We start from the raw sequence: 97,158 nt of genomic DNA, 5'->3' as shown, positions 1-97,158 counted from the left end.
GGCGGGTCAGTGCTTGACGCATTGCAGCATAATCATCGCCTTCGGTAATGTCATTGATGGAAAATTGGCGATAGTCGCGCTTTCTTGCACCGCCAGCATCAAAGACCACACAAGACGCGATAGTTGCCTCACCCATAGTGTGAGAAATATCAAAACACTCAATACTGTCAATCGGCCGCCCAACGACTTGCTCTAACTGATGAAAGCGCTCATTCAATTCAAAATGATCAGCCAATTTACCTTTAATGGCGTGTTGCACATTCATTTGTGCAAGCTCTTGCCACTCTGCACGGGTTTCACGCACTTTATGTTTGATTTGAATTTTTTTATCAAAGTGCTGATGTAGTGCATCTTCCATGTCTTTGCGATCTGGAATATCGACATTGATGATGAGTTCAGTTGGAATCTCATCTGCAACTTGAAAGTAGAAATTGGCAATGAAGTCCGAGAGCATTTGACCTAGATCATCACCCTGCATATCAGGGAAATAACTCTTTCCGCCGAGCATTTTGCCATTGCGCACATGCATGATTTGCACACAGGTCACACCGGCTTGATAAGCAATGGCAATGATATCAGCCTCACCTTTGACTTTATAAATCGCTTGCTGAGTTTGCACATCACGCAGCAGCGCCATACGATCACGATAAAACACTGCCTTTTCAAACTCCAAAGCTTCTGCCGCAGCTTCCATTTTCCCAATCAGCTCTTGATTAAGCTCTTTAGTGTCGCCTTGTAAAAACCGAATCGAGTTATTGACATCTTCTTTGTAATCTTCGGGTGAGATCAAACCCACACAAGGCGCGGAACAGCGTTTAATTTGGTATTGCAAGCATGGTCGTTTGCGCTGCGAAAAATAGCTATTTTCACACTGACGCACATTAAACAATTTTTGCAGCACCACCAAAGTATCACGCGCGTTATAAGCACTCGGATAAGGCCCAAAAAACTTACCAGCTTGATGCTTACCTTTCCCACGTCCTGCGGCAATTCGTGGATAGGGTTTATCGGCAGAGATAAAAATATAAACATAAGACTTATCATCACGCAGCATGATGTTATACGGCGGACGATGCAACTTAATCAGGTTTTGTTCGAGCAATAGGGCTTCCGTTTCAGAACGCACCACCAAGGTTTCAATATCATAAATACGGGCGACCAAGGCTTGCGTCTTGGGATGCTCAATGGTTTTCACAAAATAACTCGACACACGATTTTTTAAATTCTTTGCTTTACCCACATACAGCAACTCACCGTCTTTACCCAGCATGCGGTAAACACCGGGTAGAGTCGTCATATTGGCAAGAATTTTTTCAATATGTTCGCGTGCGTTTTCGTTCACTTTTGCCTTGTTCCATCTTCGATATTGCTCTTTGACATGATGTGATGCTTTTACCTGCATTTTCAAGCAATCCCGCAAATTTATTGTTGCTCATAGCAATGATCTGATTGCTAAAAGCTATTAATGCAAAATTCTAAATTTGCTATGCTCAAAACATCACGCTTTAGGAACATGATGCATGACGAACGCCAATCCCGCCATCCATGTCGTACACCCGACAACTTCGACGCAGAGCACTGCTGAAAAAAACCGTTTGATGGGTAAGCCGCGTTTTCATTTTGAACCGCATGACGTTATGCAACGCTTAAAGCAACGGATCATTGGACAAGAAGCAGCATTAGACGAAATCGAAAAAATGCTGCATGTGGTCAAGGCTGATTTTTCCAGTCCTGAACGACCGCTCTCCGTAACCTTAATGCTTGGACCGACAGGTGTTGGTAAAACCGAAACTGTGCGTTTAATCAGTGAAGTGATTTATGGCCGACCTGATGCCTTTTGCCGTATTGATATGAACACGCTCGCACAGGAACATTATGCGGCTGCCATTACTGGTGCGCCTCCGGGCTATGTCGGTTCTAAAGAAGGCCATAGTTTATTTGATGAAGTTGCCATTGCAGGTAGTCATACCCGACCGGGCATCGTGCTTTTTGATGAACTGGAAAAAGCGTCAACCGAAGTGCTTCGCGGCTTAATGAATGTGCTGGATAGCGGAAAATTAACCCTAACCTCAGGTACAAAAACCATCGACTTTCGTAATTGTATGATCTTTATGACCAGCAATGTCGGTGCACAAGCGGCACAGCAATATCTAGATAAGTTAAATTTTTTGCCCGAAAAAATACAAAAGGTTTGTCTCAAGCGCGTGCCGGTCAGCAGCATTATTGAAAAAGTCATGCAACGTAAATTCGACCCTGAATTTATTAACCGTATTGACCGTGTACTGCAATATCAACCCGTTCAAGATGATGCTTTACCTCGTTTGGTGGAGATTGAACTGGAAAAACTTAATCAACGCCTACAACATCAAAAACGCAGTATCAAACTCACAGATGCAGCCAAAGCACATTTTTATCAGAACCATGATATTCGTTATGGCGCACGACATTTAGCACGAAAAATACGGGTTGAACTTGAACCTATTTTGGCGGTGTATTTTTTGAATCATCCCGAACAAACTAAAATACACCTAGATGCACAACTTGGACAATTGGTTATTATTAAATAATTTACTGGTCTTTAAAAGGCATGCTCACATACCTTTATTCAGCATTCTTATATTTATTGGATTGGAACACCAATCGCTTTAGCAAAAGCTTGCGGATCTTTCGGTGAAACCATGACAAATTTGGTTTTGCCATCTCGAAGATATTCAATTTTTAAACGTTTAATGGAAAGCGCAGGTGCCGCAGACAAATCCTGACTTGCACTGATGCGTTGGATATCCTGCAAAGGAATCTGCCAATGTAGAAACATGCTACGGATGTTTAATTCTGTAGCGGAAATTTGATAACGTGTATTGAATATTGGCCACCACAGCAATAACACCGTTAAAATATACACCGCGGTATGAAGAGGATATTGCTGCATCGTGCCTTTGGCTTGCATGGTGAGTAATAATTGAATGAGTAAACCGCTCATACAAACAATAAACGCCACCACCCACCAATCTTTTTTTGAACGAAAAACTTGCATCTTATCCCCCATCAACTGCTTTTATTCTATACAAGATTTTGCAGGATGCATCTGCTATTTCAGCTTTATTTTTTCAGGAAATAAGCATACTTATCACATTATTTTCAAGAATATGGAGATCCATTTAGCTCAAGTTTCGCTAGTCATCTATTGTTATTTTTGGCGTTCTTTACGCTCGAATCACGCTTCTTTCGACATAGGTTGTTCCTGCAAACGTTTATAATTCTTTTTCTCTTGATACATTTTAGCATCGGCTTGTTGTACCAAGCTCATGGCATCTATATAGCCTTGCTGATGGTCTGTTTGACAGAGCCCAATACTTAAACTTAAGCCTGCTTCCATTTCAGCCACCGCTTCTAATAAACGCGGGATAAAACTCGCTTCCACATGCTTTTCACTACATCCCGGCAAGACCAAACAAAATTCGTCTCCGCCATAACGGAAGCAATGATCATCTAAACGTGCAACCGACTTTATGGCCGCAGCAACCGTTTGTAGTACCTGATCTCCACGTGGATGACCTTGTTCATCATTGATCTTTTTAAAATCATTGATATCAATAAACACTACTGTTACGGGTTCATGATTACGCTGTGCGGTATATAAAATACTGGTCAATAAGGTCGATAAATGCCGGACATTTAACAGTCCTGTTAATGGATCGCGCTGTGAAAGTTCTTCCATTTCTTGTGCACGAAACTCTAGCGCATGCGCATACTGTTCCATTTTTTCACGGGAGATCTTCACCTCATTAATCAAACTCCACACATAAGTTTCCACCACCAATGTGGTGTCGAACATAAAGAGCTTTTCCAAGGTGTTAATAATCCGCTGATATTGTTCCGTATCATTAAAGGTACGCTGAATTAAGCGAAACAACATGGTCTTTAGGGTATGCACCGCAGAGAGATACAACTTCGGCTCTACACCTATGCGCTTATGAACCAAACCAATCCGTAAACGGTTATTCACATACGCGCTGTCATAGCGCCCGGAAAATAAATCCAATAAATATTGATGCTGCGCGCGTTGCAAACGCTTCAAGGTATCAAGATCACCAATCAAAGTGGCAATTTCTGGAATTGAGGTCTGATTTTCATAAAATTCATCGACCATACTGTCGAGGATCGGCGCCACAATTCCACCAATCGAAGCCAGTTCCGCCAGCTCTAAATCAGTCAAGCCAAGCAACTGTTTACGTCGTTCTATATCTTGCATCGAAATATGCATTTGATGCATCAATGTTTGGTTGGTTGCTTTCATGAATTGGATACCCTTCCCGCCAAATCAATCCCTTCAAGCGTTTACACTGAGTTTCTATGCAGTAGGTCTTCATGCCTGCATGCAAAGCTTCCACCGTTTTCACCCTTGGGTTTTGGCTATCATTGATGATGACGCTTTTCTTTCAGCTCAACGGTTTTGCATGGGCTTAAGTTCGGACGTCAACATCATATTCCTCGTCTATTGGCTCACTTTTTCTGGCTTATTCTGGCTAACACTATTTCTGCTTTTGCTGATTTGCTCTGCATGATTATTTTTATTCTGCTTGCACGATAACTGATATTTCGCTGACTGTCAGCATAAAAAAACGCCCCTAAGGGCGCATTTTTTCAATATTTATTCTACTTTTAAAATAAATATGGACGTATAAAAATCAGGAAGAACAACCCCAACATTAGGAACCACTTTAAAAAGTAATACAGTGAACGATTGGTTTTTTTCAAGGCTTTGGCTTTTATGCGAATTTGATAGACATAGCCAAATACTTTATTTAAACCACCTGTTTTATCACCGCTTTCATTCGGTGAACTTGCAGCAGTCATGACATTTTTACCAAACCAATGGTTAAAAGCTTCCATCCACTTCGACTTTAATGGCCGTTCAACGTCTGCAAAGAAAATGATCCGGTTCTGATCCGTTTTATTTTCAGCATAGTGAATATAGGTTTCATCAAACACCACACTCTCGCCGTCACGCCATGAGTACCGCTGACCATCGACATCAATAAAACAGCGGTCGTCATTGGGCGTCAATAAGCCCAAGTGATAACGCAATGAACCGGCATAGGGATCTCGATGACGGACTAAACGACTGTCGGGCGCCAACTCAGTAAACATCGCGGCTTTAATAGTGGGTAAATTTTTTAACAAGGCCGTAGTTTTTGGGCAAAGTTCAGCAGCCGAAGGATGAGCTGAGTCATACCATTTTAAATAAAAGCGTTTCCAACCGGTTTTAAAGAATGAGTTAAATCCAAGGTCATCATAAGTACTCGATGCTTTGATACCCCCTTTTTCATACAAGGCCTTGGCTTCATCACGAATCATTTCCCAGTTTTCATCTAAGACTTTTAAATCTTTAAAATGCTGCGTGTCGATATAAGGTTGACTCGGCACTTTTGAAAACATGTACATGAGAAAATTGATCGGTGCGAGCAATGTCGAATGATCAAAAAACTGACGATAAAATGAATGACGGACTTTACCGCGTTGCTGAATATAAAACGCAGAAATGACAAAGACCGCCAGGATAATCCACTTAATCATATGAGGACCTGGTGCTAATAAGCATTGTGCTTAATGAAAAATTAACTTTTGAGAACGCGGCGAGTATAGCATAGTGCTCAGTGATGCCTAAATAAGCAGCATAGAACACTGTGTCTCAGCAAAGATGGATGACAATGTTAAAAGTGAATTGACCATTCTGCCGAAAAATACACTTGCTTTTTTCTTGAATTTTTCATTCGCATCTCAATCTATAGCTTACATTTATAAAAAAATGTGAACTGAAACATAAGCTTCAACATATTTAATTAGAGCGATAGCGTTTAAAGGCAGACCCGAAGGCTATTTCCAAAAGAAATTTTGATGACCCTAGCGTCACGGCTTGATACAACTTGTTATGTTCTTTTTAGATATAGTTATCGTAAGATTAGCGAGGCATAAAGTGTACGCAGGAACCGCGTACTCGCTTCACAACATCAACTTAGAAGTCCTCCAAAATAAAGGAGATCAGGCATGATCCACGCTGGCAATGCCATTACCGTCCAAATGCTTTCGGACGGAATTGCAGAATTCCGCTTTGACTTACAAGGTGAGTCGGTCAACAAGTTTAACCGCGCAACAATTGAAGATTTTAAAGCTGCAATTGACGCTGTTAAAGCAAACGGTGACATCAAAGGTTTAATCGTTACTTCAGGTAAATCTACATTTATCGTGGGTGCAGATATCACTGAATTCGGTGACAACTTCGCTCAAGGCGAACAAGCGATTGTGGATTGGGCATTGCCTGTTCACGACATCTTCAATGCGTTTGAAGATCTAAACGTTCCTAAAGTTGCTGCAATCAATGGTATGGCATTGGGCGGCGGTTTTGAAATGTGCTTAGTGTGTGACTATCGTGTGATGTCAGAAGCTGCACAAGTTGGCCTTCCAGAAATCAAACTGGGTATCTACCCTGGTTTTGGTGGTACGGTTCGTTTAAGCCGCGTGATTGGTATCGACAATGCGGTTGAATGGATGGCAATGGCTGCACCGAAAAAGCCGGCTGCTGCGCTCAAAGACGGTGCTGTTGATGCAGTTGTTGCTGCAGACAAACTACAAGACGCTGCAATTGACCTTGTGAAACAAGCGATTGCTGGCCGTGTAGACTGGAAAGCAAAACGTCAAGAAAAATTAGATCCTGTTAAATTGAACATGCTTGAACAAATGATGGCATTCAATACAGCGAAAGGTGCAGTTCTTGCAAAAGCAAATCCTGCTCAATACCCAGCGCCAAAACTTCTTCTAGACTCATTACAAGCAGGTGCAAGCCTTCCACGTGATGAAGCATTGAAAATCGAAGCGCAAGGTTTTGCTAAAGCGGCTGTGACTCCACAAGCAGGTGCGTTAATTGGTTTATTCCTTAACGACCAAATTGTGAAGAAAACTTCGAAGAAATATGAAAAAGGTGCTCACCCTGTCAACCAAGCTGCTGTACTAGGCGCAGGTATCATGGGTGGTGGTATTGCTTACCAAGCGGCAAGCAAAGGCACACCAATCATCATGAAAGACATTGGTAACCCACAATTGGCGTTAGGTATGTCTGAAGCGAACAAATTGTTGACTAAACAAGTTGATCGCAAAAAAATGACTGCGGCGAAAATGGGTGAAACTCTTGCGCGCATCCGTCCGACTTTAAGCTATGACGAGTTTAAAGAAGTGGACATCGTGATTGAAGCAGTTACAGAGAACCCTAAAGTTAAGGGTATCGTACTTGCTGAAACTGAGAAGAATGTTCGTGAAAACACGATCATTGCTTCGAACACGTCAACAATTTCAATCACACGTTTGGCTGAAAACCTACAACGTCCTGAAAACTTCGTAGGTATGCACTTCTTTAACCCAGTTCACATGATGCCATTGGTAGAAGTGATCCGTGGTGAAAAGACGTCTGCTGAAGCGATTGCAACGACTGTAGTTCTTGCTCAGAAAATGGGTAAAACACCAATCGTGGTTAACGACTGCCCAGGCTTCTTGGTGAACCGCGTATTGTTCCCTTACTTTGGTGCATTTGACCTTCTATTGAAAGACGGTGCTGACTTCCAACAAGTCGACAAAGTCATGGAAAAATTCGGCTGGCCAATGGGTCCTGCTTACCTCATCGACGTTGTGGGTATCGACACAGGCGTACACGGTGCGGAAGTAATGGCAGAAGGTTTCCCTGACCGCATGAAGCCTGACTTCAAAGGTTCAATTCAAACAATGTACGAAGCAAAACGTTTGGGTCAAAAGAATGACGTTGGTTTCTACAAATACGAACTTGACCGTAAAGGTAAGAAAGCCAAAGTGGTTGATCCAGTGGCTTACGAACTTGTGGCTTCTGTTGCAACTGCGGAAAAACGTGAATTTGATGCGCAAGAAATCATTGACCGTATGATGCTGACGTTCTGTAACGAAACTGTTCGTTGCCTAGAAGACAATATCGTAGCGACTGCTGCTGAAGCAGATATGGCGATGATCATGGGTGTAGGTTTCCCTCCATTCCGTGGTGGTCCATGCCGTTACATCGACCAAACAGGTGTCGCTGAATACGTAGCGCTTTGCGACAAATATGCGTATTTAGGTAAGGCTTATGAAGCGCCACAAATGTTGCGTGACATGGCTGCAAACAACAAAAAATTCTACGGTTAAGGAGCAACGTGAATGGCTACTTTAAATCCACGTGACGTTGTCATCGTTGATGGCGTACGTTCAGCAATGGGTAAAACCAAAAATGGTATGTTCCGTAACGTCCGTGCTGACAGCTTATCTGCTGAATTAGTACGTGCGCTTGTTGCTCGTAACCAGTTTGATACCAATGAAGTTGAAGACGTAATCTGGGGCTGTGTAAACCAAACCCTAGAGCAAGGTATGAACATTGGTCGTAACATTGCGTTATTGGCTGATCTTCCAAAGACTGTTGCAGGTCAAACAGTGAACCGTCTTTGTGGTTCTTCTATGCAAGCAATCCACACAGCGGCTGCGCAAATTGCAACCAACCAAGGTGATATCTTCATCATTGGTGGTGTAGAGCACATGGGTCACGTTGGCATGATGCACGGCATCGACATCAACCCAGAAGCGTCTAAGCACTATGCAAAAGCATCTAACATGATGGGCTTAACGGCTGAAATGTTAGGTCGTATGAACGGTATTTCGCGTGAAGAACAAGATGCGTTTGGTGTGGAATCTCATCGCCGTGCTTGGGCTGCAACACAAGAAGGTCGTTTCAAAAATGAAATCGTGGGCGTTGAAGGTCACGATGCAAATGGCTTCAAAATTCTGTGCGATATCGATGAAGTGATTCGTCCTGATGCAAACCTTGAAGCATTCCAAGCTTTACGTCCAGTATTCGATCCGAAAGGCGGTACAGTAACTGCTGCGACTTCATCAGCATTGTCTGATGGTGCGTCTGCAATGTTATTGATGTCTGCTGAACGTGCTCAAGCTTTAGGTCTTAAGCCACGTGCTGTGATTCGTTCTATGGCGGTTGCAGGCTGTGATGCTGCGATCATGGGTTATGGTCCTGTACCAGCAACTCAAAAAGCGCTTAAACGTGCTGGCTTGTCAATTGCTGATATTCAAACGTTTGAATTGAACGAAGCGTTCGCAGCACAAGGTTTGTCTGTTCTTAAAGGCTTAGGCATTTATGACCAACAAGACCGTGTGAACTTGAACGGTGGTGCAATCGCTTTGGGTCACCCATTGGGTTGTTCTGGCGCACGTATCACAACGACTTTGCTGAACGTTATGGAACAGCAAGATACACAAATCGGTCTTGCGACCATGTGTATTGGTCTAGGTCAAGGTATCGCAACAGTGATTGAACGTGTTTAATTCTTAAATACGTGACTAAAAAGAACCCCGCTTTTGCGGGGTTTTTTAATAAAGATTTAATTAGATTATTAACACAATTTATGCATAATACGCATAGAAATCAAACAAAACCAAACAAGAGTTTCTATGAAAAATATTGTGTTACCACTGATCGCCAGTCTTGCATTTACAGGTTGTGCAACAACAAAAATCTCCGAAGAGTCGCGCCAAAAATTAAATCAGACCCAAGCTGCAATCCAAGTAAAACCTGTAGCGATTTTTGTGAACTCATGCCTTTTAACCAATGAATTAGGGAAAGATTTAGTACTCATCGAGCCTACTAAACTTACAAGTGAGAAGTTTATTCAAACTTTTACACAACAGTTAAACCAACATAATGTCACTGTTAGTACCTCTGCTACGCCGTTTATTTGTGGTTCAATGCCTGAAGAACAGCTTAAAAAATACGAATTTCAGGTTGATAGCAATTCTAAAAGAGCGCCTATCAGCACATATCCTCTTCTAAATCAAAATAGCAATATGACTGATGATCAACGTGCAGCAGCATTTGCACTTACTCAGTTTATAGCCAAAACAGATGCTGTAAATTTATCAAATGTTCGAAATAGAAATGCAAAACTAGATATGCCTCAGCTTGATGAAAAAACTGTCAAGACTTTAAAAGAATGGGCAAACTCAAACTATATTTTTTTAGTTTCGCTTGATGGATTGAATGCATCTGTAGGAAGTAAATTTGCCATGGGTGCCTTAAGTGTAGGTGTAACACTAGCAACTATGGGTGCAGGTGCTGGAATAGTTACAGCATACATGCCTAAGGAGGGTCAGCAATACTCAGTTCGTTTATTAGACTTAGATAAGCAAACATTCGAATGGCATAAAGCTGACTTACTTAAAGGTAGAATCTACTCTACTAATAACCATAATTTACAAGCAGACCAAATCCTTAATCCATTGTTTGAAACTAAAGTAAATTAAGTTCAGGCTCAGATATAAAGTTGCATGCTGAGTACAACGCTTTTCAGCATGCAACAACAGAGATTAAGTGTTCAAATTTACCACATTTAGGCTTAACAAGGGTCAGCTCTAAATAAGTTTAAAAATTCATTTCGTTAAAATATTCTATGACCACTAAAAAATAATCAACATCATTTATTAACCTAAATTACTCATTTGGGTACATTTTATTAAATTACTCGACCTAAATATAAATACTGCCAAACTAACTCAAAAATGTTTCCATTATTTCAGTTTAAGTAAAGTAAGTGTTGAGTTGATCCCCAACTCTTCAACTCAACATCCTAAAATACTAGGCTTAAATTTTCTGCGCCAACAACGTCGCAAAATGCTGTTGAATTCGATTTCCCTCTGCATCCACCCGATGCAACTCTCCGACATTTTCATTGTATTTCACAATGTTCCAGCCTTCGTAAAGCGCACTTAACTCTCCTTCTTTAAAAGTAAAAGGAAAGTCAGGCTGTGCCGGAATATCTGGTGTGTCCATTGCACAGACAATCAGGTTATAGCCTCCCGGAACAGTCGCCTGCTGCATCTGTGCAATGAGTGGTGGAATGGTATCAGCCTGCAAGAACATCATCACCACGGTGCAGCAGATAAAGTCATAACTGCCCTCAATGGCAGGATTGGCATTTAAATCTCGTTGCTGCACACTGATATTTTCGATCTGCTCGGTCTGGATGATCTGCCTTAAGGCCTGCAGGCTGTTTTCATTCACATCCCAGGCCTCAACATTAAAGCCGTGTTGGCTTAAATACAGGGCGTTACGACCCGAACCACAGCCTACATCCAGAGCACGACCGCCTTTTAAATAAGGCATGGCAGCCAGCACTTCGGAATGGGTGGAGGTCAGCTGATATTTCTTGCTGAAGTAATCCTGTAGCAGACAGTAAAACCGTAGCTGACACTGTACATCATCACTCGCAGAGATAATCTTGTGCCACGCCTGCGGTTCGATAAACGGCGGTGGTAGGTCTGGACTAAATACATGCGTCGAGAGGACATTTCCAGACGCATCTAACATGGCAAAATTTACTTCACCTTGCAGCACGGTGAGTTTTGCCCATGTGCCTGCTTTGGTATTGTGCTGTTGTTTAAAACCGTGTGGAATCGACTGCTGCGTCCACACAGGGAACTGTTTATAACAAATAAGCTGCTGCATCTGTAGTTATCCCTCATGCGACGTTATTTTTATGCCATACCAATGGCGGAAATGTATATTCACCATAACGGCTTTAACAGTGATTTTAAATCAGCTTTGAATTGAAAATTTCGAATGCTATGCAATGCATGCTGTTTTTGTTTGTTTTTCTGCGTTACACCATGTTATCCGTTTGTAACATTGGTGGAATATTCACACAATCAAATCCCTTACTCTGTGCCGTGTAACCTAAGCGCTGTTGATAAGGCATAAAATTTACAATGCCTTATTTTAACTAAGTTTTATAGAGTGATGACTATGAACGCGATCAAAACTACTTTAGCTGTTGCTTTAGTTGCTGCTACAACTTCTGCTATGGCAACTACTGCTGTAGAACAAAAACCTGCGACTGCTGTTGAAGCTGTAAAAGCTCAAGCTGCACAAGCGAAAACTGCAACTGTAGCTGCTGCTCAAGCAACTCAAGATGCTGCTAAAACTCAAGTGGCTGTTGCAGAAAAAGCGACTCAAACTAAAACTTTAACAGTAAAAGAAACCACTAAAGCCAAAACTGCTGACATGAAAAAAGCAGTTGTAGAAAAAGCAGCAGCAACTAAAGAAGCTGCAGTTGCAGCAAAAGATGCAACTGTAGCAAAAACTGTAGCGGCTAAAGACGCTGTTGTTGCGAACACTGTTGCAGCAAAAGACGCGACTGTAGCAAAAACTGTAGCAACTAAAGATGCTGTCGTTACAAAAACTGTTGAAGCAAAAGATGCAGCTGTAGAAAAAGCAACTGATGCAAAAGAAGCTGTTGAAACTAAAACTGAAGAAGTAAAAGCTGAAGCGAAAAAAGACTGCGCTAAAAAATGTGCAGAGAAAAAAGCTGAAGCAGCAAAAGCTGAGAAAAAAGGTTTCTTTTCTTGGTTCAAAAAAGCAGCTTAATCATTGATTAAATGCTAAAAAAGATGCCTTCACGGCATCTTTTTTTTGCCCATTTAGACTGCAATACTGCTTTCTGCCAACGGAATAATCTTTTGATAAACAAACTGATTTTTCCCCTGTGATTTCGCCTGATATAGGCAGGCATCGACATGCTGTAGAGTCGTGGAGTAATTAGACAAACTCAACTGTTGAAACTCGGCCAAGCCCATACTAAAGCTGACATCTAGCCTTAATTGATCTTTTCGAAACGGTACATGTTCGCAGCGTTCCAAAATTGTTTCACACAACATTTTACCCTGCTCCAAATCGGCACCTTCGAGCAAAATTAAAAATTCTTCACCGCCCCAGCGACTGATAAAACTCGCGCGAGGACTACAATTTTTTAAGATTTTTGCCAAATGCACCAAAACACTGTCCCCCATTTGGTGTCCATATTGGTCATTAATTTTTTTAAAATTATCGACATCGAGCAAAATGACACAGCCTTTATCAACCGCACCCTCTATAAATATTTGTTCTTTAAAAGCATGGCGATTTTTCAGCCCCGTCAACTCATCGCAAAAACTTACACGTTGCAAAGCCAAATACAGGCGTTTATTTCGTGCATATAGCTCACAAATAAACAGAAAAATGATCAGATAAATACCCAATGCCAAACGATAAGAACTGATCCGCGAGAGCATATGTACTTGTGCATCCGACCAATATTCCCCAGCCAATGGCATGGCACCATACCAGCCACAGATCAGCGTCATTAAACCAATCAGCCAGCAAAAGGTTTTGAGTTCGTATTTGATCGCGTAATAACACATCAATAAAGGCAAGACCATGCAAGCATAGAAGATCTGATCATTTGAGATCACATATTGGACGGCCAGTGCCACGATCAGATAGCCATAATCCACCCACGGCACATTCACCCAACGCTGAACACCAAATAATAAACATACCACAGCCAAACTTGTTGCAAATTGCTCTAGAAAATAATCAACAAAGGCAAAGTATTGGTTGTCCATCTGAAAGCACGCTACAAACAAGAGACTGCCTGCAAAAGCACTCACGATACTCGGAACAGCTAACATTAGGGTTCGCTTAAAGCGGCGTTTTTTTAAATGGCTCAGTGCCAAATAGGCTTTAATAAATACCCAAATTTGAAATGCCGAAATCGCACACAGGAGAAATTTATCCTCTAATGTCTTGGCGGGATCAACCATCAGCGAAGCCACAAAAATCGCACTAAAAGCATAGAGTACGATCAGTAAATCGTGGCTTAAATGCTTCCGCATTAAAATCATGCCATAGGCAGCGAATGCATTTACCACCCAAACAGGGCTAATGAATAATTCATAGGTATAGCCTATCGACACCAATGAAACCGCACATATGGCAAGCCATAGCAGTATTAATTTTTTCATACGCTAAAAAAATCGTCTCTAAAAATGGCGATAAACCTTTCATTCAAAGCCAATCGGTCTAAGGTTAGAATGATTGCAAGTTCAATACAGCTCAGCTTCTTATGCGTTATGGGCTGCTGGCTAAAAATTTATGTTTAAATTTTCGGCGTATTTTAAGTGATTTAAGTCACACTATTGATTAATAGTTGTATTAAATTTGCAATTTAAACAATCGAAGACTGTTTTTAAAGCCAATGTTTTTTGCGTTATTCATGCTAGTTCGGAACTCAGTTCCCAAATTGATGCTTGATAGCAACAAAAAAGCCATCCGCTAAAGGATGGCTTTCACTTGTATAACATGTCTTGAAGCTGTGCTGAATAATTTGAATGAAAAGGACTTATTTTAATATTTGTAATTGTTCCATCAACCAAGCCATGTATTTATCTTGATCCATAAAGTCAGGGGCCGTCCCTGTATCCAAACTATAAAATTGTTGATTAAATTCAATCACAATCTGTTCAGTCAGATGCCAATCTTCAATCATGCGAAAATACTGACTGAAGAAAAAACGGTTCTTGCCCCAATTGTTTAAACTTTCCAAACGTGGATATTGGCGGTTCGCGATAAAGTCGATATAGACCTGCTGAATATCATCAAAAATCTGAATAGCTCGCATGAGCATGGACCTCTATATGATGTAAAACCCTGCTATAAGCCACTTTATCGCGCAAATTTGAAAGAGAGATGACAGTCAGTTAAAGCTTTTGTTTCAACTCTGAACGGTTCTTTTGGCGGATCTCATCCATTTGCGCATTAAGCGCTAACATCTCTGTATAAAGCTGATTAAACTGCTTTAAAGGCGCATCTTCATAGAACATAAATAATTTATTTTTCTTTTCCCATTTATTGGCTTTCAGCACAGCAAAGAGCTCATCAGCCTTCGCCAAGCTTTGCTTTTCTAACTCAAATAAAGCATGCGACTCATCACTATCACGACTGTCTCTTAAACTCTGGGCAATTTGCTGACGAAACACCTGTTTGACCGCCAACTGTTTGGCCTGAGCTAAACCATTTTCCTCTTGCTGTGTGGTTTTTTGCTCATAAGCATCGACCACTGCATGCACCTGCTGCAGCATTTGCTCAGTCTCTTGATATTGGTTTTTTTTATCTTTTAATAAGCGATCGATATCAAGAAATTTATCCCAATTCAGTGCTTTAAGATCACGAATATACTGATTTCGCGCTTCTGCACGCTGCAGCATTTGGCTCAAAATAAAATCCGACATGATTTTATAATCACCCGTTAGCCGTGCATCTGTCACATTAAGTTGTATCGGTTCTTCCCAGTGCTGAGCTTGCTGAAAAATTTGCTCGGTTTTTTCGCGCAAAACCGTTTCATAGGTCGAGAGTTGCACAGCTTCTTTTTGCTGTACTGAATATTGATAAAACATCCATCCAAAGACCAATACCGTAGCACTGGCTAAGACAACAAAGATACGCGGCATAATGAGCTCCGAATGCCCTTTTATTCAGTTTAACCAAAAGTTTGAAGATTGACGATAAAATAGCCATGCTTTTTAAGGAGGCTATTTGAAATCATCAATATAGAAAGTCTTAAATTGCGCATGTCATCAAAACGAAAATTCATGGATAAAACATGAATTTTCGCCTTCAATTTGCTGTAGAGATGTATTCGATTATGGGGTCTTGATCGGATTGGTATTTAACTGACGGTCAATATTGCCGAGATTGATTTGATCACGACTGATTTGCACATTGGTCGCATTTCGGTCTATCCCAAAGGGTTGCAACATAATATATAAACCATTGCGTGGGTCAGAAGACTGCAAACCTGCGGCAATATCTAAAACATGCTGCTGCATCAAAGGCGATAAATTCGACATATCAGGCACTGCTGTCGCAGGCAAGACATCTACATTTGATACGATTGTTGCATCGACACCTTTGTTTTGCGTATCGCGCTCAAGTTGCATCACCCGTTGCTGTAAGGCTTTACGGCGATCCACCTGCTCTTGATACTCAACAATGCCCGTCTCTGCACGCATTTCACGCTCTGCCATAATGGTTAAAGCAGGCATCTGGATAGCTTTTTGTTCGGTATCCTCAGCTTTTGTAGTGGCTTTTTCCGCAGCCAAAGTACTCATAGCCGTCATTGCTGCGCTAACAAAAACCAAAACGGAAACAGATTTAGGGAGATTCATCATGTTCATTCCGAGAGATTTAAAAATAGAAAATTGAAAAAATTTACACTGCTATTATTGTACAACAATTAATCAATTTACTAGATTGAACCCCGACAAACGGCACGAAAGTACAGCCGATTCAAACCTCACGTTGCTCATTCTAGACTTAAGATTTCATCCTTTATCTATCTATATTGCGGCTACTTTTTCTTTTTTATACGGTCCCGATTCTTAACAGCACAGGAAATGACAAAGCAAACTCTTGCTGCGGATGACGGCTAAAGAAATCGTGCAAAGCTGCACATGGCTGAAGTGTCGGATGTTGCTGTTGGTAGTGTTTAAGCCCAGACCATGTTTGCAGATAGTCTAAAATTTGCTGTGAACGCCACCTATAATTTAAAAACAGCTGAGGTGTCGCTAACTCCTGAAATGGAAACGGAATACTGCGATATTCTTCGTCGATGTAACGACGTTCAACGTCCCAATAGCCCTTTTAACTTGACAAAATACAGATCCTGTAAAAGCTGGTTTAATTCCGCATGTTCAAATTGAATCAGACCATAGCCCACAATGGCGATGTGACCATGGGGTTTCAATACTCGTCGTACTTCTGCATAAAAGGCAGCAAAATCGAACCAATGAATCGCTTGCGCGACTGTGATTAAATCCACTGAATGGTCAGCAAGCTGACAATGTTCTGCGCTAGCTTGCTCATAACGTACATTGTCTAAATTGGGTGCGTGTGCCAATTGTTCGGCACTCAGATCTGTCGCTAAAACCTGTTGAAAATAGGACGCCAAACCTTTGGTAAATTGACCTGAACCTGCACCACAGTCTCATGCCAGTTCACGCACGGCAACATGCTGCAAGATGCTATCGACGACTTCAGCAGAATAACTTGGACGTGCTTGTTGATACAGCGCACTCCCTGTAGAGAAAAGGTCTTTCATTGCGGAGATTCATTGTTTATTTTTTTATCAGTTTAATCGAATTTTCAAGGTCGGAAACTAGCACTTAAGTCATAGCTTCAGCGATAAAATTTGAGCTTCAAATATTTACTCAATTACGTGCTGTATATAAAAACTGGTCTGTGCAATCGGGCTTAATTGATCATTCATTTGATAATATTTCACATCATAATGACCAGTTTTCCATCCAGTCATAGGATAGAAACTCACCCAGTTTTGTTGCTGTTGCTCACTAACTTTGCGTGGCGTAAAGAGCAGCACTTCACCGCTATCACGATGCGTCCAACGCACCATAACTTGCGTATTGTTTGGAACTTTACCCATGGTATCAAAATGTGCATACAACGGCTGTGTGACATAGATTTCACGAGGTAAGACACTATCTACATCTGTCTGTGATTGATCAGTCACATACGCTTGCCCTGCCAATCGCTGCTGCGGATCATTTTTGGCTTGTAGAAATTCGTCTAACATCTGCTGCGCAAACTGTTGCTTATTTTGAATCCCTGCAAAACTGTAATTGGGAAATGCCTGCTGTAAATATTGCCCCAATTGTTGATCTGAAGTCTGCTGAATAATCCTCTTTAGCTGAAGATGTTGGCCTTTGAGTTGTTGCTGTATATCTTTAGAATGAGGCTGATCCGAGGCATCTCGATCTAAAGCCAAGAGTGCCACAGGATTATTCGTCGCCAAAGAGACAAGCGAGTGCTCAGGTGGCGGTGATGTCAAGCTTGGTTGGTCATTCCACGATGCCGCAATATAGCCCAGTGCAAAACAGAGCAGTCCAAGCGCCGCATATTGAAGTCGCTTCAACTGTCACTCCACGAACCTATGTTCATTTGATTAAAAGCCACAGCGGAGCACTTCTGTGCCGACAATATACTCATCAGAGCTCATCGTAGTACCCGTATTAATCACCTGATTTAAGCTAAAGTTAGATCCAACTTTTAATTTAAGCAGACCATTATCACATGCTGCAGTGATTCTGCTGCCCGATTTCATATTGGATACACAGCCCGTTTTGGTCACGGCATAAATTGTTTGCCCTGCGGAAATACTGGTGCTGCACGATGCTGTAATTATTTTATCGAGCGATGATTCACAGGAAGAGCAATTGCCATTATCACAAAGCGCTGCTGCATTTTCACTTTTACATTCATAGGTCACACCATTTTGGATAATGGTTTTAGAATAGGAAGAATCGACATTACTGCCGCCCCCGCCACCACATGCGCTCAGCAAGACACTCATGCCGACCAAAACAGGAAATAATATTTTTTTCATAACCTTAACCCTTATTTTTTAATAATTTTCTAATAGCCATTGGGCTCATCATCTGGCATCGATTGTAGCAGTTAAACTGTGCGAAATATCAACACCTGAAAAACAGCAGACGAAAAAAAACCTCAAACAATGGTTTGAGGTTTTTTCGAATATGGTGGCGAGACCCAGGATCGAACTGGGGACACACGGATTTTCAATCCGTTGCTCTACCTACTGAGCTATCACGCCGATGCGGTGTATTAAGCCGTATCTCAGTTAATTAGTCAATCATATTTATAAAAATATTTTTCGTATGCATATTTTTTAGGCAAAAAAAATCCCTGATGGGATCAGGGATTGATAAACTGAAAAATCAGTTTTGAATATGGTGGCGAGACCCAGGATCGAACTGGGGACACACGGATTTTCAATCCGTTGCTCTACCTACTGAGCTATCACGCCGATGGGGCGTATTAAACAATTTAAGCTGTATGCCGTCAAGTATAAGCATGGGCTTTTTTCTCAAATGTTTATTTTTAAATCAATATTTCACACTAATCGCTTACTTTTTGTCTTATTTACATTTAAATCTGAGTCAATTTAATTATTCAGACGAAAAAAAGACAGCACGGAGACTGTCTTTTAAAAATTGAACTTTACTCAACTACGTCAATTTTACCAATGTGTGCCAAACAGCGGTGGATCGCGCCACAACCTGGTTCAAAAGTTTTCACCCCTTTTTCTTCTTCCATACGAGTAGCCTCACTGACCAAGCGCTCTGCAACACCACGCCCACGATTTGCAGGGTGTACCACAATATATTCAAGGGTTTTGCTTTCGCCTTGGCCTGTACACCAAATCGCGCCAATCAATTTTGTATTAAATTCTGCAGTATAAACTAAGGTATACTGAGCTAAGTTCTGCTCAAGTTGTTCAATGGCATCTGAACCGTCGCTAAACTCAGGGCTGGTGTCATACAGTCGCTCAAGCTGGCTGCGCACTTCATCATTTTCCAAAGAAGTATAGGCATGTACGGTAATAGGCATTGATAAACCCTCCTGAGCAATCTAATATGCGGTGACTTTTCGTCACAGCGAAAATATTTTTTACATCAATCATTTTGACGTATTTGAGGAACGTGTCTATGACAGATCGTATCAGTGAAGTGGTAAGAAACACCAACGAAACCAAAATTCGAGTTCGTGTGAATCTTGATGGTACTGGTCAAGGCACTTTAAACACTGGTGTTCCATTTTTAGATCATATGATTGATCAAATCAAGCGACATGGTCTGTTTGATATTGATATTCATTGTGATGGCGATCTTGAAATTGACGATCATCATACCGTAGAAGACTGTGGGATTACACTTGGCCAAGCCTTTGCTCAAGCATTGGGCAATAAAAAAGGCTTACGTCGCTACGGTCACTTCTATGCGCCACTTGATGAATCACTGAGTCGTGTTGTGGTGGATTTATCTGGCCGTCCGGGTCTTTGGATGGATATTCCATTCACTCGCGCGCGCATCGGGACTTTTGATGTGGATCTTTTCTCTGAATTTTTCCAAGGTTTTGTGAACCATGCGTTAATGACGCTGCACATCGACAACCTAAAAGGTAAAAACAGCCACCACCAAATTGAAAGCGTATTTAAAGCCTTTGCCCGTGCATTACGTATGGCGTGTGAAGTTGACCCTCGTGCCGAAAATACTGTTGCGTCTACCAAAGGAACATTGTAATGACCCGTATTGCCCTTCTTGACTATGGCATGGGAAATCTTCACTCAGCAGCAAAAGCCCTTGAACACGTGGGTGCAACTGTTGATGTCACCAATGATCCTAAGCTGATTGCACAAGCAGATAAAATTGTGTTCCCCGGTGTGGGAGCAATGCGTGACTGTATGCAAGGCATGCATGATGCAGGGATTGATGAAGTCGTCCGTAAAGCGGCATTTAATAAACCTGTGCTTGCGATCTGTGTCGGCATGCAAGCCCTAATGCAGCATTCCGAAGAAAATGGCGGTGCAGATGCATTGGGTATTTTTGAAGGTTCGGTTAAACGCTTCCCTGATGTAGAGGGATTAAAAGTGCCGCACATGGGCTGGAACCAAGTGCATCAGGCAGACCCAAGCCACCCGATGTGGAAAAACATTGAGCAAGATGCACGTTTCTATTTCGTACATAGCTTCTATGTAGAGCCGCAAGACTCAAGCATTATCGCTGCTACCTGTGACTATGGTTTGGAATTTTGTACCGCAATTCACAAGGAAAACTTGTTTGCGACACAATTTCACCCAGAAAAAAGTCATACAGCCGGTCTGCAATTGCTGAAAAACTTTGTGGAATGGGATATTTAAAATTCCTTCACCGCAAAAAAGCCCGCTCCTTGCGGGCTTTTTTGTACTGTTTATTTTTCATCCTTTTATTTTCTACATATTCATTTAAGAATTTGCCTACTTATAAAAATACCAAAGCCTAGGAATAATAATGAATACATTCACATCTGACTCACCGACCCAAGCCAGTGGCCGCTTTAGCCGGCGCGCATATCTTGCATGGAATCTACTTCTCGGCATTATTTTTACGCTAATTGCTGTTGTAGTCGGCCTGCTCATACCCGGTGCGCAAAATGCGTTGACTGAGGGTGCAATGTCGACGCCACTCATGATTATTTTCTTTATCATGTATGCCATCGTCATTTATTACAGCGTCATTTTCTTAATCCGTCGTTTACATGACCGAGACCATTCTGGATGGCTTGCACTGCTGATCTTAGTTCCTGTAGTGAATATATTGTTTGCGCTCTATGTGTTATTTGCGCCGGGTAATAGCGGTAGCAATAGCTTTGGACAACCACGCCCGACCAAAGGCTGGGAAACAGTACTCGCTGTTTTGTATATCGTGGTGTTTATACTCGGTATACTCGCTGCGATCATGATTCCGTCTTACCAAAACTATGTGATCCGCTCTCAGCAAACCACGATTCAACAACAATAATGATAAATCATTAGATGCCGCCTAGATCGCTCTAAACAGTAATACATCTACTCAAACAAGCTCACACATGTGGGCTTTTTTTGTACTTTACCTTTATAATCAACGCGCTTTTTATGTTCAGGATCAAATCCTGTACTTTTTCACATTTTTATGTCGTTTTTAGCTCAATTTTTTTGCGGCTAAAAATGAATGATAACTATACTTTTTACGATAATTTAAGATCATTTAATATGAATAATTCACCCAATATAAACTCTGGTTGGAACCGTGACGGTCGTTTTAATCGCATGTCTTTTATCGGTTGGAATGTCTTCTATGGCCTCATGCTAAGCATACTGATGCTACTGATCGTCAGCATGATGCCCAATACTATCAATGCCCTAATAGCTCATGCAGAAAATCCAATGACGCAAGTGATTGGATTTATCCTGAATGTTTTAATGCTGATCCCTTTGATGATTTTTTCCGTACGTCGTCTGCATGACTTTAATCTCTCAGGCTGGTTTGCACTCTTAGAGTTGATTCCGTTGCTCAATATCGTTATGTGCATTGCGCTGATGCTCATCCCAGGGTCTGCAAATGCCAATTAATATGGCGAGCCGCGTGCATCCAAAACATGGGAGGTGGTTCTCGCCTTTCTCTTTATCGGTTTATTCTTACTGATCTTGGTAAATGTATTATTTACTGCGCGTTTTCTGTTTTAAGTTACTGTCTTTAAACCTCTTGGTCACTGTGTTTAAGTGCCCTCGTCACTGTCATAGCAACGCGCTATGACAGGCAGGTGAGTCAATGGCTCATGCTCAACGCCACATCTCGGTATTTGCATTTCCCTACTAAACGCTCTAGGCTGCAACAACAAGCCTTTGAATTGAATCACAATGACTGATGCTCTACTGACACCTATTTTGCCAACAAAAGAACAGATTAAAAATTTTCCATTGTTCCAAAATTTAGTGCCAGAGCAGATCCATGTCATTCACAATGCAGAACAATGCCAACACTGGGCCGATGAATTGCAGACGACTGCCTTATTCGGTTTCGACTCTGAATCTAAGCCGACTTTTCGTAAAGGTGAGGTCTCTACCGGTCCACATTTAATCCAACTCGCTACGGCGCAACAGGCGTGGTTGTTTCAAATGAACGAATGCACTTGGGATTTTTTAAAGCCGATCTTGAGTAATCGTGATCAAATTAAAGTAGGTTTTGGCTTAAAAAATGATGCACATTTATTTCGTAAAAAAGGCATCGAACTGAATAGTGTATTGGAACTCTCCAAGTGCTTTGCTTCTTTTGGCTTAACCCAACCCGTCGGTTTAAAAAATGCCATGGCACTGCTTTTTCGTGTGAATTTTCCAAAATCTAAATCGGTCAGCACCTCGAATTGGGCCAAAAAGCGCTTAAATCCAGAACAAATTCGTTATGCCGCTGCCGATGCCTATGCCCCTGTTTTGGTCTTTGAAGAATTATTACAACGTGGCTTATTACCTAAAACCATTCCCAATACGTCTCTCAAACTAAGAATTCGTCCGCACATGAAATTTTAAATCCTTAATTATTTTAATGATTTAATTTATATTCAGCGATGTAACCACTCTGTAACTGGATATTGCCCCAATCTATGGCATGACCAAGTGCAAAGATCGGCTGAAGAGTGCCAATGAATTTGCAGTTTATTTGCGCTAAAGATTTGAACAGTACGTTATTGCTTTAAAAATAGTCACAGCACAGCCTAAAAACAATAAATTTGCACCTTTTAAGTACATTTATATCTTTGATTTAACTCATTTTAATTACATTAATATACATTTATATTTTTATTCAACTAAGGTTTTGATCTCTCTAAGTTTTCTAGCAGAATTACATGATTTATCTCATTCTTTCTATACTTTCATAATTTGTTTTCATCAATCTCCTTTTGCTAAAACAAGTCTGCCAAATACATAACACATCATAATTTAAAAGCTTGGAGAACCTGACATGTTGAACTTATTTACAGGAAAAATCAGCGGTGTACTCAGCCTGACTTTACAAGGGATCAGTAAAGCGGTTGGACTGGTTTTAAATACTGTTTTGGATACAGTAGACAGCGTATTAGAGACCGTAAGTAGCTTAACAGCGCCCTTAACGGATGCACTGACTGAGCTTCCGCTCATTGGTGGGACCATCGAAAAAGTACTCGCGGTTGAAAATCAGTTGGTCGGCACCTTAGGTGATGGCTTACATGCGGTAGCCGATCAACTAGCGACAGGTGATCTTCTCGGCGGTGTACAAACCGCTCTCAATGGCGTAACTGGTGTGGTCGGCCAAACCGTGACGGAAGTTGCAGGTTTGGTTGATCATCTCAGTGGCGTGGCTGCACCAATCACAGATGTACTTTCTGACCTGCCATTGCTGGGCGGTCTATTGGATGCAGTAGGCGAAACCACAGAGAATTTGACTGGCTTATTGGCGGAGACAGGCGATTATGTTGCCAGTATTGATCCTACCGAATTATTAACATCCGTCCTGAATGATCCTTTAGCAAGTATGGGTAGTGTCGTGCAAGATGTTTCAGGCACTTTAGATGCCTTACTGGATGACATTGTACCGATTACATCGATTGCCACTGAACTTCCTGTGGTGGGTGATCTTGTTCAAGTGGTCGGTGAAAGTACCACAGCCCTCAATCAAGGCTTATACGATGTCGGTAGCTTACTTCAATCCGTAAACAGCGATTTATTACAAACAACCGCTTATGTTTAATGACTAAAAACGCTAATACACAGCGCATTTTTATAGACCAACAATAAAATCCAATCCTCTATTTGCACTAGCCTGACACATGTCAGGCTTTTTAATTCATCAATTCTGATATTAGCATTTAGTGAATAGCCGTTTATTTGATAAGATTAGGTACAAATTCATTCTTAATTTGATTGAGCAAGGAGCGAAAGCATGCTGATCATCCCTGCAATTGACCTGAAAGATGGCAAATGTGTCCGTTTAAAACAAGGTCGTATGGAAGACGATACCGTATTTTCTGACGATCCAGTGGCAACTGCACAGCATTGGGTAAATGAAGGCGCGCGTCGCTTACATTTGGTAGATTTAAACGGTGCTTTCGCTGGTACACCGATTCATAAGCCTGTGGTTGAAGCGATTGCTAAAGCACAGCCTGAATTACCAATTCAAATTGGTGGTGGTATCCGCTCTCTTGAAACCATTGAACACTACCTTGATGCAGGCGTATCGTTTGTCATCATTGGTACAAAAGCGGTAAAAGAGCCTGAATTTGTTGAAGAAGCGTGCAAAAAATTTGCAGGCCATATCATTGTCGGTATCGATGCCATGAACGGTATGGTAGCAACAGATGGTTGGGCAAATGTCACTGATGTGAAAGCTACTGATTTGGCAAAACGCTTTGCAGATGCCGGCGTATCGAGCATTGTCTACACCGACATCGCACGTGATGGCATGATGCAAGGTGTGAACGTTGAACAAACCGTTAACCTTGCAACGTATTCTGGCTTACCTGTTATTGCATCTGGTGGTGTGACCAACCTAGACGACGTGCGTAACTTAAAAGGCCAACCGGGCATTTTAGGTGCGATTACTGGTCGTGCAATTTATGAAGGGACATTGAACCTTCGTGAAGCTCAATTACTGCTTGATCAACAAAGCTTGTAATTTACCCGAGCAGAAAAGAGGTCTTCGGGCCTCTTTTTTTATTTCTCCTCTTTGAACATTCAAATACACATGCCAACCGTCCAATCTGCTTGGAAAGCCAAGTTTCCGCAGCTCGCACTCATCCTGATTACCATGATTTGGGGCGCCAGTTTTATCACCGTGCAATACGGTTTAAATTTTAGCAGTCCAGTGCTGTTTGTCGGTCTACGTTTTGCCGCAGCCACATTGGCTGTGAGTCTATTATCGCTCAAATATCTTAGACATTTTTCTCAATATGATGTCATTGCGGGCGCAAGTATCGGCGCGGTGATTGCGATCGGCTATGCGACGCAAACAATCGGCCTGCAAAGCATCAGCAGCAGTGAATCAGCTTTTTTAACAGCGCTGTATGTACCGCTGGTGCCGATTTTTATGTGGCTGTGTTTTCGGCATAAACCGCATGTGATGACATGGCTAGGTGTGTGTTTGGCTTTTGTTGGTTTGGTCTTTTTAACTGGTAATGGTTTTGGCGCCATTCAGCTCAACTTTGGACAAATCATTACGCTGCTCGGGTCGATTGCCATTGCCTTTGAAATTATCTTGATCAGTTATTTTGCACCCCGCGTCAATCTACGCAGAGTGACGGTTCTACAATTGGCATTTGCCTCACTGTTCTGTTTTTGCTTTGCTCCAATGGTAGGTGAAACCACATTGCCCAAATTTGAATGGCCATTAATCGCTGTACTGTGCGGATTGGGGCTGGCCAGCGCCGTGATTCAACTGGTGATGAACTGGGCGCAGCGTATGGTTGATCCTGCACAGGCGGCAATCATCTATGCAGGTGAACCGGTTTGGGCCGCAATCATTGGGCGACTTGCGGGTGAACGCTTAACACCGCTCGCTCTCATTGGCGGACTGTGTGTTGTTCTGGGTGTGATTGTGAGTGAATGGCGGCCGAAATGGTTAAAGAAACGCTAATTTCTGCATCCTCTATTAGATCAAAAAAGCGACTCATACGGTCGCTTTTTTGATGCTAAGATTTTTATTCCAAAAAGTTCTGAACTCGCATTACTCATACATCGGTCGGTTGTCATTGACACGGATTAAACCTTTAATCGCGCGGTACACAATCCATAACCAAGACAGTCCGATTACCGTGACGCAGAAGGTACTCGCTCCCAGTGCCACACCCGCAAAGGCATTGGCATTATTGCCGGTAAAGAACAGAAAAATAAAAGGCACGAAAGCAATGATGTTCCAAATGAGATACCACCAAAACGTACGGATCTGCCAAGTAAAATGGCTTTCAAAAATCGTGCCTCGGACATCACTGCGTTTGACGTAATTAATAATCAACGCGAGGACCGCAAGCAAGCCGGCAGAAAAAATCGCCACAATATAAAGAATATACAAAATAATCGTGAGCAGGCGGTTTGGATCTTTATCAATGGAATAATTCATTTCGCTCTCCGTCATGATGATTTTGCGGATCATTCCACCCTAAATATGTAGGATATTAAATGGTGAAATTAGCCATAAAATCAGTAATATGTTAAAGGCTATAGTACAGAAATATATTTTTCGAAATGGTTGTTTTTGTGTTTTATGCCGCAAACGTTGCTGAGCCAGCCATGCCGCCGGCCACCCACCTAAAAAAGACAAAAGATGCAGTGTATTTTCTGGCACACGTCGGTTCCCCATTTGCGCAGCTTCTTTATCTTGAGCATAGAACCAATAGGTCAGGACATTAATAATACTCACAAAAAGCAGCACCATGCCACTGAGTAAACCCGCCACAGATAAGCCCGCCAAGGCTAGGATATACACAATGCACAAGATTTGCATCGGCTGTGCCTGACGCGGCATCTGCACCACATTTTTTTTATTGGGGCGTTGTGTAGCTTTGGTTTGTGAGGCTTTTAAATAATGCACTTGCTGCGCACGAAAGCGTCCGCGTTCGTCTAAGATCACAGCATAATCCAACGCGCAGCCCACGATTGGTCGTGGGCCGGGACGGGAAAAGTCTTTGATGTGCAAAAATACGCGATCTTTGGTGCTATCGTTCGGTTGAATGAAGCCGTAGCCTTTGTCATCAAACCATTCTACTAAGCGTCCTTGATCACGCATGCTTTTCCCTCTCGTTGTTTTTAAAATTTATGCTGTGACGAATTTTAATCGTTCAATCAGCATATTACGCATTTCAGCAGGGTTTTTCTGCAAAATATCATCCCCTGTACGGCCTTCTGCAGCATTTTTCTGTGCCACTTGTAAACGCATCATCCAGAAACGACCTGCCGCCATCGCCAAATACAACTCTAGGCATGATTTTTCATCAGCTGTTAATGGGCGTACGCTTTCATAGGCATTTAAAAAGGCAATGGCTTTGTCTTCATTCAAATGTACATCCGGATATTCAGTACAGAAGTCATTTAAAGTAATAGCAATATCAAACAAGAGTTCGTCTTTATTTAACTCATAAAAGTCTAAAATGCCGTTGAGTTGATCGCCTTCAAATAGAGTATTGTCACGGAACAGATCAGAATGAATAAAACCAGTAGGACGGTCTGGATACATCGCTGTTAAGATGTCATATAAGCCCAACAGATTGTTAAGTAACGTGGTATCTGCTTCATTTAATGTTGGACGAATATCGCGTGAAACTTGTAACCAATAAGCATGATCACGATATTCTGCACGTTCCAAAGGGAAATCTTGTAAAGCCACATGCATTTTCGCTTGGGCAACAGCAATCGCCTCTGCTTGCGCTAAGCTTGCAGGCATGGGATGTTGACCTTGCATGCGTGGCGCAATCTGTGCAGGTTTATTCTTTAAGCTATGAATCGCTTTACCCGAATGATTCAGTGGTACAGGCACAGTTAGACCAGCCTGCCCCAAGTGTTCGAGTACAGGAACCAGCTCCCCTGCACCTTGCTCGTCCATCTCTTCAAAAACGGTTAATACATACTGCGTACCATTTTCGCAAACAATAAAATAGTTGGTATTTTGAATACCGCCTTGAATCGGAATCAGGTCAATCACCTCCAGTCCATAAGGTGCTGCAAAATCCTGAACTTCCTTTAAAGTCAAAGTGGTATAAACCGACATAGAAAACCTGCGAAAAAACTTACATATTTTTGATAGAATAACCGCTCCGACTACTAAGGTGTAGCATCTAAGTCGCGAAGTTTCATAATCGGCTGTTATTTTTGGAAAAAATTATGCTTGCTAAACGTATTATTCCTTGCCTCGACGTGGACAACGGTCGTGTAGTGAAAGGTGTTCAATTTCTTGATATTCGTGATGCAGGCGATCCAGTTGAAGTTGCACGCCGTTATAACGAACAAGGTGCGGACGAAATTACCTTCTTAGACATCACCGCAACCTCAAATGGTCGTGATACTACTTACCGTACAGTAGAGCGTATGGCTGAGTCTGTATTTGTGCCATTAACAGTCGGTGGTGGCGTGCGGAAAGTAGAAGATATCCGCCTGTTATTAAATGCTGGTGCGGACAAAGTTTCGATTAACTCTGCGGCTATTTATAATCCTGAATTTGTACAAGAAGCCTCTCAGCGTTTTGGCGCACAGTGTATTGTGGTTGCTATTGATGCGAAAAAAACCGGCGATAATAAATGGGAAATTTTCACCCACGGTGGTCGTAAAGAAACCGGTATCGATGCCATCGAATGGGCGGTAAAAATGGCGGACTTCGGTGCAGGTGAATTACTCATCACATCGATGGATGCTGATGGAACCAAAGCCGGTTATGACATTGAACTGATGCGTAACATCAATGACCGTGTGACCATTCCAACCATTGCTTCTGGTGGTGTCGGTAATCTCCAACATTTGGCCGATGGCATTTTAAAAGGCGGTGCAGATGCTGTGCTTGCAGCATCTATTTTCCACTTTGGTCAACACACCATTCCTGAAGCGAAAAAATATCTAGCAGAACAAGGTATTGAAATGCGTCTTTAATTGATTCATTTTCAATGAAGATTGAAGAAGAGCGATGATTCGCTCTTTTTTTTGCTTTGTTGCTTTGATGCCACGTCATTGACGTTTTAGCAGAGCATCGTCCATACAATTCATTTACTATAGACATAAAAAAAGGAGCCTTGTCGGCTCCTATAAACCAAGAAAAACTACAGCACTTGGTCTGATACGTAAAACAAATGAAAAAATATACATAGCAACTTCATCAATCAACTCGTCGTGTACAAGCCTTTTGATGATTTAAATATAGGGCATTTACACTGTATTTGATTGACAGTAGATTCATAATTTATTGACAAATTGCGACAGCCCAATTGGATAGCAACGCTCGTTGTCAAAACGCACAGTGCATCCATATTAGACCGTTTCAAGAAGTGCAGCTGGCTTTTCACGCTCAGCGACCCACTTTGCAGGAAATACCCGATTGACCCAGTGTGACAATGGTTTAGCAATCGCTGTCGGCAGTAGCACACCCAATGGGTTCTGCTCCTGTAATTTCGCCGAGGAGATCACCCGAGTTCCTAAAATATAATCAAACCACGGCTTAGTCACACACCAATTGGCATCCTGATTTGAGTTCATATGGTGGTCATAGTGCCATGGAATCTTTTTCATCGCCCACTCTGGCTCAAGATGTGCGCGACGATGGATATAATAATAATTCCCTGCGCAATACAGCACAGACAAACTCATTCCTTTGGAAATGGGATAAAATAACGGCGTAAATACACCTGCAACTATAGCCAAAGATATAATTTCATTTTTCGTGCGCCAGTTCTGTACACCTTCAACATAGCCATGATCATGAAAATCTGTTTTTCGAACTTCACGATGATGTTCCCAATGTGATTTCATGCTTTTTGGTACTGGACTAAAACGTGGCTTGCCTGACCGATGTGTCCCATGCAAAACATATTTATGTGCGAACCATTCAAAGGCATTGGCGACGACCAACCCTGCAATAAAACCTTTTAACATGACCAATATCTCCTTTTCTTAGCTCCAATATAGGTAATGAAAAGGGCTAGATATTGACCGTTTTTTTTAATATTATTGACAAAACACGACAAAATTTAGAATTAAAAAAATATGCAACAACTCAAGGACTATACAGGATCGGTCTATGGAGGACTCGGCCATTTGCTCTATGCTTATCACCAAGCTCAAGGCATTGCTATTCCTGAAAAATTGAATAAAGTTCAAAACTTAGAGCGTTTTGATTATGCCGTTTGGCGTGATTTATTGATGGATTTAGATCAAAAGATCCAAAAGCCGGCGCTGGGTTTAGAAATTGCAGAACATGTGCAACCCAAACATATTGGCATTATTGCGTATATTGCCCTGTCCTGTGAAAACTTGGGCGAAGCGCTGCTCCGCTACCATGATTTTCATCGCTTAATCTTCGATGGCAGTCCATTGCTGATTGATATTCAAAATGATTTTTTCTCCATCGGTTGGAATGATTTACCCATGAATATGGCCAATCAATTGACCGATGAAATTGCGATTGCGTTAATGCTGCAGTTTCTAAAATTATTTATGCGTTTTGAAGATATCAATTTACACGAAGTGCATTTTCATAATCCTGCACCGAAAAATGTCGCTCAGTATGAACAATATTTTCGCTGTAAAGTTCGATTTTCCCAAGAAAAGTCGAAGGTTATTGTTCCCATTCAAGAACTGTCTCGCCCTTTTTCCCAAGGCGATCAGACCTTACAAAAACTGTTGATGCAACAGGCACAGTCTTTATTAGAAAAACTGCCGAATACCACGCAAATCGACCAACGCTTACAGCAAGCCATCTTAATGGGTTTGCAAAAAAATCAGTTCCAAATTGAACATGTCGCTACGCAACTCAATCTTTCCGTCCGACAATTACAACGCCATTTACAACAACAAGGCAGCACCTATCAGCAACGTATGCAGGAAGTCCGCTGCATGATGGCAGAAGAATTTTTAAGAGACCCGCATTTAAGTTTGCAAGAAATTGCGTTACTGCTGGGTTATTCAGAACAGAGTGCGTTTCAACGTGCGTTTAAACAATGGCGAAACTTAACCCCACAGCAATGGCGCTTATCGCAAATTGAAGCAGCAAGTTAAAAATGTGACACAGTTATCATTTTAAATGTTGTGATTTTCAGCAAAATCCATTAAATCTATGCATATTCAATAAATGAATAAAACAACACTTCACAACTAGATTGCACTCATGCTGAGTGAAAGATTGAAAATCTATTCCAAATGACAAAAACAAATGGAGTTTTAAATGAATAAATATTTAGCAGAACTGATCGGTACCTTTTGGCTGGTCTTTGGTGGTTGTGGTAGTGCGGTCTTGGCTGCGGCCTTTCCTGAACTTGGCATTGGCTTCGCTGGCGTGGCACTGGCCTTCGGTTTAACCGTATTGACGGCTGCTTATGCACTGGGACATATCTCAGGCGGACATTTTAACCCTGCAGTGAGTATCGGCTTGTGGGCCGGTGGTCGTTTTGAAGCAAAAGAACTGGCTCCATATATTATTTCTCAATTACTGGGTGCAACCCTCGCCGCATTTATTCTATTCATCATTGTGCAAGGTCAGGCTGGATTTACAGGCGTCGGCGGTTTTGCCACCAATGGGTATGGTGAATTATCTCCGGGCAAATACTCTATGCTCTCAGCCTTAATCATTGAAATTGTGCTGACTGCTGGCTTCCTGATTGTGATCATGGGAGCCACGGATAAACGTGCCCCTGCTGGATTTGCCCCAATTGCGATCGGTCTTGCGCTCACATTGATCCATCTCATCAGCATTCCCGTCACCAATACTTCGGTCAACCCAGCGCGTAGTATGGGTGTGGCATTCTTTGCTGAAACTGCTGCGCTGTCACAAGTTTGGCTGTTTTGGGTAGCCCCAATCATTGGCGCAGTGATTGGTGCGGTCATCTATAAACTGATGGCAAAAGACGCATAAATAGAAAAATACGCCACAAAAAAAGCTCACAACCTGTGAGCTTTTTTTCATTCATCCCGAATTGAGCATTGCGTCCTTCGACAGCCGATGACACAGCATTAAAGAAATGGATTTTCCACTTCGTTGTCTTCACCGCCCTGCGCTATTTTTTCAGCTAAGTTGGTTTCTGCCTCAAGCGTGGTCACCACATCACTGAAAAATGCCTGTAAAGCTTTCGCTGCAGCTAAACCAGCTTGGTCTTTCGTCACCTGTAAGTTGCCATAAATATTAATTCGATCTTGGCCATTTTCTAGTGTTAAGTCATGAATTGCATGCGACGCTGTGTCATTTTCAAATGCTTTGAACATGATGGATATCCTTGTTTTTTGTTGTAGTGATGCAGCAATAGAAATACGTGAAAAAGATTTCAACTGCAAGCAATGATCTTCTTCATCGCTCGCAGTTCAGCGCTATTAGCTACTCGATTATTTCAAAATCTGTAGCAGATATTGCAGAATTTCTTCAATCAATTGTTTGAGCAAGGCATCTTGATTGTTGTCATTTCCACTACTTGCCGTGGATGTCTCGCCCACAGATCCACCACTCGATTTAAACTCTTTTTTCAAACTTAAAATCTTGTCTTCTGCGACATCTGCAGCACACTGGCTTTCAGCATCCCAATGCAAATAAGCGATATCTTGATTTGCTTTTACTTGGGTGGCTTTGAGTGGCAAACGGTAGGTATTACGCTTTTGGTCTTCGGTTAATTCTGGAAAAAAATTAATTCCAGTCAGTTCTTCTAGCGCACAAATACTCATGACTTTGACTGTCGGTGCCGTATCTCGCAAGGTATTGTCTGCATAGTACACGCCTGCAACACCTTTTTTCGGCAAATAGATCGCCTTATAAGTAGCGGTCGGCACGATGACCCCTTGCCCGATGGTTTTTAATTTTTTCGCACTGTATACCGGCCCCGTCACCACATAGACATCTTGCTTTTGTTTGGTCACTATCGCCCGTGTGGCTTCTTCTAACTCACGCCACACTTGCTGATTATTTTTTGGAGCTTGCGGCACCATATTGGCCAAAGAAAAACTGTCTAACTGCGCAGCTTTATTGGGCATATCGGCATTTGGCGCCATGTGTCCACGGTCATAGCCTGAAGATTTATAGTCTGACAGCAAAGCCCGATATTCAGACGGCACGCGAGTCTCTTCATGAAAGTTATCTTCACGCGGAATTTTTTGACTCAGGCGTGCGGGGGTTAATGCTTCTGCAACCCAAAGCGGTGTCTTGGATATCCCTGAATACATGACATTAAAGCCATTAAAACACAGTGGAAAACTGTTTTTATGCAAGCTTTCACGGACCAAATAAGGTGGCACTTCACGATAAAATTGGTCCAAACAGGCGCTATTTGAAGTGCTGCTCATAGAAACAAGTTGTTGAATCTTTTCTTGCCCGAAAGCAATAGCAAAGCTTCCTGTTGCCACCAGACCCAACAGCACTTTTATGCCATTTTGCCCAAATAACTGTGAAAGCGGATTTGCTGAATTGCGTTTCTTTTTGACCATGACTTACAACAATGACTTCTAAAAGGACTATTTTTCCGCAGCTTAGCAAGGGTGCAAATTTTAGTACACTTTTCTTTTTTAATTTGCTTAACAATCACACAAATATTGTTTAACAAAGCAGCAGTTGATGTAACTTTATGTCGCTGTTGTGCAGTTCTTTATAGGAGGTCATGAAGCAGTTGCGTATGTTTCATTGAATTCGCCTCAAGAATTATGACAAGGTAAAAATACGAAAAATTGCGATAAAAATATACGGAGTGATTATGCATTCTAAAATTTTAGGTTTAGGTTTAATTTCAGGTTTAATGAGCGCAGCAGCATTTGCAGAACCGCCGATTCAACCCGGTGATACATTAGAAAGCTTATCTAAAGTCAAAATTGTGACCACCGTGAATGGTCAACCTGGTTCCATTCAGGACTTAGTTTCAAGTGGCCAAGTTCAATTGGTTGAAGCTCCTGCCGGACAAGTCAATGCCGCTGCAACAGAACAGCCCTTAAACCCTGAACAGGCTCAGGCAAACCAAATCGATCCGAATGCCCCTGCAGTCCCTGCAAATGCTGAACAAGCAGTGACTGAAGCGGAAAATGCACTCGCAAATGAACAGCAAAGTGTAGCTGCCGCACCTACAGAGCAGTCTGTGCCAACTGAACAAACAGCAGTGGCCAATACACCTGAAGCCGCGGTAACTGAAGCACCTGTGGAAACAGCACAGCATGTACCTGAAGCCGTATCAACGGATGCCAACGCTGCGCCAGTCATTGCCTCTTCTGCAGAAGCGCCAGTGAATGCCGATAGCGCATCGGCTGCATTACCTGAAGCCCCTCAAGCACAACAGGATGCTTTTATGGCAGCACCTGAAACTCAAAGTGCAAATCCTGCAGATGCATCAATTCAAGCCAACCCAGAAGCACCTGTTGCTGACGAAGCCATCCAAGCTGCGCCTGAAGCCTCTGCAGATGTAGACGCGACAATCAACTAATCAGCGTATTTTCAAGGATGAAATAACGCAACATCTTCATTCTGTTGTTTTGCTCGCATACTCCTCCCAGGAAAAAGCAACAGAATGATCTCTATGTCTTTGGACTAAAAAAGTTTAATTATTACAGATAAAAAAAGCCAGAATTGATCTGGCTTTTTCGTGTCTAACTTTTAAATCTATGCCTAAAAGTTCAATCTACGTCTTAAATTTCAATCTGACTGCCCAACTCAACCACACGGTTGGTTGGAATTTGATAAAAATCGCTGACTGGACTGGTATTTCGCTGCATAGAGATAAACAGCTTTTCTCGCCAAGGTGCCATGCCTTCACCCAAGGTATGAATAATGCGGTCTCGGGAAATAAAGAAACTGATTTGCATTAAATCAAATTCAAAGCCCAATTCACGATACGCATGCTCCAAAGCGGCAGGAATATTCGGCTGATCTTTAAACCCATAAAACATGGTGATTCGATAGAATCGATCATCTAGTTTTTCCGTGATCACCCGCTCATTTTCGGGTACAAATGGCACATCTCGGGTGTTGACCGTAACCATAATATTGCGTTCATGCAGAACTTTGTTGTGCTTAATATTATGCAACATGGCATGAGGCACGATCTCAGGCGTTCCTGTCAAGAATACGGCATCACCTGGAACAAACTTGGTTTCACTACCCATGCTGACACTGCGAATAAACAGGTCAATAGGCAAAGCATCTTTACCGAGTCGATTGAGCACCAATGCCCGTCCATCTTTCCATGTCATTAAAATCGTAAACAATACCGCACCAATCAGGATTGGAACCCAACCGCCCGCTGCAATTTTTAATGATGTCGATGCAACAAAAATCAAATCAATCAATAAAAATGGCACTGCAAAAATCGCCACTTTCCATACCGGCCAACGCCATAAACCATAAGCCAAAACTGAGATCAAAATCGTACCGCAGAGCATGGTCATGGTCACAGCTACGCCATACGCACTGGCCAAATTCGCACTGTTTTCAAACAGCAAGATCAAGATCAGCACCGAGATAAACAATGCCCAGTTAATAAATGGCAAATAAATCTGACCACGTTCAACTTCAGAGGTATGTTTTACTGTCAAACGCGGCAAATAACGCAATTGAATCGCCTGATTGACCATAGAAAACACCCCTGTGATCACCGCTTGAGAGGCAATCACCGCGGCCGCTGTCGCCAAAGCAATCATTGGATACAGTGCCCATTCTGGGATCAGCATATAAAATGGATTGGCTAAAGCTTCTGGATTACGCAGTAGCAAGGCACCTTGGCCTGCATAGTTCAACAGTAAACACGGCATGACCACAATAAACCATGCCAAGCGGATTGGGAGTCGGCCAAAATGCCCCATATCGGCATAGATTGCCTCACCACCCGTCATCGTCAAGATAACCGCACCCATGGTCAAAAACGCAACATAAGGCTGCTGTACTACAAAATTGAAAGCCCAATGCGGACTGATCATCGTCAACACAAATGGCGTTTGCGAAATACTCCATAGCCCAAAACCACCAATGGATAAAAACCACATAAGCGTCAAGGGACCAAAGAATTTACCCATCGTGCCTGTGCCATGGCGTTGCACTAAAAATAGCCCCGCCAAAATACCGATCGATAAGGGTTGCAGCCATTGGTTAAACATCGGCGTCGCAATACTTAAGCCTTCAATCGCAGATAACACAGAGATTGCGGGGGTAATGATCCCATCACCAAAGAACAAAGATGCCCCAATAAAGCCAAGGGCAATCAGGTAGATTTTTTTGTTTTCGGCAATTCGTGTGGTTCGTAGATTCAAGGCCAACAGCGACATAATGCCGCCCTCGCCATTGTTATCTGCGCGCATGATGATGCTGACGTATTTAAAACTAATCGTCAGCATGATGCACCAGAAAATCAGGGACAGAATACCCAGCACAGACGCTTCGCTAATCGCCAAGTGTGCTGTGAGGAAACATTGGCGCAGCGCATATAACGGGCTCGTTCCAATGTCTCCGAATACTACGCCCAAAGCTGCCAAGGTGATGGCAGGCAATGCGGCTTTTTGTGCAGTACTTTGCATATAATTGTCTTCAATTTAGACAGGATTTTTGCGAATCATAGCACCGCTCAAGATGTTTTTGTCTAATTCAATTGTTTCTCTTGGCAGAATATATTTTTTTCGCTATTATCCACCGCGCAAAAGGTGAAGTGTCCGAGTGGCTGAAGGAGCACGCCTGGAAAGTGTGTAAACGTTTATAGCGTTTCGAGGGTTCGAATCCCTCTTTCACCGCCAGAATAAACTGCAATGCCAAGCAGAATGAAGGTCTAAATTGATAAAATTTAGGCCTTTTTTAATTTTATTGTTCTCAATATTAAATATCCCCCTAATTGATCTTCTATTTGTTTAGCTCAATAACTTCACAGTATTTGAGTCCTGATTGATGGATTTAAATCACATGTTTTTTTCCTAATGCATGACTTATGGATTTTTTATTGGCAGCAAGAAAGACACGTTTATTTACAAATACAAATTTTATATTCTAAAGACAATTACTTAAGCCTATGCTAAAAATAAATCATCCTCTCAATATAGGTGCTATTCAAAAAATTATTCATTAATTTAAACATCATAGAACTGAAACGCGATTGCGGTACTTTTAACTTGATCAACAAAAAACTTAAAAAACACATTTCATATATCACTGCTATTCGGGAGAGAACATGAATAACAGCCAGAATTATGTTAAGCAGATCAAGAACGCCAAACGTGGTGGCTATACCCCAACCCTTGCCAAAGACATCAATAAACATAAAATTCAAAAAGCACAGCGTCTGATTGACGAATGGCGAAAGCTCGCCAATGAACTCCGCCCCCAAATGCAACTGGAGATGGCATATACACTTGAAGAATGCGCACAGGATCTAGACCAAATTTTAAGAATGAAATAGCACCCAACGTTCATCCATCCTATTTTTTCGCCCACATCTTGTGGGCGAAACATTGCCTAATTTTATTTCTCTGGTTTTAGAGCCAAACATCGGTTGAATGCTGAATAAATCAAACGTATAAATTACATTCGATTTGCTGTTTTTTTAACTTGCACCACTTCAAAAAATCTGTAGAATGCATTCCACAACGCCGGCATAGCTCAGTTGGTAGAGCAACTGACTTGTAATCAGTAGGTCCACAGTTCGAATCCGTGTGCCGGCACCATTTCTTAGCCTCGCTTTTTAGTGAGGCTTTGATGTTTTTAGAGCCGCTCTTTTATGGCTTCCTCGCGCTAATCTGCACATAACGAATCAGCCCGTCTCGATACAACTTTTCGCACAATTTTGCCGTCATCTTGATTTTGAATTGATCCACATGACTCAGGCTCATCTGACTTTTTTGTTCTTGAATATAATCTGCAAAACCCTGAAATACGAATTCGCTGATATCTTCAATCTGGATATTTTCGAAACCTGCCTGTTGCACTTGGTGTTGTAAATTTTGTTTTGAATTTAAATTTTTCAAATTCACATCTGCTGCTTTCAACAGACTTTGATATTTCAATCGTTGCAATGAATTTAAATTCAAAAACGCATCAGACAACATTAAATAGTGAAAAGCAAAGCGCCCTTTTGAATTCAAAACATTAACAACTGATAAAAGCAATAAATTCAAATCACTATGATACGCAGCATCAATACACAGCACTGCATCCATACAGTTTTGTGGATAAATATTTTTTAAATTCAAAAATGAATCTTGTTGTATTTCGATTTTTGAATTTAAATTTTTTTGGATTTTTTCCACACATTCGGTTTGCAATTCGACTGCGGATAAGTTTTGAATTTGAAAATGTTCCATCCAAAAAACCAAGCTCGCGCCCTGCCCACAACCAAGGTCTAAAACACGATCTGTAGATTTTAATTGAATGGATTCGGCAAGATGGAAAGCGAGTTTTTGACAGGCTGCAGGATAGGATGATTTTGCATCATCCCAATAGCCCAAATTACTCCAAGCAAGTTCCGCATCATCTCCGAGTAGTCGACTGTTAATCGCATATTTATGGCTAGGGATGTGCTGACGAATTGCTTGAAGCCATTTCATGTTAGTAACCGAGTTGAGGGGCAACCTCCACTTTAGGTTTTAAACCCACAAACGGCAATGGTGCACCAAAAATTTCTGCAATGTGCATAGCAGACGTTACCGCAGACTCTAAAATCGGCAGACCGTCACAAGACCATGAGCCACAGAAGAAGACTTTACGCTCAGGCGATAAATGTCGTTGCTGTAACTCTTTATTCAGCGCCACGGTATGAGAATCCACCACTGCGCGTGTCAAACTAACCGAAGAGATCACTTTTTTAGGATCAATCGATGTCACTGGCTGCCAAGTTTGGAACACTGGAGTTTTACCCACCAAGCTCGGCTCGATTGAGTTCAGCCACACGGTAAATTGCTGACGGGTAAATTTACGATCCATCATATAACTTAGTACAGACCAATCTTTGCGCTTTGGCGGCATCACGGTTTGATCGGTGTGAATCACCAACTGACCTTGCTCAAATTTAAATTTCTTTAAGAGCTCAATATCATCAGCAAACTGGGTTGGATCTAAAAATTCTTCCGTTTTGGTGGTTGGTGTCGCAACAACCACGCGATCGAATAGATGATGTGCTCCGGCCTCAGTTTCCACCAAGACCTTATCGTTTTGCTCGTGCACTTTGGTAATTGCCGTACCACTTTGAATATTTAAACCTTCAATCAGCTTATCAACCAACGCAGGTGTACCACCTTGGATACGCAACAAGGCATCGCCATTGGTCAATTGACGCAAGAAAATCAACAACGGTTTCGCAGGCCATTCGCCAATCGTTTTCGGGTTACAGGTGCAAATGGTATACAACACAGGCATGACCGCACCATGCCAAAATACTTCTTCAATTTCATTTTTATTAATGAACTCGGCAAGCGTGATGTCCTGATTTTTTGATTTAAAAAATCGAGTGATCGCGGCTTTAAGTTGCAACATTCCTTTGACTAAACGCCAGCCATATTGTTGTAAGCCTTTACGGTTATTAATAATTGGGAAATTACCAATACGGCTACGACTAGTGGTCAACCACGTTTCTGTACGATCTTCAAATAGCCAACTGCATGCCATATAGGTACGGACGGGGAAAGTTTTAATCCCTAAATGGGTCGCCAAACTTAAGGTATTTTTCCAGAGGTGTGGATTCATCACACGCAAAGGGGCATCGATCAAGCCACCTTCAAACTCAGTGCTGTGGCTATCCATACCACGACCAGGCAGAGCTTCGAAAATTGTAATGTTATGCCCTGCGTCTTTAAGAATTCTTGCGGTAGCCAGCCCAGCCATGCCACTACCGATGACTGCAATTTCCAATTTTCTTTTCCATCTATAAAACACAGTTTAAAAGTATGACTGATCAGAAGTTAAAAATAGCTATTAAAAAATACCAGATTCGCATTTTTTGTATGGATTTCAGTACAGCGGTTTTTAAGTTAAATTTACAAATATTTACAGTCAAAAAGCACACAATTTAAGCTTTGTTTTTTAAACATATTTTTCTTTAAAATTTTAATTACCCTATAAAACCAAACAATTAAATTAACCATTTTTATAACTTTCGGTTTACTTTAAAGCCAAGTACCGCTAAGATGCGCCACATAAGAAAGTGATAAATTCATCACAATTTATAAAAAGTAAAATGATATTTAAATCATGACAACAATAAATACTACAGCGCTTAATAAAAAAGCCTCTGACTGTTCAGAGGCTTTTTTTTCGGCTATTTCAACGGCATGATTTTCACTTAAGCTTCATGCGCCAGTGCAATTTCACCAAATTTTCCGTTATTGAAATCATCAAAGGCTTGAATGATTTCAGCTTTGCTATTCATCACAAATGGGCCATAACCTTGAATCGGCTCATTTAGTGGCTCACCGCTAAGCAACAAAAATTGTGTGTCCTGCAACGCTTGTAGCTGAATGGCGATATCGTCTTTGGCAAACATGACCATCGAACTGTCTTGCACTTTATGGCTTTCATTCACCACAACCTCACCCTTCAAGACCACCAAAATGGTGTTATGCCCTTCAGGTACATGTAAGGTGGTTTCATATTGAGCTTTCAACTCACCATCCCAGACATTCACTGGACTAAAGGTCTGTGCTGGCCCAAGGTGACCACCCATTTCACCGGCAATCACCCGAATATGGCCTGCACCTTCATCCATGTCTATGCGAGGAATATCTTGGCGTGTGATCGCTTGGTAACGAGGCTGAGTCATTTTGTCTTTTGCCGGTAAATTCACCCACAATTGAACCATCTCAAAAAGACCACCTGCTTGAGCAAATTCAGGCGAATGAAATTCTTCATGTACCAGACCCGACCCTGCGGTCATCCATTGCACATCGCCTGTTTGAATTGTGCCGCCACCACCACTTGAGTCTTTATGAGTCACTTCACCGCTGTAGGCGATAGTCACGGTTTCAAAACCACGATGTGGATGTGAACCCACGCCATGCTGTGCAGTGGTGGGATCGAACTGATAAGGTGCCGCATAATCCAAAAGCAAAAATGGGCTAATGGCCTGACCTAGACGATCATAGGAGAATAAGCTTTTGACTGGAAAACCATCACCCACCCAATGCATTTGCTGATTACGATAAACACCAATTACTTTTTTCATTTCTTAGCTCCTATATTCATACGATAGGATGAACATAGCGCTTATTTTAAGCTTTGAAATACTTGCTGACCATCATCCAAATAGCATTATATATCTCAAATATAGAACAATAATCAGTAATACAATCTAAAATTTACTCAAAAACAAGCATTGATTTGGAAAATATAGGGGTTTAAGTCATATTCAACAATGAATTATCCCAATATTATGATTGTTTTTCTCATTTAAACCCATTCCATTATCCCATTTTTATAGCTATGCTAAATCGAGTTAACACGCAGACTTCATCTGATCCTGCGTACTTGCAAACAGGAAAGAGGACAATAAAATGGGCAAACCTTACGTTCGTTTAGACAAAGACAATGCCGCGGTACTTTTAGTTGACCATCAAACAGGTCTACTTTCATTGGTTCGCGATATTGATCCAGATAAATTTAAAAATAATGTGCTTGCACTGGCTGCAGCCGCGAAATATTTTAATCTTCCAACAATTCTCACCACCAGTTTTGAACAAGGTCCAAACGGGCCATTGGTTCCAGAACTCAAAGAAATGTTCCCTGACGCACCTTATATTGCACGACCAGGTCAAATTAATGCTTGGGATAATGAAGATTTTGTGAAAGCAGTCAAAGCAACCGGCAAAAAACAATTGATTATTGCCGGTGTAGTGACTGAGGTTTGTGTGGCATTCCCAACCTTGTCTGCTTTAGAAGAAGACTTTGACGTCTTTGTGGTGACCGATGCTTCAGGTACTTTCAACCATTTAACCCGCGACTCAGCGTGGGAACGTATGACGCAAGCGGGTGCACAGCTCATGACGTGGTTTGGTACCGCGTGTGAATTACACCGTGACTGGCGTAATGATATTGAAGGTTTAGGTGCGCTTTTCGGCAACCATATTCCAGACTACCGTAACCTCATCAACAGCTATACGCAAAATACTGAAAAGAAATAATCCTCCAGTAGTAAAAAGCGGCTTCGAGCCGCTTTTTTTTATACCTGATGTATAAATTGACGTATGATAATTGGAATTGAAATAATTTTTCACTGCATAAGGTGATCCATGCATTCATTTGATGACTATTACTACTTTTACTTGGTGGTGAAACATGGCGGTTTTAGCGCTGCAAGTGAAGCATCGAATATTACAAAATCAAAATTAAGCCGACGCATTTTAGATCTTGAAGCCAAATATAATGTCACCCTTATTCAGCGTTCTACCCGACACTTTAAGGTCACGACATTAGGCCAAGAATTGTATGAAGAATGCATAAAAGTGATCGAACAAGTCGAATGTGCGCATCAGGTGCTCTTGAAGCAAAAAAGTGAACTTGAAGGCTTGGTTAAAATTAGCTGTCCACCAGTCATGATGGAACATCAAATTCGCCCCTTGTTAAATCAGTTTTTAAAAGATCATCCCAAAGTTCAGGTCGAACTCGAGCTGTCTAGCCGCCGTGTGGATGTCTTACATGACGACATTGATTTGGCGATTCGCACCAATTTTAGTAAGAATGAAGACTCGAGTATTATTGTACGTGACGTGATTAAAACCGTGCATTGCTTAGTGATTAGTCCTGAACTTTTACAAGGACGCGAGTTAAAGCATATTACCGAATTGACAGAATTTCCGAGTATCGTTTTGGGCACACAGAAAAACCGCTATCAATGGCATTTGCATCATACGGGACAGCAAGAACAGATTGAAATTGCCTTACAGCCTCGGATTAAAAGCAATGACTTAGCCGGTACTTATTATGCAGCACTCGATGGTTTAGGCATTGCAGACTTACCCTATTTAACCGTGCAAGCAGATATTGAGGCAGGTCGTTTAATTCACCTCTTCCCCGAATGGTGCTCAAATGTCGGTACGGTGCAATTGGTATATGCTTCGCGCAAAGGTCAACGCCTAGTCATGGAAAGATTAATTGACTATTTAGTCGATGGAGTTCGTGGCTATGCTCCAGAACATGATGGCTATTTAGTCTAATGATCTAAACCACAAAAAAGCCAGAACTGAGTTCTGGCTTTTTTAAATCTACGGTTGGATCACCAAATTAGATTTTACCCACTAGGTCGATCGATGGTGCAAGCGTCGCTTCACCTTCTTTCCATTTTGCAGGACATACTTCACCTGGGTGTGCATGTACATATTGAGCAGCTTTTACTTTACGCATCAATTCAGAAGCATCACGACCAATACCACCTGCATTGATTTCAACGATTTGGATTTTACCTTCAGGGTCAATTACGAAAGTACCACGGTCAGCAAGACCATCCGCTTCAATTAAAACATCAAAGTTTTTCGCAAGTGTCCAAGTTGGATCGCCAACCATTGGGTATTCGATTTTCTTAATTTCTTCAGAAGAATCGTGCCAAGCTTTATGCGTGAAGTGTGTATCAGTAGATACTGAATAAATTTCTACGCCCATTTTTTTGAATTCAGCATAGTGATCAGCAAGATCGCCTAATTCTGTTGGACATACAAAAGTAAAGTCAGCAGGATAGAAAAACACCACAGACCATTTACCGTAGAAGTCTTTTTCTGAAACTTCAATAAATTGACCGTCTTGGTAAGCGGTAGCGTTAAATGGTTTTACTTCAGTATTAATTAAACTCATTTGATATTCCTCTAACTCATTTCAGGGATTGCTTATCTGTTGAAGCTAGAATACGAAATATCAAGCCATAGGTAAAACCGAACTTTTTTATAAAAACTATCGGATTTTTAGATTTATTATTTATATTAATATTAGATTTTAATCGACGCTACCAATCAATAATCTATTCGCTCAATGCTGAACACAGTACTGGCAAACATTTAGATACACATAAAAAACCCTCAAAATTGAGGGCTTTTTTTGATGATGATCTACCGTTTTAAACGCTGTGTTTAAGGTTCATTAGAACGGTAAGTCATCATCTAAATCTGCTGCTGCAGGAGCCGGTGTCGGTGCAGGCTGTTGTTTTGGCGCAAAACCACCTGGGTTGTTATTGCCATAGCTATTGCCTTGAGCCGGTTGGTTATTGCCATAACCGCCTTGGTTTGAGCTATTACCGTAGCCACCTTGGTTTTGGTTATTGTTATAACCACCTTGTTGATTATTAAAACGAGGCTGACCAAAATCACCGCCTTGACCTTGTTCGCCTTGTTGGCGATTATTGTCAAGCATTTGCATTTGTTCACCACGAATTTCAGTCGTGTAACGCTCTTGACCGCCTTGATCTGTCCACTGACGAGTACGTAATGAACCTTCAATATACACTTTAGAACCTTTGCGCAAATATTGCTGTGCAATTTCACCTAAGCGGTTATGTAACACAATACGGTGCCATTCTGTTTGCTCTTTACGTTCACCTGTATTTTTATCTGTCCATGAATCACTCGTTGCAATTGAAAACTGAGTGAGAGAACCACCATTTGGGAAAGTTTTTGTTTCAGGGTCACGACCCAAAGTACCAACTAAAATGACCTTATTTACACCACGCATCAGACGTATTCTTCCTATTTGTTTCTATTATTTACTTTATAAGAGTTATGCTTAAATGGCTACCTCTTTCCCTAACAAGTGCGTTAAATGTTGTCGCGCAGATTCATCCATCTGCTGCTTATCCACTTTTACATAAGCCACTTGCTGGTCAGACATCACCACAACTTCTTCAATACCACGAATTGCTAAAAGCTGAGAAGTCCATTCATCCGTTTCTTTATCTTCAGGCAAACTAAACACCATAGACGATAAATAACGCGGCTGAGCCAACCCAAAACTAATGATCAACCATAAAATGGCTAGCCCTGTCAGGATGCCCCATCCCATTGCCGTATCATTTAGCAACAGAAGTTGCCCACCAATCATACCACCAAAAAATGCCCCCAGAAACTGACTGCTGGCGTTCACCCCCATGGCAGTCGCTTTGGATTGAATTGGAGCTGCTTTCGATAACCATGACGGTAATAATGCCTCCATCACATTAAATGCGATAAAGAATAAACCTAAGCCTGTCAGCAAAATATATTTTGATTCGAAACCAAAAATTAAGATGCCCAATCCTAAAATAATGCCACCAATGGCGGTCAAGAAAATGCCGCGCATTTTGCGATATTTTTCCGCCAAAATAATACTTGGAAAGGCAAAAAACAGGCTCACGACCAAAAGCGGCAAATACACCAGACCATGTGAATGTAATGGAATATTGGCAAAGTCAATCAACTGAGACGGCACATAGATAAACATCGCTGTGAGCAGTAAATGCAATGAAAAGACTGAAACATGTAAACGATTTAGATCAGGCATTTTCAGTACTTGCTTTAACTGCGTCAGATAACCTTGTTGAAAATTTTTATGATGACGCGTTACTTTCGGTACCAATAGCAACATCGCAATCGCGGCAAGTCCCATGATGGTGGTCACCCAAAATAAACCCGAGATGCCGACTAAACCTGTGAGCCAAGGCCCAAGGCTGAACGCGACCACAAAGGACAAACCGATACTCATCCCCATCATGGCCATGGCTTTAGTACGTTGTTCTTCACGTGTGACATCGGCTAACAAAGCCATCACTACGGCAGATACAGCACCACCACCGGCAATCGCACGCCCGATAATTACGCCATAGATGCTATCGGACATCGCCGCAATTGCACCGCCTAAAGCAAACAACAGCAGCCCGATCACCACCAACGGTTTACGGCTATAACGGTCTGCAATCAAACTAAACGGAATCTGTAAAATCGCTTGGGTCAACCCATAGACACCCACCGCTAAACCAATGAGTGCCGGTGTTGCCCCTGCATATTGCTGACCTGCCACAGAGAAAACAGGAATAATCATGAACAGCCCCAGCATACGTAAGGCGAAAATACTACTCAAAGCAAAAGTTGAGCGTCGTTCAAGAGCATTCATCATAGCTGGTTAAAAATTCATTAATCTTGGAATGGGATTATAGGACATTCAGCTTAAAGCGAAGCAGGATTTTTATTGATTTTAAATATCCTGATGATTGGACAAATAAAAAGCGCAGCTGACGCTGCGCTTTTTGGGAGATTTTAGGCAAATTTAAATTAGCCTAGATTTTCTTGACGCTTTTTATATTGAATTGAGGCAATCACAGCCCAAACAATAAATGCCACACCAATTAGACCCGTTACTACTTCAGGGACATGAAGACCTGTGCCACTCGCCAACATAATGAAGGCCAAAGCACCAATCGCATAATGCGCACCATGTTCAAGGAAGATATAAGCATCTAAGGTGCCTTTATCCACTAAGTAAATGGTCATTGAACGCACGAACATAGCACCAATAGCAAGACCGAGCATAATGATTACCACATCAGAGGTAATCGCAAATGCACCAATCACACCATCAAAACTGAATGAGGCATCGAGTACTTCAAGGTAAAGGAAACCACCAAAACCTGCTTTGATCACGCCCGTCGGTACGCCATTTGCGTCATGTCCAACCGCATTACCGTTTTCATCAACTTCAGGTTCACCACCCAATAAATGACTCAGTACTTGGACACCGATATACACCACGATCCCCCAGATACCCGCCATCACTACCGCTAGACGAGAGGCTTCGGCCACGTTTGCTGCCATTATCAATAACGCAATTAGGGCAATAAACACGGACATCGCAGGAACGTTTGCAAGATTGGCCAAACGGCGCTCTAGCCAACGGAACCAATGGGTATCTTTCCCTTCATCTAAGAAGAAGTTCAGGAACACCAACAATAAGAAAGCACCACCAAAGGCCGCAATTTCTGCATGATGGGCCATCAATTTTGCAGAGTATTCAATTGGATTATTCAATGCCAATTGCACCACTTCCATAGCGCCCATGTCTGCAGTAACAGCCACGATCACAATTGGGAAAATCAGACGCATACCAAAGACAGCAATCACGATCCCGACGGTTAAGAAAATCATTTTCCAAAAATGATCCCAACCACGGAGTACAGATGCATTGACAACGGCATTGTCAAAAGACAAAGACACTTCCATCACCGCTAAAATGGCAGTGATGGTCAGTGCTGTCAGCATGGCTTGCACACCTGCATTTGGGCCATGATTCAGACCCCAATATGCAGAAATGGCAAGACACACGATCGTAAAGACGATTGAGAAACCAAAATGTTTCATCATGATAGATCGACCTATTCATTCAATAAGATTTCAAAATGAGGGAATACCCAGTTTGAAGCTAAGTTTATGGCGCAATTATGCAGCTTTTCAGGATTGAAACCAAAAATTATTCGTTACATTTTGAATAAACACTCTAAGATGGAGGCTCTCAATTACATCGCATCATGGTGTAGACCCGTCTTTCATTTTTAACGACAGGAATGTTCAATGCGTTTTTCTGAAGAAGTTTGGCAACGTAATACCGCGTTATATCAGCAGATACTCCATCTACCTTTTAATCAGGAATTGGCTCAGGGCAGTTTAAGCCGCGACGCCTTTTGTCACTATGTCATTCAGGATGCCCATTATTTATTGGCCTATGGTCGTGCACTTGCAGTGTGTGCAGCCAAGGCATTTGATGCCGACGATGTGATTCAGTTTTCTGAAGCGGCAAAAATTGCCATCGTGGTGGAACGCAGTCTGCACAATGACTTTATGCAAGGTTTCAATATTAGCAAAGAACAGTTTGAAAATACTCCACTGACCCTTGCCTGCCATCATTACACTTCATTTCTAACAGCGACAGCATGGTCAGAAAGTTACCCTGTGGTCCTTGCCTCACTCCTGCCTTGCTTTTGGATCTATGCTGAAGTCGGCAAAGCCATTGTCAGCCAATCTGTGCCTAATAACCCTTACCAAGCATGGATCGACACCTACTCAGGTGAAGACTTCAATACTGCTGTGCAAAACGTGATTCAAACTATTGATCGAGTGGCGGCTCGCTGCGATGCAGATACAAGTGAAAAAATGCATGCGGCTTATACGAACGGCGCAAAATTAGAATGGATGTTCTGGGACAGCGCGTATCAACAGCGCACATGGCCCGTTGAATAAACCTGTGATTTAAGCTGTATAAAAAATTAAGGATCTAAAATTGCTTTTAGATCCTTTTTTAATATGGTTAGATTCGGTTTTTAGAATGACCTTGCACGATCATTTTAGGCATTAGCGTTTAAAACGATACCATCCGAGAAAAATCCCCATCGCGATAATCACCAAAAAAATCGCAAAACGTGCTTCACGCAACTCACTGCGTGCTGCTTTGCGTTCCTGCATCTCTTCTGAATGAAATTGTGATTTGATCATCGGATCTAGTTGAGCAATAGCCAATAAATCCTTAGGTTTCTCACCTTTACCTAAAATGAAATACAGCCCTTTCACCTGCATTTCATTGAGTTTACCCAGTTCAATATTCAGTTGGGTAGCTTGTGCATTATAGTCAGGTACCCAATCTTCTACGCGGGCATATACATGGGCACGACTGGTATCAAAGAGTGATGCATCCTGCACTTTCTTGCCAGTTTGATCTTCCAGTTGTTCACTCAAATCTGAGAATTGGGACAGTACATAGTCTTTTTTCTGTGCCAACTGTACACCATCAAAAGCATACTCTTGTATTTTTTGTGCAGGATTATTTTTCAACAATAAACCTTGCGGAACGACTTTAAAGGCCAGAACAGTATTGTCAGGGACTTGGTTGGTTTGCAGTACCATATAGACCACAGACCATAGCTGTTCATTTTGCCCGACCGCAGGCACGCTCACGCTATAACGCTGCTCGGCTACCGGGTCAATAAACTGTTCAAACGCGAGGATTTGACTGTCTTCAGCCCACAGGATTTGGCTTGAAAACATGAGGCAGATGATCACCCAAAATTGTTTTAACATTATTTGCTCTTATCATGATTATTTGCTGTTCTGTCAGAATTATAATTAAATATTCAAACACTTACATTTAAAATCACACATTTAACGATTGGAAATTCATCATAATTTTAGCCAAATCTATAGTTTTATAAATAATCTGAATCAGTACCGATATTGGCTTTGCTGCTTACTGAAAACTCTGCCATGCATAAATCAAAACAGCCGCAGCAAGCACCCAACTCAACGTTGCTACACTCAAACATGCCGTTAAACTCATACGTGTTGCGAGCAGGTACACCATCAATAAATAAATGAAATAGGGGATGAGAGACCAGAGTCCAAACAGTGCTGTTTTTTGTAATGCGGCTGCACCCTGATCATTTGCCACGATCACATGGGCAATCAACGCAAAAGTCGGAAACAATGGAACCAAACCTGCAATATAAAACGCCTTACTTTTAGACAGCAAAGCAATTAATACCACAACAAAGGCACCCATTAAGCTTTTGAGAAATAAGGACAACATGGCATTCTATAGTTTCGAGAAAACTGCATTTTACGCCTTTCCTGCGATAGTCCTGAGATTTTCCAATGGATTGTTATGCACATGACACAGGAGATTTAAACGATGAACTCAAAAAAGTCATAGCGCTTTTATCTTTATGCACCTTTACACCATAGGCTAGATGTAAAGCGCGCTTTTTGTTGCTCAGCCATTTGCTTAAACTGCGCTTGAACTTTTAAATCTTCAGCACTCATCAAATGTTGATTGTTTTCAACAATTGCCAAAACCAAATCAAACTGTTGAGGAATTTTTTCGCAGGCCAGCTGCTTTTTTTCAGCTTCTGTTTTGGCTTGACCTAATTTCGCAATATACAGATCAATTTTTTCACTTTCGGTATTCAGCGCCAAAGTTGCTTGTTCTAAGCTGTCATATTTTTGCGCTTTCGGTGTGTGGTTCGGGGTACATGCACTCAAAAACACACTACACATCAATAAACCCATCACACCTAATGTTGGATTGAGATGAATTTGCCATTTCATGTTAAAAGTCCTAGATTGCTGATTTGCAGATGTTTTAGGGCATCGGCACAGACAGCTATATTTTGATTCGGCCATTTTTCTCACAAAGTCACGCATAAATCTAGGTTTAAATTACACTTGAACATTTTTCATGCGCTATCATATATAGGTTTTTCGATGAATATTTTAGGACCCCTTGCATGAGCCAAAGCCATATCCGTATTCGAGGCGCACGTACCCATAACTTAAAAAATGTGTCACTCGATATTCCACGCGACAAGTTTGTGGTCATTACGGGTCTTTCTGGTTCAGGGAAGTCCTCTTTGGCTTTTGATACCTTGTATGCTGAAGGTCAACGTCGCTATGTTGAGTCCTTATCTGCCTATGCACGCCAATTCCTTTCGCAAATGGAAAAGCCCGAAGTTGACTCGATTGAAGGCTTGAGTCCTGCGATTGCCATCGAACAAAAATCAACGAGCCACAACCCACGCTCAACAGTGGGAACAATCACCGAAATTTACGACTATTTACGTCTACTCTATGCCCGTGTCGGCACGCCGTATTGTCCTGAACATGACCTCCCGATGGTGGCTCAGACTGTGTCTGAAATGGTCGATACCGTCAAAGGTCTAGAAGAAGGCACGGCGCTTATGTTGCTTGCCCCTGTGGTCCGTGACCGTAAGGGTGAATACACCAACTTATTTGAACAATTACAAGGTCAGGGTTTTGTCCGTGCCCGTGTCGATGGTGAAGTTATTGATATCGACACACCACCCGAATTAGACAAAAAGAAAAAGCACACCATTGAAGTGGTGGTCGACCGTTTTAAAGTACGTGATGATCTTGGCAACCGGATTGCAGAAAGTTTTGAAACGGCTTTACGCATGGGCGGTGATATTGCCATTTTGTCGTGGATGAAAGGCGAACAAGAAGACCGTGTCTTCTCTGCGAAACACTCCTGCCCTGAATGTGAACGTGCCGTAGGTGAACTCGAACCGCGTCTATTTTCCTTCAACAATCCATTCGGTGCCTGCCCTGTTTGTGATGGTTTAGGCACACGCAGCCATTTTAGTGCTGACAAATTGATTCCTAATAATGAAGTTTCGATTAGCCAAGGGGCGATTCGCGGTTGGGACCGTCAACGTCCGTATTACTATAGCATGATCCAAAAAGTTGCCGATCATTTTGGTTATTCTTTAGACACACCGTGGAATGAACTCGATGCCGACACCAAAAAGAAATTCCTTTATGGTACAGGCAAGGAAAAAGTTGACCTCAGCTATATTGATGAGCGTGGTCGTTCGCACAAACGTGTGCAAGCCTTTGAAGGGATTTTACCGCACCTAGAGCGTCGTTACCGTGAAACCGAATCAAACTACGTGCGTGAGGATTTAGCACAGTATTTATCCAATGCTGCATGTGATGCTTGCGGTGGCTCACGTCTCAATGAAATTTCACGCCATGTCCGAGTTAAAGATAAAACCATCGCGCAAATCACCAAGATGTCGATTGGCGATGCTGAAAGCTATTATCAAGACCTCAACTTAAGCGGTGCCAAAGGCGAAATTGCTGACAAGATTTTCAAAGAGATTCGTGAACGTTTGCACTTCCTAGTCTCTGTCGGTTTGAACTATTTAAGTTTATCGCGTTCGGCAGAAACACTGTCGGGTGGTGAAGCTCAGCGTATTCGTTTGGCTTCGCAAATTGGCGCGGGCCTGATGGGCGTAATGTACGTGCTGGATGAACCCTCTATTGGTTTGCATCAGCGTGATAATGACCGCCTATTGGAAACCCTAGTACGTTTGCGTGACTTAGGTAATACCGTATTAGTTGTAGAACATGATGAAGATGCGATCCGTGCTGCGGATCATATTATTGATATTGGGCCGGGTGCAGGTGTGCATGGCGGTCATGTGATTGCCGAAGGGACGTATGATGAAATTTTGGCAAATCCAGATTCATTAACTGGTCAATATCTATCAGGAAAGCTCAGTATTGATGTGCCGAAAACACGCACACAACCGCCAAAACCTGAAGAGCAAATTAAGTTAATGGGCGCTGCGGGTCATAACCTGAAAAATGTCGATTTGACTATTCCTTTAGGTGTGATGACCTGTGTGACAGGTGTATCAGGTTCAGGTAAATCGACGCTGATTAACCGTACTTTGTTACCGCTTGCAGCGACTCAATTGAATGGTGCAACCACATTAACGGCTGAGAAATTTGATTCGATTGATGGCTTACAGTTCCTCGATAAAGTCGTGGATATTGACCAAAGCCCAATTGGTCGTACACCACGTTCAAACCCCGCAACTTACACTGGTTTGTTCACCCCTATTCGTGAACTGTTTGCGCAAACCCCTGAAGCCAAAGCACGTGGCTATGCGGCAGGTCGTTTCTCATTTAACGTGAAAGGTGGTCGCTGTGAAGCCTGCGAAGGCGACGGTATGATTAAGGTCGCAATGCACTTCTTACCTGATATGTATGTACCTTGTGATGCCTGCCATGGTAAGCGCTATAACCGTGAAACTTTAGAAGTTGGCTATAAAGGTCGTAACATTTCAGATGTGTTAGAAATGACTGTTGAAGATGCAATGCATTTCTTTGACGCTATTCCTGTGATTCACCGTCGTTTGGAAACCTTGAACCAAGTTGGCTTGGGTTATATCCGTTTAGGTCAATCTGCAACCACACTTTCTGGTGGTGAAGCGCAGCGTGTGAAATTGGCACGTGAGTTGGCGAAGCGCGATACAGGCAAAACCTTGTATGTGCTTGATGAACCAACAACTGGTCTACACTTCCATGATATTGCCAAATTGCTCGACATCCTGCATGAACTACGTAATAAGGGCAATACCATTGTGGTGATTGAGCATAACTTGGATGTGATTAAAACTGCCGATTGGATTGTGGATTTAGGTCCTGAAGGTGGTGCGGGTGGTGGTATGATTATTGCTGAAGGTACACCTGAGCAGGTGGCTAAGAATAAAGTATCGCATACAGCGAAGTTCTTGAAGCCGATGTTGAAATAACGCGATTTATTTTACTTAATCCTCCCCAACCCTCCTTTAAAAAGGAGGGGGAGTTTCCATTACCAGCAAAATGCTATTCCCCTCTTTGAAAAAGAGGGATTAGGGGAGATTAAAAATAAAATATAAGATTAAAATTTTTGGGGGAAATAATGCGGTTTTCAGAAAGATATGGATATAAGCCTGTACGTGAAATTATTCAAAAAGAAAGTATAGATGATGACTTAAAAAATAGATTATGGTCATGTTTATATAATCATTTTTTTGATATGTATCAGTCTTCGTATACATATAAAATCTATTACGAACCTCAAACTAAATTACTTTGGCAAAACTTTTTAAAAAAACCGATAGACACACTTCCCTCTTCATCATTTGATGCAACCAAACAGATCAGAATAATTTTCAACAACTCAAAATGGTATGAAATATATGATCTAGTTGAAGAAATTATAAAAATTTACCCAAACATCTATAAACTTAAATCATCCTTTCTTCTTGAGTTAAATATCATTTTAGAAGAAGAAAATTCAGCTTATCGAATTATAGATAATCAGGTTACAGAAATTACCTCCGAACAAGAAATACAATCCATAGAAGAAGCTCTAGAAAATACAAGTCTATATTCAGGTGTCCAACAACATTTAAAACGTGCTTTAGAATTAATGTCAGATCGCCAAAGTCCTAACTATGCCAAATCCATGCAAGAATCAATAAGCGGGGTTGAAGGTTTAGCGATGAAATTATTGAATCATGAATCTATTACTTTAGGAAAAGCGATTCCACAACTTAAAAATAAGTATAAATTGCACCAAAATTTATTAGCTAGTCTAGACAAATTGTATGCATATACATGTGATGAAGATGGTGTAAGACACGGTTCACCAAATGAATCCACCGTTACCTACAGTGAAGCTAAATTTATGCTCGTTGCATGCACAAACTTTATTAACTATTTAATTGATAAAACCAAAGATCAAAACTGAAAATCAATCACATGACGGCGACATGGATGTCGCCTGTTTGACTGGGGCAGCACGGATGTGCCCTCAGTCAAACAAAAGCATTTTGCTTACTTTTGTGCTTTCAAAAGTAAGATAAATCCTACGCAATGGAAGCTAAAACCTAATGCAAAGCGAGGACGTGCCAACTCAAAATTAAAATTAAAATTAAAATTAAAATTAAAATTCAAAATTCAAAATTCAAAATTCAAAATTCAAAATTCAAAAAATTAACGTAAATAATGAAACACACCCAACTTATCCAACACATCCAAAGTTAACTGCTTACGCTCTGCCACATCATCCCCTGCTGCCATCTGCATATTCAAACTAAACGCTGTAATCTTGCCATGACCATCATCTACCCAACCGGTATACCACCCAACTTGCGGCTCTACATCCATACCCCAACCACTCTTGGCATATAACTTCGCATCTCCACGGCTTTCAATATAAAGCATGTCTTTGACTTGCTTCTGTATAGCAACATCAAAAGGCAAGGTTTGTGTCGCAAGCTGATACGCAAATTTGACTTCTTGTTCAGGCGTAATCTTTAACGGCCCAACCAACCAAAAATTATCCACCTGTTTGCCAATATTGGCATTGCCAAAACCGACCCGTTTGACTTCTTGTTGCATTAACGCCAAACCTATTCGCCTTGCCAGTTCCTGATATACAGGAACTGCAGATGCTTGCATCGCTTCACCCAAAGTCAGGTCTTTTTCCCATGAGGGGAAAGCACGTTTTTCACCTTTCCATTTAAAAACTTCATTGGCTGTCGCCTTCTGATGCTGCAAACCAATTAAAGCATTTAACATTTTAAAGGTAGATGCAGGAATGTATTCAGTGTGGGCGCGCTGTAAGTCATTGCCATAATGACTTAAACGCGGACCATCAAATGTGACAAATACTGCCTGTGTTTGTGCTTGATTAAATAAAGACGGAATCTCTCTCACCCGTGAATTTACTAAATTGGCTTGAGCCGTTTGTTTTAAGTGTTGAGATGAATCCAACATGCCTTCATTTGTTGTACATGCTGACAAACTCAGGACAGTCATCAACGATAGATATATTTTTTTCATTGCACTATTTTTATGGCGTTTAAAGTTCACAGTATAAGATGAAGTTCAAACCTGAATTGTGTACTTTTCAACAGTCTTGTATCTGTTGCAAACTTAGCATATCGACTATTTATTTTTAAACAAAACATCCTTATGATGACGCCTATCGTGAACTCAACAACGAATAATTTTTAACTTTTTAAAATATAAAAGCATACTAACAATGAATAAATTTATCTTAAGTTTCAGTCTCTTATTATGTCCAATATATAGCTTTGCCGATGGCTATCTAAACGAATACATGGTGCTGTTTGTCTCACAAGAAGACCCCGATCTTAGCCCATGGAAAGATAAGCCGCAGTGTAAAGCCCTCAGCACCCCGACTTCACACAAAGGGATCTATGAAAATCAATATGTCTATGCCAATGGCAATGCCCTAACCACCATCTTTCTGAGCAACAGCAAAATTAAAAATGGTGAATGTGAACATCTAATTCACTTTCCAGATGGTATTCAAGGCTCAGGCGTATTTGAAAGTTTCTTCCCCAACGGCAAACCCCGTAGCCGCATTGCTTATAAAAATGGGGAGTACGAGGGCAAACTTGAGTTTTGGTTTGCCAATGGGATAAAAGAGCAAGAAAGTAGCATCATCAATGGTGAATCTCAGGGGGATTACAAAATTTGGCATCCAAATGGGCAACTGGCTTTTTCTCAAAATTATAAAAATGGTCTCGAAAATGGCCTGCGCCAACGCTGGTATAGCGATGGTAAACCGTGGACCTATGCCAATTTTCAAAACAATAAATTGATTGGCGAGCTGAAAATGTGGTTTGAAAACGGCAAACTAGAACGCCAAGGTTATTATCGTAATGGCGTTCGTCATAACAGTTATAAAATTTGGTATGACAATGGGCAACCTGAAGCGGTGCTTCAGTACGATTTAGGCAAAATTACCCAAGCCCAGTGTTGGAATGTAGATGGTAGTCAAATGAACCAACAAGCCTGCAATAAATTATATAAAGATGAAGATTAATTCATTTGTCTGGCTAACTTTATGAATCTGCCAAGCTGCGTTTAGACTGAAACACGATCACGCCCCGCAGCTTTGGCTTTAAATAATGCTTGGTCTGCTCGCTCTAATAAATCGATCCAGTTTTCGGCCCCCACTGCCACACCAATACTCACCGTCACAATGAGATCGGCTTCGTCCTCTGCCAAATTAAAATTCACATTCTGAATATCGTGCCGTATAGTTTCGGCAATGTGTTGGGCTTTGAGCATATTAATCCCCTCGATCAGGACTAAAAACTCATCTCCACCATATCGCACCACCAAGTCGGATGAACGAATATGTTTTCGTAATTGATTGGCAACATGTTGAATCACCAAATCGCCGACAATATGCCCATAGCGGTCATTCACCTGTTTAAAGTGATCAATATCAATCACGATCAGTGCTGTATGTAAAAAGCCTGAATTTTGGCTGTCGCGAAATTTAATATATTCATCTAAGGCAAAACGATTGGCGACATTGGTGAGTGAGTCAGTATTGGCAATATGTTTAAGCTGAAATTCAAAGGCATCACGCTGTTCCAACATGTTTTCAATATGCTGAATGGCATCAAATAAACTGAGATAACCTACTTTGGCAGGTTCAATCACGCCTTGATCCATTTGTCGGTGCCGAGCCAGTTTAAATAACTGATTACGAGCACGAATTAAAGGTTCAAACACCCATTTCTTGGCATAGAACATCGTTAATAATGCAGTCAGTAATGACACGAGCGAGACAAAAAGCGTGAAAATCAATTTATTTCGCGCTTCACGTTGTTCATCCGCAGCTACTTTGAGACTGTAATCTAAAATATAACTTTGCAATTCCACCACTGTGACAAATTTATTGACCATTGCATCAGTGAGCTGGGTGCCATCCATGTGATAACGCTGATGTTGAAGACTTTTTTGAGCCAAACCATCAATAATTGGCAAACCTTTATCTAAAAATTCCGTCCTTACCACATGATGTAACTGTTTAAACTCAGGAGTTTTGTCATGTTCAGACTGCACGACATTGATCAATTCCCATAGATAGCGTGTTTGACGCTGGGTTTGTAAACTCCGCGCTAAATTTTGCTCTGGAATTTCCTGTTGAAATGATACCGCAGCCATAATATTTGATGCGACTCTTCCCGCCTGATCACGTAATTCTGCCAGTAATAAAATCAGCGTGTAATAATTCGATACACGAGTATCTTTACCATGAGAATGATTGACCAATTTCTGCATGGCAATATAGCTTTGATCCCAAGCTTGGAACATCGCCAAAATGGCATGATCCAATTTTTTAGCTTCACGTTGTTGTGTCGGCAGCGCAATATATTGATCGACCGTTTTGCGACCCTGCAACAAATATGGATATAAATTGGACTCTAACTGCTGGGCGATCGGTGCAAAGCCCGTTTCTTTTAAAACTTTCAGTGTATCTTGATATTGCCGATCAACGCCTTGACGATATTCAGCCAACTCAATAATTTTTTGCTCGCGCTGTTCACCTTGACTCGACATTGCACTGTTAGCTGGCGCACGTTCACGGGAAATTTGGTTGGTTAAATCTGCCACCATTTTCAGCATCTGAATTTCTTTCAGCGCTTCGGCACTTTTGAGGTAATGTTGATTGCTGCTCACAATCAATGGAACACTGATAAATACGATAGACAAGACGATTACTAGCATCGCAAGTTGCAAGCGCTTACTAATATGCTCTGTTCGTAATGTTTCCATCTATTTTATGCCCCACACTTGTTGCATACCCCAACCCACTTCTCAACTAAACGCGGGAATATTTAAATTAATGACCAATAATTTATTAATTTGTAAAGTGAACATTTATAGCTCTAAATTCTATATAAATGTGCTTAATCTGTCACATTTTTATCACTTTAGAACGAGATAATTTGCTAAAAAACAGCAGCATATTTAAAACGAAATATTTTTTATTAACTTGTTTAAATAAATATTTACAATTGCAATAAATTGGTGCAGAATGCACCGTATTAGGGCACACTAGATTTCTTCCTCAGCAGAATATTTTAGTTTCCCGAAAATTTTGGCTAAAAAATCCTGATTTTCCTTGAAAATCAGGATTTTTTTTGTCTATATCACTTTAATTGAAAGATAAATAGAATTATTAACGCACCATAAAAGTGCATTTATTTCTACGAGATATTTGCTCTATATTTTATCTTTAATATAAAGTTGCATTTTTGAATAAAAAAAAGCCCAACCTTGGGGAAAGCTGGGCGAATAAAAAACAATAATGGAGAATCAGGGTCAAAGTCACACTTTTAAACCGTGTGACGACTCGATTGGCAAATTATGAATCAAATAAAACCTGATGTAAAGCCAAGTATTTCACTAGGATATTAAAAATATCACAAAGACACATATTTAAGTGACATATCCCTCAAACTTAAAACAAAAATGTCTATTTAATATACAAATAAGTGGTTTTAGCCCAACAATTCAGCAGTCAAAGTCCCGATTTATTACCTCAAATGCGTGAAAAGCGTTAGAATTTACCCACTACAATAAATGTTATTTTGAATTAAAATAACAATAATAATTGTTATTTTAGATTGAAAAGTTGTGTATTTTTTCAAGTGTATTTTTTTAATTAAGAATTTAATAAAACTTACTTAATTGTTCTCAATGATTTTTTTTCAGTGACTTATTAGTTAGAGTAAAAACTGAATTTCTTATTATGAAATAAAGATCTGAGTCAGAGACTGAATAATAACCTTTAGGATCATTGACTTAATATATTGTTACAATACAATGCTCAATGTTTAATCCATTTGTAACAACTGGTAGAAAATCATGAAAAAACTCGGTTTAGCCACTGCTTTATTATTAGCCATGACCGGTGCTCAAGCTTACCAATTTGAAGTTCAAGGCCAAGCAGAATACATCGACACAACTGCAAATGACAAAGATTTCATTGGTGGTGTTCAAGGTACTTACTACTTCAAAAATGTTGACTCTACAAAAGGTCCTTTAGCAGAAGCTGCATTCTTAAACCAAGCTTCTAACGTATCTGTTGCTTACAACTACGGTGAAGTTGGTTCAAAAGGTACTGACGTAATTGCTCATAACTTCGGTGCTAAAGCTGAAGCTTATGTTCCAACTAAAGTTGTTCCTGTATACGCTAGTGCTTCTTACAGCCACACTATCCTTGACAGCAAAAATGCAAACAACACTGATGACAACGGCGACCGTTATGCATTAGAAGTTGGTGCGCTTCCAACTCAAAACTTCTTAGTTGCTGTTGGTTACACTAGCGTTGCTGACCAAGCTGCTGTTGACGCATTCAACGTTATGGGTAATGGTGTTGCTAAAGCTGTTGCTGAAGCTACAACTATTGGCCAAGACCAAGACGCTATCACTGCACGTGCTAAATATGTTGGCGCAATCGACGACACTAACATGGCAATTGGTTTCGAATCAGGCATCATCTACGGTGATGACACTGCTTACCAATTCAAAACTGATCTTTTCGTAACTCCTAAATTAAGCGTTGGTGCTTCTTACGCTGAATCTAGCTTTGCTGGTACTCCAGACTCAGCTTGGGGGGCGAACGTAAACTACTTCATCACTCCTGCTGTTGCAGTTGGTGCTAGCTATGTAAATGCTAATGCTGAAGAAGTTGCGCTTGACACTCAAACTGTTGGCGTAAATGCTAAATTCCGTTTCTAATTCATATTAGATACTGAATACCAAAAAGGACGCATTTGCGTCCTTTTTTATTCTGCCATTATTTGTCTTTAGGCTCATGGCGTTCCGGTAAATGGGCAATATATTGCAATGCTATTAAACGTGAAACGATGAGAGCCAAATACATCACCCCACAGAACATTTGAAGCATCGCCAACACCCGTGCAGGCGCGCTCACTGGCATGAGATCCGACAAGCCCGTGGCAGACTGCAAACTAAAACTTAAAAATAATAAATCTAACCACGACTGCATACCCGGCTCTGCAGGATTTACAAAACTATCCGGATAAATCAGCTGACAAATACTATAGAGAAAAGCAAAACCCCATGCGATGAGGGTAAATACTGCCCCTGCTGCAAAAAGTTCATCTTTGGTTAAATAACGATCGGCAAACATATAGCGTAATAAGCCATAGGCTGCACTAAAATATGCGCATGCTTCAAAACCATGCGCAATAATTTGAATATTGGGATGATTTACACCGAGCATAATCAAAGTAGAAAACAATACGGCGCAGCCAACAAAACTCAGTCCTAGAATCGTAAACATTGGAGTTTGGCGAATCACTTTGGCAATGATCAATAGTACCGACACCCCAAGTACCCAAATTAGCGCACGAAAAGACAGACTTTCTCGGGTAATCGCGGTTAAAACCAAGATCAGAAACTGCACCAGTAACAGCCATGCTGAGGGTAAAAGTCTAAAGCTTTTCCAAAAATCTACAAAACCTTGCATTATTTTCAATCTCTATATTTTTTTCATGCGCTGAAATGATCGATCTGAAGCATCATCAACTGATTGATTTTAAATTAGCACGAAGTGAGTTTTTTTTAATGCAAAAATTTGTTGATCTTAATCTAAAAAAGCATCCATATGAGCACTGTTCTAGCTGGGTTTCTTATTACCAAAGAGGTTCAAAAAACCTACTGTAAGTTTCAGTTTTCAGGCACATATTCAAAGGAATCTCCTACGTGGTAGATTTCATTATGAAAAAACATCTCGTATTTGCACCCCTCTGTCTGCTCATGCTCTCTGCCTGTACACAAAACAGTCCGCTCCTCAAAGGCCATGAAAATTATGTGGGGACTTGGCAAAACAACCACAGTGAATTAGTGATCAAATCGTCGGGCGAAGTGACGTATCATCATCAAGCACATACTGAAAAAAGTATTGCCAACCAAACCTTCATTGGTGCTGAACAGTCGCGAATAAAAGCCCATTTGAGCAGTTTTGGTGATCAGAGCTTTAGCATCGGTCAGGATAATTTCTCTCAACAATTCACCATTCAGCGCTCGCCTTATCAAGATGATCAAGGCCATTGGAAAATGTCGATCAATGGAGAAAATTATACACGCAAATAGGACAGAGATTTGTCTACAAACCTCTACGTCATATCATTCACTAAATATAAAAAAAGCCCCTTATTAGGGGGCTTTTTAGGCGATTCAGATTAGTGATCTGAAGCACCAGAGATACCAATACCAGTTTGTGAACGTACATACTGTGCATCGAATGCTTTACGCTCAGCTTGTGCTTGTGCTGAATTATCAGTCACAGAGAACAACCAGCAGCAGATGAATGCCAATGGCATTGCAAAGATAGCAGGACCATTGAATGGGTTAATTGGTGTTTCAGAGATTGCGAATGTATCTACCCAAACTGCTTTAGACAATACAATTAGAATCACAGCAGTTGCTAGACCAACCACACCACCAATCACTGCACCACGCGTCGTTAATCCTTTCCAGAACATCGACAATACAAGCACTGGGAAGTTTGCACATGCAGCTACAGAGAATGCAAGACCGACCATGAATGCAACGTTTTGTTTCTCGAACAAGATACCTAAAATCATTGCGAAGATCGCAAGACCTAAAGTCGCGATTTTAGACATACGAAGTTCAGATTCAGGTGTAGTTTGACCTTTCTTGAATACGTTTGCATACAAGTCATGTGAAATTGCTGAAGCACCAGACAACGTTAGACCTGCAACTACTGCAAGAATGGTTGCGAATGCTACCGCTGAAATGAAGCCCATGAACAAGTCACCGCCCAATGCATCAGACAAGTGAACCGCTGCCATGTTGTTACCACCAACAAGTTCTAACTTGCCAGTTACCGCCATTTTCGCTACATCAAGAAATTGTGGGTTGTTCGATACATAAAGGATCGCACCAAAACCGATGATGAAAGTTAATAGGTAGAAGTAACCAATAAAACCTGTAGCAACAACTACTGATTTACGTGCTTCTTTGGCATCTTTTACTGTGAAGAAACGCATTAAGATGTGTGGAAGACCTGCTGTACCGAACATCAATGCAAGACCTAGAGAGATCGCATCAATTGGGTTTGCAGCCAATTTACCCGGCCCCATAATGTTTGCAGCTTCAGCTAAAGATACGTCATGTACTTTAGAGAAAACTTGGATCGATTGAGTGAACATTTCAGAGAAGCTGAAGCCCACGCCTTTCATGACCATGAACGCCATGAAGCTTGCGCCAGAAAGTAGCATCACTGCTTTAATGATCTGTACCCAAGTTGTTGCCAACATACCACCGAAGATTACATAAGCCATCATCAGTAGACCAACGATCACAACCGCAATGTTGTAGTTCAAACCGAATAGCAGTTTAATCAACTGACCTGCACCCACCATCTGTGCAATCAGGTAGAACGCTACAACCACAAGCGAGCTTACTGCTGCAAGGGTACGGACAGGTTTCTCAGCTAGACGGAATGACACCACGTCAGATAAGTTGAACTTACCTAAGTTACGCAGACGCTCAGCCACCAAGAACAATACGATTGGCCAACCCACCATAAAGCCCAATGAATACAGCAAGCCGTCAAAGCCTGAACTGAATACCATTGCGGAAATACCGAGGAACGATGCTGCTGACATATAGTCACCGGCAATCGCTAAACCATTTTGGAAACCCGAAATACCACCACCCGCTGTATAGAAGTCAGCTGTGTTGGTGGTTTGCTTCGCTGCCCATTTGGTAATAAACAAAGTCAAGCCAACAAAAATTGCGAACATGATAATCGCATGCCAGTTGGTTGCTTGTTGCTGTGCTTCACCTAAATCTGGTCCAGCCATTGCCATGCTCGACATGAGTAGAGCTGGAGCCGCTAATACTGTTGCTTTCAATGAATTCCATTTCATCTTAGTGCGGTCCTTTTTTTTGAGTAATTGCTTCTACTTCACGCATTGCTTCTGCGTTTAATGCATCCAACTTGTTGTTTGCAATATACGAATAAACACCACACAGTAAGAATGACAATACGATAATGCTTAGACCTAATGGCATACCAATCGTGGTCACACCACCACTCACGGATTGCATCAAGAACTCTTTGTTATAGCCCACAAGGAGCATAAAGCCGACATATACCACCAACATGATGATCGTCAAAGTCCAGCTCAACTTACTTTTACGGCTGACCATTTCCTTAAATTTTGGATTCTGTAGAATTTGTTCTACCTGTCTCTCATCCATAATATTCTCCTTACGCCGAACCTTGGCGCGTAATTTTCTAATTCGAATTATTTCGAAGCTAAACTTACCAATGTTCCTTATCTCTTGTAATTTAGACTTTGGTCGTTAAATTTTGAGCAATAACCTCCCTAAGCCTATGGATGCGTTATCATTAAGCGAGAATTAATATGCTGCAGGCTTTATGAATAGTTGGCTTATCGTCGGGGTATTGGCCCTTTACATCGCATTACTCTTTGTATGTGCATTCTTTGGTGAAAAGCATGCCAGCAGGCTCAGTACTCGCGGCAGAATGCTTCTCTTTAGCCTAACTTTAGGGGTTTACTGTTCATCTTGGACATTTTATGGCGCAACAGGTGCCGCCGTTCGTGAGGGCATTATTTTCCTGCCAATTTATCTGGGACCGCTGCTATTTGTTGCGCTCGGCTATGATATTTGGCGACGTTTAGGGCGTGTCCGTCAGCATCATGCCATTTCATCGATTGCCGACTTTGTAGCAGCACGATATGGTAAAAGTGGCCCCTTAGCATCACTGGTCACGATCCTTGCCGTAATTGCCATTATTCCCTATTTAGCCTTGCAGCTACGTGCGATTGCCTTAAGTGCAACAGTCATTTTAGAACCGACCGCTGGTCTGACAGGTACCACCAATAGTGTGCTGTTTTTGACCGGTGTATTGGCGATTTTGGCGATGATGTTTGGGACACGACAGATTGCCAATACTGAACAGCACGGCGGCTTAATGTTGGCTGTGGCATTTGAGTCTTTCGTCAAGCTGTTTGCACTACTTGCAGTCGCATTTTTCTTTGTTTTTGAATCACCTGAAAACATGGCGCAAATCAGCCATGACATTAGCAGTACATTTAAAGATGTCCAGCTCAAAGGTGTGCCAGAAAGCTTTTGGATTCAAACATTATTGGCTGCTTTAGCGATTATTTGTCTACCACGTCAGTTCCATGTCGCGGTGGTTGAACTGCGAGATGAAAAGCATATTCGTGGTGCTCGTCGTTGGTTTGCCATTTATCTGATTTTAACCATTATCGCGATCATCCCGATTGCCAGTTGGGCGCTGCATGCAGCACCTGCCTACTTGGCAATCCCCGATGTTGCTGTGCTCTCACTGCCTTTAAGTTATAACCAAGACTGGTTGACTTTACTTGCCTTTCTCGGTGGTTTTTCAGCTTCGACAGGTATGCTGTTGGTGTCGTCAGTGGCCTTGTCGATTATGCTCAGTAATGACTTGATCATGCCTGCACTGTGGCGTACACGCTTATTGTCACGTCATGACAAACGCCTACCACTCGTACTGAAATTCACACGTCGTGTGTGTATTTTAGCTGTCATGTTATTGGGCTTCTTGTTCTTCCATTTCTTCAATGACATTGACCAATTATCGGTATTTGGCCTATTGGCCTTCAGTGCTGTGGCTCAGTTTGCACCGGCATTAATTGGTGGTTTGTATTGGCGTGGCGGAAGTAAGCAAGGCGTATATGCAGGTCTTTTGGTCGGTTTCGGCATGTGGGCTTATACCCTGTTATTACCAACCGTATTGCGTAGCCTGCCTGAACAATTTAAAACATTTACCGAAAATCTTTTAAGTCAGGGTCCGCTAGGCTTGAGTTGGTTACGTCCTGAAGCACTGTTAGGGTTTGAATCTTTCGATCCACTTACCCATGGCGTAGTTTGGGCACTCGGTTTAAATATCACCCTCTATATTTGGATTTCCCGCGTCTTCCGTCCAAGTGTTGCCGAGCAAATTCAGGCCGAAAGTTTCTTTTATTATGAAACCAAGCCGCTCCCTGCTCAAAGTACATCAAACGACATCAGCTATATTCACCATGATGTGGCGCGTCTAAAAGTAGGTGATTTGATTACCTTGGCAAAACGTATTACCGGTGAAGGTCCAACCATGCGTGCCTTCAACCAGTTCTGCGCACAAAACAATGTCGTTTTAAATGAAAATAGCAGCGCCAACGGCATGTGGTGGCGTTTTACCGAACAGTATCTTGCAGGCACCATCGGTGCGGCATCTGCCCGTACCTTACTCACCACAGCCATGGTTAATAATGGTTTAGCACTCGGTCAGGTCGCCAATATTCTTGACCAAGCCTCACAGTGGCAGCGCTTTAACCAAAACCTGATCATGACCATGATCGACCATATGACTCAAGGTGTGTCCGTGGTTGATGAAAATATGTGTTTAGTGGCATGGAACAATCAATACCTCAAACTGTTTGATTATCCAAAAGACATTGTCTACGTCGGTTGCCCAATTTCAGACTTGATTCGTTATAACGCTGAACGCGGCGAATGTGGTCCCGGTTCAGTCGAGGAACATGTGCGTAAACGCATGCATTGGATGCAAGTCGGCAGCGCACACGAATTTGAACGGATTCGTAAAGATGGCCGTGTAATTCAGATGCGTGGTAATCCGATCGAAGGCGGCGGTTTCGTGACGACCTTTGCCGATATTACCGCTTTCCGTGAAAATGAAGCCTTGCTTGAAGGCCGTGTGCAAGATCGTACCCAACAGTTGGCAGATGCCCTGTCAGAACAACAACTGGCACGTGAGCAAGCCGATAAAGCCAATATGTCGAAAAGCCGCTTTATTGCTGCTGCAAGCCATGACTTATTGCAACCGATGCATGCTGCGCGTTTGTTTAGTACCGCCCTCGAGCAAAGCGTACAAAATGACGATGATCGTAAAACGCTTCAGCAACTTGATCGTGCGCTGCATGGTGCGGAAAGTATGCTCTCTGCCCTCTTGGACATTGCACGACTCGAAGGTGGAACCATTCAACCGAAACGTCAGCCTTATCCGCTACATGACTTACTCAGCGATCTTGAACTGCAATTTAAATCGATTGCAGCACAGCGTAATATCAAACTGACCGTACACGATGCTCAGTTCTGGATTGACACCGACCCACAGTGGATTCGTCGTATTATTCAAAACTTCGTCAGCAATGCCCTACGCTATACGGCGCGTGGTCGTGTTGTGGTGGGTGTGCTACGTTCAGCACGTCCGGGGCATATTCGTATTGGCGTTTGGGATACAGGTCCTGGGATCGCGGAAGAACAGCGCATTAAGTTGTTCCAAGAGTTCGAACGCTGTGGACATACCTCTCCATGGGGTGAACAGGGTTTGGGCTTAGGTTTAGCCATCGTGCAACGCATGACCAGCTTACTCGACTACCCAGTACATGTGTTCTCAGAACTTGGTCATGGTTCATGCTTTATGATTGAAGTCCCTGTAGTCGCTGCGCCAAAAGTGGTCGCTGCACCGACTCAAGCCGTTCCGCTGAAAACCAAAGCCTATAAGATTCTGTGCTTAGACAATGATGAAACCATTTTGGAAGGGATGTCGACCTTACTGACCAAATGGGGCTATCAAGTCTTTAAGGCCACTGAACCTGAACAGGCCATGGAGTTAATTCAACAAGAAAATATTCAAGTTTGGTTGGTTGACCAACACTTAAATAATAATAAGATCGGTCTCGACTTTATTTTAGATAACCGTCAGGAAAATGTCCCTGTGGCGCTGATTACTGCAGATTCTGATCCTGAATTACCGCAACGTCTAAAAGAGTTAAACATCGTCTTACTGAAAAAACCATTGAAACCAGCTTCACTGCGTTCATGGTTATCTGGTTTGAAGATTTCAAATCAGTAGCGCTGTTACAGGACATCGCTCTGTGAAAAGTAGCCCATTTCATTCACATGAAATGGGCTGTTGTTTACCTTACTTTTACTTAAACTTACCTAACTGGCAAAAAAATTTGTCTCAGTGGCAAGATCATTCAAAATAGCCCCGATATTTCGTCTATTTATTAGCCATAAATATCAAATTTTGATTGCCTATGGCAAAAGATATCGAATGCATGAGTGAACACTTGTACACTTAGTTACAATTAAAAATACATTTGATTTAAATCAGATTTTTACAAGCAAAAATAAAAACTAAAACTTTAGTCTTATATTTAGCTGCCGCCGTTCGTTTTAAAAATATTCATAAGAAGTTGATCAGTTTCAAGCCAATTCAAGAAGCGTCATAACTCAACACTTGAGAAGCTGATCTCCCCCGCATATTAGGAGTGATCTTGTGAATATTTCAGAAACAATGCCGCATGGTTTTGATCAAAATCTACAGTTTCATCGTCAGTATGGTGCCAATGCCATTTTGCCAGAGATCGATTGGCGTCAGCTATTTAAGTACAGCAAATTAAGTGATGTACAAGTCGAAGCGCTAGAAACGCTCTATCGCAGTGCCGTTCCTCTCGCGTTGCAGGTGTTTGACGAACTGAATTTTGATGTCTTTGCGCCGAATGCCTACAAACCCCAAGGTCTTGGCTTATTCGATCGACTGGCAGAGCAAGAAGACCTACTGCTGCAAAATTTAGAAGCCGAATCCAATTGCTTAGGCTTGGACACCCGTCATCAGATTTGGAGCATGCTACTGCGCGGCGGTGCGGTATTGGTGTTCAAAGCGTGGCTCGGTAAAGTCAAAACCGACAAAAACCAGCTGGATAAAACACAGTTTGATGAATTATCCGATTTACTGTTTATTAAAACAGCGCCATTTGAATTGGCACAACGTTTAAATGTCGATGCCAACTCCAAGCAAGACCATATCCTCCTGATGTATGACAATGATGTCTATCTGGACCGTTTTAACAGTTTAGAAACTGCAGCCCTATTTGTGGATTTGGGCGTTTATGACGCTGCCTTTTTGAGTTTACGTGATGACCGTGTCGCGGATTATCTCAAAGCGCGCGGCTATGTGACCGATGAACAAATTGATGAATTGCAATGTGCGCTCAACCCTTTGTACTGTACCGATCTGACGCCTAAGCAAGACTATATTGCTTAAGTTGAAGTGGTCTGTTTAAGTCATTGTTAAGTTGCATTGCTCTATTGCATTTAAACCGCATGTAAAGACCAAACGGCATTTAAAATGCGAAATGATCATGCGCTAGCATTAGTACTTAAATAGCATAAAAAAAGACCTCACGATGGAGGTCTTTTTTTATGGAAAAAATCCTTAGATTTTCTTTTCTTCAATATTCAATGCATTAATTGCCAATACAGCTTGAGTTCGGTTTTGTACGCCCAACTTACGGAAAATCGCCGTTACATGCGCTTTAATGGTTGCTTCAGACACATCCAACTCATAGGCAATTTGCTTATTCAACAAACCTTCCGCCACCATCATTAACACACGGAATTGTTGCGGTGTTAAAGACTGAATACGTTCTGCCAATGCCGTTTCATCTGCAGCACGTGGATCAAAGTTCATATTAGCTGGTAAATTTGGTGGCAACCAAATCTCGCCTTCTAAGACTTGACGAATCGCTTCACCAATGTGACTTGGATGCGCAGATTTTGGAATATAACCCATCGCGCCATGTGCAATCGCACGTTGGATAATCGACGCTTCTTCATGCGCAGAGACCACAATGATTGGAATCGATGGATATTGTGCGCGAATATGCACCAAGGCAGAAAAGCCTGAAGCACCCGGCAAGTTTAAATCCAATAACACAAGATCAGGCTCAGGGCCATTTTCAAGACGTTCATAGCATTCATTGACTGCTGCAGTCTCATGAATTTGCGCCTGAGGCAAACTATAACGAACCGCCTGAATTAAAGCATGACGAAACAGCGGGTGATCATCAACGATTAAAATATTCATAAGCAACGTGAGAGATCTTGTGCACAATGACCCTATTCTAACCACACATGCTATGTGAAGGATATGCAAGAACTTATTTTTTTGCATTTAAAATGTAGATTTTCACCTAAAATGCGTCTTTTTTCGCATTTTCTATAAATCTTTAAATCTAATCATATTTTCATATAAATTTTATTAACACAGTAAAAATGCTTATATCTAAGCATTATATGTTGAAATATCAACAGTTTAAAATTTGAAATTTCACGAATCTTGTGGTTTTTCCAACATATCTAAAAATCAGATAACTTTTCTGATTTTCGTTATTTTACAGTGATCCACCCGTCGGGATTAATAAAAGGCATTCCGAGAAACCACACTTTTAGGTTTAAAAAATGTCTCAAGTTAATCTACAAAAACCCCTGAATATTGTTGCTGTATCAGGTGGCCTAAACAATCCATCTAAAACTGAAGCTTTGGTGCAAGCCATTGTTGATGAACTCGGTGATGCGACTCCAATCAATGTGCATTTTATTAAGTTTAGTGAAATTGGCAATTTATTAGGTGGCGCGATTTACCGTAACCAATTGCCACAACGTGTACAAGATGACCTTGCTGCCGTTGAAGCTGCTGATGCACTGATTGTTGGAACGCCAGTTTACCGTGCTTCATTTACAGGCCTGTTTAAACACTTCTTTGACTTTGTCGAACAAACTGCATTGGTGGATGTACCTGTCTTGCTTGCAGCTTCGGGTGGTTCTGAACGCCATGCTTTAGTGCTTGAACATCAATTGCGTCCATTGTTCAGTTTCTTCCAAGCGCAAACATTACCAATCGGAGTCTATGCAACAGACCGTGATTTCACCCCTGAATATACCATTCATAGTGAATTACTCCGTGACCGCATTACTTTAGCTGTAGCACGTGCGCTGCCGATTTTGGAATGGGCTCCAGCCAAAGGTCAGCGTGCTGAAGTGGTGAAAGCCAAGTCTCAACAAGCCAACCAAAACTTGGGCATTAATAAACAAATCGAGCAAGAAGAAGTCCTTCCTTCTGCAGCTGTTCCAAGTTTGGATGCCGCTGAAGCTCGACTGCATAGTAAAAAGCCAAAAACGCAAGTGGCCTAAACACCACAGCATAACAATTCGATCCCGAGGGTTTGCAAAATGTCAGTACAAGAAAAAAACATTACATTTGCGTACTGGGTACCAAACGTGAGTGGTGGTTTGGTGGTCAGTAATATTGAACAGCGTACCGATTGGAGCTATGACTATAACGTGCGTTTGGCACAAGCTGCAGAAAAAAGTGGCTTTGATTATGCGCTGACTCAAATTCGTTTTACCGCAGGTTATAACGCAGAAAATCAACACGAATCGGTGAGTTTCAGCCATGGAATTTTGGCCAAAACTGAAAAACTCAAAGTCATTGCAGCGATTTTACCCGGCCCTTGGAAACCGGCTCTGGCTGCAAAACAATTGGCGACCATCGATCATCTTACCAATGGCCGTATTGCAATCAATGTTGTAAGTGGTTGGTTCCGTGGAGAGTTTGATGCGATTGGTGAAGAATGGCCCGAGCATGATCAACGCTATGCGCGCTCTGAAGAGTTCATTCGTAGCCTAAAAGGTGTTTGGACGCAGGATAACTTTAGTTTTGATGGTAAATACTATCAATTTAAAGACTACACTCTATCTCCGAAACCGGTACAAAAACCGCATATTGAAATCTTCCAAGGTGGCAGTTCACGTGCAGCACGTGACATGGCATCACGTGTTTCCGATTGGTACTTCACCAACGGCAATACCCCTGCTGAGTTGAAAAAGCAGATCGATGATATTCGTGAAAAAGCCAAGGCCAATAACCATCAGGTCAAAATCGGGGTGAATGCCTTCATTATTGCCCGAGATACTGAGGAAGAAGCCCAAGCGGTGCTTCAAGCTATTATCGATAATGCCAATACCGAAGCGGTCAATGCCTTTGGTGATGCAACTCGTGAAGCAGGTGCATCCACAAAAGAAGGCGAAGGTAACTGGGCAAAATCTACTTTTGAAGATTTGGTTCAATACAACGACGGCTTTAAAACCAATCTGATTGGCACGCCACAACAAATTGCCGAACGCATTGTGGAACTCAAAAGTGTAGGTGTCGATTTGGTTCTCTCAGGTTTTCTCCACTTCATTGAAGAAGTGGAATACTTTGGCGAAAAAGTGTTGCCACTGGTTCGTGAACTGGAAGCTCAACAGCAGCAAGTTGTGCAGGCTAAATCAGCATAATTGTTGATGCAGTCACAGCTCATGTAATCAGCATAATAATCACAACCGGCTCACTTCACTTTCCTCCCCTAAGGCTCGGCTTAGGGAATTTTTTATCTCGAGTCCCATTTAAAGATATGCTTTGATTCTAGAAAATGAGCTAATCTATAGACAAAGAAAAAGCCCGACATCCTGTCGGGCTTTTTCTATATGGATACTTAAGCATGACTCCTGTCTTGCTTCACAGTCCTGATGGTGAACACTTTGTTATTGTTTTATGTTCCGGAACGTCCTGTTCCTGTATAAGTTAATCTTAGGTAAAATTTAAAAGCGCGCATAGCGTCTAAAAACTTCGTTACTTGTACGCTTAAGCTGACAGGATTGTGCGCAATCGGTTAAGTTAAACCATAGATATTATATGGTTTTTTATAGAAATCGATTTTTTAGATAATTGCATTACCAATAGATACCCCCGTAATTCTGGTGATATTTCCAACAAAAACGAGGCAATAAACATGCAACTTGTTTGGTTTCGACAAGATTTAAGACGACATGACCATAGCGCACTGTGGCAGGCGACACAGTCTGGTCAAACGGTTGCATTTATTGCGCTTTCTCCTGAACAATGGGCAAGGCATGATGATGCCCCTATTAAAATCCATCGCTATCTTGCCCAACTGGAACTTTTGCGACAGCAATTGGCTGAACTAAATATTCCACTGATTATTCAGCATATTCCCTATTGGTCAGACATCGCCACTGAGCTATTAACCTTATGTACTCAGCTCAATATACACACTGTTCATGCACATATTGAACATGGTGTGAATGAACTTAAACGAGATCGCGAAGTACAACAGTTATTAGAACAGCAGCACATCTCTGTTGAGCTGTACCATGACCGCACCCTGTTTCCTGTTGGCAGTATTCGCAATCAATCTGGACATCCTTATCAAGTTTTCGGTGCATTTAAGAAAAATTGCTACGAAAAATTGAGCATCAGTCTGCCTACTTGTTATCCCGCTATTGAAGCCCAAGCGGCTATCGAACTGCATCCGCTGTGGCAAAATCAATTTGATTTACGTCCTTTTTATCCCACATCGCTGTTAGCTGCTCAAATCGAGCTTTGGCCGATTGGAGAAGATCACGCAATACAGTGCTTAGATGAATTTATTGAACAACATCTGCATCGTTATGCTGATGATCGGGACTTTCCTGCGCTCAATGGAACCAGTCAAATTGGCATGTATTTAAACTTGGGCATCTTGTCTATTCGCCAATGTCTGCAAGCCCTGTTTCGTGAACAAGGCGGCTATTTCCAAATCGACCACAGAGGACAACAAACTTGGCTCGATGAGCTGCTTTGGCGTGAATTTTACCAGCACATTTTATTTGACTACCCGCAAGTTTCTCAGCACCAGCCGTTTCAAACCAAAACCTTAAAAATCAAATGGCGCCATGCACCACAAGACTTTGCTGCGTGGCAATACGGCCAGACGGGCATTCCGATCGTCGATGCAGGGATGCGTCAACTACTGGCTACGGGTTGGATGCATAATCGGGTGCGGATGATTTGTGCCATGTTCCTCAGTAAGAATCTACTGATCGATTGGCGGTTGGGGGAACAATGGTTTATGCAGCACCTTGTCGATGGCGACTTAGCGGCCAATAATGGCGGTTGGCAATGGTGCGCCTCGACGGGTACAGATGCTGTACCTTATTTTCGGATTTTTAACCCGATCAGCCAATCTCAGAAATTTGATCCGAACGGGGATTATTTACGTCAATGGCTACCTGAACTGGCAGATTTGGATGCCAAACAAATTCACCAACCCTTTGCCAAAAATCCTCAACTGGAATTGAACTACCCTCAGCAGATCGTTGACTTAAAACAGTCTCGCCTAGCGGCAATTGAAACATTCCGAGCATTGTAGATATTGCCAAGATCGAACTGCGACAGATCAAAACGCCGTACTGAAATGATCACTGTAAAGCATAGCCGAGCGTTCGTTTTGTCCCTACAATACAGAAAACGCAAATCATTTTAGAGACGCTCCCATGTATACAGGCATCGTGCAAGGTTTAGAAAAAGTCTTAGACATTCGTCAAGGTAATGGCTTCACAACCTTAGTGATTTCAAATCATCAAAATTTTTTTCATGATGTCTTTATCGGGGCAAGTGTAGCGATTAATGGCGTGTGTTTAACGGCCACACATATTGATTTGGTAGCCAACCAAGTGCATTTTGATGTCTCTGATTTAACCAATCAACTCACCACGCTGAAAATTCTCAAAGCTGGTGATGAGGTCAATGTCGAACGCTCAGCCAAAGTTGGAGCAGAAAATGGTGGTCACAATCTATATGGTCATATCGAAGGCACAGCCACGATCAAAAACTTAGAGCATCGCGGGGAAACCTTTCATCTCGATATTCACATTCCGGCAGGCAATATTAAATATTTCTTTCTCAAAGGTTTTATTGGGCTCAATGGTTGTAGTTTGACTGTGAACCGTGTTGATCGTGCCAATAGTGAAATTTCAATCGATATTATTCCTGAAACACTGCGCCTCACTACATGGAAAGATGTCCAAGTCGGTGATGCCGTGAATTATGAGATTGATCAAACAACGCGAACCTTAGTCGATACCTTAGAAAATATTCATCAGCGTTAAATCGACTGACAGCACATGAGCCAATAAAAAGCCTCCAAAACGGAGGCTTTTTATTGGCTCATGTGCAATATACGTTTAAGAATAAAAACTTGGATCTGGCACTTTCGCTGTGAGCACCCATTCACCGACCTCCTGATATTTATAATCAATCGGATCGTGTAAGGTTTGGGTACGTACATTGCGCCAGAAGCGATCTAAATTTAGTTTGGCAGTTGTGGCACGTGCGCCCATCACTTGGAAAATATTTTGCGTAATGTATAGCGCACTATTGGTGGCTGCGATTTTGGCTGTTGCAATCGCAATAGAGACTTCTCCACGTTGTTCCGCCGTCAAAGCTTCACCAATCTCCCAAGCCCATTGCAAACGCTGAACCGCTTTATCTGCCAATAAACGTACACTTTCTAATTGCACATAAAACTCAGCAAAATGCTTTTGAATAAATGGGTCATTCACTGCATTTTCAGCTAAAGATTTTGACCATGCTTTTTGGCTTTGTACCGTTTCTTTTGCTGTTTCAAATGCCCCTTCGGCTACCCCCAAGAACATATGTACAAAGATCAACTGTGCAATCAAAGGGCGTAAACTCGAATACGGTGTACTTAATGGGCCTGGGTTCAGTAGTAATTCATCTTTGGAAATTTTAACTTGTTCAAAATGGCTACTTCCACTGTCGGTTTGACGTTGTCCCATATTGTCCCAATCGCCGAGAAAACTGACGCCTTCACGTGCTGTAGGAATCACCCCGATCAATAATTTTCCATCTTCATTGAAGCCAGAACACAGCAAAATGTCTGAATCCATGGAACCCGAACAAAAACTTTTATCGCCATGAAACACATATTCATGTTCAGACAGTTGCGTCGCTGTAGTACGGCGGTCTAAAGGGTTTAGGGTGTTGCCCCAAAATAAATGCTCACGTGCAGTCTGTTCAAACCACGGGCCATATTGCTCTGGCTGCGCGAACAACTGTACCGTTGCAATCAATAAATGATGGAAACCATAAACATGCGCCAATGAGCTATCCACTTGAGCAATGGTTTGAATGGTTTTAAAAATCGTCAGCCAATCTGCCCCCTGTCCACCGTATTGTTTTCCAATGGACAATGCAAGTAAACCACTTTGACGAATCAAATCACGTTCAGCTTTGGGATTTCCCCCCTGCTTATCACGCTTAGCAGCCGTCGTGGCAAATTCTGCCGCCAGTTTTTGGGCAATATCGATCGGATCTTGAGTCAATGGAGTTGAAGCATTCATATGTCTGTCTGATTATTCTGTTACAGTTTTAGCTTAACAAAGTAGAGGCATTCAGCTTATCTCAATGCCTGCAGTCTATATCTGTAAAATCTATATCTTATGAAATCTAAGTCACCTAAATTCAGGCGACTTATAATTTGATCATTTTATACGTCGTATTTAGGATGGATAAAATGCATCATGAACATCCCTTCATCTTAATCAACTTTTATAGGGGAAAGGACGTTCATTATTGCTTTAATAATCCTTCATATAAGCCATAGTGAACTTTCATCAGAACGTGATCACTGACGCTCAAATTGTTCTTATGACTTCGGATAAACAGTAGCAATCAAATGTTCAACCACTTGAGGTTCTGCCAAGGTCGAGGTATCACCTAAAGAGTCCAATTCATTGGCCGCAATTTTTCTTAAAATACGGCGCATGATTTTACCAGAACGGGTTTTCGGTAAGGCCGGCGCCCAATGCAATGCATCTGGCGTTGCCACTGGTCCAAGGACTTTGCGTACCCAAGCCACCAGTTCCTGACGTAACTCATCCGTCTCAACTGTCCCTGCTTGTAAGGTCACAAAGGCGCAAATCCCCTGTCCTTTAATATCATGCGGCATACCCACCACCGCAGACTCTGCCACAGCATCATGTGCAACCAACGCACTTTCAATTTCAGCCGTTCCCAATCGATGCCCTGAAACGTTCAAGACGTCATCCACACGACCCGTAATCCAATAATAGCCAGACTCGTCACGACGTGCGCCATCACCTGTAAAATAAGTCCCCGGATAAGTGGAGAAATAGGCTTCAATAAAGCGCTCAGGATCACCCCAAATGGTTCGCATTTGTCCCGGCCAAGAATCCTTAATCACCAAATTGCCTTCTACGGCACCTTCAAGCTCATTGCCTTCAGCATCAACAATCGCAGGTTGAACACCAAAGAATGGGCGTGTCGCCGAACCCGGTTTTAAATCGGTTGCTCCCGGCAATGGCGTAATCATGAAACCACCCGTCTCTGTTTGCCACCATGTATCCACCACTGGGCAGCGGCTTTCACCTACCACGGTGTAGTACCAATTCCATGCCTCTGGGTTAATGGGTTCACCCACCGAACCTAGTAAACGCAGACTGCTGCGGTCACTTTCTCGGACAAAGGCATCTCCTTCTCGCATCATGGCGCGAATTGCAGTCGGTGCCGTATATAAAATAGTGACGTTGTGTTTATCAACAATATGTCCGGTCCGAGCCCAACTTGGATATTGTGGTACACCTTCAAACATCACGGTCGTGGTGCCATTCGACAATGGCCCATACAACACATAAGAATGTCCCGTAATCCAACCAACATCGGCAGTACACCAAAACACGTCATCTTGTTTAAGGTCAAAAACTTCACGGAAGGTACAATTCACATAGGTTAAATAGCCGCCTGTGGTATGCAACACACCTTTCGGTTTTCCAGTTGAACCTGATGTATACAAAATAAATAGCGGGTCCTCGGCATTCATGGGTTCAGGTGGGCAGAGATCATTGACCGACATGATTTCCATGTGATACCACAGGTCACGATCTGCTTTCATTTCGATCGGGTTACCTGTACGGTGCACCACAATGACATTTTGAACCGAAGATGTGCCTTCAATGTCGAGTGCAAGATCGACATTTTCTTTGAGTGGAATGGGCTTACCACCACGCATCCCACAATCCGCAGTAATCACGACTTTCGCCTGACTGTCATCGATACGACTTGCCAATGAGTCTGGTGAGAACCCGCCAAAAACCACGCAGTGTACTGCTCCAATTCGGGTACAGGCCAACATCGCAATAGCCGCTTCTGGCACCATTGGCATATACAGCACCACACGGTCGCCTTTGCCCACGCCATGTTTTTTCAGCACATTAGCAAAACGGCAAGTTTCATCATGCAGTTCTTCAAAAGAAATGATTTTATGCCGTGAAGGATGATCACCTTCCCAAATAATGGCCGATTTATGTGGATGTTCTTTTAAATGTCGATCGAGACAGTTGGCACTGACATTCAATTCACCATCAGCAAACCACTCGATCTTAAAATCATCTTGCTTAAAATTTGTATTTTTAACTTGGGTAAACGGTTTGATCCAATCGATCTTTTGCGCTTGCTCTGCCCAAAACTCATCTGGTTGTTCAATCGATTTTTGATAACGCTCAAAGTACTCCGACTCGTTGATGCGTGCGGTTTTTTTGAAACTTTCAGGTACTGGATAGATCTCTTTCATATTGTATTTTCCTTGATCTGATTCATCTCATCACGAGATGCCATGCCACATTTCTACTTTTATAATTCCTGCATCACAGCAGTATGACGATTAATTTTTAATCGCAGCAATCATGCTTTGGTCGTATTATTCTTTCCCATTTAAAGCACATCTATAAGCAAAATTTCAACAAAAACATGTTTTAATTCAGTATCTGACCAGTTCAATTAAACCTATACTGCAAAGGTAATTTTACTCAGCACTCCGCTTTTTTATTCTTTCATATACGTTGAGTTGATCCGATCATGAACACCAATGACTCTTCTTTCTTTTCCCGTCAGACGACCACTACATCGGATAATCCCCTGAAACCTGATGGACGTTTTGGTCGACTGAGCATGATTGGTTGGTATGGCTTTCTCAATATCATCAGCTTTTTTGCCATAATCGCTTTAAGCCTTGCCGTGGGTATTTTCAACATCAATACCATGGCGTTAAATGAGCAATTTGTTGGTATATTCACTGGGATATCTGGCCTCGCCTATTTGGCGATTATGATTCTTTACATTTATTTTTATTGTGTCTTTGTCGTGCGTCGGCTGCATGACCTCAATAAAGCCGGTTGGTTGCTACTATTATTATTTATTCCCGTGATCAATCTTTTCTTTATCCTATATTTATTATTAGCCTCAGGTACACCGACCGTAAATCAATACGGCGCGCCACGCCCTGCTGCCGTTTGGGAAAAAATTCTGGCATGGTTGATGATTTTAATCAGTGTCTTGTCGCTCTTGGCTACAGGTAGCATCACCTCGTATATGATGGGTAGCGGTGAAATTGAATCGCCGACAGAAATCATTCAACAAGGTACTGAATATTTCTAAGCCACTGACCGAATCTGAGCCTGTCTGAATTTTGATACATCTGTTCACAAGCCTGTAAATGAGGGTTATTTTCGCCACTAATTTCAGGCAAAATAGCGAAAAACCGGAACATTTGGAAAACTCGTGGCTGAAAAAGAAAATGCCTTGAGTGATGTCACTCAAGGCACGACTCAACTTTTGCAAGAGGCAACAGAAAAAACCGCACAAACCGTGCTGGAACATACCTCTAAATATAATGACGCATACTCAACGATCGATAAATTTGTCGATGGATTTTGGGAACGCCTGCCATATATTTGTATCGCATTAATTGTTTTTACGATCTTCTATCTACTGTCTAAACTCTTTAGATTCTTTGTTCGTAAAGCGCTCACTGACCGTTCTTATTCAAAACAAAATCTAGTTTTAGTACTGAACCGTGTGGGTAGCTCAGCCATTATGTTCTTCGGTTTCCTAATTGCAATGGTCATTGCGATCCCAGGTTTCACACCGGGTCAGCTCATGAGTGCATTGGGGATTGGTTCGGTCGCAATCGGTTTCGCGTTTAAAGATATTTTCCAGAACTTACTGTCGGGTATTTTGATTCTCCTCGGTGAACCATTCAAAATCGGTGACGACATTATTGTGTCAGGCATGGAAGGTACGGTTGAAGATATTCAGATCCGTGCAACCTTCCTACGTTCTCCAGATGGTCGTCGTATCGTGATTCCAAACGCGACGGTTTACACCAGTGCAGTAACGGTGAATACCGCTTATCAACGCCGTCGTTGTGAATTTGTGGTGGGTATTGGATATGAAGATGATATTCAAAAAGCTAAAAACATTGTTTTGGCTATTTTGGACAAAGACCCAACGATTTTGAGCCAACCTGCGTTTACCGTAAACGTGAATGCTTTGGCTGATTTCTCAGTCAATCTGAATGTCCGTTGGTGGGTAGATACCACTGAAACCACCACAGCGAACTCAATCAGTGAAGTGCAAGAACACGTTATCCAAGCATTCAATCAAAATGGTATTTCAATTCCTTACCCTGTACAGGAAGTTAAAGTTTACCGTGGTGATCAAGCTGAGACAGAAGCGTCAACAGCTAAATAATCGCCCTAAAACGTACGGAATCACAGTTTCTGTCCGGATAATTCGGTTGCCTAAGCTGACTGCTTGGCAACCGTTTTTTATGAGTAAATCGACCTCATAAGGGATAAATCCACCTTCAGGTCCAATGATGATGGTACATCCATATTGAATCCCTGTAGGCATCACATCTTCGACATAAGGATGCGCCACATAAGCCGGATAGTCCGAGGAGATCATGCTCGGTAAAACATCCTCCACAAAGGGTTTAAAGCGTTTATACAGTTCAATTTTGGGCGCAATGGTGTCACCTGCCTGCTCCAAACCCAACGTCACATAGTGATCGAGCTGCTGTAAAAATGGTGTCTGCCAATAGCTTTTATCCACGCGATAACTGTGCAGCAAAATGATTTTTTCTACACCTAAGGTGACGGCATCCATGATCAGACGGCGCAACACTTTCGGACGAGGCATTGCCACAATTAAAGTCACCGGATGCTTTGCAGGTACTTCTTCTTCTTGTAAGTGTTTAAGTTGAATGCGCTCATCACTGATACTGATGATTTGGGTTAAATAACGCTTTCCTTCCCGAATCCCGACTTTGAGTGTATCGCCCACCTGTATATTCACATGGTTTTTTAAATGCTCAATTTGGCGTTTAGCACTGATACTCCACAGTTCAGATTCAGTTTGACGTGGGTCAAGCAAGACGATGTTCATAAATAACCATATCAATTCACGCAAAGCATATGTCATTGAGGACAGGCGACATGGATGTCGCCTGTGCGCTGAGGTACAGGAAGTACCTTCAGCGTACAGAGGATTTTTGCTACTTTTAATCCTTTAAAAGTAGATTATGCCTACGAATAGGATGTTCAACGATCACCATAAAATAAGGCCGTGATAAAACTTGCCTAATAAAAATTAATGTATCGCAAAATTAAAACTTAAAGGTACTGATCAATCACCTGAATATGCTTTTGCAGCGACCCAGTATTTTTTTGCATAATCAGCTGCGCTGCATCATTTAAAGCCTGCGCTTTCGCAGTATTTTGAATGATCTCAACCAATGCACTGGCCGCCTGCTCAAAATCCTGCACAACCACAACCGCATGGGCCGCTACAAATTCATCCACAATGGTTTGAAAATTAAAATAATGCTGACCTAATACTGTCGAGACATGTAACGTAATGGGCTCCAAAATATTATGCCCACCACCCGGTTCATTTAAAGACCCGCCGACAAAGCACGCCTGACTCAGTGCCAGCCAAAGCCATAATTCACCCATACTATCTGCCAAATACACTTGCGTTTCAGGCTGAATCGTTTGCTTTAAACTGCGGCGCTGTGTACGTAAATTCAGTTTCTGCGCTTCTACAAAGACCTCATCAAAGCGTTCAGGATGACGTGGTACGACGATACATAACAGCTCAGGCTGTTGTTGTAAAATTGGCTGCAGCGCTGCAAGTAGTTTTTGTTCCTCGGGCGCATGCGTACTGGCAATGGTGATGATCTTACGTTCTTGTAAAGCCCAATCTTGACGCAACTGCGCTGCTTGTTGCACAAAGCTATCGGGCGCATGAATATCAAACTTGATACTTCCCACGACCTGACTGGTATGCGGGTTTGCACCCAACTCAATAAATCGCGCTAAAGTTGCCTGATCTTGCGCCAATAATTGTTTCAAACTCTTTAGCATCGGCTGCGTCAAACTCGGGACTTTGCTATAACCCTTCGCCGATTTTTCAGATAATCTGGCATTAATCAATAAACACGGAACATTGGCCTGATCGGCTTCAATCATCAAATTTGGCCAGAGTTCAGTTTCGACTAGTGCCAACATTTTCGGTTGATATTTTTCGATAAAACGACGGACTAATTTTTTTTGATCTGCTGGCAGATACACGGCCTGAAATAGCGATTCATACGGTGCTTTTAAAAATAATTGTTTCGCACGCGCTTGTCCGGTTTTGGTGGTATTGGTGACTAAGACCGGATGACCTGCTTTGAGATAATGTTCAATCAGCGGCTGTGCAGCGTTGGTTTCTCCTACGGAAACCACATGAAACCAAATTGCATTGCGGTTTTTAACTGGCTGAAATGGCCCAAAGCGCTCAAGACACTCTTGCTGATATAGTTGGAGATCTTCAGCACGTTTTTTGAGGCGCCATTGATATAGCGGCTTAATCAGTGCCAAAGCTGCGTTATACCAAAAAGGAGTAGTCAAATTATTACGCTCAAAAACGGTTTGAATCGGCAGAATATATCAGAGCATTATCCACATGTTAATGGATAATGCGTATTCAAGTGTCGATTAATAGGTTGAACGACCTGAACCAAATTTATTTTTCATGCTTGGATAATCAATATAGCCTTCGGCAACATCTGTCCCAATCATATTTTCCAACTGCAATTCATTCAGTGCAGCATTCGCCAGCAAACGTTCAAACAAATCTGGATTGGCAATATAAGCTTTACCAAAAGACACCGCATCGGCTTTACCTGAGGCCAATAAATCTACAGCATCTTCACGGCTTAAACGCATATTGGCAATATATGGCACACCATTTGAGCGCTGTTTAAGATAATCACTAATACTGTCATCCGCCAGATATTCACGGGTAAAGAAAAATGCAATCTTCCTCTGCCCCAACTGCTCTAAAGCATAGCCAAAGGTTTCACGTGGATCATGATCGCCCATGTCGTGTTCATCACCACGCGGCGCAAGATGCACACCTACACGACCTGCCCCCCACACTTCAATCAGCGCATCCACCACTTCAAGCAATAAACGTGCGCGGTTTTCGACAGAACCACCATACTCATCTTCACGTAAATTGGTTTTGCTTTGTAGGAATTGATCGATCAAATAACCATTGGCCGCATGCAATTCCACACCATCAAATCCCGCTTCTTTGGCTTTGATCGCAGCCTGTTTGTATTGTTCTACAATGCTTTTGATTTCTGCAATCTCTAATGGACGTGGCACGACATATTCGCGTTTTGGGCGAAGCAGACTGACATAACCCGCCTGTTGTACCGCACTGGCAGAAACTGGTGTATCACCATTCAAAAGATCGGGATGTGAGACACGTCCGACATGCCACAATTGTGCCACAATTAAACCTTGCTGTTCATGTACGGCTTGGGTCACCAATTTCCAGCCCTTAACTTGAGCATCGGTAAATAAACCCGGCGTCTGCAAATAGCCATTAGCTGCTTCTGAAATGACTGTTGCTTCTGAAATGATTAATCCAGCACTTGCACGCTGTGCATAATATTCAGCCATCATCGGCGTTGGAACACGGTCAATGGTTGCACGACTACGGGTTAGTGGCGCCATTACAACGCGATTTTTGAGGTGTAAATCACCCAAAATGAGAGGAGTATTAAGTTCAGCCATATATGTCTCGCCTGACACTTCAAATGCGAAAAATGATTTAAAGTGAGTTCTGCAGATAATCAATATATTGCTGAATGAGTTCTTCATTGCGTGAAAAATACGACCATTGACCATATTTCTCGGCTTGAATTAAGCCCGCCTGTTGTAACACAGACAAATGATTAGACATCGTAGACTGCGAAACATTACCGAGTTTTTCGATATTGCCAGCGCATACACCACGATTAAAGCCGCCACATTGTTCTTCTGACAAAAATTGTTCAGGTGTTTTCAACCATTCCAAGATTTGACGTCGAGTCGGATTGGCAAGTGCTTTAAAAATTAAATCAATATCCATAATTTAAACGGGTTTAATTAAATAAAAATTTGGACAACAAAGTTCTATTCAGCATCTTGAATACAATATATCGTATTTTTTCGATTTTTATATCGATTTTTTTAGATATATCGATCAAGAACAGATAGAACTTTGTTTTATATATAAATTTAAATTACAAACCTTGTTTGAGGCTGGCTTCAATAAACTTATCTAAATCGCCATCAAGCACTGCACCGGTGTTTGAACTTTCTACACTGGTACGTAAGTCTTTAATACGCGAGTCATCTAAAACGTATGAGCGAATTTGGCTGCCCCAACCGATATCTGACTTGGTATCTTCCAACGCTTGTGCCGCATCATTACGTTTTTGCATTTCAAGTTCGTACAATTTTGCACGTAACTGTTTCCATGCATGGTCACGGTTGGCGTGCTGTGAACGTTGGTTCTGGCATGCCACCACAATCCCTGTTGGAGCGTGAGTTAAACGTACCGCAGAGTCTGTTTTGTTAATGTGCTGACCACCCGCACCAGATGCACGATAGGTATCAGTACGTACATCAGCAGGATTGATTTCAATTTCAATATTGTCATCAATTTCAGGCGATACAAAAACCGCTGAGAATGAAGTATGGCGACGATTACCCGAGTCAAAAGGTGACTTACGGACTAAACGGTGTACGCCAGATTCTGTACGTAACCAACCATATGCATACTCACCTTCTACACGGATCGTTGCAGACTTGATCCCTGCCACATCACCATCAGACTCTTCCATCACTTCTGCTTTAAAGCCATGACGTTCAATCCAACGTAGATACATGCGCAGTAACATGGATGCCCAATCCTGTGCTTCAGTACCACCAGAACCCGCTTGAATTTCGACATAGCATGGGTTCGGGTCCATCGGATTACTGAACATACGACGGAATTCTAATTTCGCAAGTTCTGCTTCCGCTGAAGTTAACTCTGCTTGCACATCCGCAAGTAAGCTTTCTTCTTCTGCTTCAACCGCAAGATCCAGCATCGCTTGGGCATCTTCTAGTTGAGTTGAAAGCCCTTCGAGCACGTTAATGACGTTTTCGAGTTCACCTTTTTCTTTCGCCATTGCTTGCGCACGGCTTTGATCATTCCAAATTGCTGGGTCTTCCAGCTCACGTAGAACCTCTTCTAAACGCTCTTTTTTCAGATCGTAGTCAAAGATACCCCCGTAATGTTTGACCACGGTCGTTTAAGTCTTTTAGCTGTAATAGATACGGATTAATTTCCACGTGAATTACTCTCAATCAAAAAATTTGGCTTAAATAGCTGCCTATTATATCACAGAGAATTTGCACAGATTCAGCCAGATTGATCATCCAAATCATTGACTTCAATGCACATAATATGAACAATACGCTCGCGTTACTATTTATTACATTTTATTTACAACAATAATGTTTCGAGGGTTTTATGAAAAAGACATTACTTGCACTAGGATTAGCTGTTATCACTTCATCAACTTTTGCTTATGATGCGCAAATTGATGGTGGTTATACATATACTGATTGGGATGATGACTATACAGATTCAGATCATTCTGTTGATGTAAAAGGCACTTTGTATTTTGACTCAGTACAAACTGGTAATGGTCCGTTAAATGAAGCCGCATTCCTTGGGCATAATAGCAACGTCTATGCGCAATACGCTTTTAATCGCAAAGAAAGTGTTGATTACGCAATTTTTGATGGCGTTGAACTCGGTACTGAAACTGATGAACAAGATGTACATTCAATTTCGGCTGGTATCGAATACTACTATCAACAATTTTATGTAAATGGTGAAATTGGTACTTCTCGAGTTAAGTACAAAGAAAACTATAAATTCCCTAGTTGGTCAGGTTCTGATAAAGACGACTATGATGTAACAACTTATCGTGCATTAGTTGGCTTCTTACCTGTTTCTAATTTACTTTTAGCTGCTGGTGTTGACGGCGTTAAAGTTGAAGATGGTGATGACGATAACCGTTTTGCTTTAAAAGCAAAATATGTTGCTCCTCTTAATAATGGTCAATACATCAACCTTGAAGCAGACGGTGCTTTTGGCGACGTTGATTCTGCAACAATTGGTGCAGACTATTACTTCGACCAAGCTTTTAGCGTGGGTGCAGCTTATAACATCGTTGATGATGGTAATGAAGACACGGATTACTTCGCTATTCGTTCAAAATACTTCCTTAACCCGAACCTAGCAATCGGTGGTCAAGTTGGTTTTGGTGATGACGTTCAAGCGTTCAACATCAATGCAACTTTCCGTTTCTAATTTCGTTTGAATTAGAAGTTTGCTAAAAAAGCACCTCAAATTTGAGGTGCTTTTTTCTTTTGGATGTAATATTTACTTTAAAAAAAGTCCAGTTATTGACCAAATAATCTACAAATTCATAATATCTACACAGTTTTAATAAAACAAAACATTATAAATAAATACATACTTTTCAATATTTTAAATAATTTTAATTACATAAAATTACCGAATTCACAGTTCCGCAACTTTGCAGCGATTGACCATCTTTAAAATTTCTCTAGACTAAAACTTGTAACAAAAAATGTATTAAATTTAGCCAAACAATTTAGAGGGGTAGTTTCCATGAAAAAACTCGCAATTGCTTCAGCACTTCTTTCTGCACTTGCTATTACAGGTACAGCTCATGCTTATCAAGCAGAAGTGGGCGCTTCAGCTGGTTACATCGACCCAGATAATGGAAGCTCTGGCAGTGAATTTGGTGTAAACGGTACTTATTACTTCAACCCTGTTCAAACGCGTAACGCTCCTCTTGCAGAAGCTGCATTCTTAAACCGTGCAAGTAACGTAAATGCACATGCAACTTTCGCTGACCGTGGCGATGTTGACGACAATACTTATGGCGTTGGTATCGAATACTTCGTACCAAACTCAGATTTCTATGTATCTGGTGATGTAAGCCGTAATAATGTCGAAGTTGACACTCCATTTGGCACAGTAGACAACGATACAACCTACTACGGCGCTGAAGTCGGTTATCTTCCAGCACCAGGCTTCTTAGTTGCAGTTGGTGTGAAAGGTTGGGATAACGATGATGATGACGGCGTAGATCCAACTTTACGTGCTAAATACGTAACAACTTTAAGCAATGGTAAAGACATCAACCTTGAAGCGGGTGCAGCATTCGGTGATCTAGATGAATTCAATCTAGCAGCGGATTACTTCATCGACAAAACATTCAGTGTTGGTGCTGACTACTACAACAACGATGTCACTGATCGTAACGAAGTAGGGATCAATGCACGTAAATTCTTCAACCAACAAGTGAGCCTTGAAGGTCGTGTTGGTTTCGGTGAAGTTGGCAACAATGACTACAATTCATTTGGTGTAGCAGCGAAATACCGCTTCTAATCCATTGAAGTCAAAAACATAAAAAAACCGCTCTTCTGAGCGGTTTTTTTTATTTGCCTGTAAAAATGGAATTTATTGAGCCAAGTGTAGAACTCTCAATTGAACACTGACATTTCCTCTAAATTCATTTTTATCGAGTTCGTAGACCAAGCGGATTTTATCTTGCATAGGATTAAATTCATATTTTTCTGCCGCATTAAATGCAATTGCGTCCACCATTAAGCCATTATCTAAAGCAAGTTTTAATTTCAGATGCACATCTTTCAACCAACGATAATCTAAAACTTTAAATAGGCCTTCATAGACCGGTGCAGGGAATTTTTGTCCCCATGGACTTAAATTTTGCAAAAGATCGACGGTTTCGGCATTAATGGCCGAATCGGGCAATTCGCCATCTGTCCAAATAGTGGCCTGAAATAAATTTTCATCTTGCGCAGCGATGAGTGCTTCAAAAGCGGTTTTAAATTCAGAAAAATGCTGCTTTTGAATGGTTAGTCCTGCTGCGGCAGCATGTCCACCAAAATGACTCACCAAATGCGGATGTAATTCAGCAATACGCTCAATACTGTCTCGAATATGAATACCTTCGATAGAACGCGCAGAGCCTTTAATATGTACGCCATCCTCATCTGCGGCAAAGACGATTGCAGGTCTATGGAATTGTTCTTTCAAACGCCCTGCAACGATCCCAATCACCCCTTGATGCCAATGCTGTTCAAACATGATCAAGGCTGCAGGTAAGTTATCCTGATCAAGCTGAATATGTTCTAACTCAGCCAGAGCTTCCTGTTTAATCTGCCCTTCGACTTGGCGTCTTTCAATATTGAGTTGATTCAACTGCTGCGCAATCGGATAAGCCGTACTTAAATCTGCCGCAATCAGACACTCAATCCCAACATCCATAGTGTCCATACGCCCAGCTGCATTGAGTCGCGGGCCGACTACAAAGCCCAAGTCCTGTGCTTTTAACTGTGCAGGATCACGGCCGGCGATATCCAATAATGCACTGATTCCTGGACGACATAATCCTTGCTGTATCCGCTTCAAACCAGCATCGATCAAAATCCGATTATTCAGATCTAGACTTGCAACATCGGCATAAGTACCTAAGGCCACCAAATCCAAATATTGGCTGAGGTTGGCTGTGGATTTAGCATTTTTTTTGCGCATACTGGCCAAATTTGCCAACACATAAAATGCAACACCTACGCCAGCCAAGGCTTTACTTGGAAATTCACATCCCAATTGATTGGGATTTACCACCGCTTCTGCTTGTGGTGTTTCCTTTGTGGTCAGGTGATGGTCGGTAATGATCACCTGCATACCATGCGCCTGTGCCTGTGCTACACCAGCATGGCTCGAAATACCATTATCGACCGTAATCAGCACATCTGGAGTAAAGCTCACGAAGGCCAAATCAGCAATGGCAGGTGTCAGACCATAACCATATTTGAAACGATCTGGAACCAGATATTCAACATCCGCGCCCATATCACGTAGTGCCAAGACCATCAATGCAGTACTGGTCGCACCGTCGGCATCATAATCACCAACAATGACGATTTTCTTTTGAGTATCAATTGCTTGATCGATTATTTCAATCGCTTGCTCTAAACCTTTTAAGTTTGGCGCATGTAAGTGCTTAAGCTTCAATTCCAGCTCTTGTGCGGAAGAAACCCCGCGACGTGCCAATAAATCAGCAATAAACGGGGCAACACCCTGAATATCTTCAGGGCGCGTCAAATAGGGTCTTTGTTGAATTAAAAGTTTAGACATTTATGGCATCAGTCGCTGTAAAACCCATTGACCATCCTGTAGTTTATAACTCAAGCGGTCATGTAAACGATTCGGACGGCCTTGCCAAAATTCATAATAATCCGGAACTAAACGATAGCCGCCCCAAAACTCAGGTTTCTCCAAAACGTCTTTGCTTTCCACTTGATCATGCAAATTTTGGAAACGCTGTTGTAATTCTTCACGACTAGCGATAACACCACTTTGTGGAGTACTAACGTGCGCTGCAATTTGGCTATCACGCGGTCGCTTATGGTAATAATCTGTCGATTCTTCGAGAGATATCTTTTCCACACGACCACTGACCCGAATTTGACGTTCCTGCTCTTGCCAATAAAACAATAATTCTGCATAAGGATTATCGAGCAGATCATTGCCTTTTTGACTGTCATAGTTGGTGTAGAAGTCATAACCTGCATGGGTCGCACCGCGCAACAAGACCGTCCGCACGTGCGGACGACCTTGGGCATTTGCCGTAGCTAAAGACATAGCATAGGGTTCATGCAATTGTGCTTCTAAGGCATGGTTAAACCATAATAAAAACTGCTCATGTGGATCACGGTTCACCTGATCTTCATGCAACTCACCTTTTTGATAAGTTAAACGCAGTTCACTTAAGTCCTTAATCACATCATTCATGCAATTTCCCCTCTTGATTTAAGCTGCATTGGCACGAACAGCATCGGCCAAATGATTTGCCAATGCGGTGACTTCTTCAAGGTCATTACCTTCAACCATGACACGAATGACCGGCTCTGTGCCTGATTTACGAATCAAGATGCGACCACGCCCTTTAAGCTGAGCTTCAGCTTTTTCAAACTCGCTCACCAGTGCAGGTACGGCGTAGGGATCAAACATCGCAGCCAAGCGAACATTCACCAAGACATTTGGTAATAACTCAAACCCTTCCACCAATTCATGCAAAGCTTTACCTTGCTCAACCATCACCGTTAATACCTGAAGTGAAGCAATGATCGCATCACCTGTGGTGCTCTTGTCCAAAGTCAAGATATGACCTGATGGTTCACCGCCCGTTACCCAGCCCTTTTCTTCTAGGCCTTGTAGAACATAGCGGTCACCAACTTTGGCACGAAGCAAAGGCACATTGGCTTGATCTAAAGCAATTTCAAGCGCCATATTGCTCATTACCGTACCCACGATACCCGCAGGTTTTTGACTCGCTTGAGTGGCTAAAATATAGAGAATATGGTCACCAGTAATTTGCTGACCGTTTTTATCCACCATAATCACACGGTCGGCATCACCGTCAAAAGCAATCCCTAAATCCGCCTGATGTTCAACAACGGCTTTTTGTAAAAATTCAGGATGCGTCGAACCACAGTCTTTATTGATGTTTAAACCATCCGGTTCGTTAAACAGCGCAATCACTTTTGCACCCAGTTCACGATACACCGAAGGGCCGACGCTATAGGCTGCACCATTGGCACAGTCCACCACAATTTTTAAGCCTGTCAGGTCAAAATGGTACGGGAAGGTTGATTTACAAAACTCGATATAACGACCATTGGCATCTTTTACACGCACACTTTTACCTAAGTTTGCAGGGTCTTCGATCACCAAGTCATTTTCAAGTTCTTTGTTTATGGCTTCTTGAATTTCATCCGGCAATTTTTTACCTTCGCTCGAGAAGAACTTAATGCCATTATCAAAATAAGGGTTATGCGACGCCGAGATCACGATGCCTAAGCTGGCATGTAATGCACGAGTTAAATGGGCAATTGCGGGTGTAGGTAATGGACCCAACAAGTGAACATAAACACCTGCTGCGTTTAAACCGGCTTGTAATGCTGACTCTAAAATATAGCCCGATAATCGGGTATCTTTACCTAGTACAACGATGGGCTTTGCTTTTTTACTGTATTGTTTTAATACTTTACCTGCGGCAAATCCTAGTTTTAATGCAAATTCAGGGGTAATAGGCAATTCACCGAATTTGCCACGAATGCCATCTGTACCAAAATAACTCATGTTGTACTCACTTCTTAATGGTGATCTTAATCATCACTTTTTACTGCAAATACTTTACACCAAAAACAAAAAGGCCGTCATATTAATGACGGCCTTTTCGGCTAAAAGCTACTAAATATCAACCAACACGGTAGTTTGGTGCTTCTTTAGTAATAGTCACGTCATGTACGTGAGATTCAGACATACCTGCCGCAGTAATTTTGACAAACTGTGCATTTTTACGTAAGTCATCGATCACCGCAGAACCGGTATAACCCATAGATGAACGTAAACCACCCATCATTTGATGAACGATGTTACCCATTGGGCCTTTGTAAGGTACGCGACCCTCAATACCTTCTGGTACAAGTTTTTCAGCGCCTGCTTTTGAGTCTTGGAAATAACGGTCAGCAGAACCTGTTGCACCTGCCATCGCACCCAATGAACCCATACCACGATAGGCTTTGTAGTAACGACCTTGGAAGAATTCAACTTCGCCCGGTGCTTCTTCTGTACCCGCCATCAATGAACCTACCATGATGGTACTCGCGCCTGCACCAATCGCTTTTGCCATATCACCAGAGAAACGGATACCACCGTCTGCGATCAATGGAATTTGATCTTTTAGTGCATTGGCAACGCTGTCAATCGCAGAGATTTGCGGCATACCAATACCAGCCACAATACGTGTAGTACAGATTGAACCCGGGCCAATACCCACTTTCACTGCATCTGCGCCAGCATCTAATAATGCAAGAGCTGCATCACCAGTCGCGATGTTACCGCCAATCACTTGAACTTGTGGATAGTTGGCTTTAACCCAACGTACACGTTCAATTACACCTGCAGAGTGACCATGTGCTGTATCAACAACAATCGCATCAACACCCGCTTCCACCAATGCTTCTACACGGCTTGGTGTTTCTGCACCTGTACCAACTGCAGCACCAACGCGTAAACGACCTAAGTCATCTTTGCAGCTGTTTGGATAGTTTTCAGCTTTACGGAAATCAGTAACCGTGATTAAACCTTTCAGTTCGTTGTTGTCATTTACAACAAGGACTTTTTCAATACGGTGCTTTTGAAGTAATGCTTGGATGTTTTCTTTTGATTCGTTTTCACGAACAGTCACCAAACGATCATGACCTGTCATGATGTTACTAACAGGTTGCTCAAGATTGGTTTCAAAACGAGTGTCACGACCAGTAACAATACCCACCACTTGACCGTCTTTCACCACTGGTACACCGCTGATGTTATTTGCTTGAGTTAAAGCAATCAGCTCACGTACAGTCGTTTCGGGTGTAACGGTAATTGGGTCTTTCACCATACCTGCTTCAAATTTTTTCACGCGGCGAACTTCTGCAGCTTGTGCAGCAATATCCATGTTTTTATGCAGGATACCGATACCACCGTTTTGCGCCATTGCAATCGCCATACGTGATTCAGTCACAGTATCCATTGCAGCAGAAACAAGTGGAATATTCAAATTGATGCCACGTGTGAAACGTGTCTTAAGAGAGACATCTTTTGGGAGAACAGTAGAATAGGCAGGGAGTAATAAGACATCATCAAAGGTTAGGGCTTCTTGAACGATGGTCAACATAACAGTCTCGCTGGTAATTTCCGTGAGCCATTATATACAAATTTCCGTTCAATTTTCATTTTAATTGCGGCAATTCTTTACGGAGTTTTCAATATTAACCAGCGAATATGCTGTTTTCAGCAAGAATACTCTGGGGGTTGGTCAGCATCCAGTGCAATACAGGCAGAATCCGAAGATTCTACCTCTTAGATTTCAATAAATTTATTCTGGAAATAAAGCCTTAACTGACTTGATCGAAATCTTCGTCATTTTCAGCGTCATGCAGTGGAATACTGATCAATGGAATCATTTGATGCGCGATGCGTGCTTTATTACATTGCTCATCGGCGATTTGAACTTCTTTACAAGATGAACTACGTGCCTCATACATGTTACAACTCACCTGTTTGCCTACTTCTCCACCCAAAGCAATACAACGTGGATTTGCCTGATTCGTACCCACCATACATGAATACACCGATGTCACAGGTTCCGTATAATGTTCAGGCATATTTAGCCCTTCTGCCCAATAAAAAGAAACGCGATAGTGAGCACAACATGCTCCACAGGTTAAACATGCATCCTGAGTCGGTATTTGAGACAACATTTTTATCTATTCTCGTCATCTAAAAGCTTATTTTATGGACGAAAAATATTAAAAAATGTTATCTGCAAACTCAATTATTTTTTCTGAATTTTCAAGTCATTATACTGGGCAAGTAAAGACTGTTTCATCCATTAAATCGACACCACACTGCAAGGTTTCGATCCAATCTAAGAATTGATTGATCTGTTCTTTACCAATAAATGGCGTGCCGTGCTGCGGTACGATCATTTCCACATCCATCGTCCGTACCATGTTGACCCAAAGACGGATCACTTTGTTTGAACACATGTAGCGCTGATGGAAGCCTTTCATTTTAGGAATATGAGCGGCAAAATTTTCTAAAGGTTTAGAGGCATCATCCACCATAGATGCGCCCATATCCCCTGAGAATAAAATTTTGGCAATCGGGTCATAAAATTGGAAGTTACCAACTGAATGTAGGAAGTGTGCAGGAACAGCCACCAAATGACTGTTGCCTAATGGAATCACCTGACCATGATCTGGCAGTTCGATCAGACGATCCAACCAGTTGCCTTTCATGCGGTCACTCATGAATGCAGAGTTTAAATGTGGTAAGAAACGCGCCCACAGTTTAGATGCCACCACTTTGGCGTCGGTATAAACCAACCAACGTGGCATCGAAGTAATAATGTCAGGGTCCTGATGCGAGGCCATCACATAGTCAAGATTGGTCAAACGGGTATATTTATTCAGTTCCATAGTCAGTGGGACATAGGTCAAGTCACCACCCGGATCGAGCACTGCTGCGCGCTCATTATCCAAAATCAGGAACTGGTTCGCCTGTACGCCCTCGCCTTTTACCAAGCTGGTAAAGCTAATACATTTATGCTTTCCATCATCATAAAGTACCTGTGATGTTGTGCGTTCGAAAGCCATTCCCATTCCCCAAATTTTTTATCAAAAAATATATATTCTATAGGTGAATAACATATATTTATTTAGGGAAACTTACAATAAATATTCAGTCAATATTATCTGAAATATCAGTGAATTGGGTCTCATTTATTGGCAAATAATCCTGAGTTTTTAACTCAGGATTTCATGTATTTTTAATATGGTGAGATTAGTATTTAAAATAAATAGTGTTGTGCCAACGCAGCCAAACCAATCACCAAGAATACTAGGGCGCCAATTTTATGAATCAGTGAAATCGGTAGTTTTTCAGCTAGTTTGTTGCCAATAAATACCGCAGGCGCATTAACCAACATGATGCCTAATGTCGTCCCCAAAGTCACCCAGCCAATACTGTCAAAGCGTGCAGCCAGTGCTACAGTGGCAATTTGGGTTTTATCTCCAATTTCAGCCAAGAAGAACAAAACGAAAGTGGCGCCGAAAACCCCATATTTTTTCCACTTATTGATACTTTCAGATTCATCATCCAATTGATCGGGGATCAACATCCACACCGCCATAGCAATAAAGCCCAGAGAAACGATCCACAATAAAACGATTGGGCTTAAAACGGTGGTAATCCATTGACCCAGCACAGCAGAAACCCCGTGGTTCACCACAGTCGCGAGGAAAATTGCAATTAAGATCGGAACGGGTTTACGAAAACGTGCAGCAAGCAGTAAGGCAAGTAATTGTGTTTTATCACCCATTTCTGACAGGGCAACAACAGCAAGGGAAATGAAGAAAGCGGTTAACATGGTGCATTTCTCTGGCTAGCAATAACATATACCGATGACTTATCCCTCCTGCTAGCCAATGTGCAGAGTGATAAATCAAAGGTCTTGCCAACAAAAGAAAGCTACGAAGAGCTCATTTGGTTCTTTGCTATGATGACCATGCTCGTTTTAGAGCAAATATGTTGACCATCACCTTTTTACTTTGCGTAAAAAGCGGCTACTCCCCAATGAAGTAATGCTATTCTAGCGAGGAATGCATGTCTTCGCAATTTTAATTTTCGATGACTCAATTTGATATGCAAAACAATAATCAAAAATTTCAAGAATTTATTCAACACTATATGCATGTGCAGGATGTATTAATCATTGCAGGTGGTCCATCTCAGCTCAATTTCGACTTAACCACCATTCAGCCCTCAAAAAAGCTGCTAATCATTTGCTGTAATCAAAGTTTTCTTCAACTTCCTCAGGCTCAAATTGCCCATCATTCAGATTATGCGTGGTGGTTACACTATCAACCCATGCTCAAAGCATCCTTTCGAGGTGAGATCATTAGCGGATGTGGTTTAGGTCACAACCGGCCATATCCTGAACATGAAGTGATTAACTTCAAAACCGTGCGCATCGATACGCAAGCGGAGTTATTTCATTCACCGTACTTTGTTTATGGTAATAATTGCGGCCTTCAAGCCTATTCACTCGCACATCTCTTTCAACCGCATCGTATTTGGCTGATGGGCTATGACTTTCAGCACCAACAAGGTCAAACACATGCTTATCAGCATCAACATGCGCAAGAACTGGAGCATTATGAAAAGTTTTGGGGCTTATTTTTAAAAGACTTCCAACGCTTTGAACATTTACGACATAAGCTTTGGTCGACGGCGCACCCACATCGTACGCTTCCACTCACCTATAACCTCAACGCAAACTCGGCATTAAAGCTCTACCCTTCACCCATTGAACTTCCGGATTGGCTTTGTCAGTCCACCACCACGACGCCATAAAAAAACCCTGCCAAAGCAGGGTTCATTTTGAAACTTAAACAGGTCATATTAGATCAATAAAGTTCGGATATCTTTGAGCAGCTTCGTCAGTTTATTGGCAAAACGTGCAGCATCCGCTCCATTAATTACACGGTGATCGTATGACAATGACAGCGGCAGCATCAAACGTGGATCAAAGCTTTCACCATTCCATACTGGCTGCATGGTTGCAGGTGAAATACCCAAAATCGCCACCTGTGGCCAGTTGACCAACGGTGTAAATGCCGTGCCACCAATTGAACCCAGACTGGTAATGGTAAAGTTCGCACCTTGTAAATCTTTCGGCGACAATTTTTTGTCACGTGCTTTTTGACTCAGCTCACCCAACTCAATTGCAATCTGCTTAATGGATTTTTGATCTGGATTACGCAGTACAGGCACGGTCAAACCATCAGGCGTGGCAACGGCAATCCCCATATGGATTTCATTACGTAACAATACTGACTTGCCATCATCAGACAAATGACCTGCAAATTCACGCTCTTCTTTCAACAAATAAGCCACTGCTTTGATGATGAAAGCCATAATGGTTAAGCCAATACCTTCTTTCTTAAAGTTAGCTTTTAAATCATTACGCCAAGCTTCAAGATCAGTAATATCCGCTGCATCGAACTGCGTCACTTGCGGGATAAAGTTGTTTAAAGACAATTGCGGAATCGACACTTGTTGTAAACGTGTCAAAACTTTCTCTTCGACACCACCAAAAGCATCAAAACTTGGCAACTTCGGCAAACCTGAAACCTGTGCCACAGCTTGCGCTGCTGGTGCAGCTTGCGGAGTGGTCAAACGGGTTTTTACATAAGCGAATAAATCTTCTTTCATTAAACGCTCATGCGGACCAGATGCTTTGACTTCTGCTAAAACCACACCCAATTCACGTGCAAGCTTACGAACGGCCGGACCTGCATACACTTTGGCATTGGCAGCATTTTGCTCTTTGGTGAGCTTATCTGCGCCTTGTGGTTGCGGTGCTGCTGCTTCAACTTTGCTTTCAGCTTTAGGTGCAACTGTCGCAGGCTGTGCTACAGCTGGTGCAGGTTTCGCTGCTGGCGCTGGTGCAGGTGCTGCAACAGCTTGACCTTCGGCTTCAATCGTCACTAAAGCGACGCCTTCAGAGACACTTTGCCCTAACTGAACATGAATCGCGGTGATTTTACCAGCGGTAGAGCTTGGCACTTCTACCGTTGCTTTGTCTGATTCCACCACGATGATGCTTTGGTCTTTTTCAACCACATCACCCACAGCGACTAAAATTTCAGCCACTGCTGCTTTATCAACACCTAAGTCAGGCACTGCAATTTCAACAGGTCCAGACGCTGCAGCCGTAGACGGCGCTGGTGTTGCTTCTGCAACAACAGGTGCAGCAACAGGCTGTGCAGTTTCTTGCACAGCAGCCGATTTAACCGCAGCAGATGAAGCCGCCGTTTTCACCGTTAAAATCACTACACCTTCTTTCACTACATCGCCAGCACTGATCGTGATCGATTCGACACGGCCTGATACAGTACTTGGGACTTCGACTGTCGCTTTGTCTGATTCCACCACGATAATACTTTGATCAACATCAATCTCATCACCAACAGAGACCAAAATTTCACTTACCGTAGCTTTTTCTACGCCAATATCAGGGACTTGCACATCGACACTTTGCGACTGAGGAGCATTGGCTGCAACAGGTGCTGCTGCAGCTTGTTCTGCTTCCACAACCGGTGTTGGTTCTGCTGCTTGGTCTTCAGTTGCATTTTGTACTGGCTCAACGGTAACAGCACTTTGACCTTCTGCTTCCAACTCGATCAGCACAGCACCTTCAGCAACACTGTCACCCAGATTAACTGCAATGCTTTTCACCACGCCTGCCGAAGTGCTTGGCACTTCAACAGAGGCTTTATCAGACTCTAACAACACAATGCTGTCATCGACGCTAATGGTGTCGCCGACTTTCACTAAAATCTCAGCGACCGTTGCTTTATCTACACCAATATCAGGAGTCGTAAT

At 42.0% G+C, this 97,158-nt stretch carries 87 protein-coding genes, 4 tRNA genes, 1 pseudogene and 1 riboswitch (1 of these 93 running past the window's edge); of the genes and pseudogenes, 39 read left to right on the top strand and 53 right to left on the bottom strand.

Features of this window, described 5'->3' with window-relative positions; translation table 11 throughout:
- The coding region (gene uvrC, locus M5F03_RS12505; protein WP_249708489.1) for an excinuclease ABC subunit UvrC at nt 1–1,342 on the bottom strand (1,342 nt) is incomplete at its 3' end.
- A 178-nt stretch (nt 1,343–1,520) separates the two neighbouring features.
- Between uvrC and M5F03_RS12500 the strand changes: the two genes are divergently transcribed.
- Entirely contained in the window at nt 1,521–2,567 is a 1,047-nt protein-coding gene (locus M5F03_RS12500; protein WP_168379013.1) for an AAA family ATPase, read from the top strand.
- Between the two features lie 53 nt (nt 2,568–2,620).
- On the opposite strand, the gene M5F03_RS12495 is transcribed toward M5F03_RS12500, so the two are convergent.
- The 3 genes from M5F03_RS12495 to lpxO all read right to left on the bottom strand — a co-directional run bounded on the left by M5F03_RS12495 (nt 2,621) and on the right by lpxO (nt 5,577).
- Nucleotides 2,621–3,034 carry a PH domain-containing protein gene (locus M5F03_RS12495; RefSeq protein WP_180109653.1) on the bottom strand — a complete coding sequence of 138 codons (414 nt, stop codon included), beginning with the start codon at nt 3,032–3,034 and terminating at the stop codon, nt 2,621–2,623.
- A 180-nt stretch (nt 3,035–3,214) separates the two neighbouring features.
- Nucleotides 3,215–4,297, bottom strand: a complete 1,083-nt coding sequence (locus tag M5F03_RS12490; protein ID WP_180024933.1) for a diguanylate cyclase domain-containing protein — start codon at nt 4,295–4,297, stop codon at nt 3,215–3,217.
- A gap of 365 nt (nt 4,298–4,662) precedes the next feature.
- The gene (gene lpxO, locus M5F03_RS12485) at nt 4,663–5,577 is read right to left on the bottom strand and encodes a lipid A hydroxylase LpxO (protein WP_111885964.1); all 915 of its coding nucleotides are present in this window, start codon (nt 5,575–5,577) and stop codon (nt 4,663–4,665) included.
- Between the two features lie 471 nt (nt 5,578–6,048).
- Here lpxO and fadB point away from each other — a divergent pair, with 471 nt between their 5' ends.
- The 3 genes from fadB (at nt 6,049) to M5F03_RS12470 (ending at nt 10,362) form a co-directional block, all read left to right on the top strand.
- A complete protein-coding gene (gene fadB / locus M5F03_RS12480) occupies nt 6,049–8,202 on the top strand; it encodes a fatty acid oxidation complex subunit alpha FadB (RefSeq protein WP_180078002.1) in 2,154 nt (717 codons plus the stop codon).
- A 12-nt stretch (nt 8,203–8,214) separates the two neighbouring features.
- Nucleotides 8,215–9,387 (top strand): acetyl-CoA C-acyltransferase FadA, encoded by a 1,173-nt coding sequence (fadA, locus tag M5F03_RS12475; protein ID WP_078193136.1) that lies wholly within the window; start codon nt 8,215–8,217, stop codon nt 9,385–9,387.
- A 126-nt stretch (nt 9,388–9,513) separates the two neighbouring features.
- Nucleotides 9,514–10,362: a hypothetical protein gene (locus M5F03_RS12470; protein WP_180173028.1), complete on the top strand. Its 849-nt coding sequence runs from the start codon at nt 9,514–9,516 to the stop codon at nt 10,360–10,362.
- A gap of 337 nt (nt 10,363–10,699) precedes the next feature.
- Here M5F03_RS12470 and tehB read toward each other — a convergent pair whose 3' ends face one another.
- The gene (gene tehB / locus M5F03_RS12465; RefSeq protein ID WP_249708484.1) at nt 10,700–11,563 is read right to left on the bottom strand and encodes an SAM-dependent methyltransferase TehB; all 864 of its coding nucleotides are present in this window, start codon (nt 11,561–11,563) and stop codon (nt 10,700–10,702) included.
- Nucleotides 11,564–11,860: 297 nt separating this feature from the next.
- On the opposite strand from tehB, the gene M5F03_RS12460 reads away from it, so the two are divergent.
- Complete coding sequence (locus tag M5F03_RS12460) at nt 11,861–12,481, top strand: hypothetical protein (RefSeq protein WP_249708483.1); 621 nt, start codon at nt 11,861–11,863, stop codon at nt 12,479–12,481.
- Nucleotides 12,482–12,534: 53 nt separating this feature from the next.
- Here M5F03_RS12460 and M5F03_RS12455 read toward each other — a convergent pair whose 3' ends face one another.
- The 10 genes and pseudogenes from M5F03_RS12455 to M5F03_RS12410 all read right to left on the bottom strand — a co-directional run bounded on the left by M5F03_RS12455 (nt 12,535) and on the right by M5F03_RS12410 (nt 19,357).
- Nucleotides 12,535–13,896, bottom strand: coding sequence for a GGDEF domain-containing protein (locus M5F03_RS12455; protein WP_249708482.1), 1,362 nt, complete (start codon nt 13,894–13,896; stop codon nt 12,535–12,537).
- Nucleotides 13,897–14,273: 377 nt separating this feature from the next.
- A complete protein-coding gene (locus M5F03_RS12450) occupies nt 14,274–14,552 on the bottom strand; it encodes a hypothetical protein (RefSeq protein ID WP_078190480.1) in 279 nt (92 codons plus the stop codon).
- A 79-nt stretch (nt 14,553–14,631) separates the two neighbouring features.
- Nucleotides 14,632–15,381, bottom strand: a complete 750-nt coding sequence (locus M5F03_RS12445; RefSeq protein WP_111885958.1) for a hypothetical protein — start codon at nt 15,379–15,381, stop codon at nt 14,632–14,634.
- 192 nt (nt 15,382–15,573) lie between these two features.
- A complete protein-coding gene (locus M5F03_RS12440; protein ID WP_249708481.1) occupies nt 15,574–16,101 on the bottom strand; it encodes a hypothetical protein in 528 nt (175 codons plus the stop codon).
- Nucleotides 16,102–16,294: 193 nt separating this feature from the next.
- A pseudogene (locus M5F03_RS12435) lies at nt 16,295–17,030 on the bottom strand (class I SAM-dependent methyltransferase).
- Nucleotides 17,031–17,135: 105 nt separating this feature from the next.
- Nucleotides 17,136–17,861, bottom strand: coding sequence for a hypothetical protein (locus M5F03_RS12430; protein WP_249708480.1), 726 nt, complete (start codon nt 17,859–17,861; stop codon nt 17,136–17,138).
- A gap of 30 nt (nt 17,862–17,891) precedes the next feature.
- Nucleotides 17,892–18,332, bottom strand: a complete 441-nt coding sequence (locus M5F03_RS12425) for a hypothetical protein (RefSeq protein WP_249708477.1) — start codon at nt 18,330–18,332, stop codon at nt 17,892–17,894.
- Between the two features lie 152 nt (nt 18,333–18,484).
- Nucleotides 18,485–18,560 (bottom strand) — tRNA-Phe (locus tag M5F03_RS12420).
- Nucleotides 18,561–18,697: 137 nt separating this feature from the next.
- A tRNA-Phe gene (locus tag M5F03_RS12415) sits at nt 18,698–18,773 on the bottom strand.
- A 194-nt stretch (nt 18,774–18,967) separates the two neighbouring features.
- Nucleotides 18,968–19,357, bottom strand: a complete 390-nt coding sequence (locus M5F03_RS12410) for a GNAT family N-acetyltransferase (protein WP_078193146.1) — start codon at nt 19,355–19,357, stop codon at nt 18,968–18,970.
- 98 nt (nt 19,358–19,455) lie between these two features.
- Here M5F03_RS12410 and hisB point away from each other — a divergent pair, with 98 nt between their 5' ends.
- The 8 genes from hisB to M5F03_RS12370 all read left to right on the top strand — a co-directional run bounded on the left by hisB (nt 19,456) and on the right by M5F03_RS12370 (nt 25,929).
- A complete protein-coding gene (hisB, locus tag M5F03_RS12405; RefSeq protein WP_078190487.1) occupies nt 19,456–20,049 on the top strand; it encodes an imidazoleglycerol-phosphate dehydratase HisB in 594 nt (197 codons plus the stop codon).
- Nucleotides 20,049–20,666 (top strand): imidazole glycerol phosphate synthase subunit HisH, encoded by a 618-nt coding sequence (gene hisH, locus M5F03_RS12400; protein WP_249708475.1) that lies wholly within the window; start codon nt 20,049–20,051, stop codon nt 20,664–20,666. Before hisB ends, hisH begins: the two co-directional genes overlap by 1 nt.
- A gap of 130 nt (nt 20,667–20,796) precedes the next feature.
- Complete coding sequence (locus M5F03_RS12395) at nt 20,797–21,306, top strand: DUF805 domain-containing protein (RefSeq protein ID WP_078193148.1); 510 nt, start codon at nt 20,797–20,799, stop codon at nt 21,304–21,306.
- 230 nt (nt 21,307–21,536) lie between these two features.
- Nucleotides 21,537–21,896 carry a DUF805 domain-containing protein gene (locus M5F03_RS12390; RefSeq protein WP_249708473.1) on the top strand — a complete coding sequence of 120 codons (360 nt, stop codon included), beginning with the start codon at nt 21,537–21,539 and terminating at the stop codon, nt 21,894–21,896.
- A 288-nt stretch (nt 21,897–22,184) separates the two neighbouring features.
- On the top strand, nt 22,185–22,850 hold the full coding sequence (locus tag M5F03_RS12385) for a 3'-5' exonuclease (protein ID WP_249708471.1): 666 nt from the start codon (nt 22,185–22,187) through the stop codon (nt 22,848–22,850).
- Between the two features lie 433 nt (nt 22,851–23,283).
- Nucleotides 23,284–24,048 carry a hypothetical protein gene (locus M5F03_RS12380; protein ID WP_249708469.1) on the top strand — a complete coding sequence of 255 codons (765 nt, stop codon included), beginning with the start codon at nt 23,284–23,286 and terminating at the stop codon, nt 24,046–24,048.
- Between the two features lie 192 nt (nt 24,049–24,240).
- Nucleotides 24,241–24,972 carry a 1-(5-phosphoribosyl)-5-[(5-phosphoribosylamino)methylideneamino]imidazole-4-carboxamide isomerase gene (gene hisA, locus M5F03_RS12375; protein ID WP_078190493.1) on the top strand — a complete coding sequence of 244 codons (732 nt, stop codon included), beginning with the start codon at nt 24,241–24,243 and terminating at the stop codon, nt 24,970–24,972.
- 69 nt (nt 24,973–25,041) lie between these two features.
- On the top strand, nt 25,042–25,929 hold the full coding sequence (locus M5F03_RS12370) for a DMT family transporter (protein ID WP_249708467.1): 888 nt from the start codon (nt 25,042–25,044) through the stop codon (nt 25,927–25,929).
- Between the two features lie 90 nt (nt 25,930–26,019).
- On the opposite strand, the gene M5F03_RS12365 is transcribed toward M5F03_RS12370, so the two are convergent.
- From M5F03_RS12365 to M5F03_RS12355, 3 genes are read right to left on the bottom strand one after another with little or no spacing between them, the layout of a single operon-like run.
- Complete coding sequence (locus M5F03_RS12365; RefSeq protein ID WP_168378990.1) at nt 26,020–26,412, bottom strand: DUF4870 family protein; 393 nt, start codon at nt 26,410–26,412, stop codon at nt 26,020–26,022.
- Nucleotides 26,413–26,451: 39 nt separating this feature from the next.
- Complete coding sequence (locus M5F03_RS12360) at nt 26,452–27,078, bottom strand: DUF1294 domain-containing protein (RefSeq protein ID WP_180010574.1); 627 nt, start codon at nt 27,076–27,078, stop codon at nt 26,452–26,454.
- Between the two features lie 27 nt (nt 27,079–27,105).
- Nucleotides 27,106–28,056, bottom strand: coding sequence for a homoserine kinase (locus M5F03_RS12355; protein WP_249708466.1), 951 nt, complete (start codon nt 28,054–28,056; stop codon nt 27,106–27,108).
- A gap of 113 nt (nt 28,057–28,169) precedes the next feature.
- Between M5F03_RS12355 and hisF the strand changes: the two genes are divergently transcribed.
- On the top strand, nt 28,170–28,928 hold the full coding sequence (gene hisF / locus M5F03_RS12350; RefSeq protein WP_078190498.1) for an imidazole glycerol phosphate synthase subunit HisF: 759 nt from the start codon (nt 28,170–28,172) through the stop codon (nt 28,926–28,928).
- 375 nt (nt 28,929–29,303) lie between these two features.
- Here hisF and M5F03_RS12345 read toward each other — a convergent pair whose 3' ends face one another.
- Nucleotides 29,304–29,924 (bottom strand): hypothetical protein, encoded by a 621-nt coding sequence (locus M5F03_RS12345; protein ID WP_180010579.1) that lies wholly within the window; start codon nt 29,922–29,924, stop codon nt 29,304–29,306.
- A 111-nt stretch (nt 29,925–30,035) separates the two neighbouring features.
- On the opposite strand from M5F03_RS12345, the gene M5F03_RS12340 reads away from it, so the two are divergent.
- Both M5F03_RS12340 and aqpZ read left to right on the top strand, forming a co-directional pair.
- Nucleotides 30,036–31,046 (top strand): AraC family transcriptional regulator, encoded by a 1,011-nt coding sequence (locus M5F03_RS12340; protein ID WP_180109640.1) that lies wholly within the window; start codon nt 30,036–30,038, stop codon nt 31,044–31,046.
- A gap of 166 nt (nt 31,047–31,212) precedes the next feature.
- Entirely contained in the window at nt 31,213–31,899 is a 687-nt protein-coding gene (aqpZ, locus tag M5F03_RS12335; protein ID WP_078190501.1) for an aquaporin Z, read from the top strand.
- 98 nt (nt 31,900–31,997) lie between these two features.
- Here aqpZ and M5F03_RS12330 read toward each other — a convergent pair whose 3' ends face one another.
- Nucleotides 31,998–32,246 carry a hypothetical protein gene (locus M5F03_RS12330; protein ID WP_249708465.1) on the bottom strand — a complete coding sequence of 83 codons (249 nt, stop codon included), beginning with the start codon at nt 32,244–32,246 and terminating at the stop codon, nt 31,998–32,000.
- 117 nt (nt 32,247–32,363) lie between these two features.
- Nucleotides 32,364–33,452, bottom strand: coding sequence for a DNA/RNA non-specific endonuclease (locus M5F03_RS12325; RefSeq protein WP_249708464.1), 1,089 nt, complete (start codon nt 33,450–33,452; stop codon nt 32,364–32,366).
- Between the two features lie 263 nt (nt 33,453–33,715).
- Here M5F03_RS12325 and M5F03_RS12320 point away from each other — a divergent pair, with 263 nt between their 5' ends.
- Nucleotides 33,716–34,432 (top strand): hypothetical protein, encoded by a 717-nt coding sequence (locus M5F03_RS12320; RefSeq protein ID WP_078193160.1) that lies wholly within the window; start codon nt 33,716–33,718, stop codon nt 34,430–34,432.
- Between the two features lie 202 nt (nt 34,433–34,634).
- On the opposite strand, the gene M5F03_RS12315 is transcribed toward M5F03_RS12320, so the two are convergent.
- On the bottom strand, nt 34,635–36,515 hold the full coding sequence (locus tag M5F03_RS12315) for a potassium transporter Kup (RefSeq protein ID WP_078193161.1): 1,881 nt from the start codon (nt 36,513–36,515) through the stop codon (nt 34,635–34,637).
- Nucleotides 36,516–36,637: 122 nt separating this feature from the next.
- Here M5F03_RS12315 and M5F03_RS12310 point away from each other — a divergent pair.
- The 3 genes from M5F03_RS12310 (at nt 36,638) to M5F03_RS12300 (ending at nt 37,649) form a co-directional block, all read left to right on the top strand.
- Nucleotides 36,638–36,728 (top strand) — tRNA-Ser (locus M5F03_RS12310).
- Nucleotides 36,729–37,156: 428 nt separating this feature from the next.
- Nucleotides 37,157–37,384: a hypothetical protein gene (locus M5F03_RS12305; RefSeq protein ID WP_078190515.1), complete on the top strand. Its 228-nt coding sequence runs from the start codon at nt 37,157–37,159 to the stop codon at nt 37,382–37,384.
- A 189-nt stretch (nt 37,385–37,573) separates the two neighbouring features.
- Nucleotides 37,574–37,649, top strand: a tRNA-Thr gene (locus tag M5F03_RS12300).
- A gap of 51 nt (nt 37,650–37,700) precedes the next feature.
- On the opposite strand, the gene M5F03_RS12295 is transcribed toward M5F03_RS12300, so the two are convergent.
- The 3 genes from M5F03_RS12295 to M5F03_RS12285 form a co-directional block, all read right to left on the bottom strand.
- Nucleotides 37,701–38,528: an SAM-dependent methyltransferase gene (locus M5F03_RS12295; protein ID WP_180127364.1), complete on the bottom strand. Its 828-nt coding sequence runs from the start codon at nt 38,526–38,528 to the stop codon at nt 37,701–37,703.
- A gap of 1 nt (nt 38,529) precedes the next feature.
- Nucleotides 38,530–39,828, bottom strand: coding sequence for an FAD-dependent oxidoreductase (locus M5F03_RS12290; RefSeq protein ID WP_249708463.1), 1,299 nt, complete (start codon nt 39,826–39,828; stop codon nt 38,530–38,532).
- Nucleotides 39,829–40,258: 430 nt separating this feature from the next.
- Entirely contained in the window at nt 40,259–41,137 is an 879-nt protein-coding gene (locus M5F03_RS12285; protein ID WP_078190517.1) for a pirin family protein, read from the bottom strand.
- 328 nt (nt 41,138–41,465) lie between these two features.
- Here M5F03_RS12285 and ycaC point away from each other — a divergent pair, with 328 nt between their 5' ends.
- Both ycaC and M5F03_RS12275 read left to right on the top strand, forming a co-directional pair.
- Nucleotides 41,466–42,092: an isochorismate family cysteine hydrolase YcaC gene (ycaC, locus tag M5F03_RS12280; protein ID WP_078193174.1), complete on the top strand. Its 627-nt coding sequence runs from the start codon at nt 41,466–41,468 to the stop codon at nt 42,090–42,092.
- A gap of 108 nt (nt 42,093–42,200) precedes the next feature.
- The gene (locus M5F03_RS12275; RefSeq protein ID WP_180025069.1) at nt 42,201–43,124 is read left to right on the top strand and encodes a LysR substrate-binding domain-containing protein; all 924 of its coding nucleotides are present in this window, start codon (nt 42,201–42,203) and stop codon (nt 43,122–43,124) included.
- Nucleotides 43,125–43,191: 67 nt separating this feature from the next.
- Here the strand turns inward: M5F03_RS12275 and ahpC are convergent, their stop codons facing one another.
- The 4 genes from ahpC to M5F03_RS12255 all read right to left on the bottom strand — a co-directional run bounded on the left by ahpC (nt 43,192) and on the right by M5F03_RS12255 (nt 47,282).
- Complete coding sequence (gene ahpC / locus M5F03_RS12270) at nt 43,192–43,755, bottom strand: alkyl hydroperoxide reductase subunit C (protein WP_078190520.1); 564 nt, start codon at nt 43,753–43,755, stop codon at nt 43,192–43,194.
- Between the two features lie 282 nt (nt 43,756–44,037).
- On the bottom strand, nt 44,038–44,625 hold the full coding sequence (ssb, locus tag M5F03_RS12265; protein WP_078193176.1) for a single-stranded DNA-binding protein: 588 nt from the start codon (nt 44,623–44,625) through the stop codon (nt 44,038–44,040).
- A 51-nt stretch (nt 44,626–44,676) separates the two neighbouring features.
- Nucleotides 44,677–46,041, bottom strand: a complete 1,365-nt coding sequence (locus tag M5F03_RS12260) for an MFS transporter (RefSeq protein WP_111884498.1) — start codon at nt 46,039–46,041, stop codon at nt 44,677–44,679.
- 155 nt (nt 46,042–46,196) lie between these two features.
- Nucleotides 46,197–47,282, bottom strand: coding sequence for a DUF475 domain-containing protein (locus M5F03_RS12255; protein WP_078193178.1), 1,086 nt, complete (start codon nt 47,280–47,282; stop codon nt 46,197–46,199).
- 207 nt (nt 47,283–47,489) lie between these two features.
- On the opposite strand from M5F03_RS12255, the gene tenA reads away from it, so the two are divergent.
- Nucleotides 47,490–48,155: a thiaminase II gene (gene tenA, locus M5F03_RS12250; protein ID WP_249708462.1), complete on the top strand. Its 666-nt coding sequence runs from the start codon at nt 47,490–47,492 to the stop codon at nt 48,153–48,155.
- 111 nt (nt 48,156–48,266) lie between these two features.
- Here the strand turns inward: tenA and M5F03_RS12245 are convergent, their stop codons facing one another.
- The 3 genes from M5F03_RS12245 to M5F03_RS12235 form a co-directional block, all read right to left on the bottom strand.
- A complete protein-coding gene (locus M5F03_RS12245; RefSeq protein ID WP_249708461.1) occupies nt 48,267–48,989 on the bottom strand; it encodes a hypothetical protein in 723 nt (240 codons plus the stop codon).
- Between the two features lie 166 nt (nt 48,990–49,155).
- Nucleotides 49,156–49,494: a GlpM family protein gene (locus M5F03_RS12240; RefSeq protein ID WP_078190528.1), complete on the bottom strand. Its 339-nt coding sequence runs from the start codon at nt 49,492–49,494 to the stop codon at nt 49,156–49,158.
- Nucleotides 49,495–49,628: 134 nt separating this feature from the next.
- Entirely contained in the window at nt 49,629–50,012 is a 384-nt protein-coding gene (locus tag M5F03_RS12235) for a hypothetical protein (RefSeq protein ID WP_249708460.1), read from the bottom strand.
- A gap of 179 nt (nt 50,013–50,191) precedes the next feature.
- Between M5F03_RS12235 and uvrA the strand changes: the two genes are divergently transcribed.
- Together uvrA and M5F03_RS12225 are read left to right on the top strand one after the other, a co-directional pair.
- Entirely contained in the window at nt 50,192–53,023 is a 2,832-nt protein-coding gene (uvrA, locus tag M5F03_RS12230; RefSeq protein WP_078193183.1) for an excinuclease ABC subunit UvrA, read from the top strand.
- Nucleotides 53,024–53,172: 149 nt separating this feature from the next.
- On the top strand, nt 53,173–54,006 hold the full coding sequence (locus tag M5F03_RS12225; RefSeq protein WP_249708459.1) for an AbiJ-NTD4 domain-containing protein: 834 nt from the start codon (nt 53,173–53,175) through the stop codon (nt 54,004–54,006).
- Between the two features lie 245 nt (nt 54,007–54,251).
- Here the strand turns inward: M5F03_RS12225 and blaOXA are convergent, their stop codons facing one another.
- Nucleotides 54,252–55,103 carry a class D beta-lactamase gene (gene blaOXA, locus M5F03_RS12220; protein ID WP_249708458.1) on the bottom strand — a complete coding sequence of 284 codons (852 nt, stop codon included), beginning with the start codon at nt 55,101–55,103 and terminating at the stop codon, nt 54,252–54,254.
- Between the two features lie 202 nt (nt 55,104–55,305).
- Here blaOXA and M5F03_RS12215 point away from each other — a divergent pair, with 202 nt between their 5' ends.
- The gene (locus M5F03_RS12215) at nt 55,306–56,115 is read left to right on the top strand and encodes a toxin-antitoxin system YwqK family antitoxin (protein WP_249708457.1); all 810 of its coding nucleotides are present in this window, start codon (nt 55,306–55,308) and stop codon (nt 56,113–56,115) included.
- Between the two features lie 41 nt (nt 56,116–56,156).
- Here M5F03_RS12215 and M5F03_RS12210 read toward each other — a convergent pair whose 3' ends face one another.
- A complete protein-coding gene (locus tag M5F03_RS12210) occupies nt 56,157–57,863 on the bottom strand; it encodes a GGDEF domain-containing protein (protein WP_249708456.1) in 1,707 nt (568 codons plus the stop codon).
- Nucleotides 57,864–58,958: 1,095 nt separating this feature from the next.
- Here M5F03_RS12210 and omp33-36 point away from each other — a divergent pair.
- Entirely contained in the window at nt 58,959–59,834 is an 876-nt protein-coding gene (omp33-36, locus tag M5F03_RS12205; protein WP_078193188.1) for a porin Omp33-36, read from the top strand.
- Nucleotides 59,835–59,892: 58 nt separating this feature from the next.
- On the opposite strand, the gene M5F03_RS12200 is transcribed toward omp33-36, so the two are convergent.
- Nucleotides 59,893–60,588: an ion channel gene (locus tag M5F03_RS12200; protein ID WP_180008803.1), complete on the bottom strand. Its 696-nt coding sequence runs from the start codon at nt 60,586–60,588 to the stop codon at nt 59,893–59,895.
- Between the two features lie 251 nt (nt 60,589–60,839).
- Between M5F03_RS12200 and M5F03_RS12195 the strand changes: the two genes are divergently transcribed.
- Complete coding sequence (locus tag M5F03_RS12195; protein WP_180024602.1) at nt 60,840–61,214, top strand: hypothetical protein; 375 nt, start codon at nt 60,840–60,842, stop codon at nt 61,212–61,214.
- Nucleotides 61,215–61,303: 89 nt separating this feature from the next.
- On the opposite strand, the gene M5F03_RS12190 is transcribed toward M5F03_RS12195, so the two are convergent.
- Together M5F03_RS12190 and M5F03_RS12185 are read right to left on the bottom strand one after the other, a co-directional pair.
- Nucleotides 61,304–63,019 (bottom strand): cation acetate symporter, encoded by a 1,716-nt coding sequence (locus tag M5F03_RS12190; protein WP_180035444.1) that lies wholly within the window; start codon nt 63,017–63,019, stop codon nt 61,304–61,306.
- Nucleotide 63,020: 1 nt separating this feature from the next.
- Nucleotides 63,021–63,353: a DUF485 domain-containing protein gene (locus M5F03_RS12185; RefSeq protein WP_180127386.1), complete on the bottom strand. Its 333-nt coding sequence runs from the start codon at nt 63,351–63,353 to the stop codon at nt 63,021–63,023.
- Between the two features lie 181 nt (nt 63,354–63,534).
- On the opposite strand from M5F03_RS12185, the gene M5F03_RS12180 reads away from it, so the two are divergent.
- Both M5F03_RS12180 and M5F03_RS12175 read left to right on the top strand, forming a co-directional pair.
- Nucleotides 63,535–67,023, top strand: a complete 3,489-nt coding sequence (locus tag M5F03_RS12180; RefSeq protein WP_078193193.1) for a hybrid sensor histidine kinase/response regulator — start codon at nt 63,535–63,537, stop codon at nt 67,021–67,023.
- Between the two features lie 429 nt (nt 67,024–67,452).
- Nucleotides 67,453–68,220 carry a hypothetical protein gene (locus tag M5F03_RS12175; RefSeq protein WP_249708455.1) on the top strand — a complete coding sequence of 256 codons (768 nt, stop codon included), beginning with the start codon at nt 67,453–67,455 and terminating at the stop codon, nt 68,218–68,220.
- Between the two features lie 171 nt (nt 68,221–68,391).
- On the opposite strand, the gene M5F03_RS12170 is transcribed toward M5F03_RS12175, so the two are convergent.
- Nucleotides 68,392–69,042, bottom strand: coding sequence for a response regulator (locus M5F03_RS12170; RefSeq protein WP_078190543.1), 651 nt, complete (start codon nt 69,040–69,042; stop codon nt 68,392–68,394).
- Nucleotides 69,043–69,416: 374 nt separating this feature from the next.
- Between M5F03_RS12170 and msuE the strand changes: the two genes are divergently transcribed.
- The 4 genes from msuE to M5F03_RS12150 all read left to right on the top strand — a co-directional run bounded on the left by msuE (nt 69,417) and on the right by M5F03_RS12150 (nt 73,946).
- On the top strand, nt 69,417–70,148 hold the full coding sequence (msuE, locus tag M5F03_RS12165) for an FMN reductase (protein ID WP_078190544.1): 732 nt from the start codon (nt 69,417–69,419) through the stop codon (nt 70,146–70,148).
- Between the two features lie 39 nt (nt 70,149–70,187).
- Nucleotides 70,188–71,294, top strand: coding sequence for a dimethylsulfone monooxygenase SfnG (gene sfnG, locus M5F03_RS12160; protein WP_078190545.1), 1,107 nt, complete (start codon nt 70,188–70,190; stop codon nt 71,292–71,294).
- 494 nt (nt 71,295–71,788) lie between these two features.
- Nucleotides 71,789–73,207 (top strand): cryptochrome/photolyase family protein, encoded by a 1,419-nt coding sequence (locus M5F03_RS12155; protein ID WP_249708454.1) that lies wholly within the window; start codon nt 71,789–71,791, stop codon nt 73,205–73,207.
- A 124-nt stretch (nt 73,208–73,331) separates the two neighbouring features.
- Nucleotides 73,332–73,946 (top strand): riboflavin synthase subunit alpha, encoded by a 615-nt coding sequence (locus M5F03_RS12150; RefSeq protein WP_249708452.1) that lies wholly within the window; start codon nt 73,332–73,334, stop codon nt 73,944–73,946.
- Nucleotides 73,947–74,021: 75 nt separating this feature from the next.
- On the opposite strand, the gene M5F03_RS12145 is transcribed toward M5F03_RS12150, so the two are convergent.
- Together M5F03_RS12145 and acs are read right to left on the bottom strand one after the other, a co-directional pair.
- Nucleotides 74,022–75,200, bottom strand: coding sequence for an acyl-CoA dehydrogenase family protein (locus M5F03_RS12145; RefSeq protein ID WP_249708450.1), 1,179 nt, complete (start codon nt 75,198–75,200; stop codon nt 74,022–74,024).
- A 305-nt stretch (nt 75,201–75,505) separates the two neighbouring features.
- Nucleotides 75,506–77,449 (bottom strand): acetate--CoA ligase, encoded by a 1,944-nt coding sequence (gene acs, locus M5F03_RS12140; RefSeq protein WP_249708448.1) that lies wholly within the window; start codon nt 77,447–77,449, stop codon nt 75,506–75,508.
- Nucleotides 77,450–77,733: 284 nt separating this feature from the next.
- On the opposite strand from acs, the gene M5F03_RS12135 reads away from it, so the two are divergent.
- Complete coding sequence (locus M5F03_RS12135) at nt 77,734–78,312, top strand: DUF805 domain-containing protein (RefSeq protein ID WP_180124383.1); 579 nt, start codon at nt 77,734–77,736, stop codon at nt 78,310–78,312.
- Nucleotides 78,313–78,435: 123 nt separating this feature from the next.
- Entirely contained in the window at nt 78,436–79,407 is a 972-nt protein-coding gene (locus M5F03_RS12130) for a mechanosensitive ion channel family protein (RefSeq protein WP_078193200.1), read from the top strand.
- Here M5F03_RS12130 and M5F03_RS12125 read toward each other — a convergent pair.
- The 5 genes from M5F03_RS12125 to prfB all read right to left on the bottom strand — a co-directional run bounded on the left by M5F03_RS12125 (nt 79,393) and on the right by prfB (nt 84,374).
- On the bottom strand, nt 79,393–80,103 hold the full coding sequence (locus M5F03_RS12125) for a 16S rRNA (uracil(1498)-N(3))-methyltransferase (RefSeq protein WP_249708446.1): 711 nt from the start codon (nt 80,101–80,103) through the stop codon (nt 79,393–79,395). The two genes, M5F03_RS12130 and M5F03_RS12125, sit on opposite strands and share 15 nt — an antisense overlap.
- Before the next feature lie 227 nt (nt 80,104–80,330).
- Complete coding sequence (locus tag M5F03_RS12120) at nt 80,331–81,611, bottom strand: 3-deoxy-D-manno-octulosonic acid transferase (RefSeq protein WP_249708444.1); 1,281 nt, start codon at nt 81,609–81,611, stop codon at nt 80,331–80,333.
- 87 nt (nt 81,612–81,698) lie between these two features.
- A complete protein-coding gene (locus tag M5F03_RS12115; protein ID WP_249708442.1) occupies nt 81,699–82,787 on the bottom strand; it encodes an alkene reductase in 1,089 nt (362 codons plus the stop codon).
- A 37-nt stretch (nt 82,788–82,824) separates the two neighbouring features.
- On the bottom strand, nt 82,825–83,124 hold the full coding sequence (locus tag M5F03_RS12110; protein WP_078190555.1) for an ArsR/SmtB family transcription factor: 300 nt from the start codon (nt 83,122–83,124) through the stop codon (nt 82,825–82,827).
- 154 nt (nt 83,125–83,278) lie between these two features.
- Nucleotides 83,279–84,374, bottom strand: a protein-coding gene (gene prfB, locus M5F03_RS12105) for a peptide chain release factor 2 (protein ID WP_111884474.1) whose coding sequence is annotated in 2 segments (ribosomal slippage) — nt 83,279–84,301 and nt 84,303–84,374 — 1,095 coding nt in all. Because the reading frame shifts where the segments join, the coding sequence is not laid out codon by codon here.
- 181 nt (nt 84,375–84,555) lie between these two features.
- Here prfB and M5F03_RS12100 point away from each other — a divergent pair.
- Both M5F03_RS12100 and M5F03_RS12095 read left to right on the top strand, forming a co-directional pair.
- A complete protein-coding gene (locus tag M5F03_RS12100; protein ID WP_249708441.1) occupies nt 84,556–85,404 on the top strand; it encodes a putative porin in 849 nt (282 codons plus the stop codon).
- A 324-nt stretch (nt 85,405–85,728) separates the two neighbouring features.
- Nucleotides 85,729–86,514 carry a putative porin gene (locus tag M5F03_RS12095; RefSeq protein WP_180024614.1) on the top strand — a complete coding sequence of 262 codons (786 nt, stop codon included), beginning with the start codon at nt 85,729–85,731 and terminating at the stop codon, nt 86,512–86,514.
- A 72-nt stretch (nt 86,515–86,586) separates the two neighbouring features.
- On the opposite strand, the gene recJ is transcribed toward M5F03_RS12095, so the two are convergent.
- From recJ to M5F03_RS12060, 7 genes are all read right to left on the bottom strand, one after another.
- A complete protein-coding gene (gene recJ, locus M5F03_RS12090; RefSeq protein ID WP_249708440.1) occupies nt 86,587–88,290 on the bottom strand; it encodes a single-stranded-DNA-specific exonuclease RecJ in 1,704 nt (567 codons plus the stop codon).
- Nucleotides 88,291–88,947, bottom strand: coding sequence for a pyridoxamine 5'-phosphate oxidase (gene pdxH, locus M5F03_RS12085; protein WP_249680358.1), 657 nt, complete (start codon nt 88,945–88,947; stop codon nt 88,291–88,293). It abuts the gene before it with no gap.
- 18 nt (nt 88,948–88,965) lie between these two features.
- Nucleotides 88,966–90,297: a phosphoglucosamine mutase gene (gene glmM / locus M5F03_RS12080; protein ID WP_078190561.1), complete on the bottom strand. Its 1,332-nt coding sequence runs from the start codon at nt 90,295–90,297 to the stop codon at nt 88,966–88,968.
- A 118-nt stretch (nt 90,298–90,415) separates the two neighbouring features.
- Nucleotides 90,416–91,882, bottom strand: a complete 1,467-nt coding sequence (gene guaB / locus M5F03_RS12075) for an IMP dehydrogenase (RefSeq protein WP_078190562.1) — start codon at nt 91,880–91,882, stop codon at nt 90,416–90,418.
- A 220-nt stretch (nt 91,883–92,102) separates the two neighbouring features.
- Nucleotides 92,103–92,468, bottom strand: a complete 366-nt coding sequence (locus M5F03_RS12070; protein ID WP_078193208.1) for a YkgJ family cysteine cluster protein — start codon at nt 92,466–92,468, stop codon at nt 92,103–92,105.
- Between the two features lie 99 nt (nt 92,469–92,567).
- Nucleotides 92,568–93,365, bottom strand: a complete 798-nt coding sequence (locus M5F03_RS12065; RefSeq protein ID WP_078190564.1) for an oxygen-binding di-iron domain-containing protein — start codon at nt 93,363–93,365, stop codon at nt 92,568–92,570.
- Nucleotides 93,366–93,559: 194 nt separating this feature from the next.
- The gene (locus tag M5F03_RS12060) at nt 93,560–94,138 is read right to left on the bottom strand and encodes a TMEM165/GDT1 family protein (RefSeq protein ID WP_249708439.1); all 579 of its coding nucleotides are present in this window, start codon (nt 94,136–94,138) and stop codon (nt 93,560–93,562) included.
- Nucleotides 94,139–94,211: 73 nt separating this feature from the next.
- Nucleotides 94,212–94,355, bottom strand: a riboswitch (yybP-ykoY riboswitch).
- 58 nt (nt 94,356–94,413) lie between these two features.
- Here M5F03_RS12060 and M5F03_RS12055 point away from each other — a divergent pair.
- Nucleotides 94,414–95,124 (top strand): methyltransferase type 11, encoded by a 711-nt coding sequence (locus M5F03_RS12055; RefSeq protein WP_249708438.1) that lies wholly within the window; start codon nt 94,414–94,416, stop codon nt 95,122–95,124.
- A gap of 48 nt (nt 95,125–95,172) precedes the next feature.
- Here M5F03_RS12055 and M5F03_RS12050 read toward each other — a convergent pair whose 3' ends face one another.
- Nucleotides 95,173–97,158: the 3' portion of a 2-oxo acid dehydrogenase subunit E2 gene (locus M5F03_RS12050; RefSeq protein WP_249708437.1), read on the bottom strand. 6 nt of this gene lie beyond the right edge of the window; the window shows 1,986 of its 1,992 coding nt (coding positions 7–1,992); its start codon lies off the right edge, out of view; the stop codon is at nt 95,173–95,175.

Source organism: Acinetobacter amyesii, assembly GCF_023499985.1.
GTDB classification, from domain to species: domain Bacteria; phylum Pseudomonadota; class Gammaproteobacteria; order Pseudomonadales; family Moraxellaceae; genus Acinetobacter; species Acinetobacter amyesii.
The sequence above is the reverse complement of the archived record's forward strand: the minus strand, read 5'-3'. Positions and strand labels throughout refer to the sequence as shown.

Excerpts from the sequence above, each read along its gene's own strand:
- M5F03_RS12285 (WP_078190517.1), bottom strand. The coding sequence starts at position 41,137 with ATGAAAAAAGTAATTGGTGTTTATCGTAATCAGCAAATGCATTGGGTG.
- M5F03_RS12145 (WP_249708450.1), bottom strand. The coding sequence starts at position 75,200 with ATGAATGCTTCAACTCCATTGACTCAAGATCCGATCGATATTGCCCAA.
- M5F03_RS12125 (WP_249708446.1), bottom strand. The coding sequence starts at position 80,103 with ATGAACATCGTCTTGCTTGACCCACGTCAAACTGAATCTGAACTGTGG.
- M5F03_RS12325 (WP_249708464.1), bottom strand. The coding sequence starts at position 33,452 with ATGGTCAAAAAGAAACGCAATTCAGCAAATCCGCTTTCACAGTTATTT.
- acs (WP_249708448.1), bottom strand. The coding sequence starts at position 77,449 with ATGAAAGAGATCTATCCAGTACCTGAAAGTTTCAAAAAAACCGCACGC.
- M5F03_RS12340 (WP_180109640.1), top strand. The coding sequence starts at position 30,036 with ATGCAACAACTCAAGGACTATACAGGATCGGTCTATGGAGGACTCGGC.
- ycaC (WP_078193174.1), top strand. The coding sequence starts at position 41,466 with ATGGGCAAACCTTACGTTCGTTTAGACAAAGACAATGCCGCGGTACTT.
- M5F03_RS12305 (WP_078190515.1), top strand. The coding sequence starts at position 37,157 with ATGAATAACAGCCAGAATTATGTTAAGCAGATCAAGAACGCCAAACGT.
- M5F03_RS12370 (WP_249708467.1), top strand. The coding sequence starts at position 25,042 with ATGCCAACCGTCCAATCTGCTTGGAAAGCCAAGTTTCCGCAGCTCGCA.
- M5F03_RS12380 (WP_249708469.1), top strand. The coding sequence starts at position 23,284 with ATGTTGAACTTATTTACAGGAAAAATCAGCGGTGTACTCAGCCTGACT.
- fadB (WP_180078002.1), top strand. The coding sequence starts at position 6,049 with ATGATCCACGCTGGCAATGCCATTACCGTCCAAATGCTTTCGGACGGA.
- guaB (WP_078190562.1), bottom strand. The coding sequence starts at position 91,882 with ATGTTGACCATCGTTCAAGAAGCCCTAACCTTTGATGATGTCTTATTA.
- M5F03_RS12445 (WP_111885958.1), bottom strand. The coding sequence starts at position 15,381 with ATGCCGCGTATCTTTGTTGTCTTAGCCAGTGCTACGGTATTGGTCTTT.
- blaOXA (WP_249708458.1), bottom strand. The coding sequence starts at position 55,103 with ATGAAAAAAATATATCTATCGTTGATGACTGTCCTGAGTTTGTCAGCA.
- M5F03_RS12260 (WP_111884498.1), bottom strand. The coding sequence starts at position 46,041 with ATGATGAATGCTCTTGAACGACGCTCAACTTTTGCTTTGAGTAGTATT.
- M5F03_RS12315 (WP_078193161.1), bottom strand. The coding sequence starts at position 36,515 with ATGCAAAGTACTGCACAAAAAGCCGCATTGCCTGCCATCACCTTGGCA.
- omp33-36 (WP_078193188.1), top strand. The coding sequence starts at position 58,959 with ATGAAAAAACTCGGTTTAGCCACTGCTTTATTATTAGCCATGACCGGT.
- M5F03_RS12200 (WP_180008803.1), bottom strand. The coding sequence starts at position 60,588 with ATGCAAGGTTTTGTAGATTTTTGGAAAAGCTTTAGACTTTTACCCTCA.
- M5F03_RS12215 (WP_249708457.1), top strand. The coding sequence starts at position 55,306 with ATGAATAAATTTATCTTAAGTTTCAGTCTCTTATTATGTCCAATATAT.
- msuE (WP_078190544.1), top strand. The coding sequence starts at position 69,417 with ATGTCTCAAGTTAATCTACAAAAACCCCTGAATATTGTTGCTGTATCA.
- recJ (WP_249708440.1), bottom strand. The coding sequence starts at position 88,290 with ATGTCTAAACTTTTAATTCAACAAAGACCCTATTTGACGCGCCCTGAA.
- M5F03_RS12495 (WP_180109653.1), bottom strand. The coding sequence starts at position 3,034 with ATGCAAGTTTTTCGTTCAAAAAAAGATTGGTGGGTGGTGGCGTTTATT.
- M5F03_RS12185 (WP_180127386.1), bottom strand. The coding sequence starts at position 63,353 with ATGGATGAGAGACAGGTAGAACAAATTCTACAGAATCCAAAATTTAAG.
- M5F03_RS12195 (WP_180024602.1), top strand. The coding sequence starts at position 60,840 with ATGAAAAAACATCTCGTATTTGCACCCCTCTGTCTGCTCATGCTCTCT.
- M5F03_RS12450 (WP_078190480.1), bottom strand. The coding sequence starts at position 14,552 with ATGCGAGCTATTCAGATTTTTGATGATATTCAGCAGGTCTATATCGAC.
- M5F03_RS12295 (WP_180127364.1), bottom strand. The coding sequence starts at position 38,528 with ATGAAATGGCTTCAAGCAATTCGTCAGCACATCCCTAGCCATAAATAT.
- M5F03_RS12355 (WP_249708466.1), bottom strand. The coding sequence starts at position 28,056 with ATGTCGGTTTATACCACTTTGACTTTAAAGGAAGTTCAGGATTTTGCA.
- M5F03_RS12180 (WP_078193193.1), top strand. The coding sequence starts at position 63,535 with ATGAATAGTTGGCTTATCGTCGGGGTATTGGCCCTTTACATCGCATTA.
- lpxO (WP_111885964.1), bottom strand. The coding sequence starts at position 5,577 with ATGATTAAGTGGATTATCCTGGCGGTCTTTGTCATTTCTGCGTTTTAT.
- tehB (WP_249708484.1), bottom strand. The coding sequence starts at position 11,563 with ATGCAGCAGCTTATTTGTTATAAACAGTTCCCTGTGTGGACGCAGCAG.
- M5F03_RS12150 (WP_249708452.1), top strand. The coding sequence starts at position 73,332 with ATGTATACAGGCATCGTGCAAGGTTTAGAAAAAGTCTTAGACATTCGT.
- M5F03_RS12060 (WP_249708439.1), bottom strand. The coding sequence starts at position 94,138 with ATGTTAACCGCTTTCTTCATTTCCCTTGCTGTTGTTGCCCTGTCAGAA.
- M5F03_RS12170 (WP_078190543.1), bottom strand. The coding sequence starts at position 69,042 with ATGAATATTTTAATCGTTGATGATCACCCGCTGTTTCGTCATGCTTTA.
- M5F03_RS12345 (WP_180010579.1), bottom strand. The coding sequence starts at position 29,924 with ATGTTAAAAGGTTTTATTGCAGGGTTGGTCGTCGCCAATGCCTTTGAA.
- M5F03_RS12425 (WP_249708477.1), bottom strand. The coding sequence starts at position 18,332 with ATGAAAAAAATATTATTTCCTGTTTTGGTCGGCATGAGTGTCTTGCTG.
- M5F03_RS12155 (WP_249708454.1), top strand. The coding sequence starts at position 71,789 with ATGCAACTTGTTTGGTTTCGACAAGATTTAAGACGACATGACCATAGC.
- M5F03_RS12360 (WP_180010574.1), bottom strand. The coding sequence starts at position 27,078 with ATGCGTGATCAAGGACGCTTAGTAGAATGGTTTGATGACAAAGGCTAC.
- M5F03_RS12385 (WP_249708471.1), top strand. The coding sequence starts at position 22,185 with ATGACTGATGCTCTACTGACACCTATTTTGCCAACAAAAGAACAGATT.
- M5F03_RS12210 (WP_249708456.1), bottom strand. The coding sequence starts at position 57,863 with ATGGAAACATTACGAACAGAGCATATTAGTAAGCGCTTGCAACTTGCG.
- M5F03_RS12330 (WP_249708465.1), bottom strand. The coding sequence starts at position 32,246 with ATGTTCAAAGCATTTGAAAATGACACAGCGTCGCATGCAATTCATGAC.
- fadA (WP_078193136.1), top strand. The coding sequence starts at position 8,215 with ATGGCTACTTTAAATCCACGTGACGTTGTCATCGTTGATGGCGTACGT.
- M5F03_RS12490 (WP_180024933.1), bottom strand. The coding sequence starts at position 4,297 with ATGAAAGCAACCAACCAAACATTGATGCATCAAATGCATATTTCGATG.
- ahpC (WP_078190520.1), bottom strand. The coding sequence starts at position 43,755 with ATGAGTTTAATTAATACTGAAGTAAAACCATTTAACGCTACCGCTTAC.
- M5F03_RS12240 (WP_078190528.1), bottom strand. The coding sequence starts at position 49,494 with ATGTTGTCCTTATTTCTCAAAAGCTTAATGGGTGCCTTTGTTGTGGTA.
- M5F03_RS12320 (WP_078193160.1), top strand. The coding sequence starts at position 33,716 with ATGCATTCTAAAATTTTAGGTTTAGGTTTAATTTCAGGTTTAATGAGC.
- uvrA (WP_078193183.1), top strand. The coding sequence starts at position 50,192 with ATGAGCCAAAGCCATATCCGTATTCGAGGCGCACGTACCCATAACTTA.
- M5F03_RS12110 (WP_078190555.1), bottom strand. The coding sequence starts at position 83,124 with ATGGATATTGATTTAATTTTTAAAGCACTTGCCAATCCGACTCGACGT.
- M5F03_RS12455 (WP_249708482.1), bottom strand. The coding sequence starts at position 13,896 with ATGAAAAAATTAATACTGCTATGGCTTGCCATATGTGCGGTTTCATTG.
- hisH (WP_249708475.1), top strand. The coding sequence starts at position 20,049 with ATGACCCGTATTGCCCTTCTTGACTATGGCATGGGAAATCTTCACTCA.
- M5F03_RS12390 (WP_249708473.1), top strand. The coding sequence starts at position 21,537 with ATGAATAATTCACCCAATATAAACTCTGGTTGGAACCGTGACGGTCGT.
- M5F03_RS12115 (WP_249708442.1), bottom strand. The coding sequence starts at position 82,787 with ATGGCTGAACTTAATACTCCTCTCATTTTGGGTGATTTACACCTCAAA.
- hisF (WP_078190498.1), top strand. The coding sequence starts at position 28,170 with ATGCTTGCTAAACGTATTATTCCTTGCCTCGACGTGGACAACGGTCGT.
- M5F03_RS12225 (WP_249708459.1), top strand. The coding sequence starts at position 53,173 with ATGCGGTTTTCAGAAAGATATGGATATAAGCCTGTACGTGAAATTATT.
- M5F03_RS12065 (WP_078190564.1), bottom strand. The coding sequence starts at position 93,365 with ATGGCTTTCGAACGCACAACATCACAGGTACTTTATGATGATGGAAAG.
- M5F03_RS12245 (WP_249708461.1), bottom strand. The coding sequence starts at position 48,989 with ATGTTAAAACAATTTTGGGTGATCATCTGCCTCATGTTTTCAAGCCAA.
- M5F03_RS12070 (WP_078193208.1), bottom strand. The coding sequence starts at position 92,468 with ATGTTGTCTCAAATACCGACTCAGGATGCATGTTTAACCTGTGGAGCA.
- M5F03_RS12275 (WP_180025069.1), top strand. The coding sequence starts at position 42,201 with ATGCATTCATTTGATGACTATTACTACTTTTACTTGGTGGTGAAACAT.
- M5F03_RS12410 (WP_078193146.1), bottom strand. The coding sequence starts at position 19,357 with ATGCCTATTACCGTACATGCCTATACTTCTTTGGAAAATGATGAAGTG.
- hisA (WP_078190493.1), top strand. The coding sequence starts at position 24,241 with ATGCTGATCATCCCTGCAATTGACCTGAAAGATGGCAAATGTGTCCGT.
- M5F03_RS12470 (WP_180173028.1), top strand. The coding sequence starts at position 9,514 with ATGAAAAATATTGTGTTACCACTGATCGCCAGTCTTGCATTTACAGGT.
- tenA (WP_249708462.1), top strand. The coding sequence starts at position 47,490 with ATGCGTTTTTCTGAAGAAGTTTGGCAACGTAATACCGCGTTATATCAG.
- M5F03_RS12235 (WP_249708460.1), bottom strand. The coding sequence starts at position 50,012 with ATGAAATGGCAAATTCATCTCAATCCAACATTAGGTGTGATGGGTTTA.
- M5F03_RS12440 (WP_249708481.1), bottom strand. The coding sequence starts at position 16,101 with ATGATGAATCTCCCTAAATCTGTTTCCGTTTTGGTTTTTGTTAGCGCA.
- glmM (WP_078190561.1), bottom strand. The coding sequence starts at position 90,297 with ATGAGTTATTTTGGTACAGATGGCATTCGTGGCAAATTCGGTGAATTG.
- M5F03_RS12055 (WP_249708438.1), top strand. The coding sequence starts at position 94,414 with ATGCAAAACAATAATCAAAAATTTCAAGAATTTATTCAACACTATATG.
- pdxH (WP_249680358.1), bottom strand. The coding sequence starts at position 88,947 with ATGAATGATGTGATTAAGGACTTAAGTGAACTGCGTTTAACTTATCAA.
- aqpZ (WP_078190501.1), top strand. The coding sequence starts at position 31,213 with ATGAATAAATATTTAGCAGAACTGATCGGTACCTTTTGGCTGGTCTTT.
- M5F03_RS12365 (WP_168378990.1), bottom strand. The coding sequence starts at position 26,412 with ATGAATTATTCCATTGATAAAGATCCAAACCGCCTGCTCACGATTATT.
- M5F03_RS12395 (WP_078193148.1), top strand. The coding sequence starts at position 20,797 with ATGAATACATTCACATCTGACTCACCGACCCAAGCCAGTGGCCGCTTT.
- M5F03_RS12255 (WP_078193178.1), bottom strand. The coding sequence starts at position 47,282 with ATGATGAAACATTTTGGTTTCTCAATCGTCTTTACGATCGTGTGTCTT.
- ssb (WP_078193176.1), bottom strand. The coding sequence starts at position 44,625 with ATGCGTGGTGTAAATAAGGTCATTTTAGTTGGTACTTTGGGTCGTGAC.
- M5F03_RS12460 (WP_249708483.1), top strand. The coding sequence starts at position 11,861 with ATGAACGCGATCAAAACTACTTTAGCTGTTGCTTTAGTTGCTGCTACA.
- M5F03_RS12095 (WP_180024614.1), top strand. The coding sequence starts at position 85,729 with ATGAAAAAACTCGCAATTGCTTCAGCACTTCTTTCTGCACTTGCTATT.
- M5F03_RS12100 (WP_249708441.1), top strand. The coding sequence starts at position 84,556 with ATGAAAAAGACATTACTTGCACTAGGATTAGCTGTTATCACTTCATCA.
- M5F03_RS12500 (WP_168379013.1), top strand. The coding sequence starts at position 1,521 with ATGACGAACGCCAATCCCGCCATCCATGTCGTACACCCGACAACTTCG.
- hisB (WP_078190487.1), top strand. The coding sequence starts at position 19,456 with ATGACAGATCGTATCAGTGAAGTGGTAAGAAACACCAACGAAACCAAA.
- sfnG (WP_078190545.1), top strand. The coding sequence starts at position 70,188 with ATGTCAGTACAAGAAAAAAACATTACATTTGCGTACTGGGTACCAAAC.
- M5F03_RS12135 (WP_180124383.1), top strand. The coding sequence starts at position 77,734 with ATGAACACCAATGACTCTTCTTTCTTTTCCCGTCAGACGACCACTACA.
- M5F03_RS12190 (WP_180035444.1), bottom strand. The coding sequence starts at position 63,019 with ATGAAATGGAATTCATTGAAAGCAACAGTATTAGCGGCTCCAGCTCTA.